Genomic DNA, 93,429 nt, shown 5'->3' on the forward strand with positions numbered 1-93,429 from the left:
TCCTCAACGTGCTGCTGGCCTGGCCGGATTGCTGCTTCCGGTCGGAGACCGTGGTGCATCCGCGCACGCGCAACACCTTGGCGTTTGTCCCGGCTCAGTTCAACGAGTTCGAGATCAGCCCCAAGGAGCGTGAGCTGATCGACATCTGCAAAGAGGAGAAGGCGCAGGGCCGCAAGGTCCTGGCCTACACGGTCTATACCGGCACGCGCGACACCACGTCGCGCCTGAAGGTGTTGCTGGAGCAGGAAGGCTTCAAGGTGGCGGTGCTGCGCGCGAGCGTGGATGCCAGCCGCCGCGAAGACTGGATCGCCGAGCAACTGGACCGTGGCATCGACGTGCTCATCACCAACCCCGAGTTGGTCAAGACGGGGCTGGACCTGTTGGAGTTCCCGACGATCGTGTTCATGCAGTCGGGCTACAACGTGTACTCGCTCCAGCAGGCGGCACGCCGCTCCTGGCGCATCGGGCAGAAGCAGCCCGTGCGTGTGATCTACCTCGGCTACGCCGGTTCCTCGCAGATGACCTGCCTGGAGCTGATGGCCAAGAAGATCATGGTCTCGCAGTCCACCTCGGGCGACGTGCCCGAATCCGGGCTCGATGTCCTGAACCAGGACGGTGATTCCGTCGAGGTCGCACTGGCCCGGCAGCTTGTCGCCGCATGACACGTTCCACTTACGGCCCTTCGGGGCCGTTTTTTTTGCCGCTCCCGGTAAATCGGACGCTGCCTGGTTCGCATTGTTTGCTGCCGCTCGCGGCCTGAGCGGCGATGGTGAGGGCTGGATGTTTCAGGACGCCGAGCTATGTGCCCCTCTCCACCGTGGTTTCACTATCCCGAACGCCGCCTTCTGGCGGGATTTCTCGGCCTGCTGTGGTCGGTGCTGGCCGGTGGCTGCGCGACGACGACTGCGCCGGTCGCGCCCGACACCATCGCGGAAGTCTTGGCCGCGCCTGAACCCGAGGCTTCCGAGTACATCCCGGTCGTGCGCTACGCCCGCTACACACTGGTCGAACTGGCACCCATGGCGGCGCAGCGCGACCTGTTGTTGCAGACCATCGACGTGTCCATGCCCGAGGATGCCCGCGCCACGGTCGGGGATGGGCTTCGGCACGTGCTCAAACGCAGCGGCTATGGCCTGTGCCAGACCGCGCATGCCGTGATCGAGCTGTACGCGCTGCCGTTGCCGGCGGTACACCTGCACCTCGGCCCCATGACCTTGCGCGATGCGCTGCTCACGCTGGCTGGCCCGGCCTGGGAACTGCACGCGGATGACCGCGCACGGCAAATCTGCTTCGAGCGGCCCGGCGATCGCGCGGTCGCCGAGTCCCCATCCGAGCCACCCGCCACCGAGGCGGTGCAGACGTTCCCGCTGGCACCCATGGTTTCGGGAGGCCAGCCATGAACGCCCCGCAACCTGCCCAGCGATCGACCGCCGCCGTGGTGGTGCAGAGCCTGATGTGGCTCTGGTTGATCTTCCTCAGCGTCTTGGCGGCCCTGGGCTACCAGGCCCTCAGCGACCAGGCCGACCAGGAGCGGCTGGATTCCCGCCTGCAACGCCTGGAAGCGCAGGCAACTGGCTTGGCCGAGACGATCGAGGCCATCCAGCAGCGCCCGGCCGTCGCGACGGACGCTGACCTCAAAGACACCCGCCAGATTCTGGAAGCACGCGCGGCCCAGGTCGAGAAATCTCTCAGTGGCTACGCAGCGGCCGACGACCTCCAGGCGCTGCGCGCGGAGGTCGAGCAGATCAAGGCGCGCCAAGCCGCCGCGCGTGCCACCGCACCCGCCCAGCGGCGCGCATCGCGCACGTCCGCCGCCTCCAAGACCGAGCTGCCGCCGCTGCCATTCCGCGTCGTCGGCGCCGAACTGCGCGCCGGCCAGCGCAGCGTGTCCGTCGCGCCGAGCATCGGGGACTTCACGCCCGCCCAACTTCAGGTGCTGCTGCCCGGGGATGCGGTCGGCCCGTGGCGCCTGCAGGCGATCGAGGGCAACACCGCAGTGTTCCAGGCCGGCAACCAGACCCGCCGCGTGGCGATTCCCTGACCGGAGCACCCCATGAAGCCGTCGATCCTCCTTTTCGCGGTCCTGGTGGCGTCGTCGCAATGGCCCGCCTGGGCGCAGCAGCCCGCAACGACCTCGGCGCGCAACGCACAGAGCCAGGAGCGCCCGCTGGCCGCCCGCGTGCTGGACGACCGGGTGGCAACCGAATGGGGCTTGCAGCCACAAGAATGGGCACGCTACCGCGAGCTGATGGATGGGCCGCTGGGTATCTACTCGCCCAACCTGGACCCGCTGTCCGCCCTGGGCATCGAAGCTCGCACGGACGAAGAACGGCGCCGCTATGCGGAACTGCAGGTGCAGGTGGAAGCGCGCCGCGTCGAGAAGCTGCTCGCCTACCAGCGCGCCTACGACGAGGCCTGGCAGCGCCTGAATCCGGGGATGCAGCGCGTGAACCTGCCCGACGACAAGCCGGGCGCCGGCCCATCCAGCAGTCCCTTGCGCGGCAGCGGCCGCATGGCGGTGTTCGTCAAGGACGGCTGCGCAGCCTGCGGACAGCTCGTGCAGCGCCTGCAATCCTCGGGCGCGGAGTTCGACCTGTACATGGTGGGCAGCCGCCAGGATGACGCGCGCATCCGCGACTGGGCCAAGCGCGCGCAGATCGACCCGGCGCGCGTGCGCGCCGGCAGCATCACGCTCAACCACGACGGCGGCCGCTGGCTGTCACTGGGCCTGCCCGGCGATCTGCCCGCCGCCGTGCGCGAAGTGAACGGCCAATGGCAGCGCCAGCCGTAGCCATGCCCCTGCGCGCACTGGTGCTCACTGCCGGCCTGTATGCCGTTGCCGCCCTGGCCCAGGAGGTTCCGCCACCGGCTTACCAGCTTGCCGCCCAGCGCGCAGGCATCCCCTCGACCGTGCTCTACGCCGTGGCCTTGCAGGAGAGCGGCATCCGGCGCAACGGGCGCCTGGTGCCGTGGCCGTGGTCCCTCAACGTCGCCGGCCAGTCGCGCCGCTTCGCCACGCGCGCCGACGCCTGCGCTGGCCTGCAGCAGGCGATGCGCGCCACGCCGCACACGCGCATTGATGCGGGCCTGGGCCAGATCAACCTCGGCTACCACAAGCACCGCTTTACCGGCGCGTGCGACCTGCTGGATCCGTATCGCAACCTGGCCGTTGCCGCCGAGATCCTGAAGGAGCAGCACACCCCCGGCGAGGACTGGCTGCTGGCGATCGGCCGCTACCACCGCCCCGCAGGCGGCGAGCCCGCCGCCCGCTATCGGCGCAGCGTGTCGCGCCACCTTGCCCGCGTGCAGGGCACGCGACCAGCCGCCGCGGTCCTCGCGGCGCGCCAGGAGACCTCCCCATGACGAAACCCCATCCCGCCCATCTCGCGTTCACGGGCCTACTCATGCTGCTGTCAGGCCTGCCGCTGGCCTCGCGTGCCGGCGAGCCACTGATCGTTGTCGAGGACCGTGGCGGCACGTCGGCATTGCCGTACTACGAAGCCCTGAATCTCCAGCCGCGCGCCAACGCACCGGCGCGGCCGTCCATCCCGACGCCCCAGGTTCCTGCCACACGGGCGGACGAAGCCGCGATGCTGCCGGTGCGCAGCGCCAAGCTCACGCCCGGCACCGTCGCGCGACGGGTGATCGAAGCGCCCGGCCTGCGGCCGTTCGTGGTCATCGGCGACGACGAGGCTTCCCGGGCCTGGTTGCAGCGCCGCGCCGCCGCTTTGCGCGAACGTGGCGCGGTCGGCCTGGTCGTCAACGTCGAGACCGCGCAGGGCCTGGCGCGGCTGCGCGCCCTGGTGCCGGGCGTGCCGCTCGCGCCCGTGGCCGGCGACGACCTGGCCGATCGCCTGGGCCTGCGGCACTACCCGGCGCTGATCACGGCCACCGGCATCGAGCAATGAAGCCATGTCGGGCAAACAGCCGGTCGAGGTTCTGCTACGCCCAGCGGTGGAGCTATACACCGTCGCGGCGTGTGCAGGCGCCGCGTTTCTGTGCCTGGTGGCCCCATGGTCGCTCGCGCTGAGCCCGGCCATGGGCATCGGCAGCGCCTTGGCGTTCGGCGCCTACGGCGCGATCCGCTACCGCGATGCCCGCATCATCCTGCGCTACCGGCGCAACATCCGCCGTCTGCCGCGTTACGTGATGACCAGCAAGGACGTGCCGGTCAGCCAGCAGCGCCTATTCGTGGGGCGCGGCTTTCTCTGGGAGCAGAAGCACACGCATCGGCTGATGCAGACGTACCGGCCCGAGTTCCGCCGCTACGTCGAGCCGACGCCGGCCTACCGGCTGACCAGGCGCCTGGAGGAACGGCTGGAGTTCGCGCCATTGCCGCTCTCGCGCCTGCCGAAGCTCACCGGCTGGGACGCGCCTTTCAACCCCGTGCGCCCGTTGCCGCCTGTCGGCGGCCTGCCAAGGCTGCACGGCATCGAGCCCGACGAAGTGGACGTCAGCCTGCCGCTGGGCGAGCGCGTCGGGCACTCGCTGGTGCTGGGCACCACGCGGGTGGGCAAGACGCGCCTGGCCGAGTTGTTCGTCACGCAGGACATCCGTCGCAGGAATGCTGCCGGCGAGCATGAGGTCGTCATCGTCATCGACCCCAAGGGGGATGCCGATCTCTTGAAACGGATGTACGTCGAAGCCCAGCGCGCTGGCCGCGAAGGCGAGTTCTACATCTTCCACTTGGGCTGGCCGGAAATCAGCGCCCGCTACAACGCCGTGGGCCGCTTCGGTCGGATCTCGGAAGTGGCGACACGCATCGCGGGGCAGCTCTCCGGCGAAGGCAACAGCGCGGCGTTCCGCGAGTTCGCATGGCGCTTCGTGAACATCATCGCCCGCGCCCTGGTGGAACTGGGGCAGCGCCCGGACTACATGCTGATCCAGCGCCACGTCATCAACATCGACGCGCTGTTCATTGAGTACGCCCAGCACTACTTTGCCAAGACGGAGCCCAAGGCCTGGGAGGTGATCGTCCAGATCGAGGCCAAGCTCAACGAGAAGAACATCCCAAGGAACATGATCGGGCGCGAGAAGCGTGTGGTGGCGCTGGAGCAATACCTCTCCCAGGCGCGCAACTACGACCCTGTGCTCGATGGCCTGCGCTCGGCGGTGCGCTACGACAAGACCTACTTCGACAAGATCGTTGCATCGCTGCTGCCGCTGCTGGAAAAGCTCACGAGCGGCAAGATCGCCCAGCTCCTGGCGCCGAACTACTCCGACCTGGCCGACCCGCGCCCGATCTTCGACTGGATGCAGGTGATCAGGAAGCGCGCCGTCGTCTATGTCGGCTTGGACGCGCTGTCCGATGCGGAGGTCGCCGCAGCGGTCGGCAACTCGATGTTCAGCGATCTCGTCTCGGTGGCTGGGCACATCTACAAGCACGGAATCGACGATGGCCTGCCGGGCGCATCGGCTGGTGCGCGCGTGCCGATCAACGTGCATGCGGACGAGTTCAATGAATTGATGGGTGACGAGTTCATTCCGCTCATCAACAAGGGCGGTGGCGCGGGCCTGCAAGTCACCGCCTACACGCAAACGCTTTCGGACATCGAGGCCCGCATCGGCAACCGCGCGAAGGCCGGCCAAGTGATCGGGAATTTCAACAATTTATTCATGTTGCGCGTGCGCGAGACGGCCACCGCGGAACTGCTGACGAGGCAGTTGCCGAAGGTCGAGGTCTATACGACCACCATCGTCTCGGGCGCGACGGACAGCTCAGACATCCGCGGCGCGACGGACTTCACGTCGAACACCCAGGACCGCATCAGCATGGCCAGCGTGCCGATGATCGAGCCGTCACACGTCGTCGGTCTGCCCAAGGGCCAATGCTTCGCGCTGCTGCAGGGCGGCCAGCTTTGGAAGGTGCGCATGCCGCTTCCGGCGCCAGACCCCGATGAAGTGATGCCGACGGACTTGCAGCAACTGGCCGGGTATATGCGCCAGAGCTACAGCGAGGCCACGCAGTGGTGGGAGTTCACCAGTTCCGCAGCCTTGCCGCATGCAGCCTTGCCCGACGACCTGCTGGATGACGCCGCTCCAGCCGAGCCTGACGCGGTGGCCACCGGCGCCGACGACAGCACCGGCGAGGCCGCACCATGAAGGATGCCGCCTCGACCGCGCAGCGGGAGCAGAACCAGCGCCAGGGGCTGATCGTCGGCACCATCACCTTGCCGTTCCGGCTGCTCGGGGTGCTCATCGGCTCGCTGCTGTTCTCGATCGTGGTGGAGTGCGTCGGCATGCACCTGTTCTGGAAGGACCAGGGCTGGCGCCACTCCCAGCAGATGCTGCAGTACGAACTCGGGCACCTGTCCAACCACTTCACGCGCAGCGTGGTGGTGCAGGAGCCCGGGCGCACGGCGCACGAGCTGGTGGATACCGGGTACGAGTGGGTGTTCGTGCGCTCGGGGTTGCTGGAGCGCATGAGCCAGACCGCCGAGCGCGCCCGCGCGGCCAGCCACGGGCAGAGCCGCAACTTCCGCTACTACATCAGCCAAGTCTATGTCTGGGCCGAAAGCTACCTGATCGCTGCGGCCTTCACGACGCTCACCTTCCTGGTGCGCCTGCTGGTCCTGGTACTCACGCTGCCGCTGATCCTCACTGCAGCATTCGTCGGCCTGATCGACGGCCTGGTGCGACGGGATGTGCGCCGGTTCGGCGCGGGCCGCGAATCCGGCTTCATCTACCACCGCGCGAAGGCCAGCCTGATGCCGTTGGCCGTGCTGCCTTGGGTCACCTATCTCGCACTGCCCATAGCGGTGCATCCTCTGGTCATCCTGCTGCCCAGCGCGGCGTTGCTGGGGATGGCAGTCAGCCTGACCGCAGGCAGCTTCAAGAAGTACTTATGAGGTGACACGGGCGGCACTGCTCTGCAAAGCCGTGTGCCGTTCATCGGTTCTGCAGGGTATCAAGAGCAGCATCCAACGCCGTAACCGCCTCGACGACCGTTCTTACCGTCGCCCGATCGAACTCATGATCGCGCTGAGCGTCGTGCACACCGCTATTGAGGTAACCCCATTCAATACTCGTACCGCTGACATTGAGCAGCCTGACCAACGCCCCTACGGCATCCGGCGCACCCGCATGTTGCGCCGCGATACGCTCGACGGCCGACCGCAACTTGGTGCATTTATTGTTCAGCTCCCAAGGCGCGCGGGGCCCGCTCAGCTTGATGTCGATCCGGCCGTCCGCCCGCCGACCCAGCCACGTCCACAGGCGGTCCGTCAGACTCTCCAGCGCCGGCCGGGCCTGGCGCAGTGCCTCGCGTTTCTCGTCAGCCGCCAACGCCTGCTGGGCCAGAAGAACATAGTTCTTCGCTGGCGGGTCGCTGTCGACCCGCAGTTCGTGCTCTCCCTGATGCGGGAGAAACTTGTAGCGCTTGATGGCCGCGGCGCGGCGCACGCCCAACTCCTGCTGGATGCGGTGCAGGAACTCCTCTGCGTGCGAGGTGAGGATAACCTGCTTGCCGTGGAGCAAACCGTCCTCGAAGAAGGTACGCCAGATGCCATCGCGATGGTCGTCGTCTATCGCATTGACGACGTCATCGAAGATGACCACGGGGCAGCCCTGCGCGAGGTTCTTGGCAAGCAGAATCGCCAGACCCAAGCATTTGATGTGCCCTTCGCTGAAGACGATCAACGCGTCGTAGCGCACGCCCGGCTCGCCGGCGAACTCCACCTCGATCTTGCCGTTCTCGGCCACGGGCAACCACAGCGCGTGCAGCAGATCGCCGGGCGGATCGGCCCGGTTGAATGCGTTGTAGAGATGGCGGGCTTGGTCTCCCAGCCCCTGTAGCAGAACCCCCGGCAGAGCGGTCAGGTATGCCTGAATCTCGGGTAGGAAGCCGTCGTAGGCGGCCTTGACCCGCTGATGGTGCACCACCACCGGCATTTCGTCCGTGGCCGCCTGGATCAGGCCGCGGTTCGCGTCGTCGAATTGGGCCACGGTTTGGCGGGCGGCCGCCAGCTCCTGATCCGCAGTCGTGCGCATGGTCCGCAGCCGTTCGATCTCCAGCTGATGCTGTTGCAGGCGGTCCCGCTCCTGGGCCATCGCGCCGCGCTGGGCATGCACGTCGCGCGCCTGCGCGTCGAAGCCTTCGATGATCTGTGCGATCCGTAAGAGGGCTTGCCAGGCGCGCTGGTCCCCATTCACCCAGCCGCCGAGCCAATTGCCCGCCGACGTGGGAGGCAGCAGTGGCAGGCCCGCGGCCTGCGATTCGGCAGGACAAGCGACCCCAGCCGCCGCCACCACGCGGCGCATTTCGTCCCACAGCGCTCGGACCGCCTCGCTCAACTGCGTCCGATGCCCGGCCTCTTGCTGCTGCAGGACGGCCAGTTGCGCGAGCTGCTCCAGGCCCATTCGCGCCCTGGCGAACGGGTCCTGTGCCACAGCGGCCAGTCCGGTTCCACATGCCGGACACGCGGTCGCCCCGTCCGCCAACGCTTGCACGGCCTCGTAGAGCTTCGCGTACGACACCTCGCCCGCGCGGGCCGCGAGTTGCGCGGAAGACGCTTGCCACAGTCCCTGGACGCGGTAGGCCTCTGCCAGCAACGCTTGCAGGCGGGCCTGGGTCACCTCGTGAATGGCAGGCGGGTTGGCGTCCAGCTGAGCCTGGACATACGGTAGCCGTCCTTGCTGCTGCGGCGTACCCAGCAGCCAGTCCACGCAGGCTTGATAGGTCGCGCCAGGTGACATGCGCTGCGCCAAAGCTTGTTCCAGGCCCTCGACCGCTGCGATCTTCTGCGGGTAGGCGGCGATGGTCTGTTCGGAGTTCGCCAACCGCAGGCGACGCTGCGCCAGCTGCGCCGCCTGCACGCCGGCAAGCATCAGGTCCTGATCGAGCGAGGGGTTGAAGCCGCGCACGAACTCGCTGAACTGGTCCACGCCGAACAGGGTGGCGATGAGCTGGCGCTGATCGCTCGGGGTCCGCGCGGCGATTCGGGCGAAATCGTCGAGGCGGTTCTTCTCGATGAAGCAGAAGCGATACTCAGCTTCGTCGGGCTGGACGGCCTGCGCTTCGCCCGCCGCCGTAGACGACAGGACTGGCGCGACGTGGCGGCGCAGGCGAGCGTTGTTGCAGTACGTCCGCTGGTCGACCCGCTTGGCCTGCGCTTCGCTGATCGAACCGAGCATCGCCACTTCCAAGGCTTCGCAGAAGCTGCTCTTGCCGGTGCCGTTGGCACCGTAGACCAAGGTGATGTCATGGCTGAGGTCGAACGTCTCCTGCCGCATGAATCCTCGAAACGGCCCGACTTCGAGCTGGTGCAGTCGCCCGAGCGCCGGCCCGTTTTCGGGGCCGCGCGCGTCCCCGTCGTAGGCGACAGGCATCTGCGCCAGATGCGCGATGGCCAGCGGCGCCAAGCGCGTGGAGCGCCCCCGGCGTGCAGCACCGACCTCGGCCAGTGGCTGCAGGTGATCGAGCACCAGGTGCGCCAGCCGGCGCACGTCGTCGTGCACGTGCCGCTGCGCCAAGTGCGCCAGGAACCGGTGGTACTCCGAACGTATGCTTGCCACAGCGCCCCCTCACTTGGTCAACCACTGACCGTAAGCCTCCACATCGATCATGGGGACCGTTCCACTGAACTGAAGCTGCGCGATCAGCTTGAAAAGAAACGCGGTCGCCGGCTTGTTTTCGTTGGTGTAGCTGTACGCGCCGCTGGCTTGGTCATAGAAAAAGTGCCCGTGGGCGGCAACGCATCCGATGTCCAGACGCCCCTCGGTGAGGTTTGCGTTCAGCGCCTTGTCCATGGATGGACCCAATGCAGGACTCCATTCGCTCTCGAAGGTGAGCAAGCCACCCAGAATCGGAATCAACGGCTTCGCTGGGTAGGTCCCGCCAGCGTGCGGGATCGGCAGGCTCGTGCGGTGCAGCCTGCGCACACTGGCGACCTTCTCCTGGGCATAGGCCACAAGCCCCGCGTCAGCCGTCTGCTTGGCCTCGAAAACGGCGTACACGCTTTCGGCTGGAATGATCGTCTCGTTCTCGTAGGTGAAGATAAAAGGCGAATATTGCCGATCAAACACCACCACATCGATCTGCTGGCTGAAGTTCCCCAGGCTGTCCACCACATGCGCCTTGGCCGCCTGGTACCGTTTGGGCAGATAGGTATCCAGCATGTCGATCCAGACGTTCTCGCTCGCATCCCCCTTCGTACCCGGGTGACCGAAGGTCTTGCGTACTACGGACAAGCGCTGCTGGATGTCCTCATGCAGGGACGACAGGAGCTGGGAAAGCGACCACTGGGACATGCTGTACCTCGATGGGACGTGTATGGAAGCCGATGGAATCAGGACAGTGGGAACTTGGGGCCAAACAGTGCGCGCCAGGCGCGAAGCGCTTCGATATTGCGACCACGACGCGCGTGGTCGATGGCGATGCTTGCGTCTTGGCTCGCCTGGAACAGCAGCTGCTGCGCGCGCTGCTTGCGCGCGGCATCCATATCGTTGCTGATCGCCGGGCCAAGTCCGGCGGGATCCGGCCACTCGTCATGAACTCGATCGGCAAGCGTGGCAAAGAACGACTGGATCTCGCGATCGAACGATCCTCCCCAGCCGCCGTAAAGACACTCAAGGGCCATTACCTCGATCAGGAACGAGGGCTTCACCGGCTTCAGATCGCCGTGCTTGGGATTGTTGTTCCAGTACTTCACCATGCGCACGAGACCTTTCCACTCATTGCCATAGGCTTGGTGCGCTGCGGTCGCCTTGTCCTTATGGATCTCCGGGTCCGTCTTGATCCACTTTCCGGACGCCGTATCGGGGATCTCATACTGGTCGCCGGTATCGAATGCGGGCACCGCATCCACGCTGACCACCCGGTAGTCCGTGTTGTCCTCCGCGTCGATGTGAACACCGAAATCCACGTTGATCGAGCGCGCCTGTTTGCGCACGGCCGCCGAACCGTATTTCTCCACCAATGCAGAGTGGAAATCATCCAGCACTACCGATGCGGCCTTGCCGTGGTAATGCTTCTCCGAGTCCTTCAGCACGAAGAAGATGTCGATATCCTTGAGCGGCTTCGTCTTCGTGTATCGAGCATAGGAACCGGTCAGGAAGCTGCGCGCAATGCCGAACTTGGTCTGCAGGTAGTCCCGCACTTCGTTCTGGCGTTGCGAGGCATTCTTCTGTTCGCGTTCGTTGAGTTCCAGACGCGACTTGAACTTGCGAAAAGCTTCATCGATCGACAGCATCAGCGTTGCCTCCAATATCCGGCCTGACCCGCCAGGCCGCTGTGTTCGACAGTCGAGCCTAGGCTCTGCTTGACCATTCCATCCGTCGAGCGATAACTTCCTTTGCTCCATCCCTCCACATCAGGTCGCCCTGGCTTTGTATCGAGCATTAACTTGTACTTGGCCTGCGATGGCAGCAGCCCAGCTTTCTTGATCGCGTACTTCAACTGCTCGGTATCTGTCCAGAAGCTGCCGTCGCCATCGGACCACCCATACACGATGTCGATATCCCATCGGGTCACGAGCTTGTCGGTTGCCGGGTTGTAGATCTCCAGAATCACCTTGCGCAGATCACCGGTCCCGAGCCACGTCTTGATGGCTCGGGTATTGCTCTCCCAGCGATCCGCAAAGTGCTCAGGGTCCAGCCCACTGAGCAGGATGATGTCTTTCAAGCTCTTGAGGATGTTGTCGGTCACATAGGTAACCGAGTGCGTGTACGAGTAGGTGGCGACGGTGCTCATGACTTGAGGAAACCTCCGAGGTCGAGCGACAGCGCTTGCCCAGCATCGGCCTGCGCCTGCGTGGCAATTCCTTGGCTCAAGTCCCGTGCAATGATGCGAGAACTGTGCTTTTTGAGCGCGCTTTGCACCCAGCCGAGCTGCTCCTTCGGACACGGCAGCGAGACTCCCCAGTCTCCCTTCAACGGCTCGAACCCCAAGACTTCTTCGTTGGCATCATCACCATAGATCGCGTCTTCGTCGAAGAGGCAGTAGATCCTGGTCCGTGGTCCATCGCATGTCGCAACGATGGGCGCGCTCTTGGGTGCCTGGTCGGCGATCAAGCTGGCGGCCACGCCCGTCACGGCCCTGAGTTCAGAGCGAGCCGTGCCGTCCTTGCCCTGAGTGAGCAGTTCGACAATGGCATCCCATGTCTGCAACGCATCGCGGTGCGGCGAGCTGCGAAACGTCCGGCTGACAACGGTGGTCATTTTTGCTTCCCTCCTTGAAGGCGCATTTGCTTTGCCTGTCGTATCGCACTGCGCAAGTGCTCTACGGAAAGCTTGTTCGGATCGATAGCCACTTGCGGGTCGGCCGCGAGGGCGTTGGCTACGACCTTGCGAATGGCCCGACCATCCAATCCGACGCACTCGCCAGCGCACGCGTCGAACTGGTGAGCCGAGGAAAGCTTGCCAATCCCCGGAAATGTCTTTGCCAGGCCATTCAGGCAGTCCACTAGGATCTGCTTGCAGGCATCCTTGCCGGGCAGTGGCACCTCCATCACCATGTCGCAACGAGATAGGAAGGCACTGTCGACGGCCTGTGGGAAGTTGCTGGTGGCCACGAACAGCAGATGCGGGTTGCGTTCGGCCAACATGTCCAACTGCACCAACACCGCGTCGGTGGCCCGGTGCACATCAACCGGGTTGGCTTCCAGGCTGAGCTTCGCTCGATCAGCCGCAAGCGTTTCGACCTCGTCCAGAAGGACGATCGTCGGGCCCGCCGCTGCGGATTCTGCGATCGATTGCGAGAACAGGTCTGCCACGGCGCGTTGAGTCTTTCCCATTGCAGAGCTCGTCAGCGTGTGAGGCTCCACTTCCAGCAATCGAAACTTCGCAGAAGAAAAAGATTCGGCCACACGATGCGCCAAGCCCCGTGCCAAGGAGGTCTTCCCAGTCCCCGGCGGGCCGACCAACAAGATCACGCCGTGCAGGGGGAGTACCGTGCGCTCCACCTTGGGGCGCACCGTGAAGTTGACGATCGCTTGTGACAGCAACTGTTTTTTGATGGCTTCGTCCATCACGATCGAATCCCACAAGTCACCCAGCGACTTATCCGGCAGCTTCCAGCTTCGATGGATGCCTTTCGGCAAAGTGGCGTCTGATGAAGGATTCTTGGTCATCCGTGGCTCTCGGCGGGTCAGAGAATGGTGCGATAGGTCGCCAGCACCTTGGTCGTTTGCACAAGGCCTTGGCGCAGCAGGATTTCGAGATAGCGGTCCACATCGATCGGCGGATGCTTGAGTTGGGCACGCTGGCGCTGCGCAGCCGACACTACGGCGGCCGCATCCAGATCCAGCAGGTTGTCCACAAACTCATCGGGGTGCTGCGATTCGATGCCGTACGGAGCCAGCAGATCGTTCGGGAAATCACGTTCGTTGAACGTCACAATCACGCTCGCACCGCAGCGAATCGCCGCAGCCAGGACGTGCCGATCGTTCGGATCGGGTAATGTCAGGCCTGCCACGAGCGCTTCGTAGCCCTCCACCAAGCCGTCCGGAATGGCCCTGTCCATGAGATCCGACGTCCTGTCGACCTGAACCCGGGTGAGATCGGGGCGGTTGATCAACAGATTGCGTTTCCACTCCTCATGAATGGCTTGGCTCCACCGCGCCCGGAAGCGGCCAGACAGGCCGAGCCACATCAGGAAATCCCGCAGTGGCGCGGGATATAGAACGCACGCGTCGTAGACGGCGGTGAATGGGGAATGCCTCATTCGTATCCCATTCCCAACTCTTGCGACTGCTGAGCGAGTTCGGCCATCGCCTGCTCACTGGCGCGCTCGCGCGCTTCCTTGTACTGCATCAGATCGGCGAACCTCACCCTGCGGTGCTTGCCGGTGCGATGAAATGCCAACACCCCATCTTCTAGCAGCTTGACGAAATGGGGACGGGACACGTTGAGCAAGTCCGCCGCCTCTTGGGTCGTCAGCTCTGCATGGACGGGCACCACCTTTACTGCATTGCCATCGGCCAACTCGGCCAGGATGTCGACCAGCAGGCGTAAAGCCGAGGTAGGCAGTTCCACCTGATGAGCCTGTTTGTGGTCATCAAAGATCTGGATGTGCTGCGTCTCGAACTGGGTTGCGAGGTAAGCCGCCAAGGCACGTTGACCCTGGACGGCTGCCTTAACCTCTCCCGCGGCGGGAAGGGTCATCTTGGATTGGGCAGTGGCGGTGGTCATGGGTAGCTCCTAAGCGAAAACGGTTGCAGAGCCGATCATATTCGAAACACTCGAAAAACGCAATAATCGAAACTCCACCCGGGCTTTTGTAGGTTCGCTCGCGGTATGCCCAGTCCGGTCGTCCGCCAGTTCCTATTGTTTGCGGCCTAAAACAGCCCTGATCTCCACGATCACCCCATTGCTGATCACACAGGAATGGCGCGATGGTGGCTTCGATCTGGCTGCGCGCCGCGCATCGCGGCGTGCCCACTTTTCTCGTGACGGCCCTCCTGCTGGGTCAGTCCCAGATGGCCTTGGCCGAGTCTCCGGCACAGCGCCAGGAGCTGGTCGCCGCACTGCGCCAGCTCGACGCGCTGGAGCGCACCGTCGCGGACAGCGCCGCGCATGCCCCCATCCAGCCGGGCGAGCGCTACCACTTCGACTACCCGCGGCTGCTGGCTGACCTGGCGCGCGTTCGCGCCGGCATCCAGTTTCACCTGACGCCATCGCGCGCTCAGCCGCGCGACCCCTCCGAACTGGCCGGCGACTACCGCACCGAGCGGGCGGCCGAGCCGCTGCCGGCGACGACTGCGGGGGGCAAGCAATGAACGGCGCCCAGGTCTCGGCATTTCAAGCCAACAGCGGCATCGCGCCTTCCGCAATGGCGACCGTCCTGGTCGGCGTCGTGTTCGCGGTCCTGCTCGTGTGGGGCGTCTGGGCCATCCGAACGGCCTACGTGGGGTGGTCCGAGAGCCGCCTCAACCAGCGCCAGTTCCTCGGCGTCTGCATCCGCTTCGTCGCGATGTACCTCGTCCTGAGTTTCTTCCTTCTGTCCTGACCTGAAAGGCCCGACCATGCACAACCGCATCCTCACTTCCCGTCTCGCCCAGCGCGCCGCCATGGCCCTGGGCGCCGCCGCGCTGCCCGCGCTGTCGTTCGCGCAAGGCCTGCCGCAGTTGGAGAACCCGACGCGCGGCACCGGCAACGGCATCATGGAGACGATCCGCAACTACGGCTACGACATCATCATGCTCGTGGCCCTGCTGGTGGTGGCGTCGATGTTCATCGGCGTCTGCTACCACGCCTACGGAACCTACGCGGAGATCCACACCGGCCGCAAGACGTGGGGCCAATTCGGCCTCACGGTCGCCATCGGCGCCGTGTTGCTCGTGATCGGCATCTGGCTGCTCACCGAAGCCACGGGCATCCTGTAAGGCGAGGCCGGTATGTCCGAGCAGCAGCACGTCCGTGCGGACGGGACGGTCACGTTCCTTCCGCACCGGCTCAACCGCCATCCCGTTGTCGTGCGCGGCCTCACCGCCGACGAGCTGTGGATCTGCTGCGGCCTGTCCGGCGCCGCCGGCCTGCTGGTCGGCGCGCCGCTTTCGTGGGTGTTCCGCACGATCGCCATCGCACCGACGTTCGTTGTCCTGGGCGTGGCCTTGGGCGTGTTCATCGGCGGCGGCATCCTGCGCCGCCTCAAGCGTGGGCGCCCCGACACCTGGCTTTATCGGCAGTTGCAGTGGCGCATCGCAACGGGCCATCCGCTGATGGCCGGCTGGGTGGGCGGCCACGTGCTGATCTCGCGCTCGGGCTTCTGGTCCACCCGCAGGAGCATGCGATGAGTCGCTTCAAGAACGAGATCGCCCACCTGCAGGCGCACATCAAGACCTTGCGCCTGGGCGCGGGCGCGCTGGTCATTGTCGCCCTGGTCATGGGCGGCGGCTGGTGGAGCGCGCCGCGCGACCTGACCATCCACGTCCCGCCCGACCTGCGCTCTGGCAGTACCCGCAAGTGGTGGGAAGTGCCGCCCGAATCGGTCTATGCGTTCACGTTCTACGTGTTCCAGACGCTGAACCGCTGGCCGACCAATGGCGAAGAAGACTACTCGCGCAACCTCCACACGCTCTCGCCGTACCTCACCCCGTCCTGCCAGGCCTTCCTTCGCGCGGACTACGACTACCGCCGCTCCACCGGCGAGCTACGCCAGCGCGTGCGCGGCATCTACGAGATTCCCGGCCGCGGCTATGGCGACGACCCCACGGCGCGCGTGCGCACCGTGTCCGATCGCGACTGGGTGGTGACGCTGGACATCACGGCGGACGAGTACTACGGCGCCGAGCAGGTCAAGCGCGCCCTGGTGCGTTATCCGATCAAGGTCACGCGGGTGGACGTCGATCCCGCCCGCAACCCGTTCGGCCTGGCGCTGGACTGCTACGAAGGCGCGCCCCAGCGCATCAGTGCACCGGAGCCGGCGCGCCCGGCGTCGAGTGGCCTGTCTCCGCAAGCGCCTCAAGGAGGAAACACCCCATGAAGCATCCTGTACTCGCGCTGCTGGGGCTACTGGCCGTGGCCGCGGCACCCGTCGCCCAGGCGGTGGAGATCCTGCGTTGGGAACGCATGCCACTGGCAGTGCCGCTGAAGGTCGGTCAGGAACGCATCGTGTTCATCGACCGGAACGTGCGCGTGGGCGTGCCCGCGGGCGTGGGCGAACGCCTGCGCGTGCAGAGTGCGGGTGGCGCGGTGTACCTGCGCGCCAGCGAGCCGATCGAGCCCACGCGGTTGCAACTGCAGGACGCCGACACGGGCGCGCTGATCCTGCTGGACATCGCAGCCGAACCGCCCAAGGACGGGGAAGCCGAGCTGGAGCCGGTGCGCATCGTCGAGGGTGACAGCGCACCGGGACGCTATGGCGAGCAGGCCGACAGTGCCGAGGCCCCGGCACGCGCCCAGGGCCAGGCAGGTGCGCGGACCGCGCGGCGCGAAACTCCGGTCCCTGTCGTGCTGACGCGCTTCGCCGCGCAGAACCTCTACGCACCGCTGCGCACCGTCGAGCCGCTTCCGGGCGTCATGCGGGTCAACCTGCCCCGCGACCTCGACCTGGACACACTGATGCCAACGCTGCCGGTGCGCGCGGTCGCGCTCGCGTCGTGGCGCCTGGAAGACCAATGGGTGACTGCCGTGCGCCTTACCAACACCGGCGCCGACTGGGTCGCGCTCGACCCGCGCGTGCTGCAAGGCGATTTCCTCACCGCCACCTTCCAGCACGAGGCGCTGGGCCCGCGCGGCACGCCCGAGGACACGACCGTCCTCTACCTGGTCACGGGCGGCCGCGGCCTCGCGCAGTCGCTGCTGCCGGCGATTCACCGCTTCGACCCTGCCGTGCATCTGCCGCAGCCGGACGGCGACGAGAACGCCAAGGAGGCCCGCCATGCGCAGTAACGGCCTGCTCAAGTGGCTGATGATCCCTGTCGCCATCCTGGTGCTGTTCGTCGGTATCCGGCTGTTCTCGGGTGGAGGCAGCACGGCGCCACCCGCGGCGGACAACGGCGCCCAGCTCACGCCCGAGGAAATGAAGGCGCTGGGCATCGAAGGCGACACCCCGCGCGACACCGTGGCGACGCTCGTTGCCCAAGTGAAGCAGTTGCGCACCGAGCTTCAGACCGCGCTCTCGGACAACAAGTCGCAGCGTGAAGAGAACCAGCGACTGCGCCAGCGCGAGAACTCCATCGACCAGCGCATCAACTCGGCGCTCGAATCCGAGCGGTCCAACCTGCGCCGCGACCAGGAGCAGGCGGCCAGCGCGCGCCAGCAGACCGAAGGGCTGCTCGCCGACCTGCAGCGGCGCCTGGACAGCATCGGCGGGCGCGGCGGCGGCCATGCGGACCTGCCCGTGGGCCTGGGGCTGCAGGGCGGCGACGAGGCCGGCATGGAGGGCGGCGTGCGGTGGGTCGAGCCGGACGACGCAAAGCCCGCCGAGGGGCGCAACGGCGGTCGTGGCGCGAGCGGCGGAATGAGCTTCCCCACGAGCTTCGGCCCGGCGCAGAGCACGCTCGAAACCACCGCGGAAACCGTGGCCAACGCGGGCGCCCGCGCCTCTGGGGTCAAGAGTGCCAAGCCGGTCTATACCGTGCCGACCAACTCCACGCTCATGGGTTCGGTCGCCATGACCGCGCTGATCGGCCGCGTGCCGATCGACGGCACGGTCAACGATCCCTATCCGTTCAAAGTCCTGGTCGGGCCGGACAACCTGACCGCCAATGGCATCGACATTCCCGACGTGGCCGGCGCCGTGTTCAGCGGCACCGCATCGGGCGACTGGACGCTTTCGTGCGTGCGCGGCCAGGTGCGCAGCATCACGTTCGTCTTCAACGACGGCACGATCCGCACGATCCCCGAAGACCGCGAGGGCAACCAGCAGAACAACCAGCAACGCGACGGCTTGGGCTGGATCAGCGACCCGCACGGCATCCCCTGCGTCAGCGGCGAGCGGCGCAGCAACGCCCAGCAGTACCTCGGCTCGCAGGCCCTGATCACCGCGGCCGGTGCCGGCGTGGCCTCGCTCATCGAGAGCGACAGCGGCCGCATGTCCTATGTCGGCTCGGACGGCTCCATCGGCACCGTGGGCATCACCGGCCAGGAAGCGGTCGGCCAGATTCTCGCGGGCGGTGTCCGGGACATGTCGGCCTGGGTCAACAAGCTCTACGGCCAGGCGTTCGCCGCCGTCTATGTGCAGCCCGGCGCCAAGGTCGCCGTCCACCTCGAAAAACCGCTCGCCATCGACTTCGATCCCGAAGGCCGCAAGGTCGATCACCGCGCAGGAGAAAGCCATGCTCTCGAACTCGATTAAGGGCCTGGTGCTGGCCCTCGCCGTCGCGGTGCTCGGCGGCTGCGCCACCAGCAAGGAAAAGCTGCTGACCCACGGTGACCGCACGATGATGGACATCTGGCAGCAGGAGGCCGGCGACGGCGGTGGCGCAGCCGGACGGAACGCCGGCCGCCAGCTGCTCGATGCGCGCCAGAGCCTGCGTCGGCCCCTGACCGACGCCGACGTGCAGGCCGCACCTGTCGAGCAGATGCGCTACACGCGCACCGCGCGCAATGAGGTCCACCGCCAGTTCCAGCGCCTGCCCAATCCCGATCTCGTGATGTACGTGTACCCGCATCTGGCCGGCACCGATCCCGTGCCGGTGCCCGGCTACACGACCGTCTTCCCGCTCTACCAGCGCATCCAGTACGCGATGCCGGGCGAGCGCGTGGAGGACTACTGATGCGGTGGAAACTCCCATGGCCGAAGCTGGCCGGCGCCGGCTCCAGTAGCCCGGCTAGCGATGAGCAGCCGGACAGCTGGCAGCGCCACGTCGAGGCCTTGCGCCAGGCCGGCATCCCCGAACCCGGTTCGGCAGTCCACGGCCGCAAGCCAGCGACCGTGGCCGACGAGCAGGCGCTGTACGACGTTGCGCCGTCCTTCGTGGAACTGCTGCCCTGGGTGGAGTTCTTGCCCGGGTCGAAATCGATGCTCCTGGAGGATGGCCAATCGGTGGCGGCGTTCTACGAACTGGTGCCGCTGGGCACCGAAGGCCGGGAACCCGGCTGGCTCGCGCATGCCCGCGACGCCCTGGAAAACGCGCTTCAGGACAGTTTCGATGAACTGGACGAGAACCCGTGGGTGCTCCAGCTCTATGCCCAGGACGAACCGAGCTTCGACCAGTACATGCAGACCTTGCGCGATTACGTGCAGCCACGTGCGCGCGGCTCGGCGTTCACCGAGTTCTACTTGCGCTTCTTCGGCCACCACCTGCGCGCTGTGGCCAAGCCCGGCGGCCTGTTCGAGGACACGGTGGTTACGCGGCTGCGCTGGCGCGGGCAGACGCGGCGTGTGCGCATGGTGGTGTACCGCCGCGCGAGCGGACAGGGACAGGCAAACCGCCGCGGCCAGACACCCGAGCAGATGCTGGGCATCGTCTGCGACCGCCTATGCGGCGGCCTGGCGAACGCCGGCATCCAGGCCCGGCGCATGGTTGCAGCGGACGTTCACGACTGGCTGCTGCGATGGTTCAACCCGCGCCCCACGCTGCTCGGCCCTGGGGTGGAGGACCGGGAGCGCTTCTACGCGTTGGCGCGCTATCCGGACAGTACCGAGGAAAGCGAGGCCGGCGAGATCGAGTTGGCGAGCGGGCGGGATTTCAGCCAGCGGCTGTTCTTTGGGCAGCCGCGCTCGGACGTGGCGCAAGGGGCCTGGTACTTCGACGGCATGCCGCACCGCGTGCTGATCACCGACCGGCTGCGCATGCCGCCCGGCACCGGGCACCTGACCGGCGAGACCCGCAAGGGAGACGCGATCAACACGCTATTCGATCAGATGCCCGAGGACACCTTGATGTGTCTCACCATGGTGGCCACGCCGCAGGACGTCCTCGAATCGGACCTCAACCATCTGGCGAAGAAAGCTGTGGGCGAGACGCTGGCGTCGGAGCAGACGCTCAAGGACGTGCATGAAGCCCGCTCCCTGATCGGCAGCGCGCACAAGCTCTACCGGGGCACTCTGGCGTTCTACCTACGCGGGCGCGACGAGGCGGAACTGGATCGGCGCGGCCTGGACCTCGCGAACGTGATGCTCAACGCCGGCCTGCAGCCGGTGCGCGAGGACGACGAGGTGGCGCCGCTCAACAGCTACCTGCGCTGGCTGCCGTGCTGCTACAACCCCGGCAAGGACCGGCGCCGGTGGTACACGCAACTGATGTTCGCCCAGCACGCGGCGAACCTGTCGCCGGTGTGGGGCCGCGCCCAGGGCACGGGGCACCCCGGCATCACGATGTTCAATCGCGGAGGCGGCCCGATTACGTTTGACCCCTTGAACAGGTTGGATCGGCAGATGAATGCCCATCTGTTCCTGTTCGGTCCCACGGGCTCGGGCAAGAGCGCCACGCTCAACAACCTGCTGAACCAGGTCACCGCGATCTATCGGCCGCGCCTCTTCATCGTGGAAGCCGGCAACAGCTTCGGCTTGTTCAGCGACTTCGCCAGGCGCCTGGGGCTGACCGTGAACCGGGTCAAGCTGGCACCCGGCTCGGGCATCAGCCTGGCGCCGTTCGCCGACGCACGCCGGCTGATCGAAACGCCCAGCGACGTGCAGACGCTCGATGCCGATGCACTGGACGAAGACCTGCCACCGGATGCCTCGGCCATGGAGGCGGACGAGCAGCGCGACGTGCTGGGCGAGCTGGAGATCACGGCACGGCTGATGATCACGGGCGGCGAAGACAAGGAAGAAGCGCGGATGACGCGGGCCGACCGCTCGCTGATCCGCCAGTGCATCCTCGACGCGGCCGAACATTGCGTGGCAGAGAAGCGCACTGTGCTCACGCGCGATGTGCGCAATGCGCTGCGCACCCGCGGCCAGGACCCGACGTTGCCCGAGATGCGGCGCGTGCGGCTGCTGGAGATGGCGGACGCGATGGACATGTTCTGCCAAGGCACGGACGGCGAGATGTTCGACCGCGACGGCACGCCGTGGCCCGAGGCCGACATCACGCTGGTCGATCTGGCGACCTACGCCCGCGAGGGCTACAACGCGCAGCTCTCGATCGCGTACATCAGCCTCATCAGCACGGTGAACAACATCGCGGAGCGTGACCAGTATCTCGGCCGCCCGATCATCAACGTGACCGACGAAGGCCACGTGATCACCAAGAACCCGCTGCTCGCGCCGTATACCGTGAAAATTACAAAAATGTGGCGCAAGCTGGGGGCCTGGTACTGGCTAGCTACACAAAATATTGACGACCTACCGCGCGCCGCGGAGCCGATGCTCAACATGATCGAGTGGTGGATCTGCCTGTCGATGCCCCCCGATGAAGTGGAGAAGATCGCGCGGTTCCGCGAACTGAGCCAAGCGCAGAAAGCGCTGATGCTCTCGGCACGCAAGGAAGCGGGCAAGTTCACCGAGGGCGTCATCCTCTCCAAGAGCATGGAGGTGCTCTTCCGCGCCGTGCCGCCGAGCCTGTATCTCGCGCTCGCGCAGACCGAACCCGAAGAGAAGGCCGAGCGCTACCAGCTCATGCAGCAGCACGGCGTCAGCGAGTTGGATGCCGCCTTCAAGGTGGCCGAGAAGATCGACCGGGCACGCGGCATCGAGTCGCCGGCCCTGGACCTGCCCTGAATCTGCCGTACACCGGAGAACGCCATGGAACAGAAACGCCCATCCATTCCGATGCAGGTCCAGGCGTTCCGTCGTCGGCGCTGGCAGTTCCGCTGGCCCTGGGCATTGGCCGCGGTGCTGGTTGCGCTGCTGCTGATCTGGCTCGTGTCACGTTCGCCAGGCGGGTCCACACCTCAGACTTCGGCGCCAGTCAGCGACACGCAGGTGGCTGGGCCTCCGTGGCAGATGGGCAATCCGGAAGGGCGTTTCACGCTGACGCTCTACGCGGACCTCGAATGCCCGTTCTGCCGGTCCTATTTTCCAGTGCTCAAGCGTTGGGTGGCCGGCAATGCGGACGTGACCTTGCAATGGCACCACCTGCCGTTGGCCGCGCATGAGCCAGCCGCGTCCGCCGAAGCGCGCCTGGCGGAATGCGCGGGCGAAGCCGGCAGCCATGCCGCCTTTTGGCAGGCCGTCGAATGGGTCTATGCCCACACGCGGAGCGACGGCCAGGGCTTGCCTGAAGGGCTGCGCTACCCCGACCTCACTCCAGCGATCGAGCAGTGTCTGGCGAGCGAGCGGCCCGATGCACCGATCCGCGCCCAGACGGCGGAAGCCACGAACAGCGGCGTGATCGCCACGCCATCGCTGCGGCTGCACGATCGCGAAACCGGCAAGGCGATCCTGCTGCAGGGCCCGATCGAGGGCGATGCCTTGCTGTCGGCCATGGACATGCTCGCGGCCGGCGATCCCGCCGCCATACCCACATCGGAAATGCCTGCCGACGTCGTCGGCGACATGCCCAGGTAGCCCCGGTCTTCAAGGCTACGGCGCAGTCCGCTGCGCTGACCGCAACCCGTTCGCCTCGCATCCTGGCCGCGAACGATCACCGCCACCGCGGTGATGGATGCACCTTGTTCGTTCCCCAGGAGGGCTTGCCCTCCCCGGGCGCGCGCCCTCCGATCTCACCATTTGGAGGTTCGCCATGTCTTTCGTCGTCAATGACTCCTGCCTGGAGTCGCTTTCCGCCATCGCTGCCCAGCACGAGGACTGGATCATCCAGCAAGCCATTGCGCTGCTGGAGAAGCGGGTTTTCAAAGCGGGTCCGAAACTCCTCGACCCCACGGCCGTGCGCGACTACCTGCGCGTGAAGCTGGTGGCCGAGCCCAACGAAATATTCGTCGCTGTGTTCCTGGACAGCATGCACCAGGTACTGGCCTACGAGCCGCTGTTCAGGGGCACGATCAACGCGACTTCGGTCTATCCGCGTGTCGTTGTGCAGCGTGTTCTGCAGTTGAATGCGGCCGCGGTGGTCTTCGCGCACCAGCACCCCTCGGGCATTTCCGAGCCGTCGAGCGCGGATCGCATGCTGACCCAGCAACTGCAGGCCGCGCTGGCGCTCATCGATGTGCGGGTACTGGACCACATCATCGTCGGCCAGGGTGCCCCGTTCTCCTTTGCGGAGTCCGGCCTGCTGTAAGGGTTGTACTGCTTCGTTGATCAGCGCGGAGGCTTCGGCCTCCGCATTTTTCTGCGCGGCGACACAAGCAGGTATGCGGGGTGGCCGCGATGCGCATTGTTTGTTGGGGCCGCATGGGGTTCGGCGTTTGACTATGGCCCTGATCAACTTCCGGGGTGCAAGACATGCCAGGAGCTTTTACCCGGTTCGCACCAGGCTGGCGAACCCTTGGCCTGGCCATCGTGCTGCCGGCGTCGTTCGCGGCATTCAGCCCGGCCGCGTTCGCCGCCGACGTGGTGGTCGTCACCGACAGCCGCCACCCGGTCAAGACCATGGGCGGCGAGCGGCTGATCGAGCTGGACCGGGCATCCGGGCTCGAAGCAGAGCTTTCCGCAGATCTGCCAGCCGACCCCGAGCGCGCAGCAGCCATCGTCCGGCAACGCCTGAACCAAGGCGGCACCGACCTTCAGCGCCGCATTGGCACCGCCTACCAGGGCATCACCGACGCATGGAGTTTGGGTGTCACGACCATCCCGGCCGTCGTGGTGGACCAACGCTATGTGGTCTATGGCGAGCCTGACGTGGCCCGGGCCGTGTCCTGCATCGAGCAGCACCGGAGGAGGCAACCGTGACCTATCGCCCATTCGACCTGCTGCGCCGCCTGCGCGTCGCCGTGGCCTCGCTGCTGCTGGTCAGCGCCACGGGCAGCTACGCCCTGAACACCGTCACCATCGTGTCCTCCGTCATGTCGCCGGACTGCCTGGAGTACCGGGTGGTGGGCATCTGCTACTGGCTGTATTGCACCTATGGCGGCTGCTCGGTGCGCACGTCCACCAAGGTCCGGCACTACGTCCCCGATGCGGTCGTCTCCAGCTACAGCAACACCGGAGAGAACCCCTGGGTCGAAGTGCGAGCGATGAGCATGCCGAACGCCTCGGCCCAGGCAGGCGGCGACGGCACCACCAACGAAGACCACGAAAACAACCTCGCCAAATTCAAGAACGCCGATGTCATCGGCCATCCCGGCGGCGAGGTGTTCAACCAGTTCGCCTCGTCCTCGGGCTATTTTTGCCAAGGCGCGGGAACGGCCTTCATGCCGTATCTGCTCAGCACCTTGGACACGCTGGCCTGGCGCTACAACGTGCCCGAGATGGCCTACCCGGAGGCGCTGATCCCGGGCCGGCGCGAGGTCGGTGCGCGCACCACGATGAACCTCTGGGGCAATGTCTATCCGCGCGGCGGCTTCCTGCACCAGACCGACGACCACAAATCCGGGGCGGTCGTGGCTCAGCGCGCCGGTGACGTCGTCACGCGGCGCGGGCAGTTGCACGTGTACCAGCCGCTGCTCGCCAACGCGCGTGATGGCTACTGGCCGGCCGGCGCGCTGATGGAAGGTGATGCCTCGACCGGCAAGTGGCAGGAACTGACGCCGCGCCTGTCGAACACCTGCGTGGTGTTCCCCCACAGCGGCACGCTGACCCAAGCCCAGCAAGGCGACTACGCGTGGGCGCTGTGGCGTCCGTATGCGTGCTGCGAACGCCGGGGCCAGGTGTTCCTCGGCAGCGTCGATTTCCTCTGAGGTGCCACGATGAAGCGTCCTGAACCGAAGAACCTGTCCACCAAGGCGTGCCGCCTGCTGCGCCCGACGGCACTGGCCGGCACGCTCGCCCTGGTCTGCGGCCTGGCGTGGGCACAGGTCGGATACCAGAACAGCGGCCCCGTCATTGGCGATGACGTCATGTACTCGATCGGCGGCGGCAGCGCGGTGTCCATGGGCCGCGCGGCCGGCATGCGCTCCATCGGGGTCGGTGTGGGGTGGAACAGCAACCTGATCTGCGGCGACATGAGCATCCAGACCACGCTGCGCAATCAGCTCAACGGCATCACGAACGGCTTTCAGCAGATCATGAGCAACGTAATCCAGAGCGCCACCAGCGCGGTAGCGTCCCTGCCGGCGCTGATCATTCAGCGCGCCGATCCGGGCCTGTACAACCTGCTGACCAACGGCGTGCTGCAGGCGCGGCTGGACTTCGACCGCTCCAAGCTGACGTGCCGCGCCATGGCGGAGAAGATGGCCGAGACAGCGGGTGGCCAGCTTGGCTGGAGCCAGATGGCCGAAGGCATGGCCTTGCGTGACGCGGTTGGCAGCAACGATGCCGTGTCGGCCGTCGAGCAGGCCGAGACGCGCCGCGGCAACGACGGCGTGCCCTGGGTGGGTGGCAGCAATGCTGGTGGCGCAGGCCAGTCCGCCATCCGGGTGGTCGGCGACGTCACCCGCGCGGGCTACAACCTGGTCAACGGTCGTGGCGTGACGGACACATCCTCCATCGCGTCCGCCAGTTGTGCGAGCCTGTCCTGCCAGACCTGGACGTCGCCGCAGCAGGCGACCGAATGGGCCACGCGGGTCCTCGGAGAGCAGGTGCAGCGCACCTGCGACTCCTGCACCAAGACCGAGACGGTGCCCGGCGTCGGGCTGACGCCGCTGATCCAGGAAGAGTACGAGGCGAAGCTGGAGGTCCTTCAGGAGCTGGTTTCCGGCACGCGCACTACCACCTTTGAGAACCTGCGCGAGGCTGGCAGCACGTCGCTGCCAATCACGCGTGGCGTGATCGAGGCGCTGCGCGACGAGCCGGACCAGGACCTTCTGGCGCGGCGCCTCGCGTCGGAGGTGGCGCTGTCGTCGGTGCTGGAAAAAGCGCTGCTGCTCCAGCGCACGCTGCTCACGGGCAAGAAGGAGCCCAACGTCGCAGCCAACGAACTCGCGGTCAAGGCCGTGAACCACGAGAGCGACACGCTCGACCGGGAGATCCGCAACCTGAAGACGGAGCTGGAGCTTCGGCGCGAGCTGGCAAACAACTCACCGATGGCCATCATCCAGCGGCACGGTACGCGCGCGGCAGGCTCGCGCGGCATCTACGAGGGTGATCCGGTACCCGACCGCCTCGACCAGTTGCAGAAGGGCAATCCAGGAGCCAGGCCATGAGCGCGGCGCGCATGACTTGGCGCCCCTTGCGCTGGCTGTTCAGCCGGCGCGCGGCGAAGGCGCTGCTGTGGACGGTGCTGATCGTTGCCGCCGCGGTCGCGGCCAACATCGCCGGCATCTACCTGGTCGGCAGCGTTGCCGGCTGGGAGCGGTGGCTCGCCGCCGCTGCGGGTTACTTATTCGTGTGGCGGCTGTGTCTATACGGGGCGACGGTGTACGGGTGGATCTGGATGCGCCGCCGGCTGCTGGTACGTGAGGACGACGCCCAGGCGCGGCACCGCCTGGTGCGCACCGAGATCGCAGGCGTCGTCGCCATCGTGGCGCTGGAAGCCAGCCTGTTGATGCAGGGCTGAGAGGAGATTCGGGCCATGACTCTGTTCACGACCGACTACCTGGAGTATTACCTTACGCTGGTGTCCTGGATCGTCAACAACGGCATCTGGGCCGTGCTGGTATCCAGCGGCGTCTTCGCGCTGCCTTTCGTGGCGATCATCGTGCAGGAGTGGTTGAAGGCCCGTGCAGAAGGCGCCGACGAGGGCAATAAAGGCGTGCTGAGCGCCGCCCGCATCGAGAACCGGGTCTTCGTCGCCATCGTGGTGGTGATGTTCGCGGGCATCCCGTTCATCGACGTGGACCTCAACACCATCCAGTACGACAGCTCGCGCTCGGCGCAATGCCAGGTCAGTGTGCCGCAGCCCTCGAATACCGGCTGGTCGCAATCTTTCAGCACCATCAACAACCAGTCGGCGAAGGTGCCGGTGTGGTGGGCGTTCATGCACGCGCTCTCGCGCGCCGTCACGGGCGCTTCAGTGGCAGCGATCCCGTGCGGCACGGACCTGCGGCAGATGCGCATGGAGATCGACGCGACTCGCATTGACGACCCAGTGTTGGCTCAGGAAGTAGCGGATTTCTCGCGGGATTGCTATGGGGCTGCGCGGGCGAAATTGTTCATGCAGCGGCCTCAACTCGATGAGCAGCAGCTGCACGACGTAACCTGGATCGGCTCACGCTTCTTCACGGACACGAACGGCTACTACGACACATACCGTTCCAGCACCCCGCGCGAGGACTGGCCCTATGACAGCACGCGCGACGCAGGGCTTGCGCAGGTGGCCAGCGGCGGCGGCTATCCGACCTGCAGGCAATGGTGGGCCGATGGCAGCAATGGACTGCGGGCACGCTTGCTGGGTCAGGTGGACCCGAGCCTGCTCAATCGCCTGGCGGGCTGGGCTGGCTTCCTGAGCCGTGCCGAGGTGGACGATTCGGTGATCCGCGCGATCGCGTCACCGCGACAGCAGAAGCTGAACCAAGGCAGCGTCTATACGGACTACGGTGGCCAGATCGAAATGACCGACCCAAACATCATCACCCGGGCGGCGGCCGACGTAGGACTGGCGGTAGGCTCGCTGGGCTACTTCCCCTCCATGGATGCAATGCGCCAGGCTCTTCCGATGGTGCTGGCGCTCTTGAAGATGGCGCTGGTTGTCTGCATTCCGGTGGTGCTCATGGTTAGCACCTACAACCTGAAAACACTCGTGACGGTCAGCGTGGTGCAGTTTGCGCTGTTCTTCGTGGATTTCTGGTTCCAACTCGCGCGCTGGATCGACAGCACCATTCTGGACGCGCTCTACGGATGGGGCTGGGGATGGAACCGGCCGCATACGAATTTCGATCCGGTCATGGGCCTCAACAATGCCTTCGGAGACATGCTGTTGAATTTCGTCATGGCGACGATGTTCATCGTGCTGCCCTTGTTCTGGGTAACCGCCTTGGGATGGGCGGGCTACGCCGTGGGGGGCATGTTGCAAGGGCTTGCTGCTGGTACGGCAGGCGCCAAAGCGGCCGGCGGCAAAGCCGCCGACATGGCCTTTGGCGGCGCTATGAAGTGGGCATCGACACCCAGCAAGAGGAAGTAGTGCCTTGCTTCTTCGCTAGGTCTCATCAGATGGATCATGTGAATCTATCCGATACTCATCGTGGGTATAGAGGCCAAAACCGGCGTGCCCGTGCCGCCACTCTGGTTCGGGCGGCTCCCATTCGACGGTATCGTGCCCCCGGGCCACAAACACCAGCGCGACCAGCAGCAACGCCAGCCAGAAAGCAACGTAGAGCAGCAGCCCCAGGACAGCCAGTTTGCCGGCCCACAGCAGCGCGGCGGCGGCAGCCAACGGCACACCCTTGGACACCAACCAGTTCGACGCCCGACGTTCGCTGCGCGCATAGGCGCGCCACCCGCGGCCAAGGGCGCGGCCGAGGCGTTCCGCAGTGCTGATGCGGGTCGTGGTGCTCATGGTCGTCTCCTGCTACTGAGGGATGCCTATTCCAATTTGGTCCATTTCATTCTGCTGCGGGCTTCAAAGTGCTTCATGACGCTTCGTCATCCGGTTCCACCGGGCCGGGGTCAGGCTCCACGTCGACGCGATACGTGGCAACGAAGTGCGGCCAGTCCACATGGTCCACCAGGTCGATGTCATCGACAACGCCTACCTTTGCTGCCGCACGCTCGAACAGGGCGATGCTCTTGGCGGGATAGTTGTTGCGCGACGGATAGAGCACCCCGTCGAACAGCGCTTGGCCGTCGTCTCCGAGAATTGCATGCACCTGGGCGGACACTTGCTGCGTGTGCGTGTAGTCGCGGCTGGCCAACTGCTCCAGGTTCAGGCCGAAGTAGCCCGCCATGACGCCCGGCGCCGTGAGGTCGGCCAAGAGCACATCGTCCATCACGCCTACTGCGCGCACCATCCGGGCCTGGACTTCTTTCAGCGCGATCGAGCGCTTCGTGTCCGCAAGCCACTGGTGCTTATGAAACACCGACTCCATCAGCGCCGTGGGCAGGTCGCGCCCCAGGTAGAGCACGCCGTAGGCCCGCGCCGGGTCATCGTAGCGATTGGTGCTGCTGCGGCCATAGTACAGCGGGCTGCCCCGATAGACGACGCGGCTCACATGCTGGAGCAGTTCACCGGCATCGATCAGGAACGAAGGCAGCTCGTGGCTCATGGCGATCTCGCTTCAATGCACCTGAACGCCCAGTACGTTGAACACGGCATCGGCCACGTCATCGATCGTGCTGTGCGTCACCGCATCCACCGGCGAGCGGCCGCCCAAGCCTTCGAGCGGTTCGGACAGCGCGCGGTAGATCGTCCAGGGGTCGATGCCCTCGACCTCCTGAAGCACGGTTTGGGTCAACTGCTGCTTTACCGGGTCGAGCTGCCAGTCGGGCAGCTTCTGACCGCGCGGCCCCACGTTCAGCGCCAACAGCCGACGGGCGAGGATGTCCTTGTAGATCTGCTGGCGCGACTTGTCCGCCAGCTTGGCGTACTCGGGGATCGGCAGGTTATGCGGCTGGTTGAAGGCTTCCAGCAACACGGCGCGGCCTCGCTGGACGTCGGTTTCAGTCGGTGCCCAGCGCGTTTCGGTGCGCAGCGCGGCCGCCTTGCGTGCCAGGGCCTGCCCCACCGTCTCTCCGTCCAAGTTGGCGGGCAGCTTCACCGCCTCCACGCGCTCGTGAATGAAAGCCTGCAACTCGGCCGCGAAAGCCGGCGCATCCCGGATTTCGACGGTATCCGCGAAGCGGCGCACATCCTCCACCGTGACGCGCGGCAGGCGATCGGCAATGAATTCAATGGCATTGGGCATGGTGATCTCCCAGGCAGGTTTGAGACAGGATTCACTCTAGTCTCTATTGTCGCTTTTGTCAACTTTGTCGCCTTTCGAGAACCTGCCCGGCGGAAGCGGCGTCCACTCAGCATAGAGCGCGACCAGCACCGGCTCGCCGTCCAATCCATTCCACCGAGTTCCCCATTGACGCTGGAATCGCATCCCGTGCCCCGCTATACAGAAACGGTGAAAGGCCAGAGGGCCGAAATGGCAAGGGAACGGGGTGCAAGGGGAAAGGCCCTACCTCGAAAAGGCCAAAAGGCCTCCCGATCGGCCCGTCATCAGGACACCCACATGCTTTCCCTGTTCCAGCGAAAACGGCCCGCGGTCGCTACCGCTCCAACGCCACCACCCGCATCCGACCTCCCGAAAGGGTTGATGCGGCCCGAGTCGGCCGCATCGCTGCTGGCCACCCCGCGCCGGCAGAAGCTGCTGGAACATATCTGGCAGCGCACCTCACTCTCGCGCAAGCAGTTCGCCACCCTGTACCGCACGCCGCTGGAACGCTACGCCGAGCTGGTCCAGCAGTTTCCCGCTTCCGAAAGCCACCACCACGCTTACCCGGGCGGCATGCTGGACCACGGCCTGGAGATCGTCGCCTACAGCCTGAAACTGCGGCAGTCCCATCTATTGCCGGCTGGTGCAACCCCGGAAGACCAAGCAGCCCAGTCGGAAGCCTGGACAGCGGCAACCGCCTATGCGGCGCTGCTCCACGACATTGGCAAGATCGCCGTCGACCTGCACGTCGAGTACGCTGACGGCAGTGTCTGGCACCCTTGGCATGGTTCGCTGCAACAGCCATACCGCTTCCGCTACCGCGAGGACCGTGAATACCGGCTGCACGGTGCGGCCACGGGGCTGCTCTATATTCGGGTGCTTGACCGCAACATCCTGGACTGGCTCAGCCAGTACCCGGATCTGTGGTGGCCTTTGCTGTACGTGCTGGCCGGCCAGTACGAGCACGCCGGAGTGCTGGGTGAGCTGGTCACCAAGGCCGATCAGGCATCAGTGTCTGAATCGCTTGGTGGCGACCCGAGCAAAGCCATGGCCGTGCCAAAGCATGCGCTGCAGCGCAAACTACTGGCCGGCTTGCGCTACCTGCTGCGCGAAGAACTGAAGCTCAACCAAGCGGGCCCCGCAGACGGCTGGCTGACGGACGATGCGCTCTGGCTGGTCAGCAAGACGGTCTCGGACAAGCTGCGCGCGCACCTCTTGTCGCAAGGGATCGATGGTATCCCCAGTAGCAACACCGCCGTCTTCGATGTGCTCCAAGACCACGATATCGCGCTGTCCACGCCTGACGGCAAGGCGATCTGGCGGGCCACCGTCACCAGTGACAGCGGCTGGTCGCACGCCTTCACGCTGCTGCGCCTGGCGCCGGCGTCGATCTGGGAGGCCCACGAGCGGCCTTACCCATTCGCCGGGGCTGTGATGCCACAAAGTGGCGATGCGCCTGTAGCAGAGCCACCGCCAACCACGCCAGTGACCGACTCGTTGTCACCTGCGGGGGATAAAGACCATTCGGCAACACCCCAGCCTCAAGACCCAGCGACCCAGCCTGCCGACGGTGTAGACGCGATGTTGAGCCTATTGGAGAGCGTGAATGGCGCTCCCGGCGCCGACGCGCTGAACGAGCCCGCCAGCCCGGCCCGGGCAGCCAAGCAGGATACATTCGATCCGCCGGCAGACGCCGAGAATATGGCCGCGCTATCCGCCGAACACGCACCGCCCCTCTCGGGAGAGCACTTCATTGCCTGGCTGCGCAATCGCCTCCAGACACACAAGCTGGTCATCAACGACGCGAGGGCACTCGTGCATACCGTCGCAGATACCGCATACCTGGTCAGCCCGGGGATTTTTCAGCGGTATGCTCAGGAGCACCCGCAGGTCGCGGTACTGGCGAAACAGGCGGATTTGCCCGAGTGGCGGTGGGTGCAGAAGTGCTTTGAGAAGCTTCAGGTGCATCGTAAGCAGCCGAACGGGCTGAACGTCTGGACATGCAAGGTTTCAGGGCCGCGTAAGACGCGGCGCCTGCATGGCTACCTGCTGGATCAGGCCAATGAGATTTTCGCGGAAGTACCGCCGAATAACCCCTATCTGTCGCTCACTGAGCCAGGCACGCAGCAGGTCGGCAATCATTGATTTGCCCGGACTGACGCACACCATCGCGCATGTCATTAAAAGGACTTGGGACACGGGGATCATTTCATTTATATGGACGCCTCCCGTTTGCGAAGGGGTTTCAAGTGTTCTGGCGATATAGGAACGGATTGCCACCCGAACCCGTCTGCCGTGGCACAAGCCCAGCCCACGCCGCAAACTCACGCCCAGACCTGAAGGCCTTCGCCTCGCCCATCATTGCCACCGCTGCCGTTGCGGTCAGCAACCCAACACCAGGAATCTCCTTGATTGCCTTCACCGCTTTATCTTCCTTGGCCCATTCGCGCATCCTGCGTTCGATATCAGCAATTTGCTTGTCTAACATTGCAAGCCCGTTCCATTGCTCGCGAAGGGTGTCGGCCAATACTGCAGGCAATCGCTCAGAGATCCGTCCAAGAATCTCGGGTATGGCCTTATCAAGCGCCGCTCGTCCTCTGCCCATGACCTCACCATATTCCGTCAACAATCCTCGCAATGAATTGACTTGCATCGTGCGAAACTTCACCAATTGCTCACGTACTCGATGCAACGCCAGCATCGCTTGCTGCATTTCTGTCTTCACTGCGACTGCTTTGCTAGGTTGTTGCACCGCCAGCCAGATCGCTCGCGCGTCAGTCGCGTCATTCTTGCTCCGGATATTGAACGCCTTCACATATTCCGCTGGCATCAACTTCACCTGATGCCTCATCTTGGTAAGCTGCCTCGCCCAGTGATGAGCTCCACCGCACGCTTCCATGCCAATCTGGCAAGGCATTCGATTCACGAAGTACTCAAGGAACTTCGCTCGCTTAATCGGCTTATTCACGATTTCTCCTGTCCCTTCATCCACGTGATGCACTTGGAAAACGCTTTTTGCAATGTCTATACTCACTGGCGTAAGCTTCATGACGGATCCTCCGGTGGCTTGGAAAACCCTGTATTTCCCATTTGAGCACTTTGGTGCTGTCGGCCTGTGAGGGTTCGCCCTTCTTAACTTCTTTCAAGGCCATCACCGCTCACCGGTGGGAGGCGTCCATACCATTTCTCCTTGCCGGAAATTGTCCCCGCAGTCGCTCGGCGCCCTCACAGCGCATCGATGGGAATCTTGAGGTAGTGGATGCCGTTGGATTCTGCGGGGGGCAGTTGGCCGGCCCGCATGTTCACCTGTACCGAAGGAAGCAGCAGCACGGGCATGGCGAGCGTGGCATCGCGCTGCTCGCGCGTGGCCGCGAAGTCCTCCTCGGTGATGCCGTCGCGCACATGGATGTTGTGCGCACGTTCCTCGGCCACCGTGGTCTTCCATTGAAGCTCGCGCCCGCCGGGACGGTAGTCGTGGCACATGTAGAGCACGGTGTCCGGCGGCAGCGACAGCACGCGGCCGATCGAGCGGAACAGCGTGCGCGCGTCGCCACCAGGAAAGTCGCAGCGCTCCGTACCATAGTCGGGCATGAACAGCGTGTCACCCACGAAGGCCGCGGCAGGCGCGTTAGGTGTCGCGTTGTTCTCGACTACATAGGTCATGCAGGCGGGAGTATGGCCGGGGGTGTGCATGGCCTGCACCCGCAGCGTACCGAGCATGAAGGTCTCGCCGTCCTCGAACAGACGATCGAACTGCCGGCCGTCACGTGCAAACTCCGGCTCTGCGTTGAAGAGCTGGCCGAACGCCTGCTGTACGGCGCGGATGTTCGCCCCGATGCAGATTCGTCCACCCAGGAGCGACTGAAGATACGGCGCCGCACTCAGGTGATCGGCGTGCACATGCGTCTCCAGAATCCACTGGACGCTCGCCCCTAGTTCTCGCACGCGCTCAGCGATGTGATCCGCACCGGCGCGCGAGGTGCAGCCGGACTTGGGGTCGTAACCGAGCACACTGTCGATGATGGCGCAATGACCGCTTTTTGTGTCCAGCACGATGTAGCTGAAGGTGCTGCTGTCCTTATCAAAGAAGGGCTCGATTTTCACGGTGCCTTTGCCTCGCTGAAGCATGACCCGCTTGATTTCATCCAAGCTCCTTTTGGTCGGATGTTTTGTCGGTCGTTCTCTAATTTCAGATGGTGTTCGCGCGGGATTAACTCAAAATTAAAAGATCTTGCCGTTGCATGTTCTTACCGGCCGACGGCCGAGTGGAGAAATCTCTGCTCCACCCGTAGGCTCAGCCAGCCAGCGCGCGGCGGTTCCAGGGCATGTGCATCAGCAGGCGCGCAAGCCCGCAGAACCCCGAGACACCGGCGAAGACCAGCCCAGCGCCCACCAAGCCCGAAAGTACATGGAACCAAGGCGAGACCGTGGCGCCCAGCACTGTACCCAGCACGATCAAAGACCCCGCCGCGATCTGCACCTGCCGTTGCAGCTCCAGGGGTTGAGAGGCGTCCGCCACGACGGGCAGGCCGGCCTTCTTCCAGGCGTCCAGCCCGCCTTCAAGCACGTAGGCCTCGCAGGCCGTGCATGCCCCCAGCGTCGGGGCGTTCACCCGCGTCCGGTTGCCCGAGCGGCAGTGGAAGATGATTGCCGAAGCGCCGTCGAGCGGCAGGCCGCCGCTTCGCAAGCGGTCCATCGGCACATGGCGTGCCTGCGCGATGCGCTCACGGGCATGTTCGTCCGCCGCACGGATGTCCACCAGAACGGCACCCTGGTTCATGAGTTCGCTGGCAGCTTGGGGCGAGATGGATTTCAGGGACATGGCAATGGCCTCCGAGGGTGGATCAGGGACAGAAGATGGCCTTGAGCGTGGCGATGAGCTTGGCCACGTCGGGGTTGTCGATACGGTAGTGCAGGGTCTGCGACTCGCGCCGGTAGGTCACGAGACCTTCCTCGCGCATCTTGGCCAGGTGTTGGGACAAGGCGGACTGGCTCAGCGCCACGTTTTCGTGCAGGGCGCCGACGGTCATCTCGCCATGCTCGATCAGCAGGCAGAGAACGAGCAGACGATGCTCATTGCCGACTGCCCGCAGCATGCCCGTGGCCTTGGTCGCGCCGTCCTGTAGAAACGACTGATCCTTCTTGTCAACCGTCATGGTAGCCTGTATTTAATGTTTATCTAATGTAGTATAAACTAATAAATAGGTCAAGGCACTTCCTCCGAGGTAGGAAGTGCAGCAGGTCTTCCGGCCGGTGTTCTCATGCTGAGGTGTGGGTTCGCCTGACAGCACATTCCTGATTCCTTCATGACTCCACCTGCTTTGCTGCCACCGCCAATTGCGACAGATGCTCGCCGCAAGGTGGGACTGCTAATGGCCGCCCAATCTCTGGGCGACGCCGCGCCACCCATCATCATTTCGCCGGGCGGCATCGTGGGCCAGATGCTGGCCAGTACCCTTTCGCTGGCCACACTGCCGGTCAACCTCTACAACCTGGGGTTGGCGCTTTCGACCATTCCTGCGGCCCTGCTGATGCTTCGTCTGGGCCGGCGTGCGGCCTACGCGTTGGGGGCGCTGCTGGGTTCGATTTCCGGGCTAATCGCTGCCTTGGACGCGCTATGGGGCAGCTTCGAGACCTTTTGCTAGGGCACGGCGATGGCCGGCTTCTACGGTGCGAGCGTGCAGAGCTACCGCTTCGCGGCCAGCGATGCGGTGCCGCCGCCGCAGCGCCCCACCGTCATCTCGCGCATCATGATCGGCGGCCTGATCGCCGCGGTTATTGGCCCGCAGGTCGTCATCTGGACGCGCGACGCCTGGCCCATGGCGCCGTTCGCTGGCAGCTTCCTGGGGCAGGCAGGCCTGGCGCTGCTGGCCTTGCCGCTGTTGCTAATGCTGCGCATGCCGCCACCCCAGCCGGCCGCCGTCGCAGGCCCAGCGCGCCCGCTGGCGGTGATCGCGCGCAGTCCAGGTTTCGTCGTGGCCGTCCCGGCGGGCATCGTGTCCTGCGGCCTGATGGCCTTCATCATGACCGCCGCGCCGATGGCGATGGTGGGTTGCCGCCACACCGTGGGCGAGGCGGCGCTGGGCATCCAGTGGCACGTGCTGGCCATGTTCGCGCCGAGTTTCTTCACCGGCCGCCAGATCGCGCGTTTCGGCAAGATCGCCATCACGGCGTGCGGACTGGTTTTGATTGGGGCCTCGGGCCTGTTGGCCTTGGCCGGGCTCGAACTTCTGCACTTCTGGGGCTCGCTGATCCTGCTGGGCGTGGGCTGGAATTTCGGCTTTATCGGCGCGACGGCCCTGGTGACCGACTGCTACGCTGCGCCCGAACGTGCCAAGGTGCAGGCACTCAACGATTTCCTGGTGTTCGGCACTGTGGCCGCAGCCTCTTTCGGGCCCGGATCAGGCGGAAGATCTACAACTGCAGTGCCCGGCAGAACGTGTTCGACTATATCCAGATGTTTTACATCCCGAAGCATCGCTACGGTTACAATAGCTGGCTTTCGCCGGTAGACTACGAGAAGCAGTACTTTGAGAGACTCGCCAGTGTCTAGGATACTGGGGGATTCAGTGTTGGCGCATCAGCCAAGCAAGATGCAGGCGCTGAGAGAGCACCTCATACTTCCGTTTGCGAGCGTAGCCGGGCGATAAACCGCTCTAGCGGCGGCGACAAATCGTCGTCGCTTAGGCGCAGCAAGTAGGTTGTGATGATGGCCGAATCCACTGCCAAAGGTCGGGCGACGACATCTGAACGCTGACTGGTGGCAATTCTCGCGGCCGTGGTGAAGCCTATGCCATAGCCGGCGCCTACCAAGGTGAGCATCATGTCCAGAGAGGATGCGTGCTCGACAATGTTCGGCTCTCGCTCCAGTGGTCGCAGAAGGCGAGTCAGTTCACGGCAGTACCCTTCGCACACTTGAGGGTCGCAAAAGATCAGGGGATGATCTCCAAGCTTGTGAAGCGGAATCGCCTTGTGGGCAAGCAACTCGTGGCGGGCAGGCACCGCAATCATCAACGGGTCTTGCCAGATTGGTTCGGTGACAATGCCTTCTCCCACATCGGCCGTGTGCGCGAACCCTATCGTGAAATTACCGGATCGTAGGCCACGCAACTGTTCAGCCAGGGGAACCTCGGAGAGTCGTATTTCAATCTCGGGTTCTTCTTCACGGCAACGGGCGAGGAACGAAGACAGTCGCCGATCGACCGAACCATCAGATATGGCGATGCGCAGGCACCCTTTCAGACCGGCTGCGACAGCCTTGGCGTTTTCCGAAGCCTGCTCCAAAACGGTGAACAGCCTGCGCACGTCGAGCAAGAAAGCCGAGCCGGCAGGCGTCAACTGTGTTCCACGCCGATCTCGGTCGAAGAGGATCACGCCCATCTCGTCTTCAAGCTCCTTGATGGCCCGTGAAAGCGGGGGTTGCTCGATATGTAGTCGTTCAGCGGCGCGGGTGAAATGTAACTCCTCGGCTAAGGCCAGAAAGCACTTAAGGTGTCGCAGCTCCATGTAGGCATCGCTCCCAGATCGTATGTAAAGTCATAAAAAATCCCGCGGCGGTACCCCCCGCAATAGCGTTGCAGCCAGTAGTAGAATTTTCTCATTGAGGAGTTCTCCAGCATGAAGAAGTCAAGATCCACAGACAGCCAGATCATCGAAGTTACCAATCGCGTGGAAACTGGCCTTGCGCAGCCTGAACTGTGTTGCAAGTTGGGCATCAGCTCGGCAACCTTCTACAAGTCGCGTTCCCAGTACGGAGGCATGGACGTGTCGCCGATGGTGCGAAGAAGGAGGGGGCCAAGACCGCGCGGCGGCACTAGATGTACGTCGAGGTGAGGCTCAAGGCTGAGATCGTGACGGAGGCGCTCGAAAAAGTGGTGAGGCCATGTCGCCGCCGTGAGATGGCCCGATGTGCCGTGCAAGATCTCGGCGTATCGATCCGGCTAGCCTGCGAAGCGTTTAAGGTCAGCCAAGCCTGCTATCGGTACGTCGGGCTCCAAACGCAGTTATCGGGTTACGGCTGATGCTCTCGGGCGCTGGGCGTACCACTGCCACCTCCTGTACGACATGGAGATGGGCATGTTCCGCGAAGTAAGACGGACGCCGAGAACGAAGATATCGACAACTGGCTGCTGCGCCGGGAGTGTCGGAATCTTAGTGTTTAGGGCCAATGAAGCCCATCCGGCAGGACTTGCATTGCTTTAAAGTGGGTGGGGGCGGACGCCCCCCCTTTGGGTCAGTTTTCAGTGAAAGACAACAACGCACTTGCCAGACGCGACTTCCTTGCAGAGGAGCGTCGTTATAGCGGTCTGCCCCTGCGGTTTACCGTCGAGTTCGACATCCATCTTCACCGCCGCGTCCATCGACTCATTGCGATAGATCTACACAGCCGCTTGTCCTTTGGCGCGGCAAACGTCTTGGCTACTGCGTCCTGATTGGCGTCGCCCATACTGTGACGGTGGCGCAGGGGTGCAGGCCAACGAGATTGATGACAACGGCGGCAACGATCAACGTTTTTTCAAAAACCGCTCCAATTGTTTTATCCGCGGAAAATCCGCGGCGGCCAGTGTAGGAGGTACGTGGCGTGAAGTTGTGCCGTCGACCATGCGGAACATTACATTTCATATTGATTGATTAATCGAAAGAATCTCTTTCATTTCAACGATTGGCTTTGCTCCAGATCAATCACGGCACGCATTTCCTCCCTTTGAAAACAACCACTTAAACACATCCCCTAGGGTATTCCCGGTTATGGGCCGGTCTGGCACACAACTTGCTATGATCAGCCATTGAGCGGACTGAGACGCGGCTAGCAAATCAGCGTGTTATCCCTCGCCCACAACAAGACACCGGAGACAACCCGTCATGGAAACCTTCTACGAGGTCATGCGCCGCAAAGGCATTTCGCGCCGCAGCTTTCTCAAATACTGCTCGCTCACGGCCACCTCGCTGGGCCTGGCGCCGTCTTTCGTGTCGCAGATCGCGCACGCCATGGAGAACAAGCCCCGCACGCCAGTGCTGTGGTTGCACGGTCTGGAGTGCACCTGCTGCACCGAGAGCTTCATCCGCAGCGCGCACCCGCTGGCCAAAGACGTGGTGCTGTCCATGATCTCGCTGGACTACGACGACACCCTCATGGCCGCCGCCGGCCACCAGGCCGAGGCGATCCTTGAAGAGATCATGACGAAATACAAAGGCCAATACATCCTCGCCGTGGAAGGCAACCCACCGTTGAACGAAGATGGCATGTTTTGCATCCAATCGGGCAAACCCTTCGTCGAAAAGCTCAAGCATGTGGCGAAAGACGCCAAGGCCATCATCGCCTGGGGCTCGTGCGCGTCGTGGGGATGTGTGCAGGCGGCCAAGCCGAACCCGACGCAGGCCACGCCGATCCACAAGGTGATCACCGACAAACCCATCATCAAGGTGCCGGGCTGCCCGCCCATCCCCGAAGTGATGACGGGCGTGATTACCTACATGCTCACCTTCGACCGCGTGCCCGAGCTGGACCGCCAGGGCCGCCCCAAGATGTTCTACAGCCAGCGCATCCACGACAAGTGTTACCGCCGGCCGCACTTCGACGCCGGACAGTTTGTCGAAGCCTGGGACGACGAGTCTGCGCGCAAAGGCTACTGCCTCTACAAGGTCGGCTGCAAAGGTCCGACCACCTACAATGCCTGCTCCACCGTGCAGTGGAACGAGGGAACGAGCTTCCCGATCAAGGCTGGCCATGGTTGCATTGGGTGCTCCGAAGACGGCTTCTGGGACAAGGGCTCGTTCTACGACCGCCTGACCGACATCCACGCCTTCGGCATCGAGGCCAATGCCGACCAGATCGGTGGTACCGCCGCCGGCGTGGTGGGGGCGGCCGTGGCGGCGCACGCCGCCATCTCGGTGGCCAAGCGCGCCCGCGACAACGCGCGCAACCCCAATGCTGGCGAGAAGACACCCGCCAACCACTGACACGACCGAGGAACAAGAACATGGGTGCTTACGAAACTCAAGGCTTTCGCATGGACAACACCGGCCGGCGCATCGTCGTCGACCCGGTGACGCGCATCGAGGGCCACATGCGCTGCGAGGTCAACCTCGACAGCAACAACGTGATCCGCAATGCCGTCTCCACCGGCACCATGTGGCGTGGCCTGGAGGTGATCCTCAAAGGCCGCGACCCGCGCGACGCCTGGGCCTTCGTGGAGCGCATCTGTGGCGTCTGCACGGGTTGCCACGCGCTCGCTTCGGTGCGCGCGGTGGAGGATGCGCTGGGCATCCGCATTCCGCTCAATGCCCATTTGATCCGCGAGATGATGGCCAAGACGCTGCAGGTGCACGACCACGCGGTGCACTTCTACCACCTGCACGCGCTCGACTGGGTGGACGTGGTCTCGGCGCTGAACGCCGACTCCAAGAAGACCAGCGAGCTGCAGCAGATGGTCTCGCCCTCGCACCCGTTGTCTTCGCCAGGCTACTTCCGCGACGTGCAGATCCGCCTGAAGCGTTTTGTTGAAAGCGGTCAGTTGGGACCGTTTGCCAATGGCTACTGGGGCTCCAAAGCCTATGTGCTGCCGCCTGAGGCGAACCTGATGGCTGTCACCCACTATCTGGAAGCGCTCGACCTGCAAAAGGAGTGGGTCAAGGTGCACACCATCTTTGGTGGCAAGAACCCTCACCCCAATTACCTGGTAGGCGGTGTGCCCTGCGCGATCAACATCGACGGCGACGGTGCGGCCGGTGCGCCGATCAACATGGAGCGCCTGAACTTCGTTCAGGCCCGCATCCAGGAAATGATTGACTTCAACAACAACGTATACGTGCCGGACGTGCTTGCCATCGGCACCATCTACAAAGAGGCCGGGTGGCTCTATGGCGGTGGCCTGTCGGCCACCAACGTGGCCGACTATGGCTCCTACGAGAAAGTGCCATACGACCACAGCACGAATCAGCTGCCCGGTGGCGTGATCCTGGATGGAGACTGGAACAAGATCCTGGAGATCGATCCACGAGATCCCGAGCAGGTGCAGGAGTTCGTGACGCACAGCTGGTATAAGTACGACGACGAGAACAAAGGCCTGCACCCCTGGGACGGCGTGACCGAGGCCAATTACACGCCCGAGGGCCCGAACTTCAAGGGCACGCGCACCAAGATCGAGAACCTCGACGAGTTGGCCAAGTACTCGTGGATCAAATCGCCGCGCTGGCGTGGCCACGCTGTGGAGGTGGGCCCGCTCTCGCGCTACATCCTGGGTTATGCGCACGCCACGCAGGGCAACAAGTTCTGCCAGCGCGTGAAGCAGCAGGTGGACGCGGCCGCGGCGGCGATCAACAGCACGATTCCGAAAGCGCTGGGCATGCCCGAGACGAAGTACAGCGCCAAGCAGCTGCTGCCCACCACCATTGGCCGAACGCTTGCGCGCGCGCTGGAGAGCCAGTACGCCGCCGAACTGATGATGGACGATTTTAAGCAGCTCGTCGGCAACATCAAGGCCGGCGACACCAGCACGGCCAACATCGAGAAGTGGGACCCAAGGACCTGGCCGAAGGAGGCCAAGGGCGTGGGCACGGTAGCCGCGCCGCGCGGCATGCTGGGCCATTGGATCCGCATCAAGGACGGCAAGATCGAGAACTACCAGTGCGTGGTGCCCACCACCTGGAACGGCTCGCCACGCGACCACAAGGGCCAGATCGGCGCCTTCGAGGCCTCGCTGATGAACACGCCCATGGTCAACCCCGAGCAACCGCTGGAGATCCTGCGCACGCTGCACAGCTTCGACCCCTGCCTAGCCTGCTCGACCCACGTGATGAGCGAGGAAGGCCGCGAGATGGCGCGCGTGGCCGTGCGCTGATCCACTCCACAAACGAGAAAAAACGAGAATCCCCCGATGAACCACACGATACAACGTCGCGCCCGCCGCTTCGCCGCCCTGGCCCTGCTGGGTGGCCTGGCCACCGCCGCCCACGCACACCCCGGCCATGGCACCAGCAGCCTGATGGAAGGCCTGGTCCACCCCTTCGGTCCTGACCACCTGCTGGCCATGGTGGCCGTGGGCATCTGGTCCGTCTCGGTCCTGCCGTCCCACAAGGCCTGGCAGGGGCCGGCCACCTTCATGTTCGCTCTGGTCTTCAGCGCCACGCTGGGCATGCTCGGCGTGACCGTGCCCTACCTGGAGCACGGCGTCTCCCTCTCAGTCATGCTGTTCGGCGCCATGCTCTTGGTGGCGCGCCGCTCCATGCCCCCGGACATCGGCCTGGGCCTGATCGTCGCGGCAGCCTCGCTGCACGGCCTGGCCCACGGCTCCGAAACGCCCGAATCGGGCTTCGCGGGCTACGCCGTCGGCTTCCTGCTCACCACCGCCGTGCTGCACGTCGGCGGCGTCTGCATCGGCCTGGCCATACGGCGCTGGCTGGCCGGGCGCTGCGGCATCGCCCTGGGCGGCCTGGGCGCCGCGCTCGGGGTGGCCGGGGTCTATCTGTTCGGCCAGCTGGCCGCCTGAACCCGTGCCCGAGCGCACCGCAAAGGAGCAAAGCATGTCCACCCTGTCCACGCAAGAACTGGCGCAGCATCGCCTGGCCGACGTCACCGGCGTCGACGACAGCGCCGTGCAGCACGGCCAAGTCACCAAGTCGGTCTACGTGTACGAGGCGCCGGTGCGCGTCTGGCACTGGATCAACGTGGGGGCCATCCTCGTGCTGTGCCTCACCGGCTATTTCATTGGCAGGCCACTGCCGACGATGCCCGGCGAGGCCAGCGCCCACTACCTAATGGGCTACATCCGCTTCGCGCACTTCGCGGCCGGTTACATCATGGCGGTCGGCCTGCTGGGCCGCGCCTACTGGGCGCTGGTGGGCAACCACCACTCGCGCGAGCTATTCTGGGTGCCGGTGTTCCAGAAGGCCTACTGGCGCGAGGTGCTGATCATGCTGCGCTGGTACGCCTTCCTGTCGGATCGGCCAGGCCGCTACGTGGGCCACAACCCGCTGGCGCGCTTCGCCATGTTCGCGGGATACCTGATGATCTCGCTGTTCATGATCATCACCGGCTTCGCGCTGTACGGCGAGGGCTCTCAGATGGGCTCGTGGCAGGAGCGTCTGTTCGGCTGGGTGATCCCGCTGTTCGGCCAGAGCCAGGACGTGCACACCTGGCACCGCATGGGCATGTGGGCGATGGTAATCTTCATCACTCTGCACGTATACGCCGCGATCCGCGAAGACATCATGGGCCGCCAAAGCATCGTGTCCACGATGATTTCTGGCCACCGCACGTTCAAAGAGTGAGCATGCGCCGCGCAACCGCCCTCAAGCTCGCCCCGGCCCTGCCGCCGGTGGGCGTGCCGCTGCGCGTACCCACGCATCCGGGGCGGTTGCTGGCGCGCACCTGCCTACAGCCGCTCTCGCTCAACCAGAGCGAGGCCGCGCGGTTGTTGGGCCTCTCGCGCTGCCGGCTGCACGAGCTGGTGCACGGCCAGCGCGCGATGTCGCCCGACACCGCGATCCGCTGCGCGCGCGTGTTCCACGTGGACGCGGGCTTCTGGCTCGCGCAGCAAGCCGCCTGGGACAGCTCCCACGCCTGGAAGCGCTTGCGCGCGGCCGCCTCCTTTCCCCACTAATTGCCTGGAGTTCCCGCATGTGTCCCACTTCGCCCAAAACCGCCTGTCACCCCAGCGGTGACCCCCCACCTTCCTCCATCTGCGTGCTCGGCATCGGCAACCTGCTGTGGGCCGACGAGGGCTTCGGCGTGCGCTGCGTCGAAGCCCTCCAGCAGCGCCATCAGTTCGCGCCGCACGTGTCGTTGGTGGATGGGGGCACGCAGGGCCTCTATTTGATCCAGCACGTGCAGGAGGCCGACCGCCTGCTGATCTTCGACGCGATCGACTACGGCCTGGCCCCCGGCACGCTGAAGCTGGTGCGCGACGACGAGGTGCCGCGTTTTCTTGGCGCGAAAAAGATGAGCCTGCACCAGACCGGTTTCCAGGAAGTGCTCTCGCTCGCGCAGCTCACCGGCCAGTACCCAGCGCAAGTGCTGCTGATCGGCTGTCAGCCGCAGGAGCTCGAGGACTACGGCGGCAGCCTGCGCCCGGTAGTGAAGGCCGCGATGGACGAGGCCCTGGCGCTGGCCGTGGCCGAGATCGCGCGCTGGGGCGGCCAACCTACACCGCGCCGCGAACCCCTGAGCGGTCGCGAGACGGTGACCATGGACGAGCTCGCGCTCGCCGCCTACGAGACCCAGCGCCCTGCGCCCGACGCGGCCTGCCGCCAGGGCGATGAGCGCTTCTTTCGGCAGGGCGCCTGACATGTGCATCGGCATGCCCATGCAGGTCACCGCCGTCGAGCCCGGCCATGCGCTGTGCGAAGGGCGCGGCGAGCGCCGCCGCGTCACCACCGCGCTGGTGGGCGAAGTGGCGCCCGGCGACTGGCTGCTGGTGTTTCTGGGCGACGCGCGCGAGCGCATCGACGCCGAGCGCGCCAGCGAGGTCAACGCTGCGCTCGATCTCGTGCTGGACGCCATGCAGGGCCAGGGCGCCGACGGCGAGGCAGGCTTCGAGCTGCCCTCGCGCATGAGTGCCGAGCAATTGCGCCAGCTCGCCCACGGTTGAATGCTTCAGGAGACATTTCATGACCACCACCGACACACCCTTGCGTCCGCTGGCCGTCACCCCGCCCAGTACCGACCCCGCCGCGCCGCTGGTGATGCGCCTGGTGCGCGACTTCGGCGCCGCGCTCGTGGACGAAACCAGCGTGGCCGACTGGGCCGCGCAGCCCGGCGACCGCGTGCTGCTGCTGGCCGGCGACGCTGTGCGTTTTCCAGAGGGCCAGGACGTGGCCGCCGTGCTGCCCGAGCTGATGAAGGTGTTCCCTGGCCGCTTCGCGGTGGCCGCCGTGCCGCGCGAGAGCGAGGACGCGGTGGCGCGCCGCTACGGCTCGCAGCGCTGGCCTTCGCTGTTGTTCTTCCGCGGCGGCCAATACGTCACCGCCATCGCCGGCATGCAGGACTGGGACGCGTACCTGCAAGGCGTGGACGCCGCGCTGCGCATGCCGCCTTCGCGCCCCCCCACCGTCGGCATTCCGGTCGTGAGCAAGACGGTTGCTTCTTCCGGCGCAACCGGTGGCTGCCACTGAACCCCTCAAGGACTCACCCGATGAAAAACTTCCCCATTCCGCTCGTGGCCCTGGGTCCGGGCACGCAACCCGGAGACGAGTCGCTCGACTACCTGCCCTTGCCCAAGGACATGAGCACCTATCGCCCGCCGGTGCTGCCCGAGCCCGAAGATCTGGTGGGCCTGGACCAGGCGCGCCACGCGCTGCAGCAGGTGCTGGCCCTGCTCGAGTGCGGTGCCGAGGGTGGTGCCCCGGGCATGGTGCCGCTGGGCGCGCTGGCGCCGCGCGATTTCCGCGTCCTCAACCAGGTGCTGGGCGAGGGCGAGTCCAGTGCGATCGTGCAGCTGGGCGCGGACAACCTCGAGGTGCGCGTGCAGGAGTCGGTGTTCGCCGGTGTGTGGCGCCTCATGACTTGGCGTCATGAAGAAGGCCGCGACGCCGTGCTGGTGGACGACTCGATCGAGGTCGGCCCGGTGCCTTCGCTGTTCGCCGCCACCGCCGCCGATGACGTGTGGGCCACCTGGCCTGTGTGGAACGGCCCGCTGCCGCCTAACGTGCAGAACGCGCCGCTGCTGGTGGACGAGATCCGCGACCAGGTGGTGCGCTGGCAGCCTGGCCAAGTCTCGCACGTGGTCAACCTCACGCTGCTGCCCGTCACGCCCGAAGACATCGGCTTCCTGGACCACCAGCTCGGCACCGGCCGCGTGCTCATGCTCTCGCGCGGGTATGGCAACTGCCGCATCTCCAACACGCGCTTGCCGAACTGCTGGCGCGTGGTGTACTACAACTCCATGGACAAGGTGATCCTCAACACGGTGGAGGTGGTGGACATGCCCGAGGTGGCGATGGCCGCGCCCGAAGACCTGAGCGATTCGCACGAGCGCCTGCGCGAAGTGATGGCCTGGCTGCCTGGCTGGAGGCGACATGAGCAGTGAACACTTCGAGGGTTTCGAAGGTTCCTACCTCGGCAAACGCGAGGTGCTGCGGCCAGACTCGCGCCTGGAATGCAAGATCTGCTGGTGGGTCTACGACCCCGCCGTGGGGGACCCGCAGTGGCAGATCCCCGCCGGCACGCCCTTCGCCGACCTGCCCTCGCACTGGCGCTGCCCGAATTGCGATTGCGAGCCCGATCAGTTCCTTCTGCTGCCATGAAGCCTCTTCTGGAACCCCGCGTGCAGGCCCTGGTCGCTTACTTCGAGCGCGTGCAAGCCGAGCGCATGCAGGGCATTCCGCTGCTCAACGCCGCGCTGCGCGTGGAGGCCATTGGTTTTGAATGGAGCACCACCGAGGGCGATGATCCGGTGGCCGAAGGCGTGCTCATCACGCCCTGGTTCATGAGCCTGGTGCGCCTGCCCGCGTTGGCCCTGCCGCACCACGGTCGGGTGGGCCGCAGCTTTGTGCGCGATTTCGGCAGCGAGCGTTTCGACTTCATCGGCGCGCACGACCCGGCCATCGGCTACCACGAGACCTGCGCGCTGTTCTCACCCATGGGCGAGTTCGCCACGCAGGCCCTGGCGCGCGAGACCGCGCGCCAGGGCCTGGCGCTCACCCGGCCCGCGCCGCAAGGGACCCCGCCACCAGTGCCCTCCCGCCGCGCCTTCTTTCTAGGAGGCCGTGCGTGACGAACCCCGTCTCCCTCGCAAGCCTGCCCCAGCTGGCGGGTGCGCTGCGCTTCACGCCGGGCGCGCCGCCGCCGCACAACCTGCAGAGCACGCGCCAGGACTGGGCCGCGCGCATGGGCCACGGCGTGCCGGCGGCGCGGCTGCCCGGGCTCATGGCCAGCTTGTTCAACCTGTGCAGCCACGCTCACCGCCTGTGCAGCCAGCTCGCCATCGGTGCGGCCGCACCTGGCCTGCAGCCGCCGCCCGATGCCGTGGCCGAGCGCCTGCGCCGCGAGACGGCGGCGGAGCACATCCGCCGCATCGGCCTGGACTGGCCGCGCCTGCTCGCGCCGGGTGATGCGCCCGTGGCGGCGCAGGCCGCCACCGCGCTGCGCAGTTGCCCCTGGCCCGCGCAGAACGACACCGACCCCTGGCCCGCGCTGCGCGACTGGCTGCAACACGCGCTGCTGCACAGGCCCGCCGCCGACTGGCTCGCGGCCTGGCAGGCCGGCGGCACCGAATGGCTCGACACCTGGGGCCAGCGCCACGGGCAGTGGTTGCCCCTGCTGCTGCGCCGCGCCCACAGCGCCGACGCCTTCGCCCCACTCACGACCGACACCGCGCTGCGCCCGCACGGCCACCCGCCCAGCCTTTGCACGCTGGGCGCCACGCTCGCGCACAAGCCCGCGTTCGCGCTGCGCCCGCTGTGGCACGGCGCCTGCGCCCACACCGGCCCCTGGAGCCGCCTCGGTGCCGTGGCCGACGGCGTGCCGCTCACGCCCTGGGCGCTGCTGGGCACGCGCATCGTCGAGTTGGCGCGCCTCGCGCTCGACAGCGATGACGCCTGCCTGGACTGGGGCGCCGTGGCCCCCGGCCCCCGGCGCGGCCTGGCCTGGATGGAGATGGCGCGCGGCCTGCTGGTGCACCAGGTCGAGGTCGACCCAGGGACGCAGCGCGTGCTGGCCTGCCGCGTGGTGGCACCCACCGAGTGGAACTTCCACCCGCAAGGCGAGGTGGCGCAGCGCCTGGCGCTGCTTGACCCCGAAATGCCCGAGTGGGAGATCACCCGGCGCGTAAACCTGCTGGTAGCCGCGTTCGACCCCTGTGTGCCCTTCACCATCGAACGCCTGGGCTCCCCCGCGCGCCCGGCGCTGCAGGAGGCCAGCCATGCATGAAGCCAGCCTGGCCGGTGGCGTGCTCCAGCTGGTGGAAGACACGGCCGCGCGCGAAGGCTTTCAGCGCCTGCTTGCGCTGCGGCTCGAGGCTGGCCAGCTCGCGGGCGTGGACGTGCGCGCGCTGCGCTTCGCGCTGGAGGCGCTCGCCCCGGGCACGCTGCTGGACGGCGCGGCGATCCAGATCGAGGAACCCCTGGGCCAGGCCTGGTGCCTGGGCTGCTCGCAGACCGTGGCCCTGGCGCAGCGCGGCGACGCCTGCCCGGCCTGCGGCTGCTTCCATTTGCAACCGACCGGCGGCGCTGAATTGCGCGTGCTGGACATGCAAGTGGCCGATGATTGAAACCCCACGAGAACAGGAGGCCGACCATGTGTGTCGTATGTGGATGCAGTGACCACCCCGCCACGCCCGAGGCCGTGCAGGTGAACTCCGCCAGCGGCGACCTGCACTTCGGTGCCGGTGCGGCGCGCGTTTCGGTGCCCGGCATGAGCCAGGCGCGCGCCATCAAGCTGGAGACCGACATCCTCGGCGCCAACAACCGCGTGGCCGCGCACAACCGCGCGCACTTCCAGGCCCACGGCGTGACCGCGCTCAACCTGGTCTCCAGCCCGGGCTCGGGCAAGACCACGCTGCTGTGCGCCACCATCGAAGCGCTCAAGGCGCACGCGCCCGGCCTGCACGTGGCGGTGATCGAGGGCGACCAGCAGACCAGCTTTGACGCCGACCGCATCCGCGCCACGGGCGCGCCCGCGATCCAGGTCAACACCGGCAAGGGCTGCCACCTCGACGCGCCCATGGTGGCCGAGGCTTTTGCGCGGCTGCACTCGCACGATGGCCACGATCACGACCATGGGCACGACCACCATCATCAAGGTGACCACGGCACGCACAGCCTACTCTTCATCGAGAACGTGGGCAACCTGGTGTGCCCCGCCGTGTGGGACCTGGGCGAGGCCGCGAAGGTGGCCATCCTCTCGGTGACCGAGGGCGAAGACAAGCCACTGAAGTACCCCGACATGTTCGCCGCCGCCTCGCTGATGGTGCTCAACAAGATCGACCTGCTGCCGCACGTGCGCTTCGACGTGGCGCGCTGCATCGAGCTTGCGCGGCGGGTGAACCCGGGCATCGAGGTGATCCAGCTCTCGGCCACCACTGGCGAGGGCATGGACGCCTGGCTGCACTGGCTGGACCACCGCATCGGCCACGATCACTACCACCCGCACGGCGAACCCAACGCCGAGGCCGCCTTGCGCGAGCGCGTGCGCCAACTCGAAGCCGAGCTCGCGCAAGCACGGGAAGCCCTGGGCAGCGCCACCGCGCACTGAAACCGACATGGCCCCCCTCCCGCCCAACGTGCTGGCCTGCGGTGCCTGGCTGAAAAACGCCGCGTGCCTGCTTGATGCACAGGGCCGGGCTCACTGGTCGGCGGTGCATGGCGACCTGAGCGACCCGGCCGCCTGCGCCGCGCTCGAAGCCTCGGCCCGCGCGCTGTTGCAGCAACATGGGCCGGTGCGGGCGGTGGCGCACGACCTGCATCCCGATTTCTTCAGCAGCCGCCTGGCCATGGACATCGCCGAAACGCTGGGCGTGCCCGCCATCGGCGTGCAGCACCACCACGCGCACATCGCTGCAGTGGTCGCCGAGCACGGCCTTGACGGCCCGGTGATCGGCCTCGCGCTCGATGGCGTGGGCCTGGGCGATGACGGCGCGGCCTGGGGCGGCGAACTGTTGCTCGTGGACGGCGCGCGGTTCCGGCGCCTGGGCCACCTGCACCCGCTGGCCCTGCCCGGTGGCGACCGCGCCGCGCGAGAACCCTGGCGGATGGCCGCCAGCGCCCTACACGCGCTGGACCGGGGCGCTCAAACCGTGCCGCGCTTTGCGCCGGTGGTGGGCGAGGCCACGGCGCGCGGCGTGCAGCAGATGCTGGAACGCGGCCTGAACTGCCCACCCACCAGCAGCGCCGGGCGCTGGTTCGACGCCGCCGCCGCCGCGCTGGGCCTGAGCGTGCGCCAAACCGAAGAGGCCGAGGCCGCCATCGCGCTCGAAGCGGCCGCCAGCCGATGGCTGGCGCAACAGCCGGCGCAAGAGCCCTTGCCCGCCACCCAGGCCGAGGTGCTCACCGACACCTTGGCCGATGGGCAGCACCGGCTTGATGTGCGCGGCCTGTTCGCCGCGCTGCTCAGTGTGGACCCCGATCGCGTGGACGCGGCGGCGGCGGGTTTTCACCTTGCGCTGGCCGATGCGCTTGCGCACTGGGCCACGCAGGCCGCGCGCGACCACGGCACGGACTATGTGTGCCTGGGCGGCGGCTGCTTCTTCAACCGTGTATTGCGCGAACGCGTGACCGAGAGCCTGCAAGGCGCCGGCCTGCGCGTGCACCTGCCCCGCACGAAGGGTTGTGGCGACGCGGGCCTGGCGCTCGGCCAGGCCTGGGTGGCCGCGCGACAGATCGAGACCATGGCCTCTGAAAACATCCCCCACGAAAAGGAAACCAAACCATGTGCCTAGCCATCCCCGCGCGGCTGGTGGAGCTGCGGCCCGACGACCAGGCCGTGGTCGACCTCGGCGGCATCCGCAAGGAGATCTCCATTGCTCTGGTGGCCGACGTGAAGGTCGGCGACTACGTGATCGTGCACGTGGGCCACGCCATCGGCACCATCGACCCCGAAGAGGCGGAGCGCACGTTGGCGCTGTTCGCCGAGATGGCGGCCATGAATGTGGGGGCGGACGTGCTTCCATGAAATACATCGACGAATTCCGCGACGGCGACATCGCCAAACAGATCGGAGCGCGCATCGCGGCCGAGGCCGACCCGGCACGCACCTACAGCTTCATGGAGTTCTGCGGTGGCCACACGCACGCCATTTCGCGCTACGGCGTGAGCGAACTGCTGCCGGCCAATGTGCGCATGATCCACGGCCCGGGCTGTCCGGTTTGCGTACTGCCGATCGGCCGCGTCGACATGGCGATCAAGCTGGCGCTTGAACACGACGTGATCGTCTGCACCTATGGCGACACGATGCGCGTGCCGGCCTCCGACAGCCTGTCGCTGACCAAAGCGAAGGCGCGTGGCGGCGACGTCCGCATGGTGTATTCGGCGGCCGACGCGCTGACCGTCGCCCGCGACAACCCGGAGCGTCAGGTGGTGTTCTTCGCCATCGGCTTCGAAACGACGACGCCGCCGACCGCGCTCGCCATCCTGCGCGCGCAGCGCGAGGGGCTGAAGAATTTCAGCGTGCTGTGCTGCCACGTGCTAACCCCGTCGGCCATCACCCACATCCTGGAATCACCGGAAGTACGTCAGTACGGCACGGTGCCGATCGATGGCTTCATCGGTCCGGCGCACGTGAGCATCGTCATCGGCGCCGCGCCCTACGAGCATTTCGCCGAGGAATACCGCAAGCCGGTCGTGATCGCCGGCTTCGAGCCGCTGGACGTGATGCAGGCCATCCTGATGCTGGTGCGTCAGGTGAATGAGGGCCGCGCTCACGTCGAGAACGAATTCACCCGCGCGGTCGACCGTGACGGCAACCTCGCCGCGCAGCAGAAGGTGTCGGAGGTGTTCGAGCTGCGGCCAAGCTTCGAATGGCGCGGCCTGGGCGAAGTGCCGTACAGCGCGCTGAAGATACGGCCGGCCTTCGCCGAGTTCGACGCCGAGCGCCGCTTCGATGTCGGCTACCGGCCGGTGGCCGACAACAAGGCCTGCGAGTGCGGCGCGATTCTGCGCGGCGTCAAGAAGCCGACCGACTGCAAGATTTTCGGCACCGTGTGCACGCCGGAAAACCCGGTCGGCTCCTGCATGGTGTCGAGCGAGGGGGCGTGCGCGGCGCATTACGCGTACGGCCGATTCAAGGACATTCCGGTGGTGACAGCATGAACGCGAGAGACGACAGCAAGGGCGGCACCGTGCGCGCCGGCTATGTCCGGCCGCTGGACATCCGCAACGGCCGCATCGACATGGGCCACGGCGCCGGCGGTCGCGCCGCCGCGCAACTGATCGAGGAAATCTTCCTCGCCGCCTTCGACAATCCCTTCCTGCGCCAGGGCAACGACGGCGCGTCGGTCGCCATTCCGCAGGGCAGCCGCCTGGTGATGGCGACCGACGCGCACGTCATTTCGCCGCTGTTCTTCCCCGGCGGCGACATCGGTGCGCTCAGCGTGCACGGCACGGTGAACGACGTGGCGATGATGGGTGCGACGCCGCTCTACTTGTCCGCCAGTTTCATCCTAGAAGAGGGCTTTCCGCTGGCCGACCTGAAGCGCATCGTGCAGTCGATGGCGGCGGCGGCGCGCGAAGCCGGCGTCGCGGTGGTCACCGGCGACACCAAGGTGGTGGAGCAGGGCAAGGGGGACGGCGTGTTCATCAGCACCACCGGTGTCGGCGTCGTACCGCACGGTATCGACGTGTCGGGCGCGAACGCGCGGCCGGGCGACGTCATCCTGCTGTCGGGCACCGTGGGCGATCACGGCGTGGCGGTGCTGTCGCAGCGCGAATCGCTGGAGTTCGAAACGACCATCGTGTCGGACACCGCGGCGCTGAACGGCCTGGTCGCCGACATGCTCGTCGCCTGTCCGGCGATCCGCACGCTGCGTGACCCGACCCGCGGCGGGCTGGCCACCACGCTGAACGAAATCGCCCGCCAGTCTGCTGTCGGCATGCTGCTCGACGAGGCAGCGATTCCGGTCAAGCCCCAAGTCGATGCGGCCTGCGAACTGCTGGGGCTGGACCCGCTGTACGTGGCCAACGAAGGCAAACTGGTCGCGGTGTGTGCGCCCGAGGCGGCCGAGGCCGTGCTCGCCGCCATGCGCGCGCACCCGCTGGGCGCCGAGGCCGCGCGCATCGGCGAGGTCACCACCGACCCGCACCACTTCGTGCAGATGGCCACGCGCTTCGGTGGCCGGCGCGTGGTGGACTGGCTCAGCGGCGAACAGCTGCCACGGATATGTTGACCCCCCTGCGTCGCCTTCGGTGCCTCCCCCGAGGGGGCGACACCTGGGGCCGGCGGAGCCGGACCCTCGGTGTCTCTGCAAGAAGGCATTTCGCTCAGACAGAGGCCTCTGATGTCGTCGCCCATTTTTAGAAAAACCGCCCGAGGCCGTGCCGAGATCAAGCAGCGCTCGGACCGCGTCCCGGCAGCCATGCGCTCGGTGTTGATCATGGTCAATGGCAGCGACAGCCTCGCCATGCTGGCCGCGCGCGGCGTGCCCCAGCTGCGAGACCATTTGGAGGCCCTGCTCACGCTGGGCCTGATCGAGCTCGTGCCGGTTCCGTCCGAACAACCCGTCTCTCTGGACATGCTCGCGGCGTTCTGCCGTCAAGCGCATACACGGCTGACGCCCTACTTCAGCCCCGACACCGCCAGCGTGGTGCGGCCTTTGCGCGACGCACGCACGGTGGCCGCGTTCAACGCGGCGCTGGACGACATCCAGGCGCGCCTGGCCACTTACCTGGGCCGCAAGCTCGCCGCGAACGCACTGCAAGGGCTTCGGCCACCGCCATGAGCACCACCCCGGTCCCCGGTCTGCGCATCCTGCTGCTGTGCCACAGCTTCAACAGCCTCACGCAACGGCTGTTCGCCGAGTTGCGCGCGCGCGGCCACCGGGTGAGCGTGGAGCTGGACATCAACGACCAAGTCACCGAAGAGGCCGTGGCGCTGTTCCGGCCTGACTTCGTCCTGGCGCCCTTCCAGAAGCGGCGCATCCCGGAGTCGGTGTGGCGCGCCCTGCCCTGTTTCGTCGTGCATCCGGGGCCGCCGGGCGACCGCGGTCCAGCCGCGCTCGACTGGGCCATCGTCGATGGGCAGCGCGAATGGGGCGTCACCGTGCTGCAGGCGGATGGCGATTTCGACGCCGGCCCGGTATGGGGGGCCGCCACCTTCCCGCTGCGTGCGGCGTCGAAGGGCGCGATCTACCGGCGCGAGGTGACCGAGGCGGCCGTCGCGGCGACGCTGCAGGCGCTCGCCCGCTTCACTGCCGGCGACGCGCCGCAGAAAAGTGCGCCCGCCGCCGACGGTTGGCGCGGTGTGCTGCCGCAGTCGCGTCGCGCCATCGACTGGTCGCGCGACGACAGCACAACGGTGCTGGCGAAGATACGCGCGTCCGACGGCCAGCCCGGCGTGGTCGATGCACTGTTCGGCCAGCCCTGCCGGCTGTTCGACGCGCACCCGGCGACGCTGGAGGCGCTGGCCGGTTTCGGTGGCGCGCCGGGCGATGTGCTGGCGCAGCGCGACGGCGCGCTGCTGCGCCGGACCGTCGATGGCGGTGTCTGGATAGGGCGCGTGTCGGTCGCGCTCGGCGATGCCGCGTCGCCGATCAAGCTGCCGGCGACGCAGGCCTTTGCGGCGGAGGCGGCGGCGCTGCCCGAGCGCGCCGCGCCGCTCACGCGGGCGGCTGATGAGTGGGGCGAGCTGCGCTACACCGAGCACGGCGAGCAGGGCGCCCGCGTCGGCGTGCTGAGTTTCGACTTCTACAATGGCGCGATGTCCACCGCGCAATGCCAGCGCCTGCGCGACGCGCTGGTCGAGGTGAAGCGGCGCGACACGCAGCTGCTGCTGATTGCCGGTGGCGACGGTTTCTTCAGCAATGGCATCGATCTCAACTGCATCGAGGCGGCGGCGCATCGCGACGGCGGCAGTGCGGCTGACGAATCGTGGCGCAACATCAACGCGATGAACGACGTCGTGCTGGAAATCATCACCACCACCGACAGCCTCACTGTGTCGCTGCTGCGCGGCAACGCCGGTGCCGGCGGCGCCTTCCTCGCGCTGGCGGCGGACGAGGTGTGGGCGCAGCGCGGCGTCATGCTGAACCCGCACTACAAGAACATGGGCAATCTGTACGGCTCCGAGTACTGGACCTATCTGGCGCCGCGCCGGCTTGGCGCCGACGGCGCGCGTGCGCTGATGCAGAGCCGGCTGCCGCTGTCCGCACCCGAGGCATTGCGCATCGGCTTCGTCGACCGCTGCCTCGACGTGCCGGCCGGCGATGCCCTCGATGCGGCGGTGCAGGAAGCCCGGCTGCTGGCCGCGTCGTACAATCTGCGCGATCGCGTCATGCGCAAGCAGATCGAGCGCGCGGCCCACGAAGCCGAACGACCGCTCGCCGATTACCGCAAGGAAGAACTGTCCCGCATGCACCGCAATTTCTACGGTTTCGACCCCAGCTACCACGTCGCGCGCCACCACTTCGTGCACAAGCTGCCGCATGCCTGGACGCCGCGTCATCTGGCCGTGCACCGCGAGGTTGCTGCGCGATGAACGCCCGCCTGCGCGTGCCCACCGTGCTGGTGGTCGATGACGAGGTGCGCTCGCAGGACGCGATGCGCCGCACGCTGGAAGAGGACTTCACCGTACTCACCGCCAGCGGCGCCGACGAGGCGCGCGGCCTGCTGCAGCGCCAGCTGATGAGCGTGATCCTGTGCGACCAGCGCATGCTACAATTTCCCGCAGAGGCTGTCGGCCAAACAGGCCACCCGCGAGCGCGACAAACACCGTCCCCCGCTGACCCACCACCGCGAACAGAACTCGTGCGCATGCATCGCAATTTCTACGGCTTCGACCCCAGCTACCACGTGGCGCGCTACCATTTCTTGCACAAATGGCTGCACTCCTGGACGCGGTGCCATCTTGCCGTGCACCGATGAACGCGCCTTTCCCCAACAACGACCTGCCCACCGTGCTGGTGGTGGACGACGAGGTGCGCTCGCAGGACGCGATACGCCGCACGCTGGAAGAGGACTTCACCGTTCTCACCGCCAGCAGCGCCGACGAGGCTCGCGGCCTGCTGCAGCGCCATCCGGTGAGCGTGATCCTGTGCGACCAGCGCATGCCCGGCATGACCGGCGTGAGCTTCCTCAAAGAAGTGCGCGAGCGCTGGCCCAACGCGGTGCGCATCATGATCTCGGGCTACACCGACAGCGAAGACATCATCGCCGGCATCAATGAGGCCGGCATCTACCAGTACATCGTTAAGCCCTGGGCACCCGATCACCTGCTGGACTCGGTGCGCAACGCGGTCGAGGCGCAGGCCCTGCAGCGCCAGACCAGCCGACTCGACCTGGAACTGCGCACCAGCACCGGCGTGCTGCGCCAGCGCACCGCCACCCAGATCGACCGGGCGCGCGCCAGCTTCGACTTCGATCGCATCGTGCGCGCCCCCGGCAGCCCGCTGGACGCGGTCTGCGCCATGGCGCAGCGCGTAGCGCGTTACGACATCCCGGTGCTGGTGCTCGGCGAAACAGGCACCGGCAAGGAGCTGCTGGCGCGCGCGATCCACTACGCCTCGCCGCGCCTGGCCGGACCTTTCGTGGTGGAGAACTGCGCGGCCATTCCTGACACGCTGATTGAGTCCGAGCTGTTCGGCCACAAGCGCGGCGCCTTCACCGGCGCCTACGAAGACCACCCCGGCCTGTTCCAGCGCGCGCACAGCGGCACCGTGTTCCTTGACGAGATCGGCGAAACCTCGCCCGCCTTCCAGGTGCGGCTGCTGCGCGTGCTGCAGGAAGGCGAGGTGCGGCCCGTCGGTGGCGCGCGCCCGGTACCGGTGGACGTACGCGTGATCGCCGCCACCCACCGCGACCTGGAGCAGCGCGTGCGCGAAGGCCTGTTCCGCGAAGACCTGTACTACCGCCTGGCGGGCGTGAGCATCACCGTGCCGCCGCTGCGCGAGCGCGCGGCCGACATCGCACCCATCGCGCGCCAGCTGCTGCAGGACGTAGCGCACGAACTCGGCCACCCCGGCGCCACCCTGCCCGACGCGACGCTGGCCTGCCTGCTGGCCTACCCCTGGCCCGGCAACATCCGCGAACTGCGCAACGAGATCGCGCGCGCTCTCGCGCTGCAGGACGGTAGCGCGCTCGAAGCTGCCGCCTTCTCGGCGCGCGTGCTGCAGGGCCACGGGCAGGGCGGTGACGACCTGCAGGCAGCCCTGCCCACCAGCGGCACTCTGGCCGAGCGGCTGGACGTGATCGAGGCCATGGTGCTGCGCGAGACGCTGCAGCGGCACCGCTGGAACAAGACCCGCGTGGCGCAGGAACTGGGCCTCTCCCGCGTGGGCCTGCGCGGCAAGATGCTGCGCCTGGGATTGGAGAAGTGACATGGCTCTGAACGTCCTTTGGCTCCAGAGTGGCGGGTGCGGCGGCTGCAGCATGTCGCTGCTGTGCGCCGACACGACCGACTTCCAGGGCCACCTGCGCGACGCGGGCGTGAACCTGCTGTGGCACCCCTCGCTCTCGATGGAAACCGGCGATGAGCTGCTGGAGCTGCTGGACGCCGTGCTCGACGGCCGCACGCGGCTGGATGCGCTGTGTGTCGAAGGCTCGCTGCTGCGCGGGCCCCACGGCACCGGGCGCTTCCACATGCTGGCCGGCACGCAGCTGCCCATGATCGAGTGGGTCAAACGCCTGAGCGCGTGCGCGAAACACGTGGTGGCCGTGGGCAGCTGTGCGGCCTGGGGCGGCATCACGGCCGGTGGCGACAACCCCACCGACGCTTGCGGCCTGCAGTACGAGGACGACGAAGCCGGCGGCCTGCTGGGTGCAGCCTTCCGCTCGTCCAGCGGCCTGCCGGTGATCAACATTGCGGGCTGCCCCACCCACCCGAGCTGGGTGATCGATACGCTGATGGCGCTGGCCGCCGACGGCTTCACCGCCAGCGACCTCGACCCGCTGAACCGCCCGCGCTTCTACGCCGACCAGCTGGTGCACCACGGCTGCACACGTAACGAGTACTACGAGTTCAAGGCCAGCGCGGAGAAGCCGTCGGACCTGGGCTGCATGATGGAGCACATGGGCTGCAAGGGCACGCAGGTGCACGCCGACTGCAACACGCGGCTGTGGAACGGCGAGGGCTCGTGCACACGCGGCGGTTACGCCTGCATCGCCTGTACCGAGCCCGGCTTCCAGGAGCCGGGCCACCCCTTCCACCAGACGCCCAAGCTCGCCGGCATCCCGATCGGCCTGCCCACCGACATGCCCAAGGCCTGGTTCGTCGCGCTGGCCTCGCTCTCCAAGAGCGCCACGCCCAAGCGCGTGAAACACAACGCCGTGGCCGACCACCTGGTGGTGACGCCAGCCATTCGCAAGACAAGACTGAAATGACGCGCCTGCTCGTCGGCCCTTTCAACCGCGTCGAGGGCGATCTCGAAGTCCAGCTCGACGTGCTGGGCGACCGCGTGGCCTCGGCTCAGGTCAACGCCACCATGTACCGCGGCTTCGAGCAGATCCTGCAGGGCAAGGCGCCGCACGACGCGCTGATCTACGTGCCGCGCATCTGCGGCATCTGCTCAGTGTCGCAGTCGGTGGCCTCGGCGCGCGCGCTGGCCGCGCTCGGCGGCATCGCCATGCCGGCCAACGGCCAGCACGCGAGCAACGTGATCCTGGCAACCGAGAACCTAGCCGACCACCTCACGCATTTCTACTTGTTCTTCATGCCGGACTTCACACGCCCGGTGTATGCGGCCCGCGCCTGGCACGCCGAGGCGGTGCGCCGCTTCGCGCCGAACCACGGCGGGCAGGTGCGCGCGGCCACAGCGGCGCGGCAGCGCTGGCTCACGCTGCTGGGCACGCTGGGCGGCAAGTGGCCGCACACGCAGTCCATCGAGCCGGGCGGCTCCACGCGCCCCATTGACGCGGCCGAGCGCGTGCGCCTGCTCTCGCGCGTGCGCGAGTTCCGCGCCTTCCTGGAGCGCAATCTGTTCGCGGCGCCGCTGGAAGCCGTCACCGCCATCGCCCGCGAAGACGCGCTGTGGGACTGGCACGCGCAGGACCCGCTGGGCGGCGACCTGCGCTTCTTCCTCACGCTGGTGCGCGACCTGCAACTGCAGACCCTGGGCCCGGGCCCAGGGCGTTACCTGAGTTACGGCGCCTACGCCCAGCCCGGGGGCGGTTTCGCGCTGCCCGGCGGCGTGTGGCGTGCCGACGCCGCGCGGTTGGACGCCGTGGACGCTGCCGCCATCACCGAGGACGCCACGCACACCTGGCTGGCTGACAGCGCCGGCCCGCTGCACCCGCTGGTAGGCCAGACGAAGCCCGACCCCGGCAAGGCGCGCGGCTACACCTGGAACAAGGCGCCGCGCTTGGCGGGTGAGGTGGTGGAGACCGGCGCGATCGCGCGCCAGCTCGCGGCCGGCCACCCACTGGTGCGCGACGCGGTGGCGCGGCATGGCGGCAACGTCTACACCCGAGTGCTAGCGCGCGCGCTCGAGCTCGCGCGCGTGGTGCCGATGATGGAAGACTGGCTGCGCGCGCTGCGCCCCACCGAGCCGTTCTGCGTGCCCTCGGACTTGCCCGACGAGGGCAGCGGCATGGGCCTGTCGGAGGCCGCGCGCGGTAGCCTGGGCCACTGGGTGGTGGTGCGGCGCGGGCGCATCGCCAACTACCAGATCGTCGCGCCCACGAGCTGGAATTTTTCTCCGCGCGACGCCACCGGCATACCCGGCGCGCTTGAGCAGGCGCTGGTGGATGCGCCTGTGCGCGAGGGCGAGAAAACACCGGTGGCTGTGCAGCACATCGTGCGCTCTTTCGATCCCTGCATGGTCTGCACGGTGCACTAGATGACCAACAAAAAAACGCGCGCGAAGAGTCCCTGGCCCAACCTGCCGATGGAGGGGGTGGACGAGTCCACCTGGGTGGACGTGATCCAAAAGATGGACGAGGTGTACACGCGCCTGATCGACGACGAGGTCGAACTCGAGAAGAAGAACGCCGAGCTGGAGTCGTCGCAGCAGTTCATCTTCAGCGTGCTCACTTCGATGTCGGACGTGCTGGTGGTCTGCGACGCGAACGGCGTGATCGAACAGGCCAACGCCGCGCTGTGCGAGTTGGCTGGCCGGCCCGAGGAGCAACTGCGCGGCACGCCGCTGTATGCCCTGCTGGCAGATGCGCAGAGCCAGGAGCTGGCGCGCGCCGCCATGGAGAAGGCCGACGCGCCGCGCGCCGGCGAGGGCTTCGAACTCAACCTGCTGGACCGCGCGGGACAGGCCGTGTCGGTGGATGCCAACTGCACGCCGCGCATCGGCGAGCGGGGCCGACGCGTGGGCACAGTGTGGGTGGGCCGGCCCACGGCTGAACTCAAGCGCGCGTACCACGAGATGCGCGCCGCCCACGAAGCGCTCAAGCGCACGCAGCAGCAGCTTCTGCACTCGGAAAAGCTGGCCTCGCTGGGCCAGCTGGTGGCCGGCGTGGCACACGAGCTCAACAACCCGATCAGCTTCGTGCTGGGCAACGTGCACGCGCTCAGCAAGTATAGCGACCGCCTGCGGACCTACCTGGCCGCGATACACGCGCACGAACCCAAGGCCGTGCTGGCCGAGATGCGCCGCAAGCTGCGCATCGAGCACCTGCTGGCCGACTTGCCCTCGCTGATCGAGGGCACGCTCGAAGGCGCGCAGCGCACGGCCGACATCGTGCACGGCCTCAAGCGCTTCTCGGCCATGGATTCCGAAGAGCGCAAGCCTGTCAACCTGCCGGAGGTGATCGAGCGCGCGATCCACTGGGTGCAGAAGGGCCGCTCCGCGCCGGTGGATGTGCAATGGGAAACGGGTCCCCCCCTCACGGTGATGGGTAGCGCCGGCCAGCTACAGCAGGTGATGATGAACCTGCTGCAGAACGGCTTCGACGCCGTGGGTCAGAACGAGGCGCCACACATCTGGGTAACGGTGGGCCACGCCGACGGCATGGTGCGCGTGGTGTTGCGCGACAACGGCCCGGGCATTCCGCCCGAGCATCTGCTGCGCATCTTCGACCCCTTCTTCACCACCAAGCCGGTGGGCAAGGGCACCGGCCTGGGCCTGTCGATCAGCTACGGCATCGTCGAACAGCACGGCGGCCGGCTGAGCGCGCGCAACGCCGAAGGTGGTGGCGCGGAGTTCGTACTGGAACTGCCGCTGGCCTGAGCCGCATCAATCCGGTGGCCGCGCCGACGCCGGCAGGAAGCCGCTGTCGCGCATCGCGTCTTTCACCACACGGAACTGCACGCCCCCCCATGTTGCACATCCGCCATGCTGATGACCGACCAGGCGTACGAACTCACGTCCGACACCCGGCCGCGCAGCAGTTGTACCTCCAGCCGCAGCGCATCGTTGGCCTTCGCCGCGGTGCAGTTGTCGGCTAGATGCGCGTGCTGTTGCTGCTATTCGATCAGGTGCACTGCGAGGCGGCGCTCCTGCGGCACGTACATGCAGGACAGCACGACCACGCAGGTGTCGAGCAGCAGCGGCTGCACCTGCTGCCGGTTCATCTCCTGGCGCATCAGATCGCGCTCCGACTCCGAGCGGTTGGCGTAGGCGCGCACACGTGCGCCTCGAACGCGTCGTCGAGTTCGTCGTCGATAGTGATGGTGAAGCGGCGCATGGTGCGCTTCAGTGTAGCGCCGCTACCCGTTCCCCCGTCATAGGGCGACAGGCCTAGGCGTATGCGGCGGCCATGGTGTCCAGCGGCACGGGCTTTATCTTCCCAGCCTGGCCCGCGCTGCCGAAGGCTTCGAAGCGCTCGCGGCACACGCCGCGCGCCGCCTTCTTGGCCGCCAGCAGCGCCTTGCGCGGGTCGAACTCGCTGCGCTCTTTCGCGAAGGTCTGGCGCATGGCGCCGGTCATGGCCAAGCGGATGTCGGTGTCGATGTTGACCTTGCGCACGCCGTTCTGGATGCCGCGCCGGATCTCTTCCACCGGCACGCCGTAGGTTTCCTTGATGTCGCCGCCGTGCTCGCGGATGATGGCCAGCCACTCCTGCGGCACGCTGGAGCTGCCGTGCATCACCAGGTGGGTGTTGGGCACACGGGCGTGGATGGCGGCGATGCGGTCGATGGCCAGGATGTCGCCGGTGGGCTGGCGCGTGAACTTGTAGGCGCCGTGGCTGGTGCCGATGGCGATGGCCAAGGCGTCCACGCCGGTTCGGCGCACGAAGTCCTCGGCCTGCCCGGGGTCGGTGAGCATCATGTCGTGCGTGAGCTTGCCGGCCGCGCCCACGCCGTCTTCTTCGCCGGCCTCGCCGGTCTCCAGCGAACCGAGGCAGCCGAGTTCACCTTCCACCGACACACCGACGGCGTGCGCGAGCTCGCAGACGCGGCGCGTCACCGCGAGGTTGTAGTCGTAGGTGGCGGGCGTCTTGCCGTCTTCGCGCAGCGAGCCGTCCATCATCACGCTGGTGAAGCCCGAGCGGATGGACTGCATGCACACGGCCGGCGTGGCGCCGTGGTCCTGGTGCAGCACCACGGGCAGGTCCGGGTGGGCTTCCACCGCCGCCAGCACCATGTGGCGCAGGTAGGCCTCACCCGCGTACTTGCGCGCGCCGGCCGAGGCCTGCAGGATCACCGGGCTGTCGGTCTCCTGCGCGGCCTCCATGATGGCCAGGATCTGTTCGAGGTTGTTGACGTTGAAGGCGGGCACGCCGTAGCCGTGTTCGGCCGCGTGGTCCAGCACCTGGCGAAGGGAAACGAGCGCCATGAAAAACTCCTGGTTGAAATGAAAATGGAATCAGCGAGCCGGCCGCCGGGCCGCCCCAAGGCCGGCTCAGCCCCCTCGGGAGGCAGCGACCCGCGCAGCGGCGGAGCGTGGAGGTTCATGTTGTGCGGCGTTCGAGGATCTCGAAGGCTGGCAGGGTCTTGCCCTCGAGCACCTCGAGGAAGGCGCCACCGCCGGTGGAGATGTAGCCCACGTCCTTCTCGATGCCGTACTTGGCGATGGCCGCCAGCGTGTCTCCACCACCGGCGATGCTGAACGCGCTGCTCTTCGCAATCGCGTCCGCAATCGTCTTGGTGCCGCCCTCGAAGGCCGCGAACTCGAACACGCCCACCGGGCCGTTCCACACGATGGTGCCGGCCTGCATCAGCTGCGCCGCCAGCTTCGCCGCCGTCTGCGGCCCGATGTCCAGGATCAGGTCGTCGTCTGCCACCTCCGTGGCCTGCTTCACCGTGGCCGGAGCGTCCGCCGCGAAGGCCTTGGCCGTGACCACGTCGGTGGGGATCGGCACCTCGGCGCCGCGCGCCTTCATGGCCTCGATCACCGCCTTGGCCTCGTTCACCAGGTCGGCCTCGGCCAGGCTCTTGCCGATCTTCAGGCCCGCGGCCAGCATGAAGGTGTTGGCGATGCCACCACCCACGATCAGGTTGTCCACGTTGTTCGCCAGGCTCTTGAGGATGGTCAGCTTGGTGCTGACCTTGCTGCCGGCCACGATGGCCACCAGGGGCCGCTTGGGCGCGGCCAGGGCCTTGGCAATCGCATCCATCTCGGCGGCCAGCAGCGGGCCAGCCGAGGCGATGGGCGCGGTCTCGGCGATGCCGTAGGTCGTGCCTTCGGCGCGGTGGGCGGTGCCGAAGGCGTCGTGCACGAAGATGTCGCACAGGGCGCCCAGCTTCTTCGCCAGTTCCGGGCTGTTCTTCTTCTCGCCCACATTGAGGCGGCAGTTCTCCAGCAGCACGACTTCGCCGGGGGCGACGGAGAAGTCGCCGTCGATCCAGTTGGCCACCAGACGCACCGGGCGGTCCAGCAGCTCGCCCAGGCGGGCGGCCACGGGGGCCAGCGAGTCCTCGGGCTTGAAGGCGCCTTCGGTGGGGCGGCCCAGGTGGCTGGTGACCATCACCGCCGCGCCCGCGTCCAGCGCCATCTGGATGGCCGGCAAGCTCGCGCGGATGCGCGTGTCTTCGGTGATGCGGCCCGCGTCGTCCCGCGGCACGTTGAGGTCGGCGCGGATGAAGACGCGCTTGCCGCGCGCGAAACCGCTCGCGCACACGTCGCTGAAGCGCAGCGCGCTCATCGCGCCGCCCCGACCACGCGTGCCATTTCGAGGCACTTGTTGGAGTAGCCCCATTCGTTGTCGTACCAGCTCACGACCTTGATGAAGGTCTTGTCCAGCGCGATGCCGGCGTCCGCGTCGAAGATCGAGGTGCGCGTGTCGCCCCGGAAATCGGTCGCCACCACCTTGTCCGTCGTGTAGCCCAGCACGCCCTTCAAGGCGCCTTCGCTCTGCGCTTTCATCTCCGCGCAGATATCTTCGTACGTCGCGTCCTTGTTCAGCTCCACCGTCAGGTCCACCACCGACACATCGGAGTTTGGCACCCGGAAGCTCATGCCCGTGAGCTTCTTGTTGAGCTCGGGGATCACCACGCCCACGGCCTTGGCCGCGCCCGTGCTGCTGGGGATGATGTTCTCCAGAATGCCCCGGCCACCGCGCCAGTCCTTGTTGCTCGGGCCGTCCACCGTCTTCTGCGTGGCCGTGGCCGCGTGCACCGTGGTCATCAGACCGCGCTTGATGCCCCACTTGTCGTTGAGCACCTTGGCGATCGGCGCCAGGCAGTTGGTGGTGCACGAGGCGTTGGAGATGATGGCCTCGCCCTTGTACGTCTTGTCGTTCACGCCGAAGACGAACATCGGGGTGTCGTCCTTGGAGGGGGCTGAGAGGATGACTTTCTTCGCGCCCGCATCCAGGTGCTTCTGCGCCGTGGCCTTGTCCAGGAACAGGCCGGTGGATTCGATCACCACCTCGGCGCCGACGTCGTTCCACTTGAGGTTGGCGGGGCCGCGCTCTTGCGTGAGGCGGATCTTCTTGCCGTTGACGATCAGGGTGTTGCCCTCGACCTTGACGTCGCCCTTGAAGCGGCCGTGCACGCTGTCGTACTGCAGCATGTAGGCCAGGTACTCGGGCTCGAGCAGGTCGTTGATCGCCACCACTTCGATGTCCTGGAAGTTCTGGATGGCGCTGCGCAGCACGTTGCGGCCGATGCGGCCGAAGCCGTTGATGCCGAGGCGGAGAGGAGTCTTCTGGGTCATGGGTTGAGCAAAGAGGAGAGGTCGGAAATCACGCGATCGGGCGCGCAGGCGGTGATGGGCTCGCCCATGTTGTAGCCATAGGGCAAGGCCCAGACGCGCACGCCAGCGTTGCGCGCGGTGGCCACGTCGATGGACGAATCACCGACGAACAGCGCGCGCTCGGGCGCGACCTGGAACAGCGACAGGCAGCTCTGGATGCCTGCCGGATCGGGCTTCTTGGTGGATAAGGTGTCGCCATTGACGACGCGGTCGAAGAGGGGCGCGAGCTGGTGCGCATCAAGCACGGTGGCGGTGTAGCGGCTTTCCTTGTTGGTCACCACCGCGAGCTTCACGCCTTGCTCGCGCAGGGCCGTGAGGGTTTCGCGCACCTGTGGATACAGCTGGCTACTTGTGCCGCAGCGGCGCTGGTAGTGGCGATCGAACTCGGCGGCGATCAGCGGCAGGGCGCTGCTGGCGCGCACCACGTCCACGCCGGTCTTGCCAGCCGAGGCCAGGGCCTGGATCAGCAGCTCGCGCGTGCCGTGGCCAATCCACCGCTCCACCTGCACCTGCGACACGGCAGGCAATTCGAAGCGCACCAGCGTGTCGTTGACGGCGTCGCCGATCTCGCCGGCCGTGGCGACCAGCGTGCCGTCGAGGTCGAACATGGCGAGGTCGATGGCCCTCATGCGGTGGTCCCCTCTGTCATGCTGTAGGTTCGCCGCCGAGGCTGCAGCAGCGCGCGCACCTCGTCGGCCACGCGCGCGGCGGTGATACCGAAGTGCGCGTACAAGTCTTTCGCGGGGGCCGATTCGCCGAACGTGCTCATGCCGACCACGCGGCCGCTGCGGCCCACGTACTTGCGCCAGAAGTCGGGGTGCGCGGCTTCGACCGCCACGGCGGGCAGCTCCGGCGGTAGCACCGCGTCTTGCCAGGCGGCGTCCTGCCGGTCGAAGAGGTTGGTGCAGGGCATGGAGACGACGCGGGTGGCGATGCCTTCGGCCGCGAGCGCGGTCTGCGCCTGCAGGGCCAGCGAGGTTTCGGAACCGGTGGCGACGATCACGGCCTGCGCGCCGTCCATGTCCGAGAGCACGTAGCCGCCACGCAGGATGGCCGGCGCGCGCGAGGCATCACCGAGCTGCGGCAGGTTCTGCCGGGAGAGCGCGAGCGCTGTGGGGCCATCTCGCCGCTGCAACGCGTGAGCCCAGGCCGCCGCGGTCTCCAGCGCGTCGGCGGGGCGCCACACGTCCAGTCCCGGGATGAGGCGCAGGCTGGGCACCTGCTCCACCGGCTGGTGCGTCGGGCCGTCCTCGCCCAGGCCGATGGAATCGTGTGTGAAGACATGCACCACCTGCAGCTTCATCAGCGCGGCCATGCGCACGGCGTTGCGGCTGTAGTCGCTGAACGCGAGGAAGGTGCCGCCGTAGGGAATGAAGCCGCCGTGCAGCGCCAGGCCGTTCATGATCGCGGCCATGCCGAACTCGCGCACGCCGTAGCTCAGGTGTTTGCCACCGCTGAAGCGCCCGGCTTTGTTCGGCCCGGCTGTGACGCAGCCCTTGAAGTTGGTGAGGTTGGAGCTGGTGAGGTCGGCGCTGCCACCGAAGATCTCGGGCAGTTGGGGTGCCATGGCGTCCAGCGCGAGCTGGCTGGCCTTGCGCGTGGCCACGGCGTCGGTGCGCCGGCCCAGGGCCGCGACTAGCGCGGGCAGGCCCTCGGCGAAACCCTTGGGCAGTGCGCCACGCATGCGGCGATCGTACTCGACGGCTTCGGTCGGAAAGGCCTCGCGGTAGGCCTCGAAGCGCGCCTGCCAGGCGGCCTCGAGCGCGTGGCCTCGTTCGGTGGCGTTCCAGGCTGCGGCGATGTCGGCCGGGATCTCGAACGGCGCGCTGGTCCAGCCGAGGGCCTCGCGCGTGGCCTGCACCTCGACCGCACCGAGCGCTGCGCCGTGCACGCCGGGGCTGCCCTGCTTGTTGGGTGCGCCCTTGCCGATCACGGTCTTGCAGCAGATCAGCGTGGGCTTGCCCTCGGCCTGCGCAGTGGCGCTGCACGCACGCCGCAGCGCCGCATCGATCGCGCCGGGGTCGTGGCCGTCGACGGTGACCACGTCCCAGCCGTAGGCGGCAAAGCGGCGCGGCGTGTCGTCGGTAAACCAACCCTGCACGTGGCCGTCGATGGAGATGCCGTTGTCGTCGTAGAGCGCGACCAATTTCGAGAGGCGCAGCGTACCGGCGAGCGAGCAGGCTTCGTGGCTGATGCCTTCCATCAGGCAGCCGTCGCCCAAGAAGACGTAGGTATGGTGGTCCACGATGTTGTGACCTGGCCGGTTGAACTCTATGGCGAGCAGTTTCTCGGCCAGGGCCATGCCCACAGCGTTGGCCAGGCCCTGGCCGAGCGGGCCGGTGGTGGTTTCCACGCCGGGCGTCACGCCCACCTCGGGGTGGCCGGCGGTCTTGCTGTGCAGGCGGCGGAACTGGCGCAGGTCGTCCATCGACAGTTCGTAGCCCGTGAGGTGCAGCAGCGCGTAGAGCAGCATGGAGCCGTGGCCGTTAGAGAGCACGAAGCGGTCGCGGTCAGCCCAGGCCGGGTTGGCGGGGTTGTGGCGCAGGTGGCGGTTCCACAGCACCTCGGCGATGTCGGCCATGCCCATGGGCGCGCCCGGGTGGCCGGACTGCGCGGCTTCCACCGCGTCCACCGCGAGCATGCGGATCGCATTCGCCATGCGGCGCGCGAGGTCGAGGTTCGGTTGCTGGCGCGTGCTCATGCCATCACCCTTTGTTTGCGCTCCATCATGCGCCAGATAAAGGGCGTGAAGATGAGTTGCATCGCGAGCTCCATCTTGCCGCCGGGCACGACGATGGTGTTGGCGCGCGACATGAAGGAGTCGTGGATCATGCTCAGCAGATACTGGAAGTCGATGCCCTTGGGCTTGGCGAAGCGGATCACGACGAAGCTCTCATCGGGCGCGGGGATCTCGCGCGCGATGAAGGGATTGGACGTGTCCACGCAGGGCACGCGCTGAAAGTTGACGTGCGTGTGCGTGAACTGCGGGCAGATGTAGTTCACGTAGTCGGGCATACGGCGCAGGATGGTATCGGTGACGGCCTCGGTAGAGTAGCCGCGCTTGGACTTGTCGCGCCAGAGCTTCTGGATCCATTCGAGGTTGATCACGGGCACCACACCGATCAGCAGGTCGGGGTGCTGGGCGATGTTCACGTCGGGCGTGACCACCGCACCGTGCAGGCCTTCGTAGAACAGCAGGTCGGTGTTGGCGGGCAGTTCTTCCCAGGGGGTGAAGGTGCCGGGCTCCTGCTGATAGGGCGCGGCTTCCTCGGCGTCGTGCAGGTACTTACGCGACAGGCCGGTACCGCTGCGGCCGTAGCTGGTGAACAGCGCCTCCAGCTCGGGGAACAAGTTGTTCTCGGGGCCGAAGTGACTAAAGTGGCGATTGCCCGCGCGCTCGGCCTCGGCCTGGCGCAGCTTCATTTCCTGACGGTCGTAGCGATGGTAGCTGTCGCCTTCGATGATGGCGGCGGTGATGCCTTCGCGGCGAAAGATGTTCTCGAAGGTTCGGGTGACCGAGGTGGTTCCCGCGCCCGACGAGCCGGTGATGGCGATGATAGGGTGGCGCTCAGACATGGTAATGTCCCGTGGAGTTGAAGAATCGGTGCGGGCGCGGCTGGCGCTCAGACGCGGAACAGGCTGCGCTCGTGGAACAGAGGGTTGTCCAGTTCCTTGCGCGCGGTGGGCTCGGCGTGGTAGCGCTCGATGCGCTCGACCTCGTTCTTCGAGCCGAACACTAGGCCGATGCGCTGGTGCAGGCCCTCGGGCTGCACGCCGAGGATGGGAACTCGCCCGGTGCTGGCGCGGCCGCCGGCCTGCTCCATGATGAAACCGATGGGGTTGGCCTCATACAGCAGGCGCAGGCGGCCGGGCTTGGCCGGGTCCTTGCTGTCGCGGGGGTAGAGGAAGACCCCGCCGCGCATGAGGATGCGGTGCGCCTCGGCCACCATGCTGGCGATCCAGCGCATGTTGAAGTCCTTGGTGCGCGGGCCGGTCTTGCCGGCCAAGCATTCGTCCACGTAGCGCTTCACCGGCGCTTCCCAGAAGCGGCTGTTGGAGGCGTTGATGGCGAACTCCTGCGTGTCGGCCGGCACGGTGAGCTCGGCGTGGGTGAGCATGAACTCGCCGAGGTTCGGGTCCAGCGTGAAGCCGGCCACGCCGTTGCCCACGGTCAGCACCAGCATGGTGGTGGGGCCGTAGAGCGCGTAACCCGCCGCCACCTGCTGCGTGCCGGCTTGCAGGAAGTCGGCTTCGGTGACTTCGCGCCCTTCGGCTTCGGGCGCGCGCAGCACCGAGAAGATGCTGCCCACGGACACGTTGACATCGATGTTGCTGGAGCCGTCGAGCGGGTCGAACACCAGCAGGTACTTGCCGCGCGCGTGCGGCGCGGGGATCTGGTACGGCGCTTCCATTTCCTCGGAGGCCATGCCAGCCAGGTGGCCGCCCCACTCGGTGATGCGCAGGAAGTAGTCGTTGCTCAGCACGTCGAGCTTCTTCTGCGTTTCGCCCTGCACGTTGACGGGCGCGCCACCGGCCTCGGCCGCGTGGTTGCCGAGCACGTCGCCCAACGCACCGAAGGCCACGGCGCGCGCGATGGCCTTGCAGGCCATGGCCACGTCGAGGATGAGGGCGTTGAAGTCGCCGCTGGCTTCGGGGAAACGGCGGCGTTCTTCGATCAGGTACTGGGTGAGGGTCTTGCGGCCGGTCAGTGGCATGGCGTGGTTCTCCGCGAAGCGTTGCTGGAATGGAAGTCCGGGGTGACGGCGGCGTGGCGCATTGCGCTCATGACGCCGTGGTAACCGCCCGATGCGTCGGCGGCGCCGAAGATGGCGCTGCCGGCCACGCAGATATCGGCACCGGCCTGGACGATCTCGCCGATGTTGTCCAGCTTCACGCCCCCGTCCACCTCCAGCGAGATCGGTTGGCCGCCGGCTGCGGCGTGGGCCTCGATGCGGCGGCGCGCCTCGCGCAGCTTGTGCAGGGTGTGGGGAATGAAGGCCTGGCCGCCAAAGCCGGGGTTCACGCTCATGAGCAGCACCAGGTCGAGCTTGTCCATCACGTGCTCCATCCAGGCGAGCGGCGAGGCGGGGTTGAGCGCGATGCCGGCCTTGCAGCCGTGCGCGCGGATCAGCTGCAGCGTGCGGTCCACGTGACGCGAGGCCTCGGGATGGAAGGTGATGCAGTTGGCGCCGGCCTTGGCGAACAGGGGCACCAGCGCGTCCACCGGCTCCACCATGAGGTGCACGTCGATGGGGATCTGCACGTGCGGGCGGAGGGCCTCGCAGACCTGCGGGCCGATGGTGAGGTTGGGCACGTAGTGGTTGTCCATCACGTCGACGTGCACGGAATCGGCGCCCGCCGCCTCGATGGCGCGCACCTCTTCCCCCAGGCGCGCGAAATCCGCCGAGAGGATGGAGGGCGCCAGGCGCACGGTGGGCGAAGGGGTGAACTTGGGCGAGCGGGACATGGTGAGGCGACTCTGTGAGGAGTGAAAAATGAGAACGTTCAATCGGACTCGAACAGCGTGGTACCGGCGTGCCAGCGCCGCAGCGCCTCCACCGTAACCCAGCGCTGCTCCATGGCGGCCACGCCGCAGGGCAGCAGCTGGTCCACGTCGCCCAGGTGCGGCAGCACGAGCAAGGCGTCGTCGAAGCGGTGGTCGGCCGTGTGCACGGTGGGCGTGACCACGGTCTGCAGCCCGGCGGCGGTGGCGGCGCGCAGGCCGTTGGCAGAGTCCTCGAAGGCCAGGCAGGCGCTGGCCGGCAGCCCCAGCGTGGTCAGCACTTGCTGGTACACCAGCGGGTCGGGCTTCTTGCGCGGCGCGGTGGACGCGTCGCCGATGGCGGCGAAGTGGCGTTTCCAGTCGGGCCCCAGCGTGGTGCGCAGCAGGGCCTCGATGTTGGCCGGCGTGGTGGTGGTGGCGATCGCGAGGCGCAGGCCGCTGGCCTGCGCCTCGCGTAGAAGGCGCAGCACGCCCGGGCGCAGCGCGAGCTGGCCGCCGCTCACACGGCTTTCATAGATGCGCGTCTTGATGGCGTGCACCTGCTCGATGGCGGCCTGCGCCGCCTTGCCACCAGCCACGTCAGGCTCGACCATGCGCCAGTAGTGGGCGATGCGCTCCTTGCCGCCCGAGACCTGCAGGAGGCGGATATAGATGGCGTCGTCCCAGTGCCAGCCCAGGCGTACTTCGGCGAAGGCGTCATTGAAGGCGGCGCGATGCGCGGCCTCGGTGTCGGCCAGCGTGCCGTCCACGTCGAAGATGAGGGCTTCAAGCATGCGCGGCCCCTTCCGCGTCGCTGAACAGACGGCTGGCCAAGATATCGGGCGCCTGCAGCGTGGTGAGTTCTTCGGCCGTGAGCTCGCGCTGCGGCTGCGCGAACAGGCGGCTGGCCTGGCGCAGTCGCGCGCGGTCCAGCGCGTTGCGCACGCTGCGCGCATTCGCGAAGTGCGGCTGTTGCAGGCGCAGGCCGAGGTAACGCTCGAAGGCCTCGTCTGCCTCGGGGCTGAAGCGGTAGTTCTGCTCGGCCAGCATCTGCCGCGAGATCTGCATCAGCTCGTCGACCGAGTAGTCCGAGAATTCCAGGTGGTGGGCGATGCGCGAGCGCATGCCGGGGTTGGACTGGAAGAAGGTGTTCATGCGGTCGGCGTAGCCCGCGAGGATCACCACCAGGTCGTCGCGGTGATTCTCCATCACCTGCAGCAGGATCTCGATCGCTTCCTGGCCGTAGTCGCGCTCGTTCTCGGGCCGGTAGAGGTAGTAGGCCTCGTCGATGAACAGCACGCCGCCCATGGCCCGCTTGAGCACCTCGCGCGTCTTGGGCGCGGTGTGGCCGATGTACTGGCCCACGAGGTCGTCGCGCGTGACGGCCACCAGGTGGCCCTTGCGCACATAGCCCAGGCGGTGAAGGATCTGCGCCATGCGCAGCGCCACCGTGGTCTTGCCGGTGCCAGGGTTGCCCGAGAAACACATGTGCAGACTGGGCGGCTGCGAAGGCAGTCCCAGCCCGGTGCGCAGCCTGTCGATGACCAGCAGCGCGGCGATGTCGCGCACGCGCGCCTTGATGGGGGCCAGACCCACGAGCTCGTCGTCCAGCTCCTGCAGCACGGCCTCGACCTGCGTGTCGGCCAGCACCGCACCGACGGAGCGCGGCAGGGCGGGCGGTGCGGCCACCAGCGTCGCCGCCGTGGTCACGGCGGCATCGGCGGACGGCGGCGGCGTGCTACCGGGAATGAGGTACGACATGGCGGCGTGCTCCCTGGTGCTCACGCGGCCGTGTCGCGGTAGCGCTCGCCCTCGGGACGGTCGGCGCCGTAGCCGCGCGTGGTGTAGCGCAGGCTGCGGCCGTTGACCTCCTGGCGCTCCAGCATGAAGCCGGGCTCGTGGGCCGGGCGGTTGACGATGAAGCTCATGGCGATGGTCTCTACATTGCGCGTCGAGTCGAAGGCCATCATGCGGATGTAGTGGCGCGGAAAAGCCTTGCGGCAGGCCTGCAACTCCTGCAGCACGCCGGCCGCGTCGTGCAGGTCGAACATCGGGTTGCCGTACATCGACCAGTAGGTGTTGCGCGGGTGCGGGTCGTCGGTGTACTCCACGCTCCAGGCGTAGCCTTTGCGCAGGCCGTACTCGATCTGCGCGGTGATCTCCTGGTCCGTCAGGTCGGGCAGGAAGCTGAACTGGCCTTGCGTGATGCGGCCGGTGGGGTTGGTCATCATGGTGTGCGGTCCTCGAAGTGAATGGGTTCAGGCCATGGCCGGCGTCGCGACGTAGTCGCTGGAATCGGTGCTCTGGTAGTTGAAGCTGATCTCGCCCCAGGTATCGAGCGCGGCCTTGAGCGGGCTGCAGTGCTGCGCGGCCTGCTTGAGGATGGAAGGGCCCTCCTGCAGCAGGTCGTGCCCTTCATTGCGCGCCTTCACCATGGCTTCCAGCGCCACGCGGTTGGCCACCGCGCCGGCCTGGATGCCCATGGGGTGGCCGATGGTGCCGCCGCCGAACTGCAGCACCACGTCGTCGCCGAAGAGCTCGATAAGCTGGTGCATCTGACCGGCGTGGATGCCGCCCGAGGCCACAGGCATGACCTTCTTGAGGTCGGCCCAGTCCTGGTCGAAGTACAGGCCGCGCGGCAGATCGGTCTTGGTATAGCTGTCGCGGCAGACGTTGTAGTAACCTTGCACGGTGAGCGGGTCGCCTTCGAGCTTGCCGACGGCGGTGCCGGTGTGCAGGTGGTCGCAGCCCGCCAGGCGCAGCCACTTGGCGATCACCCGGAAGCTCACGCCGTGGTTCTTCTGCCGCGTGTAGGTACCGTGGCCCGCGCGGTGCATGTGCATGATCATGTCGTTCTTGCGGCACCAGTTCGCCATGCTCTGGATGGCCGTGTAGCCGATCACCAAGTCCACCATCACGATCACCGAACCCAGCTCCTTGGCAAACTCGGCGCGCTCGTACATGTCTTCCATGGTTGCGGCAGTCACGTTCAGGTAGCTGCCCTTGACCTCTCCGGTCTCGGCGCTGGCCTTGTTGACCGCGTCCATCACAAACAGGAAGCGATCGCGCCAGTGCATAAAGGGTTGCGAGTTGATGTTCTCGTCGTCCTTCATGAAGTCCAACCCGCCCTTGAGGCCTTCGTACACCACGCGGCCGTAGTTGCGGCCCGACAGGCCCAGCTTGGGCTTGGTGGTGGCGCCCAGCAGCGGGCGGCCGAACTTGTCCAGGCGCTCGCGCTCGACCACTAGGCCAGTGGGCGGGCCCTTGAAGGTCTTCACGTAGGCCACGGGGATGCGGAGGTCTTCCAGCCTCGCGGCCTTCAGCGGCTTGAAGCTGAACACGTTGCCGATCAGGCTCGCCGTCATGTTGGCGATGGAGCCTTCCTCGAACAGGATCAGGTCGTACGCTACCCAGGCAAAGTACTCGCCTGCCCGGTTGGGGACGGGCTCGACCTTGTAGGCCTTGGCGCGGTAGCTGTCGCAGGCGGTCAGGCGGTCGGTCCACACCACCGTCCAGGTGGCGGTGCTCGATTCACCGGCCACGGCGGCGGCGGCCTCCTCAGGGTCCACGCCATCCTGCGGCGTGATGCGGAACAGGCACAGCGTGTCCGTGTCCTTGGGCACGTAGTCGGGCATCCAGTAGCCCATCTGCCGGTACTTGAGCACGCCAGCGCTGTAGCGTTTTTTGGCGTCGGTGATTTGTGTCGAATCAGAGGGGGCGTCGCTCATCGTGGGGCTCCAGAAAGCAGTGAACTAGGGGTGGAGATGACTTTATATTTCCGTATAAATAAAGTAAATTCACGATTTCTTTAAAATAAATTAAAGAATAACTTAATGAAAAACGCCACCTTCCGGCAACTGCGTGTCTTCAGCGAAGTGGCGCGCCACCTCAGCTTTGCGCGCGCGGCGCAAGTGCTGCACCTCACCCCGCCGGCGGTGACCATGCAGGTCAAAGAACTGGAAAGGCACGTGGGCATGCCGCTCTTCGAGCGCCACGGGCGCAAGGTGGCGCTGACTACCGTGGGCGAGTACATGCTGGTCTATGCGAGGAAGGTGTTGGCCACGCTGAAGGACGCGGAAGACGCGGCCGCGCGGCTGCAGAAGCTAGAGACCGGCACGCTGGTGATCGGCATGGTGAGCACGGCCAAGTACTTTTTGCCGCACCTGCTGGCCGAGTTCTGGCGCGAGCACGGCCACATCGACATACGCCTGACCGTGAGCAACCGCGAACAGCTGGTGAAGATGCTGCACGCCAATGAGGTGGACATCGCCATCATGGGCCGCGCGCCCAAGGAACTGGCCACGCGCGCCGAGCCCTTCGCGGCGCACCCGCACGTGTTCGTGGCGCCGGTGGACCACCCACTCGCGCACGCGGGGCACGTGCCCGCGGCGCTGCTGCGGGAATACGACTTCATCGTGCGCGAGCAGGGCTCGGGCACGCGCGCGGCGCTGGAGAAATTCCTGGCCGAGGAGCACGTGGAGCTGCGTGTGATCATGGAAATGGCCAGCAACGAAACCATCAAGCAAGCCGTGATGGCGGGTATGGGCCTGAGCTTCCTGTCGTTGCACACCATCGGCCTGGAGCTGAGCAACAAGCTGATGACCGTGCTGGACGTGGAGGGCGCGCCCGTGGTGCGCGCCTGGAACGTGGTGCACACACTGTCCAAACTGCTGTCACCGGTGGCGGAGGCGTTCCGCTACTTCGTGCTGGAGCGGGGGGAGGCGTATCTGGCGGCGAGTTTTCCTAGCCTCCAAGCTACCCAACTCACATCAGCACCCCTCATCGAGCGGGTTTACCGGTACCCTAAACCGTGAGGCGAGGCGGAATCTGCCTGCATCAAGGCGGAGAGGAAACAGGGATGGATGGGTACGATCAACACATGTGAGCGTCCGCCAAAGCGTCCTAATGTCAGACAAGCCATTCGTTCGTCTCGGAATGGTCCGCGCATTTGGCCCGTCGTCGAGCCGCCAAGCGTTCCGTCAAGCTGTTCGGTGCCACCCCATGGTGCTGAAGAATGGCTTGAGCCGGATGCGAGTGACCCGCGCGTCCGGTTCTTAGGCGGCGGCGCAGCAATACGCCCCTGCTACCCGACGCGTGGCACCCCGGACGGAAAAGCAGACCGGCCCACATCGTGGGGCTTTGTCAAGGTGGTGTTCGAACACTGGCGCTTGCCCTGTAGCACCACGTAGCAGGGCGCATCTGTTGCAGGCCGACGCCGACTATCTGGCCGGGCCCGAGCAATACTGCTGGTGGCTCAAAGGTAGGCCGTGCACTTTCAGGAGTAACAACCAGGTCGCCTGAGCCCCATCTTGAGGCGGGCTTACCTGTAGAATCGAGTTTAATTTCATTTTGGTGACTCGATGAACACATCCGTTGATTCGTCCTCCGAAAAGCCAGGCATTCGCGAAGTGCGGGTGCTGTCGCGCGGGCTGACCATTCTCTCGGCGTTCGAGCCGAACAACGACTGGTTGAGCAACTCCGAGATCGCGGCGCTTACCGGTCTGCCAAAGCCAACCGTATCGCGTCTTACCGCCAATCTGCTGGAGGCGGAGTACCTGCAATACTCGGCCCAACGGGCCGCCTATCGCCTGGGCACGGCCGTGCTCGCCCTCGGGTTCATCGCGGCATCGCACCGCGACTTTGTCGTGCTCGCGCGGCCCCTGATGCAGCAATTCGCCGACCAGCACCAAGTCTCCGTCGTGCTCGCCTCTCCGGACGCAAGCTGCATGGTGTGCAACGAGGTCACGCATAGCCGGGACATGATCTTCACTTTGCGGGTGCGTCCCGGTTCGCGTCTGCGCATCGACCGCTCGGCCCTGGGCCGGGCCTTGGTCGGGGCGATGGGCGATGCGGAACGCACGGCGTTCCTGGAGAAACTTCGTGCGACTGACCCGCAAGCCTGGGAGCTCCTGAGCCGCGAAGTGCCGGCGGCGGTCTCGCAAATGGCGAGCGAAGGCTATTGCATCGCGGCCGGCACCCTGGAGGCCGGCACCAATGGCGCCGCCTTGGTCGTGGACACCCCAGAAGGGCCGCACACCTATGCGCTAGGCTGCGCCGCGCCTTCGAACTCCCTGGAGTTGCCGCGGCTGAAGCAGGAGGTGATCCCGGATCTGCTCGCCCTCAAAGCCAGGCTCGAAGCCGAACTCGGCAACATGCAGGTGGAATAATTATGGTACGGACTCGCCAATTGACACCGGGCGCGCCACGCGACTTCGCGCAGGTCGATTCGCTGCGCCGGGGCTTGGAGGTGCTGCGCCTGTTCGATCTGCGCCACCGCAAACTCACAATGGCGGACATCGGCCGCAAGCTCGGTCTGTCCCGCCCGACCACCGAAAAGCTCATCCAGTCGCTGCAGTCCCAGCATTTTTTGCAGGCCACGGGCGACAGCTACGAACCTCATATCGCCTGTCTGGCGCTGGGCCGGGCCGCCAAGAAAGGCCTGGCGGCTGGCCAAGTCGCCAGGCCGCTCATGCGCGAGCTGTCTCAGCGCTTCGGTGTCCATGTCACGCTGAGCACGCGCGACCGGCTGCATATGCTGGTGGTCGAGCACTGCGTTCCTGCGGGCAGGGTGCAGCTGGGCCTGACCACGGGCGCCCGTTTCCCTATGGTGGTCTCGGCCTCCGGCCGCGCCTATCTTTGGGGACAGCCGCAGGAGCAGCGCGATGAATTGCTCCGCAAAATCGAGGCCGACGCGCCATCCGGCGCATCCCGCCAGCTCGACGACGTCTACGCCGCGTTCCAGGAACTGGGGAAAACGGGTTGGTGCTACGTGGCCGCGCCCGTAGCCACGCACACCGCCTCCATCGCCACCCCGCTAAAGGCGGGTTCGAAGTTCGCCCTGGCCGCCATGGCCGTCAGCGTCCAAGTCACGGAGGCCGTGCTGCGCGGCCAAGTCGCGCCGGCGCTGCTTGCCATAGCTGAGCGCATCGCGCTCGCCACCGACGACGAGGATTAACGAGACTGCCTCAGGGTGCCGACCACGTCGCGCACCGCCCGCAGGTGTTCGTCCGAGGCATGCGCGATCGCTTGAAACGCAGCCACCACGTCCAGATGGGTCGCCAGCGAGTGCTGTTCAGCGTCCCGCAGCAAGCGCTTGTGCATGCGCAGCGCCGCGACGGGATGCCGCGCAATGCGCCCCGCCAGATCGGCGGTGCGCTTGGCCAGCGCATCGTCCGGCGTCACCTCCGACACCAGGCCGATGCGCCACGCCTCCCGTGCATCGATGGGCTCGGCCGTGAACGCCAGCTCCATAGCCTTGGAGCGGCCGACGAGCCGAGGCATCATCCAGGCTCCGCCATCGCCGGCCACAATGCCCAGACGGGCGAAGCTCACCGAGAAGCACGCGCTCTGCGCGGCGATCCGGATATCGCAGAAGCACGCCAGATCGCAGCCCACCCCATAAGCTGGGCCGTTCACCGCGGCGATGGTCGGGATATCGGCCTCGGCCAGCGCCGCCGGCAATTGGTGCACGGTCTCGCGGTAACGCGCCTGCACCTCGGCAACATCCCCAGCCGAAAATCCTTTCCGTTCCGCCATCTGGCGCAGGTCTCCGCCCGCGCAGAAAGCCTTGCCCACTCCGGTGATGACCAGGACGCGGGCCGCCGGATCTGCGTTGGCCCGGCGCACATGGCTGGCCAGCTCCAGGAACTGCGAACCGTCAGAGAAGCGATTCAGCGTGCCGGGATGGCTGAGGGTGAGCGTGACGACGCCATCATCGTCGTCGCGCCGGACAAAAGCCGCAGCCATGGCTACGCCCCAATCCAGCGCGGCGCCCGCTTCTCGACAAAGGCCTGAGGCCCCTCAATCGCGTCGGCACTGGAGTAGACTCGCTCATGATATTGGCAGGCCGCCTCCAGGCCGCGCTCGCAGCCCAGGTCCATGGCTGCCCTGATGCTCTTCTTGGCGGCCCAGACAGTAAGCGGCGCGTTGTCGGCGATGGTACGCGCAATCGCCTGGGCGCGCTCGCGCACCGCGTCGGCTGTGGCCTCGACATAGTTCACGAAACCCAACTGATAAAAGCGCTCAATGGGGTGCATCTCGCCGGTGAGCATGAGCTCCATCATGAAGGGCTGCGGCAGCATCCACAACATGGGTACTCCCCAGGGCGATCCTCGTCCCACCTTCGCCTCGGAAATGCCGCCCAGGGTTCCCCGCAACCCGACGCGGATATCGCTGTTGGCAGCCAGCACCATGCCGCCGGCCGTGAAATGGCCTGTCATGGCGGCGATGATAGGTTTGGGAACCCGGCGCATGCGCTGGTGGAACGGATCCCGCAACATCTGCAGCATGTCCTTGCCGGATTCCGCGCGCACCTGCGCGGCCTCCTTCAGGTCCATGCCGGCTGAGAACACGCCGCAGTCGGCGGAAGTCAGAATCACCACGCGCACGGCTTCGTCGCGTTCGACCTCCTCCCATAGATCCAGCAGGCGCTCGCAGATAGCGATGGACAACGCGTTGCGTTGAGCGGGGCGGTCTATGCAGATCGTGGCGATGCCGTCTTGCACGGAGTACAGAATAGGAGCGTCGGTTTTATTCATGATGCAGGGCGGACTCACAAGTCAATGAAAATCAGGAAGTACATGCCGCACGCAGACGGCGCGCGGCCCGCAACTCATTCAGGCTTGATGCCTGCGGCCTGGGTCAGCTTGCCGTAGTGCGCGCTCTCCTCGGCGATGTATTTGCCGAAAGCCTTGGGTGCCATGGGCGGCAGCAGCTCATAGCCAGTGCCATCGATCAGCTTTCTGACCTCCGGTTGCTCGAGCGCGCCGGTAATTTCCCGGTTGAGCTTGTCGATGATCTCGGGCGGCGTTCCTTTGGGCGCGAACAAGCCGTTCCAGTTTCCGATCTCGAACCCCGGCAACACTTCCTTCATGGCGGGTACCCCAGGAAGCTTCTCCGACCGGGCCGGCGTGATAGCCAGCGGCTTGAGCTTGCCCGAGGTCATATAGGCCAGACCGGTGGAGAAATCGATGAACATCATTTGCGTCTGACCGCCCAGCAGCTCGGACACGGCTTGGCCATAGGCCTTGTAAGGGATCTCCGAGATATCGGTATGCGTCATCACGCGGAAGGTGCTCCCGGTGATGCGCGTGGTGCTGTTGGCATAGGGAAACGAGAGCTTCCCCGGGTTGGCCTTGGCGTAGTCAATGAGTTCAGCCACCGAGTTCACCGGCACGGAGGGGTTGACGACGAGCGCGTGCGGCACCCCGCCGACGATGGCGACCGGCGCAAAATCCTTCAGGCCATCATAGGAGACATTTTTGAAAAAGTATTTGTTCGCCACCTGGGTGGTGTTGGTACCGAACAGCAAGGTATAGCCGTCCGGCTGTGAGCGGGCCACATACTCGCTGCCGATCATACCGGTGGCGCCTGGACGATTCTGCACGATCAGCGGCTGCCCCAGTCGCTTGGACAGCGAGTCGGACAGCACACGGGCCACCGCGTCGGTGGGACTGCCCGCGGCAAACGGAACCACGACCGTAATAGGTTTCTCGGGAAAGGCGGAGGCAGGAGCTGCCACCGCGTCCTGGGCGCACACTGTTAACGCAAGCAACGCCGAAAGCAGGGAAAATTTCATTGATGTCTCCTTGAGTGAATCGGGGCCGTCTGCGCGTCCCTCGAGTAAAAATATCGTAAGATTCCGCACTATGGACGGGTCTTGACCATGCGCAGGGGGTTATAGGTAAGCACCACTTCCCCACGCTGGTTGATCACCTGATTGGAGGTTCGCACCAAGCCGCGTTGCGGCTTGCTGGTCGCCCGAGCTTCGATCACTTCGCACTCGACATGGATCGTGTCGCCCGCATTAGTGGGCCGGTGGACCTTGATATCCGCCTCCATAAACGCCATGCCGGTGCGCTGCATCGTGCTCTGCATCAGTAGCCCTTCGGCCATGCAGAAGACGAGCGAGCCGGGAGCCGGACGCGAACCGATGATGGATTGCGAGGCGACGTACTCGAGGTTGGTGAACATTTCCTCCACCATGCCCACCGTCCCGATGAAAAGAGTGATGTCCGTCTCGGTAATCGTCCGGCCCAAGGTACGAAAGCGGTAGCCGGGCTCCACGTCGTCCCAGTAAAAGCCTAGGCCCAGCACCTCCAGCCCGTTCTCGTCCATGTTGATCGATCTGCGCATACTGTCTTCTCCTGGTTGTCTGCTTATCTTGATGTTCGGTCAGAGCACGCCGGCGGCACGCAACTGCGCCAACTGCTCCGCTGCAATCCCCAGCGATTGCAGTACCTCTTCGTTATGTTGGCCGAGCGCGGGCGGTGCGCCGGCGGGGTCCAGTGGGGTTTCTGAAAATCGGATGGGATTGCGCACGGTCGGAACCGGCCCGTAAAGCGGATGCTCCAGCTCCGCGCGCATGCCACGCGCCACTACGTGCTCGTCGGCAAAGACCTGGTCCATGCCATTGATGGGTCCTCCAGGGACCTGCGCCCGTTCCAGCAGCGCCGTCCAATCGGCCAGCCGGCGCGAACGTGTGACGGGAACCAGCCAGGCATCCAGTTCGGCCCGGTTGTGCACGCGGTCGGCGATAGTGGCGAAGCGCGGATCGGTGCCGACCTCAGGCTGCCCGACCGCCTGGCACAGTCGGCGGAACTGAGCGTCGTTGCCGACCGCGAGCACCAGATGCCCATCGGCCGCCGGATAGACCGCATAGGGCGCGATATTGGGGTGGCCACTTCCCATGCGCTGGGGGACGCGCCCGCTGACCAGATAGTTCATAGACTGGTTCACCAGCGAACCCACCATGCAGTCCAGCAGGCTGATGTCGATGTGCTGGCCGCCATGGCCGCGATCACGATGCTGCAAGGCGGCAAGAATGGCAGTAGTGGCGTACATGCCAGCCAAAAGATCGGCCACCGCGACACCAGCCCGCTGCGGGCCGCCTCCGGGCAAGTCGTCACGTTCGCCCGTCACGCTCATCAAGCCACCCATGCCCTGTATCAGGTAGTCGTAACCGGCGCGGTCCTTGTAGGGGCCCGTCTGCCCAAAACCCGTCACGGAACAATAGACTAGCTGAGGGTTAATCTCGCGTAGCGAGGCGTAGTCCAGGCCGTAGCGTTTCAATGCTTCGACCTTGTAGTTCTCGACGAAGACATCGGCGCGGCTCGCAAGTTCACGCAAGATCTCCTGGCCGCGGGGATTCGAGAAGTCGATGGCAAGGGACTTTTTTCCGCGGTTGCAGCTCATGAAATAGGCGGCGTCGCCGTTCTTGCCGGTCTGCCGATCTTTGAGAAAAGGCGGCCCCATCTGCCGGGTGTCGTCTCCGACTCCCGGCTTCTCCACCTTGATGACTTCAGCACCCAGATCGGCCAGGTTCTGCGTGGCCCAGGGGCCGGCCAGTATGCGGGAGAGGTCCAGCACACGGATATGGCTTAGCGGTTTCTGCATGATGATCTCAGTACTAGCGGCTGTTGCCAGCCTGAAACTTCGATTGATCGATTTGCCTGGCTTCATCGTCCGCCGTAGCGTCGGCCTGAACGATGTCGGCAATGAGCTCGCCCTCGCGCACGCTGTCGCCGACTCCGTAGCGGAGAGTCGCTACTGTCCCCTCGACATCGGCAACGATCGAGTACTCCATCTTCATGGCCTCGATGACGGCCAGAACGTCGCCCGGGCGCACGCGGTCTCCCTGTTGGACCGCCACGGCCGCGATGACACCAGACATCGGCGCCGTCGCCCCGCCGCCGTCCTGAGCACCGGCGTCGCCCTCGCTTAGGACCGGTCGCACCGAATAATGGTCGCCCGCCACCAGCAGATGCCAGCCTTCGGCGGCGCGGCAGGCGTCCCAGCGCCAGCCGTCCACCCGCCCCCCCAGGCCGGACGCTTCGCGCGACACGTTCCAGCTTTGCTGACCGTCGCCCGCGCGGACATTTCCGCCTTCCACGTCATAAAGCGCCGTCCATGCCGGCTCGGCGTCCAGCAGGAAACGCAAGCGTCCCAAAGGCGCGCCGGGATCTAGAAACTTCCGGTCCATCGCACCGCAGGGCGTGCCGGCCTGCCAGGGCGAGGCGGGCACGCCCTCCAACGGCAAGGACAGCGTGGCGCACACCGCAGCGGCGGCAAGGCGGCTGCATGGTGTTTGCAGCGATTTGTGTTCGTCCAGGTAACGGGTGTGGACCTGTCCGGCCAATACACATGGATCGTCCAGCAGCCGCAGCAGGTAGCCCAGATTGCTGGTCACGCCCAGCAACGCGGTCTGGCCCAGGCCCGCCTTCAAGGCGGCAAGTGCGGCCGGACGATCCGCAGCGCTCGCGATGATCTTGGCCACCATCGGGTCGTAGAAAGTCGGAACTTCGCCCGATTGGTCCAGCGCGGCATCTACGCGCAAGTTCGAAGGCCAGCGCGCGCGTACCACAGTGCCCGGCGAAGGACGAAAGTCCTGGGCCGGGTCCTCAGCATAGATTCTGGCTTCAATAGCGTGGCCGCGGCAGGAGATTTCTGACTGGGGCAGCGGCAGGGCCTGGCCCGCCGCCACGCGCAACTGCCACTCAACGAGATCCAGCCCGGTGACAGCCTCGGTGACAGGATGCTCCACCTGCAGGCGCGTGTTCACCTCCAGGAAATAGCTGTTGAAATCCCGGTCCAAGATGAACTCGAAGGTTCCGGCGTTGCGATATTTCAGGCTGCGCGCGCCCTGTACCGCCGCCTCCAGCAGCCGTTGACGGGCACGCTCCGGCAGGCGGGGTGCGGGCGCCTCCTCCATGACCTTCTGGTGGCGGCGCTGCAGCGAGCATTCGCGCTCAAACAGATGCACCGCGCTCCCGCGACCGTCGCCAAACACCTGCACTTCGATGTGGCGGGGCTCCTCGATGTACCGCTCCACGATCATCCGGCCGTCGCCGAAGCTGCTGCGGGCCAGGCGGATGGCCGACTCGATGAGCCGAGGCAGCTCCTCGTATTGGGTAATGATCTGCATGCCCTTACCCCCGCCGCCGGCGGAGGGTTTGAGCAGGATCGGCAATTCAATGGCGCGCGCCAGCCCCTCTATGGTGGCTGGGTTGTCGCTGGCCTCGTCGGTGCCAGGCACGACCGGCACCCCAGCCGCGCGCATTAGCGCCTTGGCCCGCGCCTTGTCGCCCAGCTCCGCGATCGTCGCGGGAGAGGGGCCGATGAACGCCATACCCGCGGCCTCCACGCTTGCCGCGAACTCGCTGTTCTCCGACAGAAAACCGTAGCCCGGGTGCACGGCCTCGCAGCAGGTTTCCTGCGCAGCCTGGAGTAGCTTCGCGGCGTTCAGATAACTGTCCGCTGCCGCTCCCGCACCCAGACAAACGGTCCGGGCGGCGCCGCACAGATGTGCCGCGCCAGCATCGGCCATAGAGTACACCGCAACATATTCGATGCCCAGCCGTTGGCAGGTGCGCGCGATGCGGCGGGCGATCTCTCCCCGGTTCGCGATAAGGATTCTCTTGAACATAGGCTACATCCTGAACACGCCGAAGCGCGTGGGTTCTTTCGGCCCACCAGCAGCTAGCGCCAGGCCCAACGTCAGCCAGTCGCGGGTATCGGCGGGCTCGATCACGCTATCCACCCACAGGTGCGAAGCCGCGTTCAGGGCGGTGCTTTCCGCGCCATAAGTATCGCGAATGGGCGCTTTGAATGCCTCGGCCTCCTCGGCGCTGAAATCCTTGCCTTGGCGGGCAAGTTGATCAGCGCGCACCAGCGCCAGGACGGTGGCGGCCTGTTCCCCGCCCATCACGGAGGTCCTGGCGTTGGGCCACATAGCCATGAGCCGTGGCCCAAAGGCACGACCGCACATAGCGTACGCGCCCGCTCCGTAGCTTCCGCCGACGATGACACTGAATTTCGGCACCCGGGCGGTGGACACGGCGTTGATCATCTTGGCGCCGTCCTTCGCAATGCCGCCCTGCTCGTACTGAACTCCCACCATGAAGCCGCTAATGTTGTGCAGGAACACCAGCGGGATGTCCACCTGACAACATAACTCGATGAAGTTGGCCGCTTTTTGGGCGCTCTGCCCGAAGAGCACGCCATCATTGGCGAGCACGCCCACGGGGTAGCCGCCGATCGAGCCCGTGCCGCAGATAAGGCTGGAGCCATAGCGCTCGCGGTACTGCACCAGCTCGCTACCGTCCATCAATCGCGCCAGCACGTCCCGCATAGGTATCGCCTGCTTGGGATTGGCGGGAATGAGCCCGGGCAATTCCGCCACATCGAAGCGGGGCGGCCGGCACGGGCCGGGCGGCGGCGCAAGAGCAGCGGCCCCGCAACGTCCTAGGATGCCACGCACCAACTCGAGCGCGTGCAACTCATCATTCGCGAAATGGTCGGCTACTCCGGACAGGCGTGTGTGCGTGTCCGCCCCCCCCAGGTCCTGGGCGTCGACCACTTCGCCGGTGGCGGCCTGCACCAGCTGCGGTCCGCCCAGGTAGATCATGCCCGCATTGTCGACGATCACAGTTTCATCGCACATCGCCGGGATATACGCCCCACCCGCGGTGCAGGCTCCCAGCACTGCTGCGACTTGTTTCAGGCCAACGGCCGACATCTCGGCAATATTGCGGAAAATCTTGCCGAAGTGCTGCTCGTCCGGAAATAGGTCGCCCTGCAAAGGCAGATAGGCGCCACCGGAATCCACCATATAGACGCAAGGCAGGCCATTCTCGCGGGCAATGGCCTGGGCGCGCAGCTGCTTCTTGATGGTCAGCGGGTAGTAGGTTCCTCCCTTGACCGTAGCATCGTTGGCCATGATCATGCAGGCTCGTCCGGCGACGATGCCGACGCCGGTAATGATGCCGGCCCCTGGCGACTGCCCCTCGTACGCGCCGTCGGCCGCCAACTGGCCGATCTCCAGGAAAGGCGTGCCGGGATCCAGCAAAATATTGACGCGTTCGCGCGGCAGCAGCTTGCCGCGCGCCAGATGCACTTGCCGCGCGCGTTCGCCGCCACCGGCAACCGCACGCTCTCTTGCAGCGAGCAGCGGTGCACGCAATTCGTCATACGCCGCCGCATTCGCGACAAACTTCGGGCTGCCCGATCCGAGGCGGGAAGAGAGAATAGCCATATGTTCAATATCGTCTTGGGTTGCAGGGATTCAGCTCGGATCTCGCACCGGCAGGCGCAACAGCGCATGCCCCAGTGACTTTCCTGTCTGGTCCAACCGCAGGGTGCGCGTCGCCCCCCCTCCCAGCGCATGACGCATGATCACCATCATGGCGCCGATGTTGTCCATCGGGTAGCATTCCACCTCGCCCAAGACCCAATCACCGTATAGACCCTTGACGTCGGCCGGCGTCACGCTAGCTAGCAACTGCGCGTACTCCAGTGGCCCGCGGGCTACCAGCCCCACGCTGCACACGTCCCCCTTGTCTCCGGACCGGACATAGGCAATGTCTTTCACTTGAAGCGTCATCAGAGCCCTCCTTAGGCCTTCAGGATTTCGGTTTTCTGTTCGACGGCGGCCCGCGGGATCAGCGTCGGCCACAGGGAGATGACGGGGCGCGGTTTCATTGGGGTGCCGAAGGACGTGCCGCCCGGACCCATGATCCAAAGGTTCGTGCCCGCGCGGCGCACCTTGTCGGCCTCTTCGGCCGTGCGTGTACGCACCGCGCAACGCAGCCCGACTTCGGGCAGCTCGTTGGCCTGTTCGCGCCCCGGGAAGGTAGCTGCGGGACCGTGCAAGGTGTTGAGTCCAACAAAATCGAAGTGAATCTGTTCGGCGGCCAGTCCCATGCGTTCGAAACGTTCGAGCATGGTTTCGCGCGCCTTTACGGCGCGGTCATAGGCGTATGGCCAGGGGAAAAACGCCATGGTCTCGCCGATCCACCCGTCTTGGTAACCGACCACCAACTTCCACAGGTCGGGCGCTGCTTCACCGCGCACGCCGCTGACGCGTACGCGGTCCTCTCCCTCATCGATCAGTTTCAGGGAAGTGAAATCGGCCACGGCGTCGGGCATAAGATAGCGGCGCGGATCGCCCACCTCGTAGACCAGATGCTCCTTGATCGTCCATTCATCAACACGGCCGCCAGTGCCGGACAGCTTCGTGACGACGGCCTCGGCGTCCGCGCCCACTTCAAGAATGGGAAATCCTGCTCGCCCCATGTGCGGCATCTCCCCGAACCGTGAGGACATCCCGCCCGAGCAGCCGGCCGCGCACTCGACAATGTGGCCCAGTGTCACGGCCGCCGCATAACGATCTATGTGCGCGGCGTCGCGCCGCCAGCCGAATTCGTGGGCCAGCGGCCCCACGTAAAGCGCGTTGTCCGAAACCCGTCCGGCGATAACCACGTCCGCCTCGCCCTCTAGGCCTTCAATGATGCCCGAACTATCGGTGTAGACATTGGCACAGACGACGCGGTCACGGATGGCCGCGAAATTCGCGTCGCCCGTATCCATATTGCGTAGCGGAGCCCCCTGCCCCATCAGGTCGTCGAGCTTGTCCAGCATGTCGTCGCCTTCAATCAGGGCGATGCGGGTGCCGGCAAGTCCTGCCTGGCGCGCGCCTTCGGCAATGCGATGGGCGGCGGCGCGCGGATTCACCCCACCGCCATTGGAGATCAGCTTCGTTCCCACGGCGGTGGCGCGCGGCAGCAGGTTGATCATGGTCTGGACGGCATCCGGCACGTAGCCGACATCCGGCCGCTTGAGCTTCTGCCGCTGCAGCAGCGCCATGGTCAGTTCAGCCAGATAGTCGAAGCACAGGTAATCCAGATTTCCCCGTTCCAACAACTCTTGAGCCGGATCCTGAGCGTCCCCCCAGAACCCGGAACCCGCTCCAAGTCTTACGTGCCTGACCATTTTGGGTCTCCTTGTCGTAATTTCATTTTAATGATTTAATTTTCATTTTATTGTTTGAGTAAATGGACGTCAAGGGGGGCCGCACAACAGGCCCAGCTTTCGTCGGCCCCATTGGGCGTGGGCATGACTACACGCCAATGTCTCGGACGCCTCTTTCGCGGTTTCAGGCGTTGCGACAGGCCTTCTGGGCGGTACCGTCGCTTAACCCGTTTGTGGTTCTGGACCAGCCCCTCCCGGCGCAGCAACACGCGCAGGCGGGGCAAGCCAAACCGTGGCCGTTCCTGTGCCAACTCGCGCTGCTGCAGCGCATTGCGCGAGTAGTCGGAGAACGTCAGGAACGTGCCGCCGAACGGGATGTAGCTGCGATGCAGTGCTGACCTGCCCCCCCCCCCGCTGGCCGTACCAGGCTGTACGAAGTGGAGTCCATCAACGTGGAGAATGATGAACATGAAGACGAGCCGATTTACCGAAGAGCAGATCATCGGGTTCCTGCGCCAGGCCGAGGCTGGGAAACTCTGGGTACACCAATGTGTGTAAGAGTACGCAAGAGTGATGAGAGCCCGACCAGCGCATTCCATCAGGGACCGCCGGCCGTGCGCCGGACAGCGAAGTCCGGATGCATGGCTGCCATCAATACCTTCGCTCCGTTACAAATGAGAGCTTGGCAAGCCGGGGGCGTCCATGCATGGTGTATGGGCAGCATCGTGACGGTCGATTTCAGGCGGCGAGTTTCTGCTGAACCGGCCGATCGTCTTGCACCGGTTCGCCGTCTTTGAAGGCAATGCCCTCAAGGGAAACGCTGATTAATGAGCTGCCTGGTCCGCTTGCAGATGAAGGGGCGTCGAATTTTCTGGATAACGAATCGAATCGGCGCTCATTTCGGTGAATTTGGTTCGCAAACGAGTCTGCCTGCTCGCATTTTTCACACACATGACGGACTGCTCCCATGAACCGATCGCAACAGGTTTCGCGCAATCACCAGATTCGCCAGAGCGAACAGGCTGAACAGTTGCGCCGTGTTCTTGGCCAAGCCCTTGTATCGGGTCTTGCGATGGTGAAACAGGTTCTTGACGATATGGAACGGATGCTCGACCCGGGCGCGGATCTGCGCCTTGGTCCGCTCGGCCGCCATCACCAGGTCCTTCAGCGGGCCTTCCGACATCGCCTTGATCTTTCCGCGCTTGGCCGCGACGTGCCACTTCACCGTCGTGCCCTTCATTTCCTCGCGCTTGTCTACGCCAATGTAGCCCGCGTCGGCGAACGCCTGCTCTTCATGTCCGTGCAGCAGGGCATGCGCCTGCGACACATCCGACACATTGGCCGCCGTGCCAACCACACTGTGAATCAGGCCCGAATCGGCGTCCACGCCAATGTGGGCTTTCATCCCAAAGTGCCACTCGTTGCCCTTCTTCGTTTGATGCATCTCCGGGTCACGGCTCTTCCCGGCGTTTTTGGTCGACGGCGGTGCCTCAATAATCGTCGCATCAACCAGCGTGCCTTCCTTCATCATCAGTCCACGCTCGCACAGCGTGATGCCGATCTCGTCGAACAGCTTTCGCGTCAGGTCATGCTCGAGCAGCAGGCGCCGGAACTTCAACAGCGTAGTCGCATCCGGCACGTTATCGACCGCCAGATCGATGCCGGCGAAGGCGCGCAGCGCGATGCTGTCATACAGCGCGTCTTCCAGACCTTCGTCCGACAAGCCGTACCACTGTTGCAGGAAGTAGATCCGCAGCATTCGCTCCAAGCCAATCGGCGGACGGCCTCGCGTGCCCTTCGGGTAATGCGGTTCGATTGCCGACAGCAAGCGCTGCCACGGCACAATCTTCTCCATCTCCGTCAGGAAGCGTTGGCGCCTCGTCACGCGCTTCTTGCCTGCAATTTCCGCTTCCGCGAAGCCGATCTGCCTCTTCATCGTCGTGGGTCCGTTCCGTGAGCTGCCTTCTATAACGTTCTCGGCTACGTTAGCGATGACCGCCGAGCTTCATTAATCAGCGTTTCCCTAATGTCTTGCATCGATGGGTCACAGAACATGAACGCTATGGGCACCATTCCCTGAGTGATGGGAATCTGTCGGCACACCCGCAGACGGCACTGACGGTGTCGTCACCGCAGGCAGCTACTCCATTTATCCCTATCCCCTTCAGTCCACCGCCGCAAGCGGGCAGCAATGAGTCCATCCATCTGGAACTGAAGCGTGGCCCCAGCACGGTGAACGTTTCCTGGCCGGTGAGCGCCGCGGGACAGTGCGTCGATCTCCTTCGCGAGTGGCTGCGATGATTCACGTCGAAGCCATCTGGCTAGCCACCGAACCGCTGGATATGCGCGCAGGCGCGGGCACAGCATTGGCGCGTGTGGTGGCGGTATTCGGTGCGGCGCGGCCGCATCATGCGTACTGCTTTGCCAACCTATGGCGCGCTAATCGTATGAAGGTGCTGGTCCATGACGGCATTGGCGTCTGGCTGGCCGCCCGACGTTTGAACCGGGGCAAGTTTGTCTGGGCCGATGCCTTGAACGGTCCCCATGTTGAACTGGACACGACGCAATGGGGCGCCCTACGCAATGGCGTATCGGGCATGCGCAGGGCAACGATGAACACGATGGCGCACACCAGGGCGGCGATGCCATACACCAGCTCGAAGTTGGTCGCGAGTTGGGAAGTTTCAGACAGACCTTGCAACGCCGAACGTCCGTGCTCCAGCGTGCCATGAGCGATACCAAGCCCGGAGGCGATGATGGCCCCCGCCAGTGTCGATCCGCCAGCACCGCCCACCGAGCGAAGCACGAGCAATCCGCCAGTGGCAGCACCGATGTCTTTCGTGGCTACAGCGTTCTGGGCACTCATGATGGTTCCCAGCAGGCATATGCCTATACCCGGCGCCGTGATGACCATGGCGGCAACCCGCATCCATACGGGTGCATCGAGCGGCAGCGCAGCCATAAGAACCAGTCCGACACAACTGGCTGCAGAACCCATCCGCAACGCCCCACGTATCGCACCGTAGCGGCGCGCGTACATGCCGCCGAGGACATTCCCGCAGACGTTGGCCAGCATGAAAGGCGCCACATACAGGCCCGAGGTCGCGGCTGTTGCGCCGCGGACCAGTTGGAAATACAGCGGAATGGAGAACAGGCAGACAAAAAGCACGACGGCCGCCAGTGTGGAGACGATGACGCTGGAGACGTAGCTGGGGCTGGCAAAGGCCGAGGGGGGAAGCACCGGGTCGCTGGCCCGCCGTTCCTGCCAGCGCAGCAGGCCGATCAGGACGCAGCCCATCACCACCATGCCCAGAATCTGGTAGGAGGTCCATGCGTATTCGTTGCCACCCCAGCTCAGCCCGAGCAGCAAGGACGAGATCGCGCCGGCGAGCAACAGCATTCCCAGTAGGTCGATGCGGGGCTTGCCAGGGAGGGTTACCACGCTGATGTGTTTGAGTCCGTTGTTGCAGACCCACATAGCCACGGCGCCCAGCGGCAGGTTGATCCAGAAGATCCAACGCCAGGACCACTGCTCGGCGACGAGACCGCCCACCAGCGGCCCGCTGATGGAAGCCAGCGCCCATACGGCGGACAGGTAGCCCTGATAGCGGCCACGTTCGCGCGGCGGCGCCACATCGGCGATGGCGGCCTGCGCCAACGCCATCAGTCCGCCTCCTCCCAAGCCCTGCAGTGCGCGGAACCATATGAGTTGGTCGATGGACTGCGCCAGTGCGCACAGTGCCGAGGTCGCAATGAAGAGAGCGATGCAAGTCGTCAGCAGGCGCCGACGTCCATAGGTGTCCGACAGCTTCCCGTAAATCGGTGTACTGATGGTCGATGCGATCAGGTAGGCGGCGACGATCCAGGAGAGCTGCTCGTATCCACCCAAGTCGCCGGCGATGGCGGGGACCGCCGGGATCACCACAGTCTGGTCAAGTGCGGCCAGCAGGATGCACAACATGACGCCTGCGATGACACGCCTGACATCGGTGTGCGAATAAGGTTTGGCAGATATGGGAACGGAGTCGGTAGCTGTATCTCGAACGTGTGACACGGGCTGTTTAGGTCTCTCTGAATCTCGCGCCAGTTAGCTCGCGAACAGCAGTAGCCACTGACGCGGCGCTGGCAAATACGCACTATTAGATAGAAAGGCGGCGATGCAGTCTTTCGATGAAAAGTCAATCAATGTAGAATAAGAGACAAATGGCGAAAAAAACGAAGTGGGAAATAATCGCGCGCTCTCCGGATGCCGTACCACCCCAGCCCATGACCAAGCGGGTGCAGTCTATTCCTGCCCGACATTACTTCGCCGAGCACACTCATGAGTGGAATCAAGTCGTCTACGCCATCTCCGGCGTGCTGACCGTCGTCGCCGACGGCCGTTCGTTTGTGATTTCGCCGGAGCATGCCGCCTGGCTGTCTCCCGGAACGGTGCATCGTGTCGGCTCTTTCCTTGGAGCCGAATTCCGCAGCCTCTGGCTTGCTGACGCGCCCGGAGGCCCACTTTGCGAGCGAAGCGCAACCGTATTTGGTATGTCCCCCTTTCTGAAGGCGCTGATCCTAGAGGCTTCAGCTCTCGATGCCGCGACTGACAGCGACGGTTATTTCGGGCGAATTTATCAGTTGATACTCGATCAACTGTTGCGCGCTCGTCCGGTCTCGTCGGCGCTTTCGTGGCCGCAGAGCGCGACCTTATCCGAATTGTGCGAGGCGCTGTACAACGACCCTGCAGACCCGCGCGGTCCCAAAGAATGGGGCGTGGAATTCGGCATGTTGGGCCGCACGCTCGCTCGGAAATTCCTGGCAGACATGGGGGTTACCATGCGTTCGTGGCGCCGCCAGCTCAGGTTGTTTCGCGCCATCGAGTTTCTGGAAAACGGGATGGACGTGACGAGGACGGCAATGGAACTCGGCTACAACTCCACCTCTGCATTCATATACGCATTCCGTTCGGATATGAAATTAAGTCCGCTGGCCTATATGCGTAAGCGATCCATGCCCACTATCTGAAGTTCAGCCAATTGGCAGCTTGAATCGCCCCGGGTATCGCGGAGGCTCCAACTCTTGAGAGAATGCGAGCCATGAGCAAGAACAACGCGAACAAGTTTTCCCCGGAAGTGCGCGAGCGCGCGGTGCGCCTGGTGCAGGAGTCCCGCAGCGAGTACCCGTCGCTATGGGTGGCGGTCGAGTCCATTGCGCCCAAGATCGGCTGCTCGGCGCAGACGCTGCTGACCTGGGTCAAGCGGCATGAAGTCGACAGCGGGCAGCGCCATGGCGTGACCACCAGCGAGCGCGAGCGGATCAAGGCCTTAGAACGAGAGGTGCGCGAACTTCGCCGTGCCAACGACATTCTGCGTACGGCCAGCGCTTTTTTCGCGCAGGCGGAGCTCGACCGCAAGCTGAAGTCGTAAACACCTACATCGACCGGCACCGGGAGGTCTACGGGGTCGAGCCGATCTGCAAGGTGTTGCAGGTTGCCTCGTCGGCCTATCGGCGCCACGCCGCGCGGCTGCGCGATCCATCGCGGCGCAGCGACCGCGCTCGGCGTGACGAACATCTGAAGCCGCATGTCCATCGGGTCTGGCAGGAGAACCATCGCGTGTACGGCGCTGACAAGGTCTGGCGGCAACTGAACCGCGAAGGCGTGGCGGTTGCCCGTTGCACGGTCGAGCGCTTGATGCGCGCCCAGGGCCTGCAAGGCGTGCGGCGCGGCAAGCGGTTGCGCACCACAGTTCCCGACGATGCGGCCACCCAGCCGCTGGATCGCGTCAACCGGCAGTTCCGGGCGGATCGGCCGAACCAGCTCTGGGTCTCGGACTTCACCTACGGTACGCCCAGCCAGCGTGGCCCGCCCGTATGGGGGTGAAACTGCTTGAGCATGTTTGGAATGCAGTACCCGGAGGAGTTGACGTTGTAGTACCGGGGCATGCCCTTCCTCTGCTGCGAGAGGAAGTGAGCCGAAGCGGCGGTGACTTGCCGACACTGGCAAGGTGACGTAGTCCGTGGGAAACGGGGCTTGCGGCGAAGCGGTTACGCCAAGATGAGCCTCCAGGCTGAGCATGGGACGGTTGAGGAACACGAACCTGTTAAACCGCATCTGAGGGTTGAAATGTCACCCCTGCCCACACCGCTTTACGGGCAGGACGCGAACTGTTGCCGGTCACACGTATGGCCCGGCGGCACGATTGCTGACCGGACAGGTAAGCTGATCAGCAAGGGTCCACGGGGAGCGCGCAGCTAGACCGTGGTGTTCGCGACGACTTGCGGCAAGCAAGGATAAAGACTGCGACAGGCAGCCTCGCCCATGCGTTGAGTCCAGCATGTGAACTGGGGAAGGGGCAATGTCCCACAGACAGTTGAAGGTTGGGACGGCGGGTGCGGCATAGATTATGCGACCTTGCGATCATGGTCAAT

The 93,429-nt window shown here is 65.7% G+C and carries 92 protein-coding genes, 9 pseudogenes and 1 other annotated feature; of the genes and pseudogenes, 61 read left to right on the forward strand and 40 right to left on the reverse strand.

Annotation, left to right across the window (positions count from 1 at the left end; genetic code table 11):
- The 8 genes from AVE30378_RS21540 to AVE30378_RS21575 all read left to right on the forward strand — a co-directional run.
- Positions 1 to 662 (forward strand): C-terminal helicase domain-containing protein (locus AVE30378_RS21540; RefSeq protein WP_165360262.1); only part of this gene is annotated, 662 nt, incomplete at its 5' end.
- A 138-nt stretch (positions 663 to 800) separates the two neighbouring features.
- The gene (gene pilL2, locus AVE30378_RS21545; RefSeq protein WP_003098890.1) at positions 801 to 1,400 is read left to right on the forward strand and encodes a PFGI-1 class ICE element type IV pilus protein PilL2; all 600 of its coding nucleotides are present in this window, start codon (positions 801 to 803) and stop codon (positions 1,398 to 1,400) included.
- A complete protein-coding gene (locus tag AVE30378_RS21550; protein ID WP_003098888.1) occupies positions 1,397 to 2,041 on the forward strand; it encodes a hypothetical protein in 645 nt (214 codons plus the stop codon). The genes pilL2 and AVE30378_RS21550 overlap by 4 nt, the downstream gene beginning before the upstream one ends.
- Before the next feature lie 12 nt (positions 2,042 to 2,053).
- Positions 2,054 to 2,791 (forward strand): TIGR03759 family integrating conjugative element protein, encoded by a 738-nt coding sequence (locus tag AVE30378_RS21555; protein WP_003098886.1) that lies wholly within the window; start codon positions 2,054 to 2,056, stop codon positions 2,789 to 2,791.
- Entirely contained in the window at positions 2,773 to 3,363 is a 591-nt protein-coding gene (locus tag AVE30378_RS21560) for a transglycosylase SLT domain-containing protein (protein WP_003109780.1), read from the forward strand. The genes AVE30378_RS21555 and AVE30378_RS21560 overlap by 19 nt, the downstream gene beginning before the upstream one ends.
- Positions 3,360 to 3,908 (forward strand): integrating conjugative element protein, encoded by a 549-nt coding sequence (locus AVE30378_RS21565; RefSeq protein ID WP_003109779.1) that lies wholly within the window; start codon positions 3,360 to 3,362, stop codon positions 3,906 to 3,908. Before AVE30378_RS21560 ends, AVE30378_RS21565 begins: the two co-directional genes overlap by 4 nt.
- 4 nt (positions 3,909 to 3,912) lie before the next feature.
- The gene (gene traD, locus AVE30378_RS21570; protein WP_004350569.1) at positions 3,913 to 6,102 is read left to right on the forward strand and encodes a type IV conjugative transfer system coupling protein TraD; all 2,190 of its coding nucleotides are present in this window, start codon (positions 3,913 to 3,915) and stop codon (positions 6,100 to 6,102) included.
- Positions 6,099 to 6,848, forward strand: a complete 750-nt coding sequence (locus AVE30378_RS21575; RefSeq protein ID WP_003153644.1) for a TIGR03747 family integrating conjugative element membrane protein — start codon at positions 6,099 to 6,101, stop codon at positions 6,846 to 6,848. The genes traD and AVE30378_RS21575 overlap by 4 nt, the downstream gene beginning before the upstream one ends.
- 40 nt (positions 6,849 to 6,888) lie before the next feature.
- On the opposite strand, the gene AVE30378_RS21580 is transcribed toward AVE30378_RS21575, so the two are convergent.
- The 8 genes from AVE30378_RS21580 to AVE30378_RS21615 are packed head-to-tail and all read right to left on the reverse strand — an operon-like array spanning position 6,889 to position 14,127.
- On the reverse strand, positions 6,889 to 9,513 hold the full coding sequence (locus tag AVE30378_RS21580; RefSeq protein ID WP_003153642.1) for an AAA family ATPase: 2,625 nt from the start codon (positions 9,511 to 9,513) through the stop codon (positions 6,889 to 6,891).
- Between the two features lie 9 nt (positions 9,514 to 9,522).
- Complete coding sequence (nucC, locus tag AVE30378_RS21585) at positions 9,523 to 10,248, reverse strand: CBASS effector endonuclease NucC (protein WP_003050273.1); 726 nt, start codon at positions 10,246 to 10,248, stop codon at positions 9,523 to 9,525.
- 38 nt (positions 10,249 to 10,286) lie between these two features.
- Positions 10,287 to 11,189 carry a CBASS oligonucleotide cyclase gene (locus AVE30378_RS21590; protein WP_003153640.1) on the reverse strand — a complete coding sequence of 301 codons (903 nt, stop codon included), beginning with the start codon at positions 11,187 to 11,189 and terminating at the stop codon, positions 10,287 to 10,289.
- Positions 11,189 to 11,689, reverse strand: coding sequence for a type III CBASS phage resistance system CD-NTase-associated protein Cap7 (gene cap7 / locus AVE30378_RS21595; protein WP_003090159.1), 501 nt, complete (start codon positions 11,687 to 11,689; stop codon positions 11,189 to 11,191). Before cap7 ends, AVE30378_RS21590 begins: the two co-directional genes overlap by 1 nt.
- Positions 11,686 to 12,156 carry a type III CBASS phage resistance system CD-NTase-associated protein Cap8 gene (cap8, locus tag AVE30378_RS21600; RefSeq protein ID WP_003153638.1) on the reverse strand — a complete coding sequence of 157 codons (471 nt, stop codon included), beginning with the start codon at positions 12,154 to 12,156 and terminating at the stop codon, positions 11,686 to 11,688. The genes cap7 and cap8 overlap by 4 nt, the downstream gene beginning before the upstream one ends.
- Entirely contained in the window at positions 12,153 to 13,067 is a 915-nt protein-coding gene (cap6, locus tag AVE30378_RS21605; protein WP_003050256.1) for a CBASS system CD-NTase-associated protein Cap6, read from the reverse strand. The genes cap8 and cap6 overlap by 4 nt, the downstream gene beginning before the upstream one ends.
- Positions 13,068 to 13,084: 17 nt before the next feature.
- On the reverse strand, positions 13,085 to 13,660 hold the full coding sequence (locus AVE30378_RS21610; RefSeq protein WP_003153636.1) for a PIN domain-containing protein: 576 nt from the start codon (positions 13,658 to 13,660) through the stop codon (positions 13,085 to 13,087).
- Entirely contained in the window at positions 13,657 to 14,127 is a 471-nt protein-coding gene (locus AVE30378_RS21615; RefSeq protein WP_003050245.1) for a helix-turn-helix domain-containing protein, read from the reverse strand. Before AVE30378_RS21615 ends, AVE30378_RS21610 begins: the two co-directional genes overlap by 4 nt.
- Before the next feature lie 203 nt (positions 14,128 to 14,330).
- Here AVE30378_RS21615 and AVE30378_RS21620 point away from each other — a divergent pair, with 203 nt between their 5' ends.
- From AVE30378_RS21620 to AVE30378_RS21695, 16 genes are all read left to right on the forward strand, one after another.
- On the forward strand, positions 14,331 to 14,714 hold the full coding sequence (locus AVE30378_RS21620) for an integrative conjugative element protein, RAQPRD family (protein WP_003090167.1): 384 nt from the start codon (positions 14,331 to 14,333) through the stop codon (positions 14,712 to 14,714).
- Positions 14,711 to 14,944: a TIGR03758 family integrating conjugative element protein gene (locus AVE30378_RS21625; RefSeq protein ID WP_003050225.1), complete on the forward strand. Its 234-nt coding sequence runs from the start codon at positions 14,711 to 14,713 to the stop codon at positions 14,942 to 14,944. Before AVE30378_RS21620 ends, AVE30378_RS21625 begins: the two co-directional genes overlap by 4 nt.
- Before the next feature lie 16 nt (positions 14,945 to 14,960).
- Positions 14,961 to 15,320 (forward strand): TIGR03745 family integrating conjugative element membrane protein, encoded by a 360-nt coding sequence (locus tag AVE30378_RS21630; RefSeq protein WP_003153634.1) that lies wholly within the window; start codon positions 14,961 to 14,963, stop codon positions 15,318 to 15,320.
- 12 nt (positions 15,321 to 15,332) lie between these two features.
- Complete coding sequence (locus tag AVE30378_RS21635; RefSeq protein ID WP_003153632.1) at positions 15,333 to 15,731, forward strand: TIGR03750 family conjugal transfer protein; 399 nt, start codon at positions 15,333 to 15,335, stop codon at positions 15,729 to 15,731.
- Positions 15,728 to 16,420: a PFL_4703 family integrating conjugative element protein gene (locus AVE30378_RS21640; protein WP_004350603.1), complete on the forward strand. Its 693-nt coding sequence runs from the start codon at positions 15,728 to 15,730 to the stop codon at positions 16,418 to 16,420. The genes AVE30378_RS21635 and AVE30378_RS21640 overlap by 4 nt, the downstream gene beginning before the upstream one ends.
- A complete protein-coding gene (locus AVE30378_RS21645; RefSeq protein ID WP_004350604.1) occupies positions 16,417 to 17,328 on the forward strand; it encodes a TIGR03749 family integrating conjugative element protein in 912 nt (303 codons plus the stop codon). The genes AVE30378_RS21640 and AVE30378_RS21645 overlap by 4 nt, the downstream gene beginning before the upstream one ends.
- Entirely contained in the window at positions 17,318 to 18,736 is a 1,419-nt protein-coding gene (locus AVE30378_RS21650; RefSeq protein ID WP_004350605.1) for a TIGR03752 family integrating conjugative element protein, read from the forward strand. The genes AVE30378_RS21645 and AVE30378_RS21650 overlap by 11 nt, the downstream gene beginning before the upstream one ends.
- On the forward strand, positions 18,717 to 19,157 hold the full coding sequence (locus AVE30378_RS21655) for a TIGR03751 family conjugal transfer lipoprotein (protein ID WP_003149753.1): 441 nt from the start codon (positions 18,717 to 18,719) through the stop codon (positions 19,155 to 19,157). The genes AVE30378_RS21650 and AVE30378_RS21655 overlap by 20 nt, the downstream gene beginning before the upstream one ends.
- A complete protein-coding gene (locus AVE30378_RS21660; RefSeq protein ID WP_011516996.1) occupies positions 19,157 to 22,048 on the forward strand; it encodes a conjugative transfer ATPase in 2,892 nt (963 codons plus the stop codon). The genes AVE30378_RS21655 and AVE30378_RS21660 overlap by 1 nt, the downstream gene beginning before the upstream one ends.
- Positions 22,049 to 22,072: 24 nt before the next feature.
- Positions 22,073 to 22,837 carry a DsbA family protein gene (locus tag AVE30378_RS21665; RefSeq protein ID WP_003149757.1) on the forward strand — a complete coding sequence of 255 codons (765 nt, stop codon included), beginning with the start codon at positions 22,073 to 22,075 and terminating at the stop codon, positions 22,835 to 22,837.
- A gap of 175 nt (positions 22,838 to 23,012) precedes the next feature.
- Positions 23,013 to 23,507 (forward strand): RadC family protein, encoded by a 495-nt coding sequence (radC, locus tag AVE30378_RS21670; protein ID WP_003149760.1) that lies wholly within the window; start codon positions 23,013 to 23,015, stop codon positions 23,505 to 23,507.
- Positions 23,508 to 23,671: 164 nt separating this feature from the next.
- Positions 23,672 to 24,118, forward strand: a complete 447-nt coding sequence (locus tag AVE30378_RS21675; RefSeq protein ID WP_004350615.1) for a TIGR03757 family integrating conjugative element protein — start codon at positions 23,672 to 23,674, stop codon at positions 24,116 to 24,118.
- Positions 24,115 to 25,065, forward strand: coding sequence for a TIGR03756 family integrating conjugative element protein (locus tag AVE30378_RS21680; protein ID WP_004350617.1), 951 nt, complete (start codon positions 24,115 to 24,117; stop codon positions 25,063 to 25,065). The genes AVE30378_RS21675 and AVE30378_RS21680 overlap by 4 nt, the downstream gene beginning before the upstream one ends.
- 9 nt (positions 25,066 to 25,074) lie before the next feature.
- On the forward strand, positions 25,075 to 26,469 hold the full coding sequence (locus AVE30378_RS21685) for an integrating conjugative element protein (protein WP_003149765.1): 1,395 nt from the start codon (positions 25,075 to 25,077) through the stop codon (positions 26,467 to 26,469).
- Positions 26,466 to 26,822: a hypothetical protein gene (locus AVE30378_RS21690; RefSeq protein ID WP_003149767.1), complete on the forward strand. Its 357-nt coding sequence runs from the start codon at positions 26,466 to 26,468 to the stop codon at positions 26,820 to 26,822. Before AVE30378_RS21685 ends, AVE30378_RS21690 begins: the two co-directional genes overlap by 4 nt.
- Before the next feature lie 15 nt (positions 26,823 to 26,837).
- Positions 26,838 to 28,385 (forward strand): conjugal transfer protein TraG N-terminal domain-containing protein, encoded by a 1,548-nt coding sequence (locus tag AVE30378_RS21695; RefSeq protein WP_004350620.1) that lies wholly within the window; start codon positions 26,838 to 26,840, stop codon positions 28,383 to 28,385.
- Between the two features lie 15 nt (positions 28,386 to 28,400).
- On the opposite strand, the gene AVE30378_RS21700 is transcribed toward AVE30378_RS21695, so the two are convergent.
- The 3 genes from AVE30378_RS21700 to AVE30378_RS21710 all read right to left on the reverse strand — a co-directional run bounded on the left by AVE30378_RS21700 (position 28,401) and on the right by AVE30378_RS21710 (position 30,105).
- Positions 28,401 to 28,760: a DUF3742 family protein gene (locus AVE30378_RS21700; RefSeq protein ID WP_003149770.1), complete on the reverse strand. Its 360-nt coding sequence runs from the start codon at positions 28,758 to 28,760 to the stop codon at positions 28,401 to 28,403.
- 73 nt (positions 28,761 to 28,833) lie between these two features.
- Positions 28,834 to 29,466, reverse strand: coding sequence for an RES family NAD+ phosphorylase (locus tag AVE30378_RS21705; protein WP_003149772.1), 633 nt, complete (start codon positions 29,464 to 29,466; stop codon positions 28,834 to 28,836).
- A gap of 12 nt (positions 29,467 to 29,478) precedes the next feature.
- Positions 29,479 to 30,105, reverse strand: coding sequence for a hypothetical protein (locus AVE30378_RS21710; protein WP_003149774.1), 627 nt, complete (start codon positions 30,103 to 30,105; stop codon positions 29,479 to 29,481).
- Positions 30,106 to 30,420: 315 nt separating this feature from the next.
- Here AVE30378_RS21710 and mobH point away from each other — a divergent pair, with 315 nt between their 5' ends.
- Positions 30,421 to 32,268: a MobH family relaxase gene (mobH, locus tag AVE30378_RS21715; protein WP_129243166.1), complete on the forward strand. Its 1,848-nt coding sequence runs from the start codon at positions 30,421 to 30,423 to the stop codon at positions 32,266 to 32,268.
- Positions 32,269 to 32,383: 115 nt separating this feature from the next.
- On the opposite strand, the pseudogene AVE30378_RS21720 reads toward mobH, so the two are convergent.
- The 4 genes and pseudogenes from AVE30378_RS21720 to AVE30378_RS21735 form a co-directional block, all read right to left on the reverse strand.
- Positions 32,384 to 33,172 (reverse strand): annotated as a pseudogene (locus AVE30378_RS21720) (IS110 family RNA-guided transposase); the annotation flags it as partial.
- A gap of 176 nt (positions 33,173 to 33,348) precedes the next feature.
- Positions 33,349 to 34,251 (reverse strand): MBL fold metallo-hydrolase, encoded by a 903-nt coding sequence (locus tag AVE30378_RS21725; RefSeq protein WP_165360264.1) that lies wholly within the window; start codon positions 34,249 to 34,251, stop codon positions 33,349 to 33,351.
- Between the two features lie 166 nt (positions 34,252 to 34,417).
- Entirely contained in the window at positions 34,418 to 34,945 is a 528-nt protein-coding gene (locus AVE30378_RS21730; protein ID WP_129243168.1) for a rhodanese family protein, read from the reverse strand.
- 22 nt (positions 34,946 to 34,967) lie between these two features.
- Positions 34,968 to 35,279: an ArsR/SmtB family transcription factor gene (locus tag AVE30378_RS21735; protein ID WP_129243170.1), complete on the reverse strand. Its 312-nt coding sequence runs from the start codon at positions 35,277 to 35,279 to the stop codon at positions 34,968 to 34,970.
- Positions 35,280 to 35,429: 150 nt separating this feature from the next.
- On the opposite strand from AVE30378_RS21735, the pseudogene AVE30378_RS21740 reads away from it, so the two are divergent.
- Together AVE30378_RS21740 and AVE30378_RS32905 are read left to right on the forward strand one after the other, a co-directional pair.
- Positions 35,430 to 36,524: pseudogene (locus AVE30378_RS21740) on the forward strand (MFS transporter); the annotation flags it as partial.
- Positions 36,509 to 36,676 (forward strand): annotated as a pseudogene (locus tag AVE30378_RS32905) (IS3 family transposase); the annotation flags it as partial. The pseudogenes AVE30378_RS21740 and AVE30378_RS32905, both read left to right, overlap by 16 nt.
- A gap of 62 nt (positions 36,677 to 36,738) precedes the next feature.
- Here the strand turns inward: AVE30378_RS32905 and AVE30378_RS21745 are convergent.
- Positions 36,739 to 37,629 (reverse strand): LysR family transcriptional regulator, encoded by an 891-nt coding sequence (locus AVE30378_RS21745; RefSeq protein ID WP_129243172.1) that lies wholly within the window; start codon positions 37,627 to 37,629, stop codon positions 36,739 to 36,741.
- A 111-nt stretch (positions 37,630 to 37,740) separates the two neighbouring features.
- Between AVE30378_RS21745 and AVE30378_RS33135 the strand changes: the two genes are divergently transcribed.
- The 28 genes and pseudogenes from AVE30378_RS33135 (at position 37,741) to AVE30378_RS21880 (ending at position 60,878) form a co-directional block, all read left to right on the forward strand.
- Entirely contained in the window at positions 37,741 to 37,956 is a 216-nt protein-coding gene (locus AVE30378_RS33135) for a transposase (RefSeq protein ID WP_129243174.1), read from the forward strand.
- 17 nt (positions 37,957 to 37,973) lie between these two features.
- Positions 37,974 to 38,108 (forward strand): annotated as a pseudogene (locus tag AVE30378_RS33140) (IS3 family transposase); the annotation flags it as partial.
- 4 nt (positions 38,109 to 38,112) lie between these two features.
- Positions 38,113 to 38,217 (forward strand): annotated as a pseudogene (locus tag AVE30378_RS21755) (multicopper oxidase domain-containing protein); the annotation flags it as partial.
- A gap of 768 nt (positions 38,218 to 38,985) precedes the next feature.
- Positions 38,986 to 40,083 carry a hydrogenase small subunit gene (locus tag AVE30378_RS21760; RefSeq protein WP_129243176.1) on the forward strand — a complete coding sequence of 366 codons (1,098 nt, stop codon included), beginning with the start codon at positions 38,986 to 38,988 and terminating at the stop codon, positions 40,081 to 40,083.
- A 20-nt stretch (positions 40,084 to 40,103) separates the two neighbouring features.
- A complete protein-coding gene (locus tag AVE30378_RS21765; protein WP_129243178.1) occupies positions 40,104 to 41,963 on the forward strand; it encodes a nickel-dependent hydrogenase large subunit in 1,860 nt (619 codons plus the stop codon).
- 36 nt (positions 41,964 to 41,999) lie between these two features.
- Positions 42,000 to 42,611, forward strand: a complete 612-nt coding sequence (locus tag AVE30378_RS21770) for a HupE/UreJ family protein (RefSeq protein WP_129243180.1) — start codon at positions 42,000 to 42,002, stop codon at positions 42,609 to 42,611.
- A gap of 34 nt (positions 42,612 to 42,645) precedes the next feature.
- Positions 42,646 to 43,392: a Ni/Fe-hydrogenase, b-type cytochrome subunit gene (cybH, locus tag AVE30378_RS21775; RefSeq protein ID WP_129243182.1), complete on the forward strand. Its 747-nt coding sequence runs from the start codon at positions 42,646 to 42,648 to the stop codon at positions 43,390 to 43,392.
- 2 nt (positions 43,393 to 43,394) lie between these two features.
- Positions 43,395 to 43,724 (forward strand): HigA family addiction module antitoxin, encoded by a 330-nt coding sequence (locus AVE30378_RS21780; RefSeq protein WP_208742419.1) that lies wholly within the window; start codon positions 43,395 to 43,397, stop codon positions 43,722 to 43,724.
- A 17-nt stretch (positions 43,725 to 43,741) separates the two neighbouring features.
- Positions 43,742 to 44,407: a HyaD/HybD family hydrogenase maturation endopeptidase gene (locus AVE30378_RS21785; RefSeq protein WP_129243184.1), complete on the forward strand. Its 666-nt coding sequence runs from the start codon at positions 43,742 to 43,744 to the stop codon at positions 44,405 to 44,407.
- 1 nt (position 44,408) lies between these two features.
- Positions 44,409 to 44,711 (forward strand): HypC/HybG/HupF family hydrogenase formation chaperone, encoded by a 303-nt coding sequence (locus AVE30378_RS21790; RefSeq protein ID WP_129243185.1) that lies wholly within the window; start codon positions 44,409 to 44,411, stop codon positions 44,709 to 44,711.
- Positions 44,712 to 44,730: 19 nt separating this feature from the next.
- The gene (locus tag AVE30378_RS21795) at positions 44,731 to 45,234 is read left to right on the forward strand and encodes a thioredoxin domain-containing protein (protein ID WP_129243187.1); all 504 of its coding nucleotides are present in this window, start codon (positions 44,731 to 44,733) and stop codon (positions 45,232 to 45,234) included.
- A 20-nt stretch (positions 45,235 to 45,254) separates the two neighbouring features.
- Positions 45,255 to 46,148, forward strand: coding sequence for a hydrogenase expression/formation protein (locus AVE30378_RS21800; RefSeq protein ID WP_129243189.1), 894 nt, complete (start codon positions 45,255 to 45,257; stop codon positions 46,146 to 46,148).
- Complete coding sequence (locus AVE30378_RS21805) at positions 46,138 to 46,365, forward strand: rubredoxin (protein WP_129243191.1); 228 nt, start codon at positions 46,138 to 46,140, stop codon at positions 46,363 to 46,365. The genes AVE30378_RS21800 and AVE30378_RS21805 overlap by 11 nt, the downstream gene beginning before the upstream one ends.
- Entirely contained in the window at positions 46,362 to 46,835 is a 474-nt protein-coding gene (gene hybE / locus AVE30378_RS21810; protein ID WP_129243193.1) for a [NiFe]-hydrogenase assembly chaperone HybE, read from the forward strand. The genes AVE30378_RS21805 and hybE overlap by 4 nt, the downstream gene beginning before the upstream one ends.
- Entirely contained in the window at positions 46,832 to 47,989 is a 1,158-nt protein-coding gene (locus AVE30378_RS21815; protein ID WP_129243196.1) for a hydrogenase formation protein, read from the forward strand. Before hybE ends, AVE30378_RS21815 begins: the two co-directional genes overlap by 4 nt.
- On the forward strand, positions 47,982 to 48,329 hold the full coding sequence (locus AVE30378_RS21820; protein ID WP_129243198.1) for a hydrogenase maturation nickel metallochaperone HypA/HybF: 348 nt from the start codon (positions 47,982 to 47,984) through the stop codon (positions 48,327 to 48,329). Before AVE30378_RS21815 ends, AVE30378_RS21820 begins: the two co-directional genes overlap by 8 nt.
- A gap of 26 nt (positions 48,330 to 48,355) precedes the next feature.
- Positions 48,356 to 49,312 (forward strand): hydrogenase nickel incorporation protein HypB, encoded by a 957-nt coding sequence (gene hypB / locus AVE30378_RS21825; protein WP_129243200.1) that lies wholly within the window; start codon positions 48,356 to 48,358, stop codon positions 49,310 to 49,312.
- A 7-nt stretch (positions 49,313 to 49,319) separates the two neighbouring features.
- Entirely contained in the window at positions 49,320 to 50,495 is a 1,176-nt protein-coding gene (locus tag AVE30378_RS21830; RefSeq protein ID WP_129243202.1) for a Kae1-like domain-containing protein, read from the forward strand.
- Positions 50,486 to 50,728: a HypC/HybG/HupF family hydrogenase formation chaperone gene (locus tag AVE30378_RS21835; RefSeq protein ID WP_129243204.1), complete on the forward strand. Its 243-nt coding sequence runs from the start codon at positions 50,486 to 50,488 to the stop codon at positions 50,726 to 50,728. The genes AVE30378_RS21830 and AVE30378_RS21835 overlap by 10 nt, the downstream gene beginning before the upstream one ends.
- Positions 50,725 to 51,864 carry a hydrogenase formation protein HypD gene (gene hypD, locus AVE30378_RS21840; RefSeq protein WP_129243206.1) on the forward strand — a complete coding sequence of 380 codons (1,140 nt, stop codon included), beginning with the start codon at positions 50,725 to 50,727 and terminating at the stop codon, positions 51,862 to 51,864. The genes AVE30378_RS21835 and hypD overlap by 4 nt, the downstream gene beginning before the upstream one ends.
- Positions 51,861 to 52,937, forward strand: a complete 1,077-nt coding sequence (gene hypE / locus AVE30378_RS21845) for a hydrogenase expression/formation protein HypE (protein ID WP_129243208.1) — start codon at positions 51,861 to 51,863, stop codon at positions 52,935 to 52,937. The genes hypD and hypE overlap by 4 nt, the downstream gene beginning before the upstream one ends.
- A 111-nt stretch (positions 52,938 to 53,048) precedes the next feature.
- Complete coding sequence (locus tag AVE30378_RS21850; protein ID WP_129243211.1) at positions 53,049 to 53,489, forward strand: hypothetical protein; 441 nt, start codon at positions 53,049 to 53,051, stop codon at positions 53,487 to 53,489.
- The gene (locus tag AVE30378_RS21855; RefSeq protein WP_129243212.1) at positions 53,486 to 55,243 is read left to right on the forward strand and encodes an enoyl-CoA hydratase-related protein; all 1,758 of its coding nucleotides are present in this window, start codon (positions 53,486 to 53,488) and stop codon (positions 55,241 to 55,243) included. The genes AVE30378_RS21850 and AVE30378_RS21855 overlap by 4 nt, the downstream gene beginning before the upstream one ends.
- A pseudogene (locus AVE30378_RS21860) lies at positions 55,240 to 55,419 on the forward strand (response regulator); the annotation flags it as partial. The gene AVE30378_RS21855 and the pseudogene AVE30378_RS21860, both read left to right, overlap by 4 nt.
- Before the next feature lie 206 nt (positions 55,420 to 55,625).
- Positions 55,626 to 57,080: a sigma-54-dependent transcriptional regulator gene (locus AVE30378_RS21865; RefSeq protein ID WP_129243276.1), complete on the forward strand. Its 1,455-nt coding sequence runs from the start codon at positions 55,626 to 55,628 to the stop codon at positions 57,078 to 57,080.
- A 1-nt stretch (position 57,081) separates the two neighbouring features.
- Positions 57,082 to 58,083, forward strand: a complete 1,002-nt coding sequence (locus AVE30378_RS21870; protein ID WP_208742420.1) for an NADH-quinone oxidoreductase subunit B family protein — start codon at positions 57,082 to 57,084, stop codon at positions 58,081 to 58,083.
- A complete protein-coding gene (locus tag AVE30378_RS21875) occupies positions 58,080 to 59,537 on the forward strand; it encodes a nickel-dependent hydrogenase large subunit (protein ID WP_129243214.1) in 1,458 nt (485 codons plus the stop codon). The genes AVE30378_RS21870 and AVE30378_RS21875 overlap by 4 nt, the downstream gene beginning before the upstream one ends.
- A complete protein-coding gene (locus AVE30378_RS21880; protein ID WP_129243216.1) occupies positions 59,538 to 60,878 on the forward strand; it encodes a sensor histidine kinase in 1,341 nt (446 codons plus the stop codon). It begins immediately after the preceding gene.
- Between the two features lie 510 nt (positions 60,879 to 61,388).
- On the opposite strand, the gene fba is transcribed toward AVE30378_RS21880, so the two are convergent.
- The 12 genes from fba to AVE30378_RS21940 form a co-directional block, all read right to left on the reverse strand.
- The gene (fba, locus tag AVE30378_RS21885; protein WP_129243217.1) at positions 61,389 to 62,426 is read right to left on the reverse strand and encodes a class II fructose-bisphosphate aldolase; all 1,038 of its coding nucleotides are present in this window, start codon (positions 62,424 to 62,426) and stop codon (positions 61,389 to 61,391) included.
- A gap of 115 nt (positions 62,427 to 62,541) precedes the next feature.
- Positions 62,542 to 63,735, reverse strand: coding sequence for a phosphoglycerate kinase (locus AVE30378_RS21890; RefSeq protein WP_129243219.1), 1,194 nt, complete (start codon positions 63,733 to 63,735; stop codon positions 62,542 to 62,544).
- Complete coding sequence (gene gap / locus AVE30378_RS21895; RefSeq protein WP_129243221.1) at positions 63,732 to 64,748, reverse strand: type I glyceraldehyde-3-phosphate dehydrogenase; 1,017 nt, start codon at positions 64,746 to 64,748, stop codon at positions 63,732 to 63,734. The genes AVE30378_RS21890 and gap overlap by 4 nt, the downstream gene beginning before the upstream one ends.
- Positions 64,745 to 65,416, reverse strand: a complete 672-nt coding sequence (locus AVE30378_RS21900; protein ID WP_129243222.1) for an HAD-IA family hydrolase — start codon at positions 65,414 to 65,416, stop codon at positions 64,745 to 64,747. Before AVE30378_RS21900 ends, gap begins: the two co-directional genes overlap by 4 nt.
- On the reverse strand, positions 65,413 to 67,488 hold the full coding sequence (gene tkt / locus AVE30378_RS21905) for a transketolase (protein WP_129243224.1): 2,076 nt from the start codon (positions 67,486 to 67,488) through the stop codon (positions 65,413 to 65,415). The genes AVE30378_RS21900 and tkt overlap by 4 nt, the downstream gene beginning before the upstream one ends.
- On the reverse strand, positions 67,485 to 68,363 hold the full coding sequence (locus AVE30378_RS21910) for a phosphoribulokinase (RefSeq protein WP_129243227.1): 879 nt from the start codon (positions 68,361 to 68,363) through the stop codon (positions 67,485 to 67,487). Before AVE30378_RS21910 ends, tkt begins: the two co-directional genes overlap by 4 nt.
- 47 nt (positions 68,364 to 68,410) lie before the next feature.
- Positions 68,411 to 69,502, reverse strand: coding sequence for a class 1 fructose-bisphosphatase (locus AVE30378_RS21915; protein ID WP_129243229.1), 1,092 nt, complete (start codon positions 69,500 to 69,502; stop codon positions 68,411 to 68,413).
- Entirely contained in the window at positions 69,493 to 70,254 is a 762-nt protein-coding gene (gene rpe / locus AVE30378_RS21920) for a ribulose-phosphate 3-epimerase (RefSeq protein ID WP_129243231.1), read from the reverse strand. The genes AVE30378_RS21915 and rpe overlap by 10 nt, the downstream gene beginning before the upstream one ends.
- A 38-nt stretch (positions 70,255 to 70,292) precedes the next feature.
- On the reverse strand, positions 70,293 to 71,063 hold the full coding sequence (locus tag AVE30378_RS21925; RefSeq protein ID WP_129243233.1) for an HAD-IA family hydrolase: 771 nt from the start codon (positions 71,061 to 71,063) through the stop codon (positions 70,293 to 70,295).
- Positions 71,056 to 72,030, reverse strand: coding sequence for a CbbX protein (cbbX, locus tag AVE30378_RS21930; RefSeq protein WP_129243235.1), 975 nt, complete (start codon positions 72,028 to 72,030; stop codon positions 71,056 to 71,058). The genes AVE30378_RS21925 and cbbX overlap by 8 nt, the downstream gene beginning before the upstream one ends.
- Before the next feature lie 20 nt (positions 72,031 to 72,050).
- The gene (locus tag AVE30378_RS21935; protein WP_129243237.1) at positions 72,051 to 72,500 is read right to left on the reverse strand and encodes a ribulose bisphosphate carboxylase small subunit; all 450 of its coding nucleotides are present in this window, start codon (positions 72,498 to 72,500) and stop codon (positions 72,051 to 72,053) included.
- Between the two features lie 27 nt (positions 72,501 to 72,527).
- Entirely contained in the window at positions 72,528 to 73,997 is a 1,470-nt protein-coding gene (locus AVE30378_RS21940) for a form I ribulose bisphosphate carboxylase large subunit (protein WP_129243239.1), read from the reverse strand.
- A gap of 105 nt (positions 73,998 to 74,102) precedes the next feature.
- Between AVE30378_RS21940 and AVE30378_RS21945 the strand changes: the two genes are divergently transcribed.
- The 3 genes from AVE30378_RS21945 (at position 74,103) to AVE30378_RS21955 (ending at position 77,224) form a co-directional block, all read left to right on the forward strand.
- Positions 74,103 to 75,083 (forward strand): LysR family transcriptional regulator, encoded by a 981-nt coding sequence (locus AVE30378_RS21945; protein WP_129243241.1) that lies wholly within the window; start codon positions 74,103 to 74,105, stop codon positions 75,081 to 75,083.
- 546 nt (positions 75,084 to 75,629) lie between these two features.
- Positions 75,630 to 76,436, forward strand: coding sequence for an IclR family transcriptional regulator (locus AVE30378_RS21950; protein WP_129243243.1), 807 nt, complete (start codon positions 75,630 to 75,632; stop codon positions 76,434 to 76,436).
- Positions 76,437 to 76,438: 2 nt separating this feature from the next.
- Positions 76,439 to 77,224, forward strand: coding sequence for an IclR family transcriptional regulator (locus AVE30378_RS21955; RefSeq protein ID WP_129243244.1), 786 nt, complete (start codon positions 76,439 to 76,441; stop codon positions 77,222 to 77,224).
- On the opposite strand, the gene AVE30378_RS21960 is transcribed toward AVE30378_RS21955, so the two are convergent.
- The 11 genes and pseudogenes from AVE30378_RS21960 to AVE30378_RS22015 form a co-directional block, all read right to left on the reverse strand.
- Entirely contained in the window at positions 77,221 to 78,015 is a 795-nt protein-coding gene (locus AVE30378_RS21960; RefSeq protein ID WP_165360263.1) for an enoyl-CoA hydratase-related protein, read from the reverse strand. The two genes, AVE30378_RS21955 and AVE30378_RS21960, sit on opposite strands and share 4 nt — an antisense overlap.
- 2 nt (positions 78,016 to 78,017) lie before the next feature.
- Positions 78,018 to 78,806, reverse strand: a complete 789-nt coding sequence (locus tag AVE30378_RS21965) for an enoyl-CoA hydratase/isomerase family protein (RefSeq protein WP_129243248.1) — start codon at positions 78,804 to 78,806, stop codon at positions 78,018 to 78,020.
- Between the two features lie 74 nt (positions 78,807 to 78,880).
- Complete coding sequence (locus AVE30378_RS21970; RefSeq protein WP_129243250.1) at positions 78,881 to 79,846, reverse strand: Bug family tripartite tricarboxylate transporter substrate binding protein; 966 nt, start codon at positions 79,844 to 79,846, stop codon at positions 78,881 to 78,883.
- Between the two features lie 68 nt (positions 79,847 to 79,914).
- Positions 79,915 to 80,403: an FAS1-like dehydratase domain-containing protein gene (locus AVE30378_RS21975; RefSeq protein WP_129243252.1), complete on the reverse strand. Its 489-nt coding sequence runs from the start codon at positions 80,401 to 80,403 to the stop codon at positions 79,915 to 79,917.
- A gap of 39 nt (positions 80,404 to 80,442) precedes the next feature.
- Positions 80,443 to 81,663: a CaiB/BaiF CoA transferase family protein gene (locus AVE30378_RS21980; RefSeq protein WP_255697343.1), complete on the reverse strand. Its 1,221-nt coding sequence runs from the start codon at positions 81,661 to 81,663 to the stop codon at positions 80,443 to 80,445.
- A 13-nt stretch (positions 81,664 to 81,676) separates the two neighbouring features.
- Positions 81,677 to 83,692: an acetyl/propionyl/methylcrotonyl-CoA carboxylase subunit alpha gene (locus tag AVE30378_RS21985; protein ID WP_129243256.1), complete on the reverse strand. Its 2,016-nt coding sequence runs from the start codon at positions 83,690 to 83,692 to the stop codon at positions 81,677 to 81,679.
- 3 nt (positions 83,693 to 83,695) lie between these two features.
- The gene (locus AVE30378_RS21990) at positions 83,696 to 85,300 is read right to left on the reverse strand and encodes a carboxyl transferase domain-containing protein (protein ID WP_129243258.1); all 1,605 of its coding nucleotides are present in this window, start codon (positions 85,298 to 85,300) and stop codon (positions 83,696 to 83,698) included.
- A 30-nt stretch (positions 85,301 to 85,330) separates the two neighbouring features.
- Positions 85,331 to 85,648, reverse strand: a complete 318-nt coding sequence (locus tag AVE30378_RS21995) for an AtuA-related protein (RefSeq protein ID WP_129243260.1) — start codon at positions 85,646 to 85,648, stop codon at positions 85,331 to 85,333.
- Between the two features lie 11 nt (positions 85,649 to 85,659).
- Positions 85,660 to 87,036: an acyclic terpene utilization AtuA family protein gene (locus AVE30378_RS22000; protein ID WP_129243262.1), complete on the reverse strand. Its 1,377-nt coding sequence runs from the start codon at positions 87,034 to 87,036 to the stop codon at positions 85,660 to 85,662.
- Between the two features lie 166 nt (positions 87,037 to 87,202).
- Positions 87,203 to 87,344: pseudogene (locus tag AVE30378_RS33145) on the reverse strand (IS3-like element ISDet2 family transposase); the annotation flags it as partial.
- Between the two features lie 614 nt (positions 87,345 to 87,958).
- Positions 87,959 to 88,951 carry an IS5 family transposase gene (locus tag AVE30378_RS22015; protein ID WP_129243268.1) on the reverse strand — a complete coding sequence of 331 codons (993 nt, stop codon included), beginning with the start codon at positions 88,949 to 88,951 and terminating at the stop codon, positions 87,959 to 87,961.
- 406 nt (positions 88,952 to 89,357) lie between these two features.
- Between AVE30378_RS22015 and tnpB the strand changes: the two genes are divergently transcribed.
- Positions 89,358 to 89,747, forward strand: a complete 390-nt coding sequence (gene tnpB, locus AVE30378_RS33150) for an IS66 family insertion sequence element accessory protein TnpB (RefSeq protein ID WP_404814445.1) — start codon at positions 89,358 to 89,360, stop codon at positions 89,745 to 89,747.
- Positions 89,748 to 89,803: 56 nt separating this feature from the next.
- Here the strand turns inward: tnpB and AVE30378_RS22025 are convergent.
- Positions 89,804 to 90,976: pseudogene (locus AVE30378_RS22025) on the reverse strand (MFS transporter); the annotation flags it as partial.
- A gap of 242 nt (positions 90,977 to 91,218) precedes the next feature.
- On the opposite strand from AVE30378_RS22025, the gene AVE30378_RS22030 reads away from it, so the two are divergent.
- Together AVE30378_RS22030 and AVE30378_RS22035 are read left to right on the forward strand one after the other, a co-directional pair.
- Positions 91,219 to 92,025 (forward strand): AraC family transcriptional regulator, encoded by an 807-nt coding sequence (locus AVE30378_RS22030; RefSeq protein WP_129243271.1) that lies wholly within the window; start codon positions 91,219 to 91,221, stop codon positions 92,023 to 92,025.
- A gap of 62 nt (positions 92,026 to 92,087) precedes the next feature.
- Positions 92,088 to 92,842 (forward strand): annotated as a pseudogene (locus tag AVE30378_RS22035) (IS3 family transposase); the annotation flags it as partial.
- Positions 92,381 to 92,497, forward strand: a sequence feature (AL1L pseudoknot). Its footprint overlaps the pseudogene before it by 117 nt.
- Positions 92,843 to 93,429: the final 587 nt, after the last annotated feature.

Origin of the sequence: Achromobacter veterisilvae, from assembly GCF_900496975.1 — a bacterium.
Classification (GTDB): domain Bacteria; phylum Pseudomonadota; class Gammaproteobacteria; order Burkholderiales; family Burkholderiaceae_B; genus Achromobacter; species Achromobacter veterisilvae.

Excerpts from the sequence above, each read along its gene's own strand:
- AVE30378_RS21915 (WP_129243229.1), bottom strand. The coding sequence starts at position 69,502 with ATGCCACTGACCGGCCGCAAGACCCTCACCCAGTACCTGATCGAAGAA.
- AVE30378_RS21760 (WP_129243176.1), top strand. The coding sequence starts at position 38,986 with ATGGAAACCTTCTACGAGGTCATGCGCCGCAAAGGCATTTCGCGCCGC.
- AVE30378_RS21725 (WP_165360264.1), bottom strand. The coding sequence starts at position 34,251 with ATGCTTCAGCGAGGCAAAGGCACCGTGAAAATCGAGCCCTTCTTTGAT.
- AVE30378_RS21565 (WP_003109779.1), top strand. The coding sequence starts at position 3,360 with ATGACGAAACCCCATCCCGCCCATCTCGCGTTCACGGGCCTACTCATG.
- radC (WP_003149760.1), top strand. The coding sequence starts at position 23,013 with ATGTCTTTCGTCGTCAATGACTCCTGCCTGGAGTCGCTTTCCGCCATC.
- AVE30378_RS21665 (WP_003149757.1), top strand. The coding sequence starts at position 22,073 with ATGGAACAGAAACGCCCATCCATTCCGATGCAGGTCCAGGCGTTCCGT.
- AVE30378_RS21700 (WP_003149770.1), bottom strand. The coding sequence starts at position 28,760 with ATGAGCACCACGACCCGCATCAGCACTGCGGAACGCCTCGGCCGCGCC.
- AVE30378_RS22015 (WP_129243268.1), bottom strand. The coding sequence starts at position 88,951 with ATGAAGAGGCAGATCGGCTTCGCGGAAGCGGAAATTGCAGGCAAGAAG.
- mobH (WP_129243166.1), top strand. The coding sequence starts at position 30,421 with ATGCTTTCCCTGTTCCAGCGAAAACGGCCCGCGGTCGCTACCGCTCCA.
- AVE30378_RS21935 (WP_129243237.1), bottom strand. The coding sequence starts at position 72,500 with ATGATGACCAACCCCACCGGCCGCATCACGCAAGGCCAGTTCAGCTTC.
- AVE30378_RS21925 (WP_129243233.1), bottom strand. The coding sequence starts at position 71,063 with ATGCTTGAAGCCCTCATCTTCGACGTGGACGGCACGCTGGCCGACACC.
- tkt (WP_129243224.1), bottom strand. The coding sequence starts at position 67,488 with ATGAGCACGCGCCAGCAACCGAACCTCGACCTCGCGCGCCGCATGGCG.
- AVE30378_RS21645 (WP_004350604.1), top strand. The coding sequence starts at position 16,417 with ATGAAGCATCCTGTACTCGCGCTGCTGGGGCTACTGGCCGTGGCCGCG.
- AVE30378_RS21890 (WP_129243219.1), bottom strand. The coding sequence starts at position 63,735 with ATGAGCGCGCTGCGCTTCAGCGACGTGTGCGCGAGCGGTTTCGCGCGC.
- AVE30378_RS21830 (WP_129243202.1), top strand. The coding sequence starts at position 49,320 with ATGGCCCCCCTCCCGCCCAACGTGCTGGCCTGCGGTGCCTGGCTGAAA.
- AVE30378_RS21965 (WP_129243248.1), bottom strand. The coding sequence starts at position 78,806 with ATGAATAAAACCGACGCTCCTATTCTGTACTCCGTGCAAGACGGCATC.
- AVE30378_RS21710 (WP_003149774.1), bottom strand. The coding sequence starts at position 30,105 with ATGCCCAATGCCATTGAATTCATTGCCGATCGCCTGCCGCGCGTCACG.
- AVE30378_RS21870 (WP_208742420.1), top strand. The coding sequence starts at position 57,082 with ATGGCTCTGAACGTCCTTTGGCTCCAGAGTGGCGGGTGCGGCGGCTGC.
- AVE30378_RS21550 (WP_003098888.1), top strand. The coding sequence starts at position 1,397 with ATGAACGCCCCGCAACCTGCCCAGCGATCGACCGCCGCCGTGGTGGTG.
- traD (WP_004350569.1), top strand. The coding sequence starts at position 3,913 with ATGTCGGGCAAACAGCCGGTCGAGGTTCTGCTACGCCCAGCGGTGGAG.
- AVE30378_RS21635 (WP_003153632.1), top strand. The coding sequence starts at position 15,333 with ATGTCCGAGCAGCAGCACGTCCGTGCGGACGGGACGGTCACGTTCCTT.
- AVE30378_RS22030 (WP_129243271.1), top strand. The coding sequence starts at position 91,219 with ATGGCGAAAAAAACGAAGTGGGAAATAATCGCGCGCTCTCCGGATGCC.
- AVE30378_RS22000 (WP_129243262.1), bottom strand. The coding sequence starts at position 87,036 with ATGGTCAGGCACGTAAGACTTGGAGCGGGTTCCGGGTTCTGGGGGGAC.
- AVE30378_RS21990 (WP_129243258.1), bottom strand. The coding sequence starts at position 85,300 with ATGGCTATTCTCTCTTCCCGCCTCGGATCGGGCAGCCCGAAGTTTGTC.
- AVE30378_RS21560 (WP_003109780.1), top strand. The coding sequence starts at position 2,773 with ATGGCAGCGCCAGCCGTAGCCATGCCCCTGCGCGCACTGGTGCTCACT.
- AVE30378_RS21805 (WP_129243191.1), top strand. The coding sequence starts at position 46,138 with ATGAGCAGTGAACACTTCGAGGGTTTCGAAGGTTCCTACCTCGGCAAA.
- tnpB (WP_404814445.1), top strand. The coding sequence starts at position 89,358 with ATGCGCGCAGGCGCGGGCACAGCATTGGCGCGTGTGGTGGCGGTATTC.
- AVE30378_RS21875 (WP_129243214.1), top strand. The coding sequence starts at position 58,080 with ATGACGCGCCTGCTCGTCGGCCCTTTCAACCGCGTCGAGGGCGATCTC.
- AVE30378_RS21785 (WP_129243184.1), top strand. The coding sequence starts at position 43,742 with ATGTGTCCCACTTCGCCCAAAACCGCCTGTCACCCCAGCGGTGACCCC.
- AVE30378_RS21555 (WP_003098886.1), top strand. The coding sequence starts at position 2,054 with ATGAAGCCGTCGATCCTCCTTTTCGCGGTCCTGGTGGCGTCGTCGCAA.
- cap8 (WP_003153638.1), bottom strand. The coding sequence starts at position 12,156 with ATGACCACCGTTGTCAGCCGGACGTTTCGCAGCTCGCCGCACCGCGAT.
- AVE30378_RS21625 (WP_003050225.1), top strand. The coding sequence starts at position 14,711 with ATGAACGGCGCCCAGGTCTCGGCATTTCAAGCCAACAGCGGCATCGCG.
- AVE30378_RS21735 (WP_129243170.1), bottom strand. The coding sequence starts at position 35,279 with ATGACGGTTGACAAGAAGGATCAGTCGTTTCTACAGGACGGCGCGACC.
- AVE30378_RS21610 (WP_003153636.1), bottom strand. The coding sequence starts at position 13,660 with ATGAGGCATTCCCCATTCACCGCCGTCTACGACGCGTGCGTTCTATAT.
- AVE30378_RS21855 (WP_129243212.1), top strand. The coding sequence starts at position 53,486 with ATGAGCACCACCCCGGTCCCCGGTCTGCGCATCCTGCTGCTGTGCCAC.
- AVE30378_RS21695 (WP_004350620.1), top strand. The coding sequence starts at position 26,838 with ATGACTCTGTTCACGACCGACTACCTGGAGTATTACCTTACGCTGGTG.
- cap7 (WP_003090159.1), bottom strand. The coding sequence starts at position 11,689 with ATGAGCACCGTCGCCACCTACTCGTACACGCACTCGGTTACCTATGTG.
- AVE30378_RS21950 (WP_129243243.1), top strand. The coding sequence starts at position 75,630 with ATGAACACATCCGTTGATTCGTCCTCCGAAAAGCCAGGCATTCGCGAA.
- AVE30378_RS21790 (WP_129243185.1), top strand. The coding sequence starts at position 44,409 with ATGTGCATCGGCATGCCCATGCAGGTCACCGCCGTCGAGCCCGGCCAT.
- AVE30378_RS21630 (WP_003153634.1), top strand. The coding sequence starts at position 14,961 with ATGCACAACCGCATCCTCACTTCCCGTCTCGCCCAGCGCGCCGCCATG.
- AVE30378_RS21770 (WP_129243180.1), top strand. The coding sequence starts at position 42,000 with ATGAACCACACGATACAACGTCGCGCCCGCCGCTTCGCCGCCCTGGCC.
- AVE30378_RS21900 (WP_129243222.1), bottom strand. The coding sequence starts at position 65,416 with ATGAGGGCCATCGACCTCGCCATGTTCGACCTCGACGGCACGCTGGTC.
- AVE30378_RS21865 (WP_129243276.1), top strand. The coding sequence starts at position 55,626 with ATGAACGCGCCTTTCCCCAACAACGACCTGCCCACCGTGCTGGTGGTG.
- cbbX (WP_129243235.1), bottom strand. The coding sequence starts at position 72,030 with ATGTCGTACCTCATTCCCGGTAGCACGCCGCCGCCGTCCGCCGATGCC.
- AVE30378_RS21730 (WP_129243168.1), bottom strand. The coding sequence starts at position 34,945 with ATGTCCCTGAAATCCATCTCGCCCCAAGCTGCCAGCGAACTCATGAAC.
- nucC (WP_003050273.1), bottom strand. The coding sequence starts at position 10,248 with ATGTCCCAGTGGTCGCTTTCCCAGCTCCTGTCGTCCCTGCATGAGGAC.
- AVE30378_RS21640 (WP_004350603.1), top strand. The coding sequence starts at position 15,728 with ATGAGTCGCTTCAAGAACGAGATCGCCCACCTGCAGGCGCACATCAAG.
- AVE30378_RS21615 (WP_003050245.1), bottom strand. The coding sequence starts at position 14,127 with ATGACCACCGCCACTGCCCAATCCAAGATGACCCTTCCCGCCGCGGGA.
- AVE30378_RS21820 (WP_129243198.1), top strand. The coding sequence starts at position 47,982 with ATGCATGAAGCCAGCCTGGCCGGTGGCGTGCTCCAGCTGGTGGAAGAC.
- AVE30378_RS21590 (WP_003153640.1), bottom strand. The coding sequence starts at position 11,189 with ATGCTGTCGATCGATGAAGCTTTTCGCAAGTTCAAGTCGCGTCTGGAA.
- AVE30378_RS21675 (WP_004350615.1), top strand. The coding sequence starts at position 23,672 with ATGCCAGGAGCTTTTACCCGGTTCGCACCAGGCTGGCGAACCCTTGGC.
- hypB (WP_129243200.1), top strand. The coding sequence starts at position 48,356 with ATGTGTGTCGTATGTGGATGCAGTGACCACCCCGCCACGCCCGAGGCC.
- gap (WP_129243221.1), bottom strand. The coding sequence starts at position 64,748 with ATGACCCAGAAGACTCCTCTCCGCCTCGGCATCAACGGCTTCGGCCGC.
- AVE30378_RS21690 (WP_003149767.1), top strand. The coding sequence starts at position 26,466 with ATGAGCGCGGCGCGCATGACTTGGCGCCCCTTGCGCTGGCTGTTCAGC.
- AVE30378_RS21945 (WP_129243241.1), top strand. The coding sequence starts at position 74,103 with ATGAAAAACGCCACCTTCCGGCAACTGCGTGTCTTCAGCGAAGTGGCG.
- AVE30378_RS21835 (WP_129243204.1), top strand. The coding sequence starts at position 50,486 with ATGTGCCTAGCCATCCCCGCGCGGCTGGTGGAGCTGCGGCCCGACGAC.
- fba (WP_129243217.1), bottom strand. The coding sequence starts at position 62,426 with ATGGCGCTCGTTTCCCTTCGCCAGGTGCTGGACCACGCGGCCGAACAC.
- AVE30378_RS21985 (WP_129243256.1), bottom strand. The coding sequence starts at position 83,692 with ATGTTCAAGAGAATCCTTATCGCGAACCGGGGAGAGATCGCCCGCCGC.
- rpe (WP_129243231.1), bottom strand. The coding sequence starts at position 70,254 with ATGTCCCGCTCGCCCAAGTTCACCCCTTCGCCCACCGTGCGCCTGGCG.
- AVE30378_RS21780 (WP_208742419.1), top strand. The coding sequence starts at position 43,395 with ATGCGCCGCGCAACCGCCCTCAAGCTCGCCCCGGCCCTGCCGCCGGTG.
- AVE30378_RS21655 (WP_003149753.1), top strand. The coding sequence starts at position 18,717 with ATGCTCTCGAACTCGATTAAGGGCCTGGTGCTGGCCCTCGCCGTCGCG.
- pilL2 (WP_003098890.1), top strand. The coding sequence starts at position 801 with ATGTGCCCCTCTCCACCGTGGTTTCACTATCCCGAACGCCGCCTTCTG.
- AVE30378_RS21955 (WP_129243244.1), top strand. The coding sequence starts at position 76,439 with ATGGTACGGACTCGCCAATTGACACCGGGCGCGCCACGCGACTTCGCG.
- AVE30378_RS21980 (WP_255697343.1), bottom strand. The coding sequence starts at position 81,663 with ATGCAGAAACCGCTAAGCCATATCCGTGTGCTGGACCTCTCCCGCATA.
- AVE30378_RS21660 (WP_011516996.1), top strand. The coding sequence starts at position 19,157 with ATGCGGTGGAAACTCCCATGGCCGAAGCTGGCCGGCGCCGGCTCCAGT.
- AVE30378_RS21960 (WP_165360263.1), bottom strand. The coding sequence starts at position 78,015 with ATGGCTGCGGCTTTTGTCCGGCGCGACGACGATGATGGCGTCGTCACG.
- AVE30378_RS21765 (WP_129243178.1), top strand. The coding sequence starts at position 40,104 with ATGGGTGCTTACGAAACTCAAGGCTTTCGCATGGACAACACCGGCCGG.
- cap6 (WP_003050256.1), bottom strand. The coding sequence starts at position 13,067 with ATGACCAAGAATCCTTCATCAGACGCCACTTTGCCGAAAGGCATCCAT.
- hypE (WP_129243208.1), top strand. The coding sequence starts at position 51,861 with ATGAACGCGAGAGACGACAGCAAGGGCGGCACCGTGCGCGCCGGCTAT.
- hypD (WP_129243206.1), top strand. The coding sequence starts at position 50,725 with ATGAAATACATCGACGAATTCCGCGACGGCGACATCGCCAAACAGATC.
- AVE30378_RS21575 (WP_003153644.1), top strand. The coding sequence starts at position 6,099 with ATGAAGGATGCCGCCTCGACCGCGCAGCGGGAGCAGAACCAGCGCCAG.
- AVE30378_RS21975 (WP_129243252.1), bottom strand. The coding sequence starts at position 80,403 with ATGCGCAGATCGATCAACATGGACGAGAACGGGCTGGAGGTGCTGGGC.
- AVE30378_RS21880 (WP_129243216.1), top strand. The coding sequence starts at position 59,538 with ATGACCAACAAAAAAACGCGCGCGAAGAGTCCCTGGCCCAACCTGCCG.
- AVE30378_RS21795 (WP_129243187.1), top strand. The coding sequence starts at position 44,731 with ATGACCACCACCGACACACCCTTGCGTCCGCTGGCCGTCACCCCGCCC.
- AVE30378_RS21800 (WP_129243189.1), top strand. The coding sequence starts at position 45,255 with ATGAAAAACTTCCCCATTCCGCTCGTGGCCCTGGGTCCGGGCACGCAA.
- AVE30378_RS21910 (WP_129243227.1), bottom strand. The coding sequence starts at position 68,363 with ATGTCTGAGCGCCACCCTATCATCGCCATCACCGGCTCGTCGGGCGCG.
- AVE30378_RS21705 (WP_003149772.1), bottom strand. The coding sequence starts at position 29,466 with ATGAGCCACGAGCTGCCTTCGTTCCTGATCGATGCCGGTGAACTGCTC.
- AVE30378_RS21940 (WP_129243239.1), bottom strand. The coding sequence starts at position 73,997 with ATGAGCGACGCCCCCTCTGATTCGACACAAATCACCGACGCCAAAAAA.
- AVE30378_RS21685 (WP_003149765.1), top strand. The coding sequence starts at position 25,075 with ATGAAGCGTCCTGAACCGAAGAACCTGTCCACCAAGGCGTGCCGCCTG.
- AVE30378_RS21745 (WP_129243172.1), bottom strand. The coding sequence starts at position 37,629 with ATGGAGCTGCGACACCTTAAGTGCTTTCTGGCCTTAGCCGAGGAGTTA.
- AVE30378_RS33135 (WP_129243174.1), top strand. The coding sequence starts at position 37,741 with ATGAAGAAGTCAAGATCCACAGACAGCCAGATCATCGAAGTTACCAAT.
- AVE30378_RS21970 (WP_129243250.1), bottom strand. The coding sequence starts at position 79,846 with ATGAAATTTTCCCTGCTTTCGGCGTTGCTTGCGTTAACAGTGTGCGCC.
- hybE (WP_129243193.1), top strand. The coding sequence starts at position 46,362 with ATGAAGCCTCTTCTGGAACCCCGCGTGCAGGCCCTGGTCGCTTACTTC.
- AVE30378_RS21620 (WP_003090167.1), top strand. The coding sequence starts at position 14,331 with ATGGTGGCTTCGATCTGGCTGCGCGCCGCGCATCGCGGCGTGCCCACT.
- AVE30378_RS21850 (WP_129243211.1), top strand. The coding sequence starts at position 53,049 with ATGTCGTCGCCCATTTTTAGAAAAACCGCCCGAGGCCGTGCCGAGATC.
- cybH (WP_129243182.1), top strand. The coding sequence starts at position 42,646 with ATGTCCACCCTGTCCACGCAAGAACTGGCGCAGCATCGCCTGGCCGAC.
- AVE30378_RS21995 (WP_129243260.1), bottom strand. The coding sequence starts at position 85,648 with ATGACGCTTCAAGTGAAAGACATTGCCTATGTCCGGTCCGGAGACAAG.
- AVE30378_RS21650 (WP_004350605.1), top strand. The coding sequence starts at position 17,318 with ATGCGCAGTAACGGCCTGCTCAAGTGGCTGATGATCCCTGTCGCCATC.